This window comes from Amycolatopsis lexingtonensis, assembly GCF_014873755.1.
GTDB classification, from domain to species: Bacteria; Actinomycetota; Actinomycetes; order Mycobacteriales; family Pseudonocardiaceae; genus Amycolatopsis; species Amycolatopsis lexingtonensis.
On record NZ_JADBEG010000001.1, the window covers coordinates 6,225,954 to 6,337,429 of the forward strand.

General features: G+C 71.6%; 114 protein-coding genes and 2 pseudogenes (2 of these 116 cut by a window edge). 50 read left to right on the forward strand and 66 right to left on the reverse strand.

Annotated elements, in window-relative coordinates; all coding sequences use genetic code 11:
* The 12 genes from H4696_RS28030 to H4696_RS28085 form a co-directional block, all read right to left on the reverse strand.
* Positions 1-348, reverse strand: partial view of a DUF4097 family beta strand repeat-containing protein gene (locus tag H4696_RS28030; RefSeq protein WP_086863833.1) — the 5' portion only. 318 nt of this gene lie to the left of the window's left edge; 348 of the gene's 666 nt are visible here — the first part of the coding sequence; the start codon lies at positions 346-348; its stop codon lies beyond the left edge, outside the window.
* Between the two features lie 99 nt (positions 349-447).
* Positions 448-1,551, reverse strand: coding sequence for a uroporphyrinogen-III synthase (locus tag H4696_RS28035; RefSeq protein WP_086863834.1), 1,104 nt, complete (start codon positions 1,549-1,551; stop codon positions 448-450).
* Positions 1,548-1,892 carry a nitrite reductase small subunit NirD gene (gene nirD, locus H4696_RS28040; protein ID WP_086863835.1) on the reverse strand — a complete coding sequence of 115 codons (345 nt, stop codon included), beginning with the start codon at positions 1,890-1,892 and terminating at the stop codon, positions 1,548-1,550. Before nirD ends, H4696_RS28035 begins: the two co-directional genes overlap by 4 nt.
* A complete protein-coding gene (nirB, locus tag H4696_RS28045) occupies positions 1,889-4,396 on the reverse strand; it encodes a nitrite reductase large subunit NirB (RefSeq protein ID WP_086863836.1) in 2,508 nt (835 codons plus the stop codon). Before nirB ends, nirD begins: the two co-directional genes overlap by 4 nt.
* 1 nt (position 4,397) lies before the next feature.
* On the reverse strand, positions 4,398-5,789 hold the full coding sequence (locus tag H4696_RS28050; RefSeq protein WP_086863837.1) for a nitrate/nitrite transporter: 1,392 nt from the start codon (positions 5,787-5,789) through the stop codon (positions 4,398-4,400).
* Entirely contained in the window at positions 5,786-7,213 is a 1,428-nt protein-coding gene (locus tag H4696_RS28055; RefSeq protein WP_086863838.1) for an FAD-dependent oxidoreductase, read from the reverse strand. The genes H4696_RS28050 and H4696_RS28055 overlap by 4 nt, the downstream gene beginning before the upstream one ends.
* Complete coding sequence (locus H4696_RS28060; protein WP_086863839.1) at positions 7,210-9,258, reverse strand: molybdopterin oxidoreductase family protein; 2,049 nt, start codon at positions 9,256-9,258, stop codon at positions 7,210-7,212. The genes H4696_RS28055 and H4696_RS28060 overlap by 4 nt, the downstream gene beginning before the upstream one ends.
* Before the next feature lie 194 nt (positions 9,259-9,452).
* Positions 9,453-9,878 (reverse strand): hypothetical protein, encoded by a 426-nt coding sequence (locus H4696_RS28065; protein WP_086863840.1) that lies wholly within the window; start codon positions 9,876-9,878, stop codon positions 9,453-9,455.
* A gap of 51 nt (positions 9,879-9,929) precedes the next feature.
* Positions 9,930-10,727 (reverse strand): TIGR02569 family protein, encoded by a 798-nt coding sequence (locus H4696_RS28070; RefSeq protein ID WP_086863841.1) that lies wholly within the window; start codon positions 10,725-10,727, stop codon positions 9,930-9,932.
* 132 nt (positions 10,728-10,859) lie between these two features.
* On the reverse strand, positions 10,860-12,035 hold the full coding sequence (gene moeZ, locus H4696_RS28075) for an adenylyltransferase/sulfurtransferase MoeZ (protein WP_086863842.1): 1,176 nt from the start codon (positions 12,033-12,035) through the stop codon (positions 10,860-10,862).
* A 95-nt stretch (positions 12,036-12,130) separates the two neighbouring features.
* On the reverse strand, positions 12,131-13,276 hold the full coding sequence (locus H4696_RS28080) for a DUF3152 domain-containing protein (RefSeq protein ID WP_086863843.1): 1,146 nt from the start codon (positions 13,274-13,276) through the stop codon (positions 12,131-12,133).
* A gap of 80 nt (positions 13,277-13,356) precedes the next feature.
* Complete coding sequence (locus tag H4696_RS28085; RefSeq protein ID WP_086863844.1) at positions 13,357-14,334, reverse strand: alpha/beta fold hydrolase; 978 nt, start codon at positions 14,332-14,334, stop codon at positions 13,357-13,359.
* A gap of 113 nt (positions 14,335-14,447) precedes the next feature.
* Here H4696_RS28085 and H4696_RS28090 point away from each other — a divergent pair, with 113 nt between their 5' ends.
* Positions 14,448-15,074 (forward strand): TetR/AcrR family transcriptional regulator, encoded by a 627-nt coding sequence (locus H4696_RS28090; protein ID WP_086863845.1) that lies wholly within the window; start codon positions 14,448-14,450, stop codon positions 15,072-15,074.
* A gap of 61 nt (positions 15,075-15,135) precedes the next feature.
* Here the strand turns inward: H4696_RS28090 and H4696_RS28095 are convergent, their stop codons facing one another.
* Both H4696_RS28095 and H4696_RS28100 read right to left on the reverse strand, forming a co-directional pair.
* On the reverse strand, positions 15,136-16,047 hold the full coding sequence (locus tag H4696_RS28095) for an alpha/beta fold hydrolase (RefSeq protein WP_192782576.1): 912 nt from the start codon (positions 16,045-16,047) through the stop codon (positions 15,136-15,138).
* Positions 16,044-16,952: an AurF N-oxygenase family protein gene (locus tag H4696_RS28100; protein ID WP_169735144.1), complete on the reverse strand. Its 909-nt coding sequence runs from the start codon at positions 16,950-16,952 to the stop codon at positions 16,044-16,046. The genes H4696_RS28095 and H4696_RS28100 overlap by 4 nt, the downstream gene beginning before the upstream one ends.
* A gap of 55 nt (positions 16,953-17,007) precedes the next feature.
* On the opposite strand from H4696_RS28100, the gene H4696_RS28105 reads away from it, so the two are divergent.
* A complete protein-coding gene (locus H4696_RS28105; RefSeq protein WP_086863972.1) occupies positions 17,008-17,778 on the forward strand; it encodes a TetR/AcrR family transcriptional regulator in 771 nt (256 codons plus the stop codon).
* Positions 17,775-18,092: a DUF4873 domain-containing protein gene (locus tag H4696_RS28110; RefSeq protein ID WP_086863971.1), complete on the forward strand. Its 318-nt coding sequence runs from the start codon at positions 17,775-17,777 to the stop codon at positions 18,090-18,092. Before H4696_RS28105 ends, H4696_RS28110 begins: the two co-directional genes overlap by 4 nt.
* 62 nt (positions 18,093-18,154) lie before the next feature.
* Here H4696_RS28110 and H4696_RS28115 read toward each other — a convergent pair whose 3' ends face one another.
* The 3 genes from H4696_RS28115 to H4696_RS28125 all read right to left on the reverse strand — a co-directional run bounded on the left by H4696_RS28115 (position 18,155) and on the right by H4696_RS28125 (position 19,726).
* Positions 18,155-18,604 carry a pyridoxamine 5'-phosphate oxidase family protein gene (locus H4696_RS28115; RefSeq protein ID WP_169735143.1) on the reverse strand — a complete coding sequence of 150 codons (450 nt, stop codon included), beginning with the start codon at positions 18,602-18,604 and terminating at the stop codon, positions 18,155-18,157.
* A gap of 118 nt (positions 18,605-18,722) precedes the next feature.
* Positions 18,723-18,953 (reverse strand): DUF3107 domain-containing protein, encoded by a 231-nt coding sequence (locus tag H4696_RS28120; protein ID WP_086863970.1) that lies wholly within the window; start codon positions 18,951-18,953, stop codon positions 18,723-18,725.
* Between the two features lie 119 nt (positions 18,954-19,072).
* On the reverse strand, positions 19,073-19,726 hold the full coding sequence (locus H4696_RS28125) for a ferritin-like fold-containing protein (protein ID WP_086863969.1): 654 nt from the start codon (positions 19,724-19,726) through the stop codon (positions 19,073-19,075).
* Between the two features lie 556 nt (positions 19,727-20,282).
* Here H4696_RS28125 and H4696_RS28130 point away from each other — a divergent pair.
* Both H4696_RS28130 and H4696_RS28135 read left to right on the forward strand, forming a co-directional pair.
* Positions 20,283-21,746, forward strand: coding sequence for a DEAD/DEAH box helicase (locus tag H4696_RS28130; RefSeq protein WP_264086330.1), 1,464 nt, complete (start codon positions 20,283-20,285; stop codon positions 21,744-21,746).
* A gap of 25 nt (positions 21,747-21,771) precedes the next feature.
* Positions 21,772-23,115 (forward strand): Rv3212 family protein, encoded by a 1,344-nt coding sequence (locus H4696_RS28135; protein ID WP_192782577.1) that lies wholly within the window; start codon positions 21,772-21,774, stop codon positions 23,113-23,115.
* On the opposite strand, the gene H4696_RS28140 is transcribed toward H4696_RS28135, so the two are convergent.
* The 7 genes from H4696_RS28140 to H4696_RS28170 all read right to left on the reverse strand — a co-directional run bounded on the left by H4696_RS28140 (position 23,108) and on the right by H4696_RS28170 (position 29,493).
* A complete protein-coding gene (locus H4696_RS28140; protein WP_225955824.1) occupies positions 23,108-23,527 on the reverse strand; it encodes a hypothetical protein in 420 nt (139 codons plus the stop codon). The two genes, H4696_RS28135 and H4696_RS28140, sit on opposite strands and share 8 nt — an antisense overlap.
* 124 nt (positions 23,528-23,651) lie before the next feature.
* On the reverse strand, positions 23,652-24,503 hold the full coding sequence (locus H4696_RS28145; RefSeq protein WP_169735248.1) for a RecB family exonuclease: 852 nt from the start codon (positions 24,501-24,503) through the stop codon (positions 23,652-23,654).
* Between the two features lie 114 nt (positions 24,504-24,617).
* Positions 24,618-27,080, reverse strand: a complete 2,463-nt coding sequence (locus H4696_RS28150) for an alpha-L-rhamnosidase-related protein (protein ID WP_086865702.1) — start codon at positions 27,078-27,080, stop codon at positions 24,618-24,620.
* A gap of 125 nt (positions 27,081-27,205) precedes the next feature.
* The gene (locus H4696_RS28155; RefSeq protein WP_192782578.1) at positions 27,206-27,835 is read right to left on the reverse strand and encodes a MarC family protein; all 630 of its coding nucleotides are present in this window, start codon (positions 27,833-27,835) and stop codon (positions 27,206-27,208) included.
* A 1-nt stretch (position 27,836) separates the two neighbouring features.
* Positions 27,837-28,700, reverse strand: coding sequence for a PHP domain-containing protein (locus tag H4696_RS28160; protein ID WP_420831514.1), 864 nt, complete (start codon positions 28,698-28,700; stop codon positions 27,837-27,839).
* Between the two features lie 47 nt (positions 28,701-28,747).
* Positions 28,748-29,308: a PH domain-containing protein gene (locus H4696_RS28165; protein WP_086857198.1), complete on the reverse strand. Its 561-nt coding sequence runs from the start codon at positions 29,306-29,308 to the stop codon at positions 28,748-28,750.
* 20 nt (positions 29,309-29,328) lie between these two features.
* Positions 29,329-29,493, reverse strand: a complete 165-nt coding sequence (locus tag H4696_RS28170; RefSeq protein ID WP_163046845.1) for a hypothetical protein — start codon at positions 29,491-29,493, stop codon at positions 29,329-29,331.
* A 185-nt stretch (positions 29,494-29,678) separates the two neighbouring features.
* Here H4696_RS28170 and H4696_RS28175 point away from each other — a divergent pair, with 185 nt between their 5' ends.
* Positions 29,679-30,092, forward strand: a complete 414-nt coding sequence (locus H4696_RS28175; RefSeq protein ID WP_086857200.1) for an NUDIX hydrolase — start codon at positions 29,679-29,681, stop codon at positions 30,090-30,092.
* Positions 30,093-30,198: 106 nt separating this feature from the next.
* On the opposite strand, the gene H4696_RS28180 is transcribed toward H4696_RS28175, so the two are convergent.
* Both H4696_RS28180 and H4696_RS28185 read right to left on the reverse strand, forming a co-directional pair.
* Positions 30,199-31,293 carry a DUF2332 domain-containing protein gene (locus H4696_RS28180; RefSeq protein ID WP_086857201.1) on the reverse strand — a complete coding sequence of 365 codons (1,095 nt, stop codon included), beginning with the start codon at positions 31,291-31,293 and terminating at the stop codon, positions 30,199-30,201.
* A gap of 7 nt (positions 31,294-31,300) precedes the next feature.
* Positions 31,301-31,804: a MaoC family dehydratase gene (locus H4696_RS28185; RefSeq protein ID WP_013223004.1), complete on the reverse strand. Its 504-nt coding sequence runs from the start codon at positions 31,802-31,804 to the stop codon at positions 31,301-31,303.
* Between the two features lie 311 nt (positions 31,805-32,115).
* Here H4696_RS28185 and corA point away from each other — a divergent pair, with 311 nt between their 5' ends.
* From corA to H4696_RS28200, 3 genes are all read left to right on the forward strand, one after another.
* Positions 32,116-33,198 carry a magnesium/cobalt transporter CorA gene (gene corA / locus H4696_RS28190; protein WP_086857202.1) on the forward strand — a complete coding sequence of 361 codons (1,083 nt, stop codon included), beginning with the start codon at positions 32,116-32,118 and terminating at the stop codon, positions 33,196-33,198.
* 183 nt (positions 33,199-33,381) lie between these two features.
* Complete coding sequence (locus tag H4696_RS28195) at positions 33,382-34,032, forward strand: metallophosphoesterase family protein (protein ID WP_086857203.1); 651 nt, start codon at positions 33,382-33,384, stop codon at positions 34,030-34,032.
* A complete protein-coding gene (locus H4696_RS28200; protein WP_086857204.1) occupies positions 34,029-34,868 on the forward strand; it encodes a chromosome partitioning protein ParB in 840 nt (279 codons plus the stop codon). The genes H4696_RS28195 and H4696_RS28200 overlap by 4 nt, the downstream gene beginning before the upstream one ends.
* A 99-nt stretch (positions 34,869-34,967) precedes the next feature.
* Here H4696_RS28200 and H4696_RS28205 read toward each other — a convergent pair whose 3' ends face one another.
* Together H4696_RS28205 and H4696_RS28210 are read right to left on the reverse strand one after the other, a co-directional pair.
* Positions 34,968-35,708 (reverse strand): hypothetical protein, encoded by a 741-nt coding sequence (locus H4696_RS28205; protein ID WP_086858886.1) that lies wholly within the window; start codon positions 35,706-35,708, stop codon positions 34,968-34,970.
* Positions 35,708-36,202, reverse strand: a complete 495-nt coding sequence (locus H4696_RS28210) for a SigE family RNA polymerase sigma factor (protein WP_086858885.1) — start codon at positions 36,200-36,202, stop codon at positions 35,708-35,710. Before H4696_RS28210 ends, H4696_RS28205 begins: the two co-directional genes overlap by 1 nt.
* 180 nt (positions 36,203-36,382) lie before the next feature.
* Here H4696_RS28210 and H4696_RS28215 point away from each other — a divergent pair, with 180 nt between their 5' ends.
* Genes H4696_RS28215 through H4696_RS28225 form a run of 3 tightly spaced genes read left to right on the forward strand, consistent with a single transcriptional unit; the run spans position 36,383 to position 38,993 of the window.
* A complete protein-coding gene (locus H4696_RS28215; protein ID WP_086858884.1) occupies positions 36,383-37,210 on the forward strand; it encodes a CPBP family intramembrane glutamic endopeptidase in 828 nt (275 codons plus the stop codon).
* Positions 37,207-38,340: a sensor histidine kinase gene (locus tag H4696_RS28220; RefSeq protein ID WP_086858883.1), complete on the forward strand. Its 1,134-nt coding sequence runs from the start codon at positions 37,207-37,209 to the stop codon at positions 38,338-38,340. The genes H4696_RS28215 and H4696_RS28220 overlap by 4 nt, the downstream gene beginning before the upstream one ends.
* Positions 38,337-38,993 (forward strand): response regulator, encoded by a 657-nt coding sequence (locus H4696_RS28225; RefSeq protein WP_086858882.1) that lies wholly within the window; start codon positions 38,337-38,339, stop codon positions 38,991-38,993. The genes H4696_RS28220 and H4696_RS28225 overlap by 4 nt, the downstream gene beginning before the upstream one ends.
* 44 nt (positions 38,994-39,037) lie before the next feature.
* Here H4696_RS28225 and H4696_RS28230 read toward each other — a convergent pair whose 3' ends face one another.
* Positions 39,038-40,537 (reverse strand): MFS transporter, encoded by a 1,500-nt coding sequence (locus tag H4696_RS28230; RefSeq protein WP_086858881.1) that lies wholly within the window; start codon positions 40,535-40,537, stop codon positions 39,038-39,040.
* 120 nt (positions 40,538-40,657) lie between these two features.
* Between H4696_RS28230 and H4696_RS28235 the strand changes: the two genes are divergently transcribed.
* Positions 40,658-41,323 carry a TetR/AcrR family transcriptional regulator gene (locus tag H4696_RS28235; protein ID WP_086858880.1) on the forward strand — a complete coding sequence of 222 codons (666 nt, stop codon included), beginning with the start codon at positions 40,658-40,660 and terminating at the stop codon, positions 41,321-41,323.
* Positions 41,324-41,430: 107 nt separating this feature from the next.
* Here the strand turns inward: H4696_RS28235 and H4696_RS28240 are convergent, their stop codons facing one another.
* Positions 41,431-41,625, reverse strand: coding sequence for a PspC domain-containing protein (locus tag H4696_RS28240; RefSeq protein WP_086858888.1), 195 nt, complete (start codon positions 41,623-41,625; stop codon positions 41,431-41,433).
* 274 nt (positions 41,626-41,899) lie between these two features.
* On the opposite strand from H4696_RS28240, the gene H4696_RS28245 reads away from it, so the two are divergent.
* Positions 41,900-42,772 (forward strand): hypothetical protein, encoded by an 873-nt coding sequence (locus H4696_RS28245; protein WP_420831515.1) that lies wholly within the window; start codon positions 41,900-41,902, stop codon positions 42,770-42,772.
* A 64-nt stretch (positions 42,773-42,836) separates the two neighbouring features.
* Here the strand turns inward: H4696_RS28245 and H4696_RS28250 are convergent, their stop codons facing one another.
* From H4696_RS28250 to H4696_RS28275, 6 genes are all read right to left on the reverse strand, one after another.
* Complete coding sequence (locus tag H4696_RS28250) at positions 42,837-44,018, reverse strand: ABC transporter ATP-binding protein (protein ID WP_086858879.1); 1,182 nt, start codon at positions 44,016-44,018, stop codon at positions 42,837-42,839.
* 4 nt (positions 44,019-44,022) lie between these two features.
* Positions 44,023-44,862 (reverse strand): carbohydrate ABC transporter permease, encoded by an 840-nt coding sequence (locus tag H4696_RS28255; RefSeq protein ID WP_086858878.1) that lies wholly within the window; start codon positions 44,860-44,862, stop codon positions 44,023-44,025.
* Entirely contained in the window at positions 44,862-45,821 is a 960-nt protein-coding gene (locus tag H4696_RS28260) for a carbohydrate ABC transporter permease (protein ID WP_086858877.1), read from the reverse strand. The genes H4696_RS28255 and H4696_RS28260 overlap by 1 nt, the downstream gene beginning before the upstream one ends.
* The gene (locus H4696_RS28265; RefSeq protein ID WP_086858876.1) at positions 45,818-47,140 is read right to left on the reverse strand and encodes an ABC transporter substrate-binding protein; all 1,323 of its coding nucleotides are present in this window, start codon (positions 47,138-47,140) and stop codon (positions 45,818-45,820) included. Before H4696_RS28265 ends, H4696_RS28260 begins: the two co-directional genes overlap by 4 nt.
* A 256-nt stretch (positions 47,141-47,396) precedes the next feature.
* Complete coding sequence (locus H4696_RS28270; protein WP_163046823.1) at positions 47,397-47,912, reverse strand: YflT domain-containing protein; 516 nt, start codon at positions 47,910-47,912, stop codon at positions 47,397-47,399.
* 176 nt (positions 47,913-48,088) lie between these two features.
* A complete protein-coding gene (locus tag H4696_RS28275) occupies positions 48,089-49,285 on the reverse strand; it encodes an acyl-CoA dehydrogenase family protein (RefSeq protein ID WP_086858874.1) in 1,197 nt (398 codons plus the stop codon).
* 131 nt (positions 49,286-49,416) lie between these two features.
* Between H4696_RS28275 and H4696_RS28280 the strand changes: the two genes are divergently transcribed.
* Together H4696_RS28280 and H4696_RS28285 are read left to right on the forward strand one after the other, a co-directional pair.
* The gene (locus tag H4696_RS28280) at positions 49,417-49,779 is read left to right on the forward strand and encodes a DUF4190 domain-containing protein (RefSeq protein ID WP_086858873.1); all 363 of its coding nucleotides are present in this window, start codon (positions 49,417-49,419) and stop codon (positions 49,777-49,779) included.
* 34 nt (positions 49,780-49,813) lie between these two features.
* On the forward strand, positions 49,814-50,452 hold the full coding sequence (locus tag H4696_RS28285; protein ID WP_086858872.1) for a DUF4190 domain-containing protein: 639 nt from the start codon (positions 49,814-49,816) through the stop codon (positions 50,450-50,452).
* On the opposite strand, the gene H4696_RS28290 is transcribed toward H4696_RS28285, so the two are convergent.
* Entirely contained in the window at positions 50,449-51,300 is an 852-nt protein-coding gene (locus H4696_RS28290) for a slipin family protein (RefSeq protein ID WP_086858871.1), read from the reverse strand. The genes H4696_RS28285 and H4696_RS28290 overlap by 4 nt on opposite strands.
* A 95-nt stretch (positions 51,301-51,395) precedes the next feature.
* On the opposite strand from H4696_RS28290, the gene H4696_RS28295 reads away from it, so the two are divergent.
* Genes H4696_RS28295 through H4696_RS28310 form a run of 4 tightly spaced genes read left to right on the forward strand, consistent with a single transcriptional unit; the run spans position 51,396 to position 55,250 of the window.
* Entirely contained in the window at positions 51,396-52,304 is a 909-nt protein-coding gene (locus H4696_RS28295; RefSeq protein ID WP_192782579.1) for an aminoglycoside phosphotransferase family protein, read from the forward strand.
* Positions 52,305-52,314: 10 nt separating this feature from the next.
* On the forward strand, positions 52,315-53,592 hold the full coding sequence (locus tag H4696_RS28300; protein ID WP_192782580.1) for a magnesium transporter MgtE N-terminal domain-containing protein: 1,278 nt from the start codon (positions 52,315-52,317) through the stop codon (positions 53,590-53,592).
* Positions 53,585-54,094 (forward strand): DUF1003 domain-containing protein, encoded by a 510-nt coding sequence (locus H4696_RS28305; RefSeq protein ID WP_192782581.1) that lies wholly within the window; start codon positions 53,585-53,587, stop codon positions 54,092-54,094. Before H4696_RS28300 ends, H4696_RS28305 begins: the two co-directional genes overlap by 8 nt.
* A 10-nt stretch (positions 54,095-54,104) precedes the next feature.
* A complete protein-coding gene (locus H4696_RS28310; protein ID WP_192782582.1) occupies positions 54,105-55,250 on the forward strand; it encodes a P-loop NTPase in 1,146 nt (381 codons plus the stop codon).
* Between the two features lie 105 nt (positions 55,251-55,355).
* Here H4696_RS28310 and tatB read toward each other — a convergent pair whose 3' ends face one another.
* The 4 genes from tatB to sigE all read right to left on the reverse strand — a co-directional run bounded on the left by tatB (position 55,356) and on the right by sigE (position 58,824).
* Positions 55,356-55,766, reverse strand: coding sequence for a Sec-independent protein translocase protein TatB (gene tatB, locus H4696_RS28315; protein WP_086865535.1), 411 nt, complete (start codon positions 55,764-55,766; stop codon positions 55,356-55,358).
* A gap of 78 nt (positions 55,767-55,844) precedes the next feature.
* Positions 55,845-57,362 carry a trypsin-like peptidase domain-containing protein gene (locus H4696_RS28320; RefSeq protein ID WP_169735241.1) on the reverse strand — a complete coding sequence of 506 codons (1,518 nt, stop codon included), beginning with the start codon at positions 57,360-57,362 and terminating at the stop codon, positions 55,845-55,847.
* A gap of 203 nt (positions 57,363-57,565) precedes the next feature.
* Complete coding sequence (locus H4696_RS28325) at positions 57,566-58,216, reverse strand: anti-sigma factor family protein (protein WP_086865533.1); 651 nt, start codon at positions 58,214-58,216, stop codon at positions 57,566-57,568.
* Positions 58,213-58,824, reverse strand: a complete 612-nt coding sequence (gene sigE / locus H4696_RS28330) for an RNA polymerase sigma factor SigE (RefSeq protein WP_086865532.1) — start codon at positions 58,822-58,824, stop codon at positions 58,213-58,215. The genes H4696_RS28325 and sigE overlap by 4 nt, the downstream gene beginning before the upstream one ends.
* Before the next feature lie 190 nt (positions 58,825-59,014).
* Between sigE and H4696_RS28335 the strand changes: the two genes are divergently transcribed.
* The gene (locus tag H4696_RS28335; protein WP_086865531.1) at positions 59,015-59,659 is read left to right on the forward strand and encodes an O-methyltransferase; all 645 of its coding nucleotides are present in this window, start codon (positions 59,015-59,017) and stop codon (positions 59,657-59,659) included.
* 1 nt (position 59,660) lies between these two features.
* Here the strand turns inward: H4696_RS28335 and H4696_RS28340 are convergent, their stop codons facing one another.
* A complete protein-coding gene (locus H4696_RS28340) occupies positions 59,661-60,923 on the reverse strand; it encodes an MFS transporter (RefSeq protein WP_249027295.1) in 1,263 nt (420 codons plus the stop codon).
* A 50-nt stretch (positions 60,924-60,973) separates the two neighbouring features.
* Between H4696_RS28340 and H4696_RS28345 the strand changes: the two genes are divergently transcribed.
* Positions 60,974-61,888: a LysR family transcriptional regulator gene (locus tag H4696_RS28345; protein ID WP_192782583.1), complete on the forward strand. Its 915-nt coding sequence runs from the start codon at positions 60,974-60,976 to the stop codon at positions 61,886-61,888.
* Between the two features lie 308 nt (positions 61,889-62,196).
* Here the strand turns inward: H4696_RS28345 and H4696_RS28350 are convergent, their stop codons facing one another.
* Positions 62,197-63,651, reverse strand: a complete 1,455-nt coding sequence (locus H4696_RS28350; protein ID WP_192782584.1) for a M17 family metallopeptidase — start codon at positions 63,649-63,651, stop codon at positions 62,197-62,199.
* A gap of 90 nt (positions 63,652-63,741) precedes the next feature.
* The gene (locus tag H4696_RS28355; RefSeq protein ID WP_013222969.1) at positions 63,742-63,909 is read right to left on the reverse strand and encodes a DUF3117 domain-containing protein; all 168 of its coding nucleotides are present in this window, start codon (positions 63,907-63,909) and stop codon (positions 63,742-63,744) included.
* A gap of 198 nt (positions 63,910-64,107) precedes the next feature.
* Between H4696_RS28355 and H4696_RS28360 the strand changes: the two genes are divergently transcribed.
* Positions 64,108-64,902, forward strand: a complete 795-nt coding sequence (locus H4696_RS28360) for an enoyl-CoA hydratase-related protein (RefSeq protein WP_086860938.1) — start codon at positions 64,108-64,110, stop codon at positions 64,900-64,902.
* 40 nt (positions 64,903-64,942) lie between these two features.
* On the opposite strand, the gene H4696_RS28365 is transcribed toward H4696_RS28360, so the two are convergent.
* The 5 genes from H4696_RS28365 to H4696_RS28385 are packed head-to-tail and all read right to left on the reverse strand — an operon-like array spanning position 64,943 to position 67,259.
* Positions 64,943-65,509 carry a DNA-3-methyladenine glycosylase I gene (locus H4696_RS28365; RefSeq protein WP_086860939.1) on the reverse strand — a complete coding sequence of 189 codons (567 nt, stop codon included), beginning with the start codon at positions 65,507-65,509 and terminating at the stop codon, positions 64,943-64,945.
* Complete coding sequence (locus tag H4696_RS28370; protein ID WP_086860941.1) at positions 65,502-65,960, reverse strand: SRPBCC family protein; 459 nt, start codon at positions 65,958-65,960, stop codon at positions 65,502-65,504. Before H4696_RS28370 ends, H4696_RS28365 begins: the two co-directional genes overlap by 8 nt.
* Positions 65,957-66,280, reverse strand: coding sequence for a DivIVA domain-containing protein (locus H4696_RS28375; protein ID WP_086860943.1), 324 nt, complete (start codon positions 66,278-66,280; stop codon positions 65,957-65,959). Before H4696_RS28375 ends, H4696_RS28370 begins: the two co-directional genes overlap by 4 nt.
* Positions 66,277-66,945 carry a permease prefix domain 1-containing protein gene (locus H4696_RS28380; protein WP_086860945.1) on the reverse strand — a complete coding sequence of 223 codons (669 nt, stop codon included), beginning with the start codon at positions 66,943-66,945 and terminating at the stop codon, positions 66,277-66,279. The genes H4696_RS28375 and H4696_RS28380 overlap by 4 nt, the downstream gene beginning before the upstream one ends.
* Complete coding sequence (locus tag H4696_RS28385) at positions 66,942-67,259, reverse strand: helix-turn-helix transcriptional regulator (protein WP_086860947.1); 318 nt, start codon at positions 67,257-67,259, stop codon at positions 66,942-66,944. Before H4696_RS28385 ends, H4696_RS28380 begins: the two co-directional genes overlap by 4 nt.
* A gap of 140 nt (positions 67,260-67,399) precedes the next feature.
* Here H4696_RS28385 and H4696_RS28390 point away from each other — a divergent pair, with 140 nt between their 5' ends.
* From H4696_RS28390 to cydC, 4 genes are read left to right on the forward strand one after another with little or no spacing between them, the layout of a single operon-like run.
* Complete coding sequence (locus H4696_RS28390) at positions 67,400-68,560, forward strand: cytochrome ubiquinol oxidase subunit I (RefSeq protein ID WP_086860948.1); 1,161 nt, start codon at positions 67,400-67,402, stop codon at positions 68,558-68,560.
* Positions 68,561-68,563: 3 nt separating this feature from the next.
* A complete protein-coding gene (gene cydB, locus H4696_RS28395; protein WP_086860950.1) occupies positions 68,564-69,550 on the forward strand; it encodes a cytochrome d ubiquinol oxidase subunit II in 987 nt (328 codons plus the stop codon).
* Positions 69,551-69,560: 10 nt separating this feature from the next.
* On the forward strand, positions 69,561-71,120 hold the full coding sequence (gene cydD, locus H4696_RS28400; protein ID WP_249027016.1) for a thiol reductant ABC exporter subunit CydD: 1,560 nt from the start codon (positions 69,561-69,563) through the stop codon (positions 71,118-71,120).
* Complete coding sequence (gene cydC, locus H4696_RS28405; protein WP_086860953.1) at positions 71,117-72,709, forward strand: thiol reductant ABC exporter subunit CydC; 1,593 nt, start codon at positions 71,117-71,119, stop codon at positions 72,707-72,709. The genes cydD and cydC overlap by 4 nt, the downstream gene beginning before the upstream one ends.
* On the opposite strand, the gene H4696_RS28410 is transcribed toward cydC, so the two are convergent.
* On the reverse strand, positions 72,645-73,547 hold the full coding sequence (locus H4696_RS28410) for a glucosyl-3-phosphoglycerate synthase (RefSeq protein WP_086860955.1): 903 nt from the start codon (positions 73,545-73,547) through the stop codon (positions 72,645-72,647). The two genes, cydC and H4696_RS28410, sit on opposite strands and share 65 nt — an antisense overlap.
* Before the next feature lie 51 nt (positions 73,548-73,598).
* Between H4696_RS28410 and H4696_RS28415 the strand changes: the two genes are divergently transcribed.
* Positions 73,599-74,273 (forward strand): lysophospholipid acyltransferase family protein, encoded by a 675-nt coding sequence (locus H4696_RS28415; protein WP_086860957.1) that lies wholly within the window; start codon positions 73,599-73,601, stop codon positions 74,271-74,273.
* Between the two features lies 1 nt (position 74,274).
* On the opposite strand, the gene H4696_RS28420 is transcribed toward H4696_RS28415, so the two are convergent.
* The gene (locus tag H4696_RS28420) at positions 74,275-74,991 is read right to left on the reverse strand and encodes an SDR family oxidoreductase (RefSeq protein ID WP_086860958.1); all 717 of its coding nucleotides are present in this window, start codon (positions 74,989-74,991) and stop codon (positions 74,275-74,277) included.
* A gap of 70 nt (positions 74,992-75,061) precedes the next feature.
* Between H4696_RS28420 and H4696_RS28425 the strand changes: the two are divergent.
* A pseudogene (locus tag H4696_RS28425) lies at positions 75,062-75,802 on the forward strand (LysR family transcriptional regulator); the annotation flags it as partial.
* Between the two features lie 70 nt (positions 75,803-75,872).
* On the opposite strand, the gene H4696_RS28430 reads toward H4696_RS28425, so the two are convergent.
* Together H4696_RS28430 and H4696_RS28435 are read right to left on the reverse strand one after the other, a co-directional pair.
* Positions 75,873-76,457, reverse strand: a complete 585-nt coding sequence (locus H4696_RS28430; RefSeq protein ID WP_086860959.1) for an LOG family protein — start codon at positions 76,455-76,457, stop codon at positions 75,873-75,875.
* Positions 76,457-77,242 (reverse strand): LOG family protein, encoded by a 786-nt coding sequence (locus H4696_RS28435; RefSeq protein ID WP_086860961.1) that lies wholly within the window; start codon positions 77,240-77,242, stop codon positions 76,457-76,459. The genes H4696_RS28430 and H4696_RS28435 overlap by 1 nt, the downstream gene beginning before the upstream one ends.
* 139 nt (positions 77,243-77,381) lie before the next feature.
* On the opposite strand from H4696_RS28435, the gene H4696_RS28440 reads away from it, so the two are divergent.
* From H4696_RS28440 to H4696_RS28460, 5 genes and pseudogenes are all read left to right on the forward strand, one after another.
* Positions 77,382-78,674, forward strand: coding sequence for a helix-turn-helix domain-containing protein (locus tag H4696_RS28440; RefSeq protein ID WP_192782585.1), 1,293 nt, complete (start codon positions 77,382-77,384; stop codon positions 78,672-78,674).
* Positions 78,675-78,930: 256 nt separating this feature from the next.
* Positions 78,931-80,961: a M4 family metallopeptidase gene (locus tag H4696_RS28445; protein ID WP_086862905.1), complete on the forward strand. Its 2,031-nt coding sequence runs from the start codon at positions 78,931-78,933 to the stop codon at positions 80,959-80,961.
* 78 nt (positions 80,962-81,039) lie between these two features.
* On the forward strand, positions 81,040-82,305 hold the full coding sequence (locus tag H4696_RS28450) for a helix-turn-helix domain-containing protein (RefSeq protein WP_086862906.1): 1,266 nt from the start codon (positions 81,040-81,042) through the stop codon (positions 82,303-82,305).
* A 265-nt stretch (positions 82,306-82,570) separates the two neighbouring features.
* Complete coding sequence (locus tag H4696_RS28455) at positions 82,571-84,175, forward strand: M28 family metallopeptidase (protein ID WP_086862907.1); 1,605 nt, start codon at positions 82,571-82,573, stop codon at positions 84,173-84,175.
* Between the two features lie 145 nt (positions 84,176-84,320).
* Positions 84,321-85,372 (forward strand): annotated as a pseudogene (locus H4696_RS28460) (chitinase).
* A 1-nt stretch (position 85,373) separates the two neighbouring features.
* Here H4696_RS28460 and H4696_RS28465 read toward each other — a convergent pair.
* The 4 genes from H4696_RS28465 to dapE all read right to left on the reverse strand — a co-directional run bounded on the left by H4696_RS28465 (position 85,374) and on the right by dapE (position 89,534).
* Positions 85,374-86,477 carry an NADAR family protein gene (locus tag H4696_RS28465; protein WP_086862908.1) on the reverse strand — a complete coding sequence of 368 codons (1,104 nt, stop codon included), beginning with the start codon at positions 86,475-86,477 and terminating at the stop codon, positions 85,374-85,376.
* Between the two features lie 9 nt (positions 86,478-86,486).
* Complete coding sequence (locus tag H4696_RS28470) at positions 86,487-87,296, reverse strand: DUF3152 domain-containing protein (RefSeq protein ID WP_086862909.1); 810 nt, start codon at positions 87,294-87,296, stop codon at positions 86,487-86,489.
* 209 nt (positions 87,297-87,505) lie between these two features.
* Positions 87,506-88,348: a transposase family protein gene (locus H4696_RS28475; RefSeq protein WP_086864916.1), complete on the reverse strand. Its 843-nt coding sequence runs from the start codon at positions 88,346-88,348 to the stop codon at positions 87,506-87,508.
* Positions 88,349-88,463: 115 nt separating this feature from the next.
* The gene (gene dapE, locus H4696_RS28480; protein ID WP_192782586.1) at positions 88,464-89,534 is read right to left on the reverse strand and encodes a succinyl-diaminopimelate desuccinylase; all 1,071 of its coding nucleotides are present in this window, start codon (positions 89,532-89,534) and stop codon (positions 88,464-88,466) included.
* A 44-nt stretch (positions 89,535-89,578) separates the two neighbouring features.
* Between dapE and H4696_RS28485 the strand changes: the two genes are divergently transcribed.
* The 3 genes from H4696_RS28485 to H4696_RS28495 are packed head-to-tail and all read left to right on the forward strand — an operon-like array spanning position 89,579 to position 91,956.
* Positions 89,579-89,986 (forward strand): hypothetical protein, encoded by a 408-nt coding sequence (locus H4696_RS28485; protein ID WP_086865077.1) that lies wholly within the window; start codon positions 89,579-89,581, stop codon positions 89,984-89,986.
* 28 nt (positions 89,987-90,014) lie between these two features.
* Complete coding sequence (gene dapD, locus H4696_RS28490) at positions 90,015-90,998, forward strand: 2,3,4,5-tetrahydropyridine-2,6-dicarboxylate N-succinyltransferase (RefSeq protein ID WP_086865070.1); 984 nt, start codon at positions 90,015-90,017, stop codon at positions 90,996-90,998.
* A 28-nt stretch (positions 90,999-91,026) separates the two neighbouring features.
* Positions 91,027-91,956 carry a CHAD domain-containing protein gene (locus H4696_RS28495; protein WP_086865071.1) on the forward strand — a complete coding sequence of 310 codons (930 nt, stop codon included), beginning with the start codon at positions 91,027-91,029 and terminating at the stop codon, positions 91,954-91,956.
* An 80-nt stretch (positions 91,957-92,036) separates the two neighbouring features.
* Here H4696_RS28495 and H4696_RS28500 read toward each other — a convergent pair whose 3' ends face one another.
* Positions 92,037-93,443: an FAD-dependent monooxygenase gene (locus H4696_RS28500; protein WP_086865072.1), complete on the reverse strand. Its 1,407-nt coding sequence runs from the start codon at positions 93,441-93,443 to the stop codon at positions 92,037-92,039.
* Positions 93,444-93,524: 81 nt separating this feature from the next.
* On the opposite strand from H4696_RS28500, the gene H4696_RS28505 reads away from it, so the two are divergent.
* Positions 93,525-94,142 (forward strand): TetR/AcrR family transcriptional regulator, encoded by a 618-nt coding sequence (locus tag H4696_RS28505; protein ID WP_086865073.1) that lies wholly within the window; start codon positions 93,525-93,527, stop codon positions 94,140-94,142.
* Here H4696_RS28505 and dapC read toward each other — a convergent pair.
* The 3 genes from dapC to H4696_RS28520 all read right to left on the reverse strand — a co-directional run bounded on the left by dapC (position 94,136) and on the right by H4696_RS28520 (position 95,827).
* Positions 94,136-95,227, reverse strand: coding sequence for a succinyldiaminopimelate transaminase (dapC, locus tag H4696_RS28510; RefSeq protein ID WP_086865074.1), 1,092 nt, complete (start codon positions 95,225-95,227; stop codon positions 94,136-94,138). The two genes, H4696_RS28505 and dapC, sit on opposite strands and share 7 nt — an antisense overlap.
* Entirely contained in the window at positions 95,224-95,544 is a 321-nt protein-coding gene (gene fdxA / locus H4696_RS28515; RefSeq protein ID WP_086865075.1) for a ferredoxin, read from the reverse strand. Before fdxA ends, dapC begins: the two co-directional genes overlap by 4 nt.
* Before the next feature lie 109 nt (positions 95,545-95,653).
* On the reverse strand, positions 95,654-95,827 hold the full coding sequence (locus H4696_RS28520) for a hypothetical protein (protein ID WP_086865078.1): 174 nt from the start codon (positions 95,825-95,827) through the stop codon (positions 95,654-95,656).
* 57 nt (positions 95,828-95,884) lie between these two features.
* Between H4696_RS28520 and H4696_RS28525 the strand changes: the two genes are divergently transcribed.
* From H4696_RS28525 to H4696_RS28555, 7 genes are read left to right on the forward strand one after another with little or no spacing between them, the layout of a single operon-like run.
* Positions 95,885-96,664, forward strand: a complete 780-nt coding sequence (locus tag H4696_RS28525; protein WP_086865076.1) for a GNAT family N-acetyltransferase — start codon at positions 95,885-95,887, stop codon at positions 96,662-96,664.
* Complete coding sequence (cofD, locus tag H4696_RS28530) at positions 96,661-97,650, forward strand: 2-phospho-L-lactate transferase (protein WP_192782587.1); 990 nt, start codon at positions 96,661-96,663, stop codon at positions 97,648-97,650. Before H4696_RS28525 ends, cofD begins: the two co-directional genes overlap by 4 nt.
* Complete coding sequence (locus H4696_RS28535) at positions 97,586-98,980, forward strand: coenzyme F420-0:L-glutamate ligase (protein ID WP_086865711.1); 1,395 nt, start codon at positions 97,586-97,588, stop codon at positions 98,978-98,980. The genes cofD and H4696_RS28535 overlap by 65 nt, the downstream gene beginning before the upstream one ends.
* Positions 98,977-99,522, forward strand: a complete 546-nt coding sequence (locus tag H4696_RS28540; protein ID WP_086865710.1) for an NUDIX hydrolase — start codon at positions 98,977-98,979, stop codon at positions 99,520-99,522. Before H4696_RS28535 ends, H4696_RS28540 begins: the two co-directional genes overlap by 4 nt.
* Positions 99,523-99,549: 27 nt before the next feature.
* Entirely contained in the window at positions 99,550-100,053 is a 504-nt protein-coding gene (locus tag H4696_RS28545) for a hypothetical protein (protein WP_086865709.1), read from the forward strand.
* Complete coding sequence (locus tag H4696_RS28550) at positions 100,050-100,415, forward strand: GntR family transcriptional regulator (protein WP_192782588.1); 366 nt, start codon at positions 100,050-100,052, stop codon at positions 100,413-100,415. The genes H4696_RS28545 and H4696_RS28550 overlap by 4 nt, the downstream gene beginning before the upstream one ends.
* Positions 100,415-100,696 (forward strand): hypothetical protein, encoded by a 282-nt coding sequence (locus H4696_RS28555; protein ID WP_192782589.1) that lies wholly within the window; start codon positions 100,415-100,417, stop codon positions 100,694-100,696. Before H4696_RS28550 ends, H4696_RS28555 begins: the two co-directional genes overlap by 1 nt.
* A gap of 177 nt (positions 100,697-100,873) precedes the next feature.
* Here the strand turns inward: H4696_RS28555 and H4696_RS28560 are convergent, their stop codons facing one another.
* Positions 100,874-101,770: a DNA-3-methyladenine glycosylase family protein gene (locus H4696_RS28560; protein ID WP_086857827.1), complete on the reverse strand. Its 897-nt coding sequence runs from the start codon at positions 101,768-101,770 to the stop codon at positions 100,874-100,876.
* On the reverse strand, positions 101,771-102,850 hold the full coding sequence (gene manB / locus H4696_RS28565; RefSeq protein ID WP_086857828.1) for a mannose-1-phosphate guanylyltransferase: 1,080 nt from the start codon (positions 102,848-102,850) through the stop codon (positions 101,771-101,773).
* Between the two features lie 142 nt (positions 102,851-102,992).
* Between manB and H4696_RS28570 the strand changes: the two genes are divergently transcribed.
* Positions 102,993-103,445: a hypothetical protein gene (locus tag H4696_RS28570; protein ID WP_086857829.1), complete on the forward strand. Its 453-nt coding sequence runs from the start codon at positions 102,993-102,995 to the stop codon at positions 103,443-103,445.
* Here H4696_RS28570 and H4696_RS28575 read toward each other — a convergent pair.
* Positions 103,442-104,299, reverse strand: coding sequence for a glycosyltransferase family 2 protein (locus tag H4696_RS28575; RefSeq protein WP_086857830.1), 858 nt, complete (start codon positions 104,297-104,299; stop codon positions 103,442-103,444). The genes H4696_RS28570 and H4696_RS28575 overlap by 4 nt on opposite strands.
* A gap of 135 nt (positions 104,300-104,434) precedes the next feature.
* Here H4696_RS28575 and H4696_RS28580 point away from each other — a divergent pair, with 135 nt between their 5' ends.
* Complete coding sequence (locus H4696_RS28580) at positions 104,435-104,968, forward strand: hypothetical protein (protein WP_086857831.1); 534 nt, start codon at positions 104,435-104,437, stop codon at positions 104,966-104,968.
* 114 nt (positions 104,969-105,082) lie between these two features.
* Here H4696_RS28580 and H4696_RS28585 read toward each other — a convergent pair whose 3' ends face one another.
* Both H4696_RS28585 and H4696_RS28590 read right to left on the reverse strand, forming a co-directional pair.
* Positions 105,083-106,213: a glycosyltransferase family 4 protein gene (locus H4696_RS28585; protein ID WP_086857832.1), complete on the reverse strand. Its 1,131-nt coding sequence runs from the start codon at positions 106,211-106,213 to the stop codon at positions 105,083-105,085.
* Positions 106,214-106,285: 72 nt separating this feature from the next.
* Positions 106,286-107,362, reverse strand: coding sequence for a glycosyltransferase family 4 protein (locus tag H4696_RS28590; RefSeq protein ID WP_086857833.1), 1,077 nt, complete (start codon positions 107,360-107,362; stop codon positions 106,286-106,288).
* A 9-nt stretch (positions 107,363-107,371) separates the two neighbouring features.
* Here H4696_RS28590 and H4696_RS28595 point away from each other — a divergent pair, with 9 nt between their 5' ends.
* The 3 genes in view from H4696_RS28595 to H4696_RS28605 are tightly spaced (at most 31 nt apart) and all read left to right on the forward strand, a layout consistent with a single transcriptional unit that may run on beyond the window.
* On the forward strand, positions 107,372-108,304 hold the full coding sequence (locus H4696_RS28595; RefSeq protein ID WP_169734899.1) for a glycosyltransferase family 2 protein: 933 nt from the start codon (positions 107,372-107,374) through the stop codon (positions 108,302-108,304).
* A gap of 31 nt (positions 108,305-108,335) precedes the next feature.
* Entirely contained in the window at positions 108,336-110,837 is a 2,502-nt protein-coding gene (locus H4696_RS28600; RefSeq protein WP_086857834.1) for a glycosyltransferase, read from the forward strand.
* On the forward strand, positions 110,830-111,476 hold the 5' portion of the coding sequence (locus H4696_RS28605) for a glycosyltransferase family 4 protein (protein ID WP_086857835.1). Its footprint extends 439 nt past the window's final position; the window shows 647 of its 1,086 coding nt (coding positions 1-647); it begins with the start codon at positions 110,830-110,832; its stop codon lies beyond the right edge, outside the window. The genes H4696_RS28600 and H4696_RS28605 overlap by 8 nt, the downstream gene beginning before the upstream one ends.

The following is a 111,476-nucleotide window of genomic DNA, read 5'->3' on the forward strand; positions in this document are numbered from 1 at the left end:
CCCGCCGTGCGCACCTTCGACGGTGACGTCGCCGAGGCGACCCACGCCCCGCAGCTCGACGGCGGCGGCCTTGGCCCGGACGTCCGAGCCCGCGGGCAGCTGGATCGTCACGTCGAGCGAGCCGGACGGGCCGAAGTACTGGTTCTTGGCCGTGCCCTCGATCCGCAGGACGCCGTCGGCGAAAGCGACCTCCACCTGCTCGGCGGCCTTCACGTCACGCTTCTTCGCGGGGTCGGCGGGCAGGATCTCGACGGTGGTCTCGGCCCGGTCGGCGGCGACGAACCGGACGCGGCCGGCGGGGATGTCGAGGACGGTGGCGATCGGGGCGGTGGTGGCGAAGTTCTGCATCGGGTTCTCCTGGTGTCTCGTTCTCGGTACTGGAGCCACCATCGCCGGGCCCGCTGACACCGGATGGCCACCGCGCTGACACGCCCGCTGACACGCCGGTCAGGCGTCCACGGCCAGCCGGTACCCCCGTTTCACCACCGTCTGGACGACCTTGCCGCCGCCCAGCGACGTCCGCAGGCGCCCGATCGCCGTCTCCACCGCGTGCTCTTCGCCGCCGCCCGGCAACGCCGAGATCAGCTCCCGGCGGGACACCACCCGCCCGGGCGAGGCCGCCAGCGCCCGCAGCAACGCCATCGGCGCCGGCGCCACCTCCCGCCAGTCACCGTCCACGATGGCCGCCTGGCCGCGCAGTTCGATCTCCCGGCCGCCCGCGCAGAACCGCGGCGACCGCGCCACCAGCGTCTCCGCCACCGTGCGGGCCAGCGCGCCGATCCGCGCGCGGTGCGGCTGGACCGTCGGCACCCCCAGCGCCGCCAGCGGCCCCGCCGTGATCGGGCCGACGCACGCCGCGACCACCGGACCCGACAGCGCCGAGACCAGGCCCGGTAGCCGGCCCGTGCGCCGGGCCAGCGCCAGCAGCGAAGCCACCGCCGGGGCGCTGGTGAAGGGCAACGCGTGGATCGCCCCGTCCAAGACCCCGTCCAGGAGCCGGTCCACCGGGCCCGGGTCGACCGGGCCGACCCAGCGGTACACCGAGATCTCGATGACCTCCGCCCCCGCGGTCCGCAACGTCTCCACGAAGTACGGCAGCGGCTCGCCGTGCAGCTGCACCGCGATCCGCTTGCCCGAGAGGTCCGAGGCCAGCAGGTGCTGCAACAGCTCCGCGTTGCTCTCCGACGCCGGCGAGTAGGCCTCGGACAGCCCCGCCGCGCGGATCGCCCCGGTCACCTTCGGGCCACGGGCCAGCAGGGAACACTCCGAAAGCCGCGAGATCAGCGCGTCGCCGAGGCCCCAGCCTTCCGCCGCTTCGAGCCAGCCGCGGAAGCCGATGCCCGTGGTCGCCACCACCGCGTCCACGGGCGCCTCCAGCAACCCGGCCGTCGCCGCGTGCAGCTCCGTGTCATCGGTCAGCGGCACGATCCGGATCGCCGGGCCGTAGCGGACACTCGCCCCCTTGCGCACCAGTAGCGCGCCGAGCTCATCGGCTCGGCGCGCCGCGGTGATGCCGACCACGAAGCCGGTCAGCGGGAGGACATCGGTCACGGGCTCTCCACTTCGACCACGCCCTCTCGCACGCGCACCTCGTACACCGGAACGGAGACGTCCTCGGCGTCCAGGCACTGTCCACTGTCGAGCGTGAACCGTTCCTTGTAGACGGGCGACGCGACGACCGGGACCCCGCCCGCGTCCCCGACGATCCCGCGGGACAGCACCGCCGCGCCACTGCACGGGTCCCAGTTGGACAGCGCGTACCACCGGTCGCCCGGCAGGTGGAAGATCGCCACCTGCACGCCGCCGTCGAGCAGCGCCGCCACCCCGGCGTACTCGGGGACCGCGTCGGCGGCGCAGACCGCCGTCCAGGTTCGTTCGATCGACGTCGTCATCGCCGCACCTCCGGGACACCCAGCATGACCGGGACTTTCTGGTCCCGCTCCTCGCGGAACGAGATCGCCGGGTCGGGCGTGCCCGGCGCGTTGACGAACGAGGTGAACCGGGCCAGCTTCTCCGGGTCCTCCAGGACGCCCTTCCACTCGTCGGCGTAGTTGTCGACGTGCTTGGCCATCGCCGCGTCGAGGTCCTCGCAGATGCCGAGCGAGTCGTCGACGATCACCGCGCGCAGGTGGTCGAGCCCGCCTTCCATCTCCTCGATCCACGGCGCGGTCCGCTGCAGCCGGTCGGCGGTGCGGACGTAGAACATGAGGAACCGGTCGATGGTCCGGATCAGCGTCTCGGTGTCCACATCGGACACGAGCAGCTCCGCGTGCCGCGGGGTGGTACCGCCGTTGCCGCCGACGTAGAGGTTCCAGCCGTTCTCCGTGGCGATGATGCCGAAGTCCTTGCCCCGCGCCTCGGCGCACTCCCGCGCGCAGCCGGAGACCGCCGACTTGAGCTTGTGCGGCGACCGCAGGCCGCGGTAGCGCAGCTCCAGCTCGATCGCCAGCCCGACGCTGTCCTGCACGCCGTAGCGGCACCACGTCGACCCGACGCACGACTTCACCGTGCGCAGCGCCTTGCCGTACGCGTGCCCGGATTCGAAGCCCGCGTCCACCAGGCGCCGCCAGATCTGCGGCAGCTGGTCCACCGTGGCGCCGAACAGGTCGATCCGCTGGCCGCCGGTGATCTTCGTGTACAGCCCGAAGTCGCGGGCGACCTCGCCGATCACGATCAGCTTGTCCGGCGTGATCTCGCCGCCGGGGATCCGCGGCACCACCGAGTACGTGCCGTTGCGCTGCAGGTTCGCCAGGAACCGGTCGTTGGTGTCCTGCAACGTCATCTGCTCGCCGCCGAGCACGTGGCCGTTGCCGAGGGTGGCCAGGATCGACGCCACCGCGGGCTTGCAGACCGCGCAGCCGCTGCCCGAGCCGTAGCGGCCGATCAGCTCGCTGAACGTGGTGATCCGGGTGGCCTGGACGATCTCGAACAGTTCCGCGCGCGACTGCGTGAAGTGCTCGCACAGGGCCTTCGACTGCTCGACGCCGGCCGCGCTCAGCAGCTTCCCGAGCAGCGGGACGCACGAGCCGCACGCGGTGCCGGCGCGGGTGCACGCCTTGAGCTTCGGCACCGAGTCGCAGCCGTCTTCGTGGATCGCGCGGGTGATCGTGCCCTTGGAGACCGCGTTGCACGAGCAGATCTGCGCCGCGTCCGGAAGCGCGTCGACACCGACCGCCGCGCCCCCGCCCGCCGGGGCGAGGATCGCGCCCGGCTCGGCCGGCAGCGGACGGCCGACCAGCGCGCGCAGGGTGTTGTACTCGGTCGCGTCGCCGACGAGCACGCCGCCGAGCAGCGTCTTGCCGTCGTCGGTGACCACGAGCTTCTTGTACGTGCCGGCGACCGCGTCGTTGACGGCGACTTCCAGCGCGCCTTCGGTCTTCGCGTGCGCGTCGCCGAACGAGGCGACGTCGACGCCCATCAGCTTCAGCTTCGTGGACGTGTCCGGCTCCGGGAACTCGCCGGACCCGCCGGTGAGCTGGGCCGCGACGATCTCGGCCATCGCGTACCCGGGGGCCACGATGCCGTACACCTTGCCCTCGACGGCGGCGCATTCGCCGATCGCGTACACCGCCGGGTCGCTGGTCCGGCAGGACGCGTCGGTCAGCACGCCACCGCGCGGGCCGACGTCCAGGCCGGACTGGCGGGCGAGGTCGTCGCGCGGCCGGACACCGGCGGAGAACACGACGAGGTCGACGTCCAGTTCGGTGCCGTTGCCCAGCTTGGCCAGCAGCCGGGAGCCGTCGGCCTCGATCGCGTCGGTCGACGTTCCCGTGTGGACGGTCACGTCCAGGTCGGTGATGAGCCGGCGCAGCAGCGAGCCGCCGCCCTCGTCGACCTGCAGCGGCATCAGCCGCGGCGCCATCTCGACGACGTGCGGGGAAAGACCCATGTCCCGCAACGCCTTCGCGGCCTCCAGGCCGAGCAGGCCACCGCCGATGACGACGGCCGAGCGGCGCCCGCGGCCCGGCTTCTCGACGGCCGCGGCGCGGATCGCGTCGAGGTCCTCGATGGTCCGGTAGACGAAGCAGCCGTCCAGGTCGTGGCCGGGGACCGGCGGCACGAACGGCCGCGAGCCGGTGGCGAGGACCAGGGCGTCGTAGGAGACGACATCGCCGGACGCCGTGGTGACCGTCTTCGCGTCCCGGTCCACCGAAACCGCCAGCTCACCGAGCCGCAGCTCGACGTGCGGGTCGTCCGCGTAGTCCGATCCGGGCAGCGCCAGCGAAGCCGGGTCCCAGGTGTCCACGTAGGACGTGAGCGCCACCCGGTCGTACGCCGGGCGCGGCTCCTCGGACAGGACGACGACGTGCCAGTTCCCTTGTGGGTCTTCCGCGCGCACCGCCTCCACGAGCCGATGGGCGACCATGCCGTGTCCGGCGACGACCAGGGTGGGCATCTCAGACCTCCGCTCCCGCGAGCGCCAGACCGCGCTCACTCGTGGGCTGTTCGGCGGGCTTGCGCAGGTAGACCGCCCAGGTGACGGCGAAGCACAGCCCGTAGAAGACGAGGAATCCGATGAAGGCGGGGACACCGCTCTTCGCGTCGGCGAACGACTGCCGGAAGGCGAGGTTGATGAACAGCCCGCCCTCGGCGCCGATCGCGCCGGCCAGGCCGATCAGCGCGCCGGACAGACGTCGCGCCTTGAGCAGCTCGGCCGCCTCTTCGGCGCCGTTCGAGATCGCCACCTTCGCCTTGGCGCGGAAGATCGCCGGGATCATCTTGTACGTCGAGCCGTTGCCGACGCCGGTGAGCACGAACAGCACGATGAAGGCGATCGTGAACAGCGCCAGGGACTTCGAGGTCGAAGCCAGGATCAGCACGACCGTGGCCAGCGCCATCCCGATGAAGGTGAAGAAGGTGATCTTGCCGCCGCCGATCCGGTCGGCCAGCCAGCCGCCCGTCGGCCGCGAGAGCGAGCCGAGCAGCGGGCCGAGGAACGTCACCGCGGCCGCCTGCAGCGGGGTGCGGCCGAACTGGTTCTGCAACACCAGGCCGAAGGCGAAGCTGTAGCCGATGAACGAGCCGAACGTGCCGACGTAGAGGAACGACATGACCCAGGTGTGCGGGTCCTTGACGACCTCGCGCATCGCCTTGGTGTCGCCCTTCACGGTGGCGAGGTTGTCCATGTAGAAGTACGCGCACACCGCGGCGACGACGATCAGCGGGATGTAGACGTAGAGCACGATCCGCGGCGCGGTCGCGCCCGCCGTGCCGATCACCAGGAGCCCGATCAGCTGGATCGCGGCGACGCCGAGGTTGCCGCCGCCGGCGTTGAGGCCGAGGGCCCAGCCCTTGTGCTTCTCGGGGTAGAAGGTGTTGATGTTCGTCATCGACGACGCGAAGTTGCCGCCGCCGACGCCGCCGAGGGCCGCGACCAGCAGGAACGTGCCGAGCGACGTCCCGGGGTGCAGCACGACCGCCGCCAGGATCGTCGGGATCAGCAGCAGGGCGGCGGACACGACCGTCCAGTTGCGACCGCCGAACTTCGCCACGGCGAAGGTGTAGGGCAGCCGCATCAGGCCGCCGATCAGCGTCGGCGTCGAGACGAGCAGGAACTTGTCGGCGGCGGAGAACCCGTAGTCCTTGCCCATGAACAGCACGATCACCGACCACAGGGTCCAGATCGAAAAGCCGATGTGCTCGGCGAAGACCGAGAACCAGAGGTTGCGGCGGGCGATCTTCTTGCCCGTGGACTCCCAGAACTCCTCGTTCTCGGGTTCCCAGTGCTCGATCCAGTGCTTGCCTTGGTGTGCCACGGTGTTCTCCTTGCGACGGGTCGGGTCGGTCATTGCGCCGCGAGCCAGTTGGCAATCCCACCGACGGCATCGGTGCACCCGCCGCAGCCTGTGGTGGCTCGCGTGGCCCGCGCCAGTGCGGGAGTGTCGGTGGCGCCGGCCTTCCAGGCTTCGATCAGCCGGCCCTTGGTGACGTTGTTGCAGCGGCAGATCACCGCCGCGGCGGGCAGGTCGGCCGGGCTGGCGGCCGGGGTGCTGCCGGTGGGCAGCGCGCGGCCCAGCAGGACGCCGAGCCGGTCGTCGGGCAGCAGCGTGCCGCGGTCGTGGAACTGGGTGATCGTGGCGGCCGCGTCGGGCAGCCCGAGCAGGATCGCCCCGGCCACGCGGTTTTCGCGGACGACGAGCTTGCCGTACCGCCCACCGGTGGGGTCGTTGAAGGTCAGCACCTCGGCGTCGGGGGTGCCCGCGTCGAGCTGCGTCTCGCCCAGCGCGGCGAGGTCGATGCCGCGGGCCTTGAGCCGGGTGACGGCGGTAGTGCCGCGGTAGCGGGCGGCCGCGTTCGTGCCGGTCAGCACGTCGGCGAGGACTTCGGCCTGCTCCCAGGCGGGCTGGATCAGCCCGGCCGGGGCACCCGGGTGGCGGGCGCAGTCGCCGAGGGCGTGGATGCGGCCGTCGCTGGTGCGCAGCGTGTCGTCGACGAGGATCCCCCGGTCGACGTCGAGCCCGGCTTCCTCGGCGAGGCTCGTCTCGGCGCGGACGCCCGCGGCGACGACCACCAGGTCGGCCGGGACGAGTGTGCCGTCGTCGAGCTTGAGGCCGTCGCCCGGCAGGTAGCGGGCGGCGGTGGCGCCGAACTTGAACGTGACACCCATGTCGGTGAGCTGGCGGGCGAGCACGTGCCCGGCGGCCGGGTCGAGCTGGCGTTCCATGACGTGGGCCAGCGGGTGCACGACGGTCACCTGGTTGCCGCGCCCGGCCAGCCCGCGGGCGGCTTCGAGGCCGAGCAGGCCACCGCCCAGGACGGCGACCGGCGCGCCGAAGCGGGCGGCGTCGAGGATCTTGGCGCAGTCGTCGAGACTGCGGAAGGCGACCACGCCCGGCCCGGCTTCGAGGCCTTCGACCGGCGGGATCCACGGGTTGGCCCCGGTCGCGAGCACGAGGGCGTCATAGTCCACTGTGGAACCATCGCCGAGTTCGACGCAGCGCTTCTCGCGGTCGATGCGGGCGACGTCGACCCCGAGCCGAAGGTCGATGTTGTGGCGCGCGGCCCACTCATCGTCGTGGAGGCGGACGCTCTCGGCGCTCATCCCGCCCGCCACGACGGCGGACAGCAGCACTCGGTTGTAGGCGGCGTGCTTTTCGGCGCCGAGCACGGTCAGGCGGACGCGTTCGGCGATGGGGTCGCGACGGCGGATCTCGTCGGCCAGCCGGGCGCCGGCCATGCCGTAGCCGACGACGACGACTTCACGGGGGGTCATGCGGCACCATCCACAGTAGACAGGGACACGGCACACACCTTGAACTCCGGCATCCGGCTGACCGGATCGAGCGCCGGGTTGGTGAACAGGTTCGCGCGCTGCTCACCGGGGAAGTGGAACGGCAGGAACACGACGTCGGGCTGGAGGCTCTGCACGAACCGGACCTTGGCGACGGTCTCGCCGCGCCGGGACCTGACCTTCGCCGGATCACCTTCTTCCAGACCCGCGCGCTTGGCGGTGTCCGGGTGCACCTCGACGAACACCTCCGGTACGACGTCGTTGAGTTCGTCGATCAGCCGGGTCTGCGCACCCGATTGGTAGTGCTGCAGCACGCGGCCGGTGGTGGCCGTCAGCGGGTACTCGTCGTCGGGCAGCTCGGCCGGGCCGGTGTGCTCGACCGGCACGAACCGCGCGCGGCCGTCCGGGTGGGCGAACGACTCGAGGAACATCCGCGGCGTGCCCGGGTGGTCGTCCGCCGGGACCGGCCAGTGCAGGGCCTCGCCGTCGCGCAGGCGGTCGTAGCTGACGCCGGAGTAGTCGGCGATCCCGCCCTTGGACGCGATCCGCAGCTCCTCGAACACGGTCTCGGCGTCCACAGGGAACCGGTTTTCCGGCTGCCCCAGCCGCTTCGCGAGTCCGTTGAGGACGTCCAGATCGGACCGGACGCCGGGCGGCGGGTCGAGCGCCTTGCGGCGCAGCAGGATCCGGCCTTCGAGGTTGGTGAGCGTGCCGTGCTCTTCGGCCCACTGCGTGACCGGCAGGACGACGTCGGCCAGCGCGGCGGTTTCCGACAGCACGAAGTCGGCGACGACCAGGAAGTCCAGTTCGGACAGTCGATCTTGGACGCGCTGCGAGCGCGGTGCCGAGACGACGACGTTGCTGCCGAACACCATCAGCGCCTTCGGGCCGTCTTCCTGGCCGAGCGCCTCGAGCAGCTCGGAGGCCGAGCGACCCGGGCCGGGCAGGCTGTCCGGTTCGACGCCCCACACGCCGGCGACGTACTCGCGGGCGGCCGGGTCGTCGAGCTTGCGGTAGCCGGGCAGCTGGTCGGCCTTCTGGCCGTGCTCGCGGCCGCCCTGGCCGTTGCCCTGGCCGGTGAGGCAGCCGTAACCGGAGCCCTCCCGGCCCGGCAGGCCGAGCGAAAGCGCGAGGTTGATCCAGGCGCCGACGGTCGCGGTACCGGTGGCGTGCTGCTCGGTGCCGCGCGCGGTGAGGATGTAGGCGTTGCGGGCCCCGGCGAGCTTCGCCGCGGCGAGGCGCATGTCGGCGGCCGAGACACCGGTGACGCGCTCGGCGCGTTCCGGCCACCAGGAGGCGACGATCCGCCACATGGCCTCGAACCCGCTGGTGCGCTCGTCCACATAGGACCGATCGAGGTGCCCGCCCTCGACGACGGCGTGCAGGATCCCGAGCGCCAGCGCGAGATCGGTGCCCGGCGCGGGCGCGAGGTGCAGGCTCGCCAGCTCGGCGGTCGGCGTCCGCCGCGGGTCGACGACGATGAGGTCGCTCCCGCGCAGGTGCTGGGTGAACGGCGGCATCGTCTCGGCCGGGTTCGCCCCGGCGAGCAGCACGACGTCGGCCCGCTTGAGATCGGTGACGGGGAACGGCATCCCGCGATCGGCCCCGAACGCCTTGATCCCGGCGGCGGCGGCCGACGACATGCAGAACCGGCCGTTGTAGTCGATCTGCGAGGTGCCGAGCGCGACGCGGGCGAACTTGCCGAGCAAGTAGGCCTTCTCGTTGGTGAGTCCCCCGCCGCCGAAGATCGCGACGCCGTCCGGGCCGTGGCGCTCCTGTGTTTCGCGCAGTTTGCGGGCGACGAAGTCGAGGGCGAAGTCCCAGCTCACGGGCTCGAGCGCGCCGTTCACGCGCAGCATCGGAGTGGTCAGCCGCTTCGGCGACGTGAGGAGACTGCCCGAAGTCCAGCCCTTCTGGCACAGGCCGCCGGCGTTGACCGGGAAGTCCCGCGGCGTGACGCGGGTGCCTTCGAGGCTCATCCCGCACTGCAGCGCGCAGTAGGGGCAGTGGGTTTCGACCTGCGGCACGGGCACCTCCTCGGCGATTCGGGGATGCCCTGACGCTAAGGAGGCCGTGTTAACCGGATTCGACCGAATGTTTCAGGCAGTTGACATTGCGGCGGGGTTCCTGCCGCCCGGCCGGTGAGATCCGCGTCCACGGACCGGGAGCCGGGAGGTCAGCGGCGCATCGCCGGTCGTGACGCCCGAGCTTGCGACGTCGGTCACAAGCGTCCCCAGCCGTTCTGCTCGAACAGCCGCCGCTCGAACCACCACGGCGACGGGTTGCGCGGGTCGGGCAGGGTCCGCGCCGCGAACCGGCGATCGACCCGGGACAGCACGGCCCCCACCAGCGCTCGCTCGCGGCGCGGCAGCTCGTCCAGCACCCGGGCGAGCACCCAGCGGGTGCCGACCGGATCACAGTCGGGGTGCGGGGAGACCGGCAGTTCCAGCCGGAACGGCGGCCGGGTGGCGCGCTCCCAGTCCTCGAGCAGGTCGCCGACGAAACCGGGCGAGACGCCGACCGCCGCTTCGGCGAAGGCGAGCTGCCGCTGAGCGCGGCGGGAGAGGTACGGGATCTTGACCGGCGGCGGCCCCGCGACATCGAGTCGCCGGGGGCGGCGCAGGCTTCCGGGCCGCCTACGCGGCACGGCCCTTTCGGTAGCTGGTCACCGCACCATCTTCCCGGCCCGGCGAGGCGGTCACAAGACCCCGCTCACCTCGCGCGCCGCCACGCGCAGCCCGTCCAGCGAGGCCTGCGTCGACCTCGGGTTCAACGCGTTCGACGCCAGCCGGAACAGCACCGCGCGCAGCAGCAGCTGCGGCCACTCCGGCAGGTGCGCCCACCGCTCCAGCAACTCCCGCGTCGCGCCGCCCCACGCCAGGGCGTCCACCGCGACGATCGCCGCGCCGTACTCGCCCGGGCGGTAGTACGGGACGAAGTCCACCAGGCCCGGGGCCGCGTCGCCGTCGAACAGCAGGCCGGCCAGCAGTTCGCCGTGCGCCACCTGGGACGGCAGGCGGATCGGGCGGCGGGCGCCGGCCAGTACCTCGAACCAGCGGCCGCCCTTCGTCTCTTCCAGGGGGACCTCGAGTTCCTCCCAGGCCACCCGGTCGGCGATCGCGTCGACGTCGCGGCGGGCGCTGAGGAATTCCGGCCGGGGCAGGCCGATCGTCGCGCGGTGCAGCTTCACCGCCGCCAGCACCGACTCGTCACCGCGGTGTTCGGGCGTTCCCGCCACGAAACGCGACGCCGTCCAGCCGCCGACGATCCAGCGGCCGTCGCTGGAGCCGACCGGCTTCGCGACGCGCAGGCCCGGCTCGGCGATGTAGTCGAGGGCGCGGGCGGTCCACAGCGTCTTCGCCTTGTCGGTGACCGGCTTGAGCACGAGGTCGCCGCAGCGCCACGCCGTCGAGTCCGGCAGCGGTTCGCTGACGTCGTCGAGGCCGCCGAAGGCCGAGCAGACGTGCGCCGGAGGGCGTTCGAGGGTTGACCGCACGAGTCGTGACGTTACCCGGCCGGGTGTTCCACGTTCGAGAAGACGCGCTGGTCACACAGTGTTTTACGACTCGGGCGAAACGCCGTGAAGGCCGCCTCCGAAGCCGGAGGCGGCCTTCACGGGCAACCACTGTCAGTAGGTCGGCAGGCTCGGGTCGATCTGCTTCGCCCAGGCCAGCACGCCGCCACCGAGGTGCGTCGCGTCCTTGAAACCGGCCGCGTGCAGGGCCGCGAGGGCCTCCGCCGACCGCGCGCCCGACTTGCAGTGCAGGACGATCGGCTTGTCCTGCGGCAGCTCCGCCAGCGCCTCGCCCGAGAGGATGCGGTCCTTCGGGATCAGCGTCGCGCCCTTGATGTTGACGATCTCGTACTCGTGCTGCTCGCGGACGTCGATCAGGGCGAAGTTCTCGCCGTTGTCGAACTTGGCCTTGAGCTCGGCCGGCGTGATCGTGCTGCCCGACGCGGCCTGCGCGGCCTCGTCCGAAACGACACCGCAGAACGCCTCGTAGTCGATCAGCTCGGTGATCTTCGGGGTGTCCGGGTCCTTGCGGATCTTGACCTCGCGGTACTTCATCTCCAGCGCGTCGTAGCTGATCAGGCGCCCGAGCAGCGGCTCGCCGATGCCGGTGAGCAGCTTGATCGCCTCGGTCACCATGATCGAGCCGATGGACGCGCAGAGCACGCCCAGCACGCCGCCTTCGGCGCAGGAGGGAACCATGCCCGGGGGCGGCGGCTCCGGGTAGAGGTCGCGGTAGTTGAGGCCCTTGCCGTTCGGCGCGTCCTCCCAGAACACGCTGACCTGGCCCTCGAACCGGAAGATCGAGCCCCACACGTACGGCTTGCCCAGCAGCACCGCGGCGTCGTTCACCAGGTAGCGCGTGGCGAAGTTGTCCGTGCCGTCGACGATGAGGTCGTACTGCTCGAAGATCTCGAGCGCGTTCGACGAGTCCAGCCGGTCGGTGTGCAGGTGCACCTTGACCAGCGGGTTGATCTCGGCGATCGACTCCTGCGCGGACGCGGCCTTGAGCTTGCCGACGTCGGACTGGCCGTGGATGACCTGGCGCTGCAGGTTCGACTCGTCGACGACGTCGAAGTCGACGATGCCGAGGGTGCCGACGCCGGCCGCGGCCAGGTAGAGCAGCGCGGGGCTGCCGAGGCCGCCGGCGCCGATGACCAGGACCTTGGCGTTCTTCAGGCGCTTCTGCCCGGTCACCCCGACGTCCGGGATGATCAGGTGACGGCTGTACCTGGCCACCTCTTCCTTGGTGAGCTCGGCAGCCGGCTCGACGAGCGGCGGCAGTGCTGACATGGGTCCTCCATCTCGCGCGCGGTTCGCGTCCATCCCACTATGCACAACACGCGCAGGCAAACAGACCTTCCCCCATGCCACATGTTGGGAAGGTCCTACGGAGTGGGATTCGGCCAGGCGTTGGGAGTGCAGACGCGGCCGTCCTTGGCGACCTTGCCCTTGTCGCCGCCGGGGATGTCGTTGAGCATCGAGACGTAGTCGTCGGAGACGCCGAACGACTGCTGCATCATCACCGGCGCGGGCTGTCCGTTGCCGCCGCAGCCGACGTGCTGGTTGCCGAGCGCGTGCCCGACCTCGTGGTTGATGGCGTACTGGCGGTAGCCGGTCATGTCCGCGTTGAACGCCTTCGCGCCGCGCACCCAGCGGGCCAGGTTGATCAGCACCCGGCCCAGGCTCTTGCGGTAGCAGGACGCTTCGAAAGTGATCTGGAAACCGCACGCGTCGGCGCGGTGCGTCGTCTCGGGCGTGGTGAGACTCACCTTGAACGACGGGTTCGGGAAGTTGCCGTCGACGCGCTGGAGCGCGATCTTGCCGTCCCACGTCCAGCTCTTGGGATCGGACAGGGTGCCCTGGACCGCGGCCGCGAAGGCGTCGTCGCCGGCGTAGCTCGACGGGTCGATGCCGTCCTCGACCTCGATCGTGTAGGTGTAGAGCTTCCCGGTGCCGATCTTGGGGCCGCTGCCGGGGACGACGTGCCAGCTGCCCCGGCCGGCCTGGGTGAACGGGCTGCCGTTCGGCAGGTCCGCCGTCGGCACCTTGAGGTCGACCGGCTTGGCCGGGTTCTCCGGGATGCCCTGCCCGCCGTCGTCGATGGCGCCGCCCGCCGCGTCGCCGCCCGCCGACTCGACGCCGGGCGGGGCGCTCTGCTCGGCGATCGGCTGGGCCGGGCTGTTGGCCGTGTTGACCACGACGAGCACGGTCAGCACGACGAGGATCGGCAGGGCGTAGACGCGCCAGCCGTAGGTCTTGGTGAGCTTCGCGAGCCCGGACTTCGGCGGCGGTTCCTTCGGCTCGCGCGGCGTCTCGACGTGGGGCTTCCACGACGCGCTCAGCGGCTCGGCGCTGGTCCGCCGCCCGCCCGGGCGGTAGCGGTCCTCGGTGACGCGCAGCGCGGGCGCCTTCGACGACGGGCGGTACTGCCCCGTGCGCGGCGGCTCCCCGGGCTCCGGCGTCCGGCGGGCCGACGCGCGGTGGGGAGCCCGCCGATCGTCGCCTCGCGCGTCCTGCTTCACCCGGTCCACCGCACCAGGGTGCCACAGCGCCACCGAACCGTTATCGGCGACTGGCTGACCACGCAGGGGTTTGTTGTCACTCGATCGGACTACCAGGCACCGGCTTCGACGTGCTCCCACATGCCCAGGACGGCCTTGGCGACGACCACCGGACGTTCCATCTGGGCCACGTGCCCGGTCCGCGGCAGCACCAGCAACCGGGCCCGCGGGATCGCCCGCGCGGTCCGCACCGCCCGCTTCACCGAGATGACGCGGTCCTCCCGGCCCCAGACCACCAGTGTCGGCGCCGTCACCCGCGGCGCGACCGACCACAGCGACGCCTTCCCGAGCGTCGACCAGGCCCGGAAGATGGCGAACGTGCTGCGCGCCAGCGCGGGCGCCGCCCAGTCGAAGCCCGCGCGGGCGCCGTGCTCCTCGGTCAGCTCGTCGAGCCGGCTTTCGGGGAACCGCGACGGGTCCGCGAAGCACAGCTTGATGACCTGCGCGGCGCGTTCCCGCGGCCCGAGCGCGGCCAGCTGGGCCCGCACGCGCGCGCCGACCAGCGGCAGGTAGGCGAGCGCCATCCGCGGGTCCGACAGCCGCCGCGGGTCGGGGCGCCGGTCGGGCACCGCGGGCGAGATCAGCGTGAGCGTCTTGACCAGCTCCGGGCGCCGGGCGGCGACGAGCAGCGCGATCGCCCCGCCCATCGAGTTGCCGAACAGGTGCACCGGCGCGCCGACCGACTCGATGTGCCGCGCGACGACCTCGGCGTGCTCGTCCAGGGTGAAGTCGAAGCCGGCTTCGGGCTCGGAGTAGCCGAACCCGGGCAGGTCGGGCGCGGTGCCGCAGGCGACCGGCGCGAGCAGCGCGGCCAGGTCGGTCCAGTTCGTCGAGGAGCCGCCGAGCCCGTGCACGTAGACCGCGGGCACGCCGTCGGGGCCCGGCGTGCGGCGGATGTGGAGCCGCGCGGTGCCGACCTCTTCGAAGGCGGCCGGCCACGGCGGTTTGACCGGCTCGAGGGACGGCAATTCCCTGCTCGACAGGGGCACGTGGGTCAGCGGCGCCCGCGCGGTCACGACGGTGTTCACGGATCCAGGATGCCCGACCCGTGGCACGGCATACATACCGGCGAGTAATCTTCAGGTCGACTTCACGCGGTGGCGACCCCGCCCGTCGAAGAAGCGATGACGGGAGGACGAGCATGACGGAGATGACGCGGCTGCAGCAACGTGGGGTGCGCCTGCCCCGGACCGAACGGCGGGCGCAGCTCCTCGCCGCGGCGCAGCGGGTCTTCGCCGAGAACGGCTACCACGCCGCCGCGATGGACGAGATCGCCGAAGTGGCCGGTGTCAGCAAGCCGGTGCTCTACCAGCACTTCCCCGGCAAGCTCGACCTGTACATCGCGCTGCTGGAGAGCCACGTCGACGAGCTGGTGAAGCGCGTGCAGACGGCGCTGGACTCGACGACGGAGAACCGCCAGCGCGTCCCGGCGACGGTCGGCGCGTTCTTCGACTTCGTCAGCGAGGACGCGGGCGCGTTCCGGATGGTGTTCGAGTCCGACCTGCGCGGCGAGCCGGCGGTCCAGGAAGCGGTCGACCGCGCGACGTCGGCGAGCGTGGACGCGATCACCGAGACGATCACGGCGGACGCGGGCCTCGACGAGGACAAGGCGCGCCTGCTGGCCGTGGGGCTGGTCGGGATGAGCCAGGTCAGCGCCCGGTTCTGGCTGCAGCACCACCAGTCGATGAGCCAGGAGGAAGCGGTGGCCCTGACGGCCAACCTCGCCTGGCGCGGCATCGGCGGCGGCTTCCCCCTCAAGGACGCCTGACCCGGTGTCTTGAATGACTCATTCAGGACCTCCGAAGACCTGAATGAGTCATTCAAGACGTTCAGCGGGAGGCGGCCGTGCGGACCAGGACGGAGATGCGGCGGGCGACTTCGTAGGGGCGTTCCTGCGGGAGCATGTGGCCGGCGCCGGGGAACCGGACGAACTCCGCGTGCGGCAGCTCGTCCGCGATCACCTTCGCGTGGGCCAGCGGGCACAGCCGGTCCTTCTCCCCCGCCAGCACCACCGACGGGACGTCGCACAGCGCGCCCAGCCCGCCCACGCCGCGGTGGGACGCGATCGCGTCCAGGAACAGCCCCGCACTCGCCGGGTGCGCCGCCAGCAGCTGCTCGACGACGCTGTCCACCTGCGCACGCCCCGGGCGCACCCCGAACACCAGCCGCCGGGCGCCCGAGCGGACCATCCCCGGCCGCAGCCGCAGCGTGTCCGACCGCAGGCCCGCCAGCAGCTTCGCCAGCCGCGGCTCGAAGCGCGTCACGCTCCGCCCGGCCAGGCCGGGGAACCCCAGCGTCAGCTTGTCCATGTCCCCCGACGACGTCGCCACGAACGCCGCGCCCGCCAAGCGCTCCCGGACGAGGGCAGGGTGCCGTTCGGCGAGCACCATCAGCGTCATGCCGCCCATGGAGTGCCCGGCCAGCACCACCGGCCCTTCGGGCACGCGGTCGGCGATCAGCTCGGCGAGGTCGTCGGCCAGCCGGGCGATCGTCGCCGAGCCGGGCCGCGCGTGCGCCGAACCGCCGTGGCCGCGCAGGTCGTAGCGCAGCACGCGCACGCCGGGGTCCAGGTGCGGCAGCACGAAGTCCCACGTCCGGTGGTCCTGCGTCCAGCCGTGCACCAGCACCAGCGTGACCGGCGAGCCGGCCGGGCCCGATTCCGCGACGTGCAGCGCGGCGCCGTCGCTCGCGACGAACCGGTGCCCGAGCGAGGGGTCGCGCAGCCGCGACGCGGTGGTCACCGGCCCGCCGGGAGCAGGAACGACTTGCGCCAGAAGTACTTCCCGGGCAGTCCGACGAGACCGGACTCCTCGAGGAACGGCATGATCTTCTCCCCGGCCCACGCGATCGTCCCTTGCCAGTGCGGGTTGTTCAGCGCCGCTTCGACGCCGTCACGCGGCCGGATGCCGACCGCCTTGTAGACGTTCGGGTTGATGAACGCCCGCGTCACGAAGTACGAGATGACCGCGATGATGAACTGCTGGTAGGCGATCTCGGCCTTCGACAGCTTCGCCATGCCGCGCGTGACCTCTTCGCGGGCGAAGGTGACGTGCCGGGCCTCTTCGAGGACGTGGATCCGGTTGACCATCCGGACCAGCGGCTGCACGCCTTCGTCATTCATCTGCTCGCGCTGCAGCCGGTCGAGGACCTCCTCGGCGACCAGGATCGCGCCGTAGCGCGCCGGGCCGTAGGAGATGGTCGGCATCAGCTTCGCGAGGCGCCGCAGCCACGGCACCGGGCCGTAGGCGGGGCAGCCGATCCGCGACGCCATCCGCGCGAACATCGTCGAGTGCCGGCATTCGTCGGCGATCTCGGTGAGCGCGAACTGGGCGTGCGAGGACGTCGGGTCCTGTTCGTAGACCTCCTTGAGCAGCATCTGCATCAGGAGGATTTCGAACCACAGCCCGGTGGTCGCGACGCTGGCGACCTCGTGCTTGCCCAGCTCGATGCGCTGCTCGGGGGTCAGCTTGTCCCACAGCTCGGTGCCGTAGAGCGAGGAGCGCTCGTCCAGGATGAAGCGCTTGCCCTCGACCAGCGGCGCGGTCCAGTCGATGTCGACGTCCGGGTCGTAGAACTTGTTCGCCGACGACTTCAGCAGGCGGTCCGCGGTCTTTTCGCGATCCGGTTCCTTCAGCGTCCGCGTCATTGCCGACACCCCTTCCGCAATGTGTAACTTGAGGTAACAGTTACCTGTGCGTAGCATGAGCCCCGTGATCGAACGTGTCAAGCGCTCCGGCAAGCAGTCCAGGTCCTCGTCGCGCGACGAGGAGGCGACCGGCGACGCCCGGCGCGACCGCTGGCGCAAGCACCGGATCGCGCGGCGCAAGGAGTTCGTCGAAGCGGCGCTGCGTGCGCTCGACAAGCACGGCCCCGACCTCGGCATGGAGGACGTCGCCGCGGAGGCCGGTGTCACGAAACCGGTGCTGTACCGGCACTTCGACGACAAGGCCGACCTCTACGTCGCCCTCGGCCAGCGCGGCACGGAGATCCTGTTCGAGCGGCTGATCCCGGCGATCAACGCGGAGCTGGCGCCGGTGCCGCGGATCCGGATGGCGCTCGACGCGTTCTTCACCGTGATCGAGGAGCACCCGAACCTCTACCGGCTGCTCGCGCACGGGCGGCCGGAGAAGCCGGTGTCCTCGGACGTCGTGGCCGAGGACAAGGAGCTGATCGCGTCGGCGCTGACCGCGCTGCTCGGCGACTACATGAGGATGTTCAACATGGACTCCGGCGCGGCCGAGCCGTGGGCGCACGGCATCGTCGGCATGGTCCAGAACACCGGCGAGTGGTGGCTGGACCGCCGCTCGATGGGCCGCGACTCGGTCGTGGAGTACCTGACGCAGATCATCTGGGCGGCGATCGACGGCCTGACCCGCCAGAACGGCGTGGTCATCGACCCGAACCAGCCCCTGGAAGCCAACAAGGTGGTCCAGCTGGGCCGCGCTTCGGAGTCGGTGGAGGAAACGTCATGAGCGAGCACGACGAAGACGGCTACAGCGGTTCGGCCACGCTGGTGGTCGACGGGGTCTCGGTGACGGCGACGGTGGAGCTGCGCGGCTACTTCCAGCCGATCGACGGCTATTACCGCTGGTACGGCCGGGTGGCGGTGAACGAGGAGCTGACGAAGCTGGCGGGCGGCAAGAAGAAGCCGGTGACGATCCAGGCCGGCGGCCACACCGCGGAGGGCGAGCTTTCCGACCCGGACCCGTGGGGCCGCTACCGGATCATGGGGACGAGCACCCCGCCCTTCCACGTGCCGACGTCCCTGGAAGAACTCAACGCCTGAAAGCCGTGAAGGCCTCCTTACCGGCGTTTTCGACCGGTAAGGAGGCCTTCACGGACTTCGGGTCAGGGCAGGCGCGGGCCGGGCAGCTCGACGCCGGGGAGCAGGCCGTTGGCGATGTCCGTGGCGCGCCACTTCTGCACGGTCAGCTTGACGGCCGTGACCGGCGCGTCGAGGAACGGCGCCGCCTCCGGGACCTTGGCGACGAGCAGCTCGCGCACCCGCGCGTCCCCCTCGGCGCCGACGACCTCGGCGAGCGCCTGGGCCTGCAGGAACGGCTGCATCGGCGAGCCCGTCGAGACCACCACCGAGACCACCGGGTTCTCCCGGATCGCGGCCAGCGTCCGGCCCCGGTCCTCGAGCACGAGGTTCAGCGTGAACTCGCCGCTTTCGGCGAAGTACACCCCGCCGACCCACGGCCCGGTGCTACCCGAAGTGGCGAGGAACAACGACTTGTGCGCGGAGAGCGTGCTCCGCACGAGGTCCGCGACGGCGGACTGCTCGAGAGTGGTCACCGGCCGAAGCTAGGCGGCGGAAAAGCGACACTCCAAACAAAACGCCACAATCCGGTGAACCCCGGGCATGCGAAAGGCCACCCCGGGAACGTCCCGGAGTGGCCTTGGCCGCGCTGAGTCAGTCGCCGACGCCGAAGCCGACCTTCCGGACGTCGGACGGGGCGATCTCGACGTACGCGATCCGGTCGGAGGGGACGATGTACTTGCGCCCCTTCTCGTCGCTGAGGCGGAAGAGCCCGTCACCGGCCGTCAGGGCCTCGGCGACCAGCTTCTCCACCTCTTCGGGAGACTGGCCACTGGACACCACCAGCTCGCGCGGTGTGTCCTTGATGCCGATCTTGACCTCCACGTGGGACCTCCGCTGGAAATTCGTAAGGGATGTGCTCGGCAAGGCTAACCGAACGGGCTCGTTCCGGTGGCGCATGACCGCGCCTGACCGCGTCGTCAATTCCGGGTACTCCATCGGGGTCAGCCCAGGCCGAGCGCCTGCATGCGCTTCGTGTGCCCCTGTTGCAACCGCCGGAACAGCGCCGCAATTCCGGAGAGGTCGCCGGAGCCGCCGATGATGAGCTCGGCCAGGCCGTCGCGTTCGGCGACGACGTACTGGGCCTGGGTCAGTGCCTCGCCGAGCAGGCGGCGGCCCCACAGGGCGAGTTTGTCGCGGGTCTTGGGATCGGCTTCGATCCCGGCGGCCACTTCGCGTTCGGCGAACGCGGAGTGGCCGGTGTCGGCGAGGACCGTGAGCACGAGGTCCTTGGTCTCCGGGTCGAGCCAGCTGGCGATCTCCCGGTAGAGATCCGCGGCCAGCCCGTCGCCGACGTAGGCCTTGACCAGCGATTCCAGCCACGACTTCGGCGGCGTCGAGGCGTGCCAGGCGTCGACCTGGGCCACGAACGGCGCCATCGCGTCCTCGATCTTGACGTCCTGCGCGGCCAGGTGCTGGGCGAGCAGCCCGTAGTGACCGATCTCGGCGGCCGCCATGGTCGCCAGCGCGGCGCGGCCGGCCAGGGTCGGGGCGCTGCGCGCGTCCTCGGCCAGCCGGTCGAAGGCGGACAGTTCGAGGTAGGCGATCACACCCAGCAGGTCGACAACGCCTTCGCTGATCTCTTTCGGGTCGGTCACGGCGGCCAGGGTATCGCCGAAGCACCCGGGCGTGCCGCGACGAGACCGATCCCACTGGTTCCGGCGCGGCGGGTACTGTCGAAAAACTGCTGACCAGGTACACTGCCTTTGATAAAGAAGCTTCCGTACGCCATACCGGCGTCGGGAAACAGGCAGGTCACGTTGGCTTGCCGACGTACTGCAATGTGCGTGCACGCCTCTTCCGGCATTCCCGGGACGGACCGGTTCCGCGCTCCAGATCAGCGCCAGGGACCAGCGTTTACTCCCGGTCGAGTGTCGAGCGGACCCACGGCTGTGCGCGCTGGTCACGAGAGAGGCGATCACCCTGACCGCAGAAATTCCCACAACCGAACAGCCCCCCGCCGTCGCGCTGGAGCACAGCGAGACCGGCCCGGCCGCGCTCGACACCTCGCACCCGCTGCAGGCGGGCGTCGAGGTCGAGCCCGAGGCCCCGACCTTCGCGTCCTTCGGCGTCAAGCCGGAGATCGTCAAGGCACTCGGCGAGGCCGGCATCGAGCGCACCTTCGCGATCCAGGCGCTCACGCTCCCGCTGGCGATGGCCGGCGACGACCTCATCGGCCAGGCCCGCACCGGCATGGGCAAGACGCTGGGCTTCGGCGTCCCGCTGCTGCACCGCGTGCAGGTGCCCGGCGACGGCACCCCGCAGGTGCTCGTCGTGGTCCCGACCCGCGAGCTGTGCATCCAGGTCGCCAACGACCTCAAGGGCGCCGGCAAGCACCTCGGCATCCGCACCCTGGCCATCTACGGCGGCCGCCCGTACGAGCCGCAGATCGAGGCGCTCCGCAAGGGCGTCGACGTCGTGATCGGCACCCCGGGCCGGCTCCTCGACCTGGCCGAGCAGCAGCACCTGGTGCTGGGCAAGGTCCGCGGGCTCGTGCTGGACGAGGCCGACGAGATGCTCGACCTGGGCTTCCTGCCCGACATCGAGCGCATCCTGCGGATGGTGCCGGACGAGCGGCAGACCATGCTGTTCTCGGCCACCATGCCCGGCCCGATCATCACGCTGGCCCGCACGTTCCTGCGCCAGCCGACGCACATCCGCGCCGAAGAGAACGACGCGAGCGCGATCCACGAGCGCACGACCCAGTTCGTCTACCGGGCGCACTCGATGGACAAGCCCGAGGTCATCGCCCGCGTGCTGCAGGCCGAAGGCCGCGGCCTCACGATGATCTTCAGCCGCACCAAGCGCACCGCGCAGAAGGTGGCCGACGACCTGGTCGAGCGCGGCTTCGCGGCCGCCGCCGTGCACGGCGACCTGGGCCAGGGCGCCCGCGAGCAGGCGCTGCGCGCGTTCCGCTCGGGCAAGGTGGACGTGCTGGTCGCGACCGACGTCGCCGCCCGCGGCATCGACATCGACGACGTCACCCACGTGATCAACTACCAGTGCCCGGACGACGAGAAGACCTACGTCCACCGCATCGGCCGCACCGGCCGCGCGGGCCGCACCGGTGTCGCCGTCACGCTGGTCGACTGGGACGAAGAGCCGCGCTGGAAGCTGATCTCGGACACCCTCGGGCTGGACAAGCCGGAGCCGGTGGAGACGTACTCGTCGTCGAAGCACCTGTACGAGGACCTGGGCATCCCGGCGGGCACGACCGGCCGGCTGCCGCTGGCCAACCGCACCCGCGCGGGCTTGGCCGCCGAGGAAGAAGAAGACCTGGGCGGCAAGAAGCGCGGCCGCGGCCGTGGCAAGCCCGGCGAGTCCTCCGAAGAGGCGCCGCGCAAGCGCACCCGCGCCCCGCGCAAGCGCACCCGTGGTGGCTCGCGGGCGGCCGAGGCGGTCGAAGCCGCCGACAACGCCGCTGCCGCTTCGACGGACGAGGCTCCCGCTTCCGAAGGCCGCACCCGGTCGCGCCGCCGCACCCGCAGCGGCAACGCCCCGGAAGCGACCGGCCCGGCCGTCGAGAAGGAAGCCGGCGAGAACGCCGAGCGCCCGGCTCGCCGACGCCGCCGTCGCCGCCCGGCCGCCACGTCTGATACACCTGCGTCGGCAGACTGAGGCCTACGCAGCGGGGGTCGGGTAAGTGAGCGAAGACGAGAAGGCGCCCGAAAGCGCGCCCGAACCGGTCGAGCCCGCCGAAGAACCGGCCCCCGAGTACGGCTCCGAAGACGTCCTCGAGGACGTCGAACCCACCCCGCCCGCCCCGCGGGTCAAGGCGCGCCGGTCGCCCTGGAACCGCGGACGGGACCGGGTGCTGGCCGCGGTGATCGCGGTGGTGGTGCTGGCGGTCGCGCTGGTCATCGGTGCGACCAGCGACAGCGCGGCCACCGACCACACCCAGGCGGCGCCGCCCCCGCCGTTGCCCGCGGCGCCGGACAAGGTGCCGGGCTCGCTGGCGGAACTGTGGAGCGCCCGCAGCGGCGCGACCCCGGTGCCGGTGGTGGCCGGCGACACGGTGGCCACCGCGGACGGCGGCGAGGTCGCCGCCCGCGACCCGCTCACCGGCCAGATCCGCTGGCACTACGCGCGTGACCTGCAGCTTTGCACGATGAACGAGACGTGGGGGCGGCTGAACGCCGTCTACCACAAGGACGTCAACTGCAGCGAAGTGACGCAGCTGGACCCGGGCACGGGCCGCATCACCGCCCAGCGCAACGGCAACGCCGAGATGGGAACCCAGCTGGTCAGCGACGGTTCGCACGTGACGGCGACGGGCAAGAAGCTCCTCGACACCTGGCGCGACGACCTGGTGAAGAGCGCCGAGTACGGCGAGGTCCCGGCGCTGGTCAACGCGGGCAAGCAGCCCCGCACGGGCTGCACGTACGGCACGGTGGCGGCGGCGTCGGGCAAGGTCGGCGTGATCGAGCGCTGCCCCGGCGACCCGGCCGACCGCCTGACGGTCTACAAGGCCGCGCCGGAGAAGGACGACGAGCCCCAGGTCAGCTTCAGCTCGGTGCTGGCGGGCAAGCGCGCCCGCGTGGTCGCGATGTCGGGCGACCTGACGGCCGTGGTGCTGCCAGACCAGAAGCTCCTGGTGACCTACAACGGCGACGGCACCCAGCGCGCCGCGTACCCCTTGGACGTGCCGCCTTCGGACCTGGCCCAGGACCCGCCCGCGGGCGTCGAGGCGACGACCCAGACGGCGGCGAACGTGTACTGGTTCAGCGGCTCGAAGGTGCTGGCCCTCTCGCGCGACGACCTGTCGCCCCGCTGGACCCTGAGCAGCGCGATGGGCCCGGGAATCACGTTCGCGAACCAGCTGGTGATCCCGATCAAGGGCGGCCTGGCGGTGCTGAACGAGAACGACGGCTCGACGATCCGCACGGTCGGCGTGGACCGGCGTGGTTATTCGGGCGTCGTCCGCCTGGGCGCGGCCGGGCCGGTGCTGCTGGAGGAGCGCGGGGACACGCTGACCGCGCTCAAGTGAGCCAGAACAGCGTCAACGCGGAGACGGCGAAGAGCACGACGGCTATGCCCGCACCGACGGCGGCGGGCCCGTTGCGACGGTCGGCGACGCGCTGGGCGAGCAGGGCGAGAACCGCGACGACGGGGTGACCGATCAGGAGGGTCACGCCCGGGCCGGGGGCGCCGGTGTAGAGGCAGACGCCGGCGACGACGAGCACGCCGAGGGCGAGCACGGTCAGCCCGGCGGCCAGTGAGCCGGTGAAGCCCCGCCACCAGCGACCGGATTCTTTCGCCGGTGCTTCGGTTTCCGGCTCGATGCGCTCGGGCTCGACGCGGTCTTGCGGCACGGTGTGCACTTCGCCCTCGCCGACGGTCTCCGCCGCACCGGGCGCGGCACCAGCTTCAGCCTGACCCGGCCCTACCTGCTCGCGCACGCCCGGCTCCGGCGCCCCGGCCCCCTCCGGCTCCCGCTGTGGCGGTGCCGGCTCGGATGCGCCCGTCGGCAAGGGCCGCGTCGCCAACTCGTCGGTGTCCGGTGAAGCCAACATTCCCTCCCGTTCAGGGCGCGAGCAGGTCCCACGGCTGCGCCTGCGGGGCTACTTCCTGGCCTGCCGCGCAGCTCGGCCTGAAGTCGCACCACGCGCAACGCCGGTTCGGGCGGGCCGGGAACAGCACGTCCCCGTCTCCGCCCGCCTTCAGGGTATCCGTGGCGAGGCGGAGGTCCCCGGCGGTCTCACCGGCGCGTTGCAGGTGCCGCTTCAGACTTTCCGGGGTGTGCTCCGCCGCCGCGATCGTGCCGGTCGGGAGGTGGTGCAGCTCGACCGTCGTGCACGGCATCCGCAGCGTGCGCGCGGCCGCCACCGCGTACAGCGCCAGTGCCTGCGACGCCCGCGCTTCGTACTCGTCCGGTGGCCGCCGGCCCGTCTTGTAGTCGACGATGACCAGCGAGCCGTCACGCGCGTCGATGCGGTCCGCGCGGCCCTCGATGATCATCGACGGCCGCTCCCCCGGCTCCGGGTTGACCGGCGCCGACACCCAGCGCTCCAGCCCGGCCGGGTCGTGCGTGACGTCGTTGTCCTCGACGTACTCCGCCACCCAGCCCTTGGCCCGCGCCCGGTAGCGCGCCGCCTGCTCTTCGCTCTCGAAGCCCGCGTCCTTCCAGAACTCGGCCACCAGCGCCACGGCCCGCTGCGGCACCCGCTTGAGCGCCGGCAGGTCGAACAGCGCCCGCAACGCGTTGTGCACCACCGCGCCGAGCGTGCTGTGCGCCCACGGGCCGGTGCGCTGCGGCGTCGGCCGATCGAGGTACGCGAGGCGGTACCGGCGCGGGCAATCGTCGAAGGTCGCCAGCCGCGCCGGCGAGACCTTCGTGAGCCGCACCGGTTGCGCCACGCCGAAGTCGAACCCCATCTGCTCCTTCACGCCGCCCACGCTACGCACCACCACCGACACTTTCCGCGCGCAGGTCCGTGAAGGCCTCCTTACCGGTCGTAAAAGCCGGTAAGGAGGCCTTCACGGCTTTTCCTACCGCACCACCAGCACCGTGTGGGTGCCGCCGGAGACGGTCAGCGGGCCGGCCGCGCGCAGCGGGCGGCCGTCCAGCAGCACCACCCGGCCCGACGGCACCACCAGCGACCCCGACGTCCCGCGCGGCGCGGAAACCGTCAGGGAGAACACCGAACCCTGCTGCGACCACGAAGCCGACAACGCGCCCTTCGGCGTCGGCACCGCTCCCCGCGCCCAGGCCACCGAGCCGGGATGCGGCGAAACCGTCCACGTCGCGAAGCCCGGCGACGTCGGCGAAACGCCCAGCAGGTCGTTCGTCAACGCCGGCACGACGCCCGTCGACCAGCCGTGCGCCGCCGACGTGTAGCCCTGCTCGTAGTGCGAGCCGCCTTCGCCAATGCCTTCCCACGCCGTGATTCCCGGGTCGTGCGTGGCCATCCAGCCGTACATCCGCTTGATCTGGCCGATCGCCGAGTCCGCCTGCCCGCTCCGGAACCGCGCCTGCAGCTCCGGGAACGACGTGAACGCGTACACCCGCTTCGTGCCGTCGGAAACGAGGGTGTCGTTGTCCATGAACGGGTTCCCGTACGGCAGCGCCCCGGCCGCGAGCCGCGCCAGCGCCGAAGAAGCCTGCGCCGGCGACGCGATCCCGGCCACGATCGCGTGGCTGTTGCCGTCCTGGCCGTGCCGCACCGCGCCCGTCGCCGAGTCGAGGTACGCGCCCGCCGCCGGGTCCCACAGGTACTGGTTCACCGCCGCGGCGACGCCGGAAGCACGCGCGAGCCACCGGTCGGCGTCCGCGGGATGCCCGGTCGCCCGCGCCAGGCCCGCCGCGCCTTGCAGCGCCCGCACGTACAACGCGTTGTAGTACGTCACTTCGCCGGTCCGCGGCAGGAACGCGTAGTCGCCGTAGCCGCCTGTGCCGTTGAGCCCCTTCGCGAGCAACCCGCGCGAATCGGTGACCGACGGGTACCACGTGTCGAGTGTCTTCACGAGGTGCGAGTAGTACGAAGCCGCGTACGCGGTGTCGCCGCTGTAGAGCACGTAGTCCCAGCTCGACGTGACCCACCAGAGCGGGTAGTCGAACAGCGGCAACGTGTAGTTGTTGATCGACGCAGGCGGGATCCAGCCGTCCGCGCGCTGGTGGTCGGCCAGGTCGGCGAGGACGTTCTTCGCCGCCGTGCCGTCCTGGTGCGTCAGGTACTGGGTCAGCCCGGACACCGCGACGTCGCCGACGTACGGGTCCCGGTCGCGCTTCGCGCCGTCGTGCAGCACGAGCTTCCCGTCCAGTGACGGCGAAAACGCGCCGCGCGGGTCCACATCGGACTCGCGGAACGTGTCCATGCCCAGCTCGTTGGTGTACGAAGCCGCGTACCAGTAGCGGTTCAACGCGTCGTCGGACGACTCGAACCAGCCCCGGTAGGTGTCCGGCGTGCCGAGGAACGGCGTGAAGTCGAGCGAGACGCCACTGATCCGCACCTCACCGGAAGGCTGGGCGAGCGGCGCGTCGGACGCCAGCGCGTCGAGGCTGATCCGCAGGTAGCGGAAGCCGTGCAGGCCGTCCGCGCAGACCTGCGTCCCGCTCAAGCAGCTCTTCGTGTCCCGCCAGACCGTCGGCGACGCGGGCACGGCGTACTGGTCGCTCCCTGGCCCGCCGGAGAAGTCCGACCGCGTGAAGTCGGAGCGTTCCCCCAGGTACTGGAGGGTTTCCGAGAACGACAGCCGGACCCCGGGCCGGTTCGCCGACGCGCCCGCGAAGGCGATCTTCGGGTACCCGGCGACGACCTGGCCGAAGTCGACGACGGCCGTCGGCACCGGCGGGTCGGCGACCAGGCCGGGCCAGACCTCGGCGACGCGGCTGAACTCGCCGGACGGCGTGTTCTGGTCCTTCGTGACGGTGATCCGGACCTGCGTGGCCGTCGCCGGCCGGTCGAACGCGACCGCGCGCTGCACCGCCGTGTTGCCGGTCACCGAAGCCGCGACGCGCCACGCGCCGCCGTCCAGCACCTCGACCGTGAAGTCCTGCGGCACGCCGTCCACATTGGACAGCACGGTGACGCCGGCCAGCGTGGCCGGCGCGCCCGCGGTGATGGTCAGGACGTCCGGGTAGGCGCCGATCGTGTCGTCGTTCCAGAACGTGTCCGGGTTGCCGTCGACGGCGTTGCCCGGGTCGTACGTGCGCGGCTGGCCGTTCCCGCCGTTGTTCGGCGCGTGGAACGACGACGCGGTGGCCGTCGTCCCCGCGGGCCACGCCGGTTTCGGCGGCGGCGCCTGCCGCTTGAACGTCGCGACACCCCGGCCGAGCAGGCCGTCCGGGTTCGTGACGTCGCCGGTCGTCGACAGCACCCGCACCGGCCGGACGTCCCGGCTCGATGGTGCGACGACGTACTTCTGCCAGCCCGGCGCGGCGTCCGCAGGGGTGGCGGCTACGCCGCTCGCCACCAGCACCGCGACCGGCAGGACTGCTCTGAGCCACTTCATCGAGGCCTCCGCAAGGCGATTGAATCGTTTCAAGCGCTGAGCTGAGGTTCAGGCTGCGCGAGCGGTGCCAACGATGTCAACGAACGCGGGCGTTCCTGTCCGGCAGGACAACCCGAAAGGCGGGGTCAGCTGCCGCCGGCGATGAAGCCGCGCACGGAGTTCGCGACCAGCTCGACGGCGATGGCCGCGAGCAGCAGGCCGGCCACCTTGGCCAGCAGCGTGATGCCGCTTTCCTTGATCAGCCGGATGACGACGCCGGAGTAGCGCATGCAGATGTAGATCACGAAGTGCGTCATCACGATCGCCGCCGCCAGCGCGATGTACGCGCCGATGTGGCCGTCGGCCTGCCGGACGAACACGATGGTCGCGGCGATCGCGCCGGGCCCGGCCAGCAGCGGCGTGCCGAGCGGCACGAGCGCGACGTTGACGTCCTCCGCGGCGGCCTCCGGCTCGTGGCCGCTGCCGGTGAGCAGCTGCAGCGCGATCAGCAGGAGCAGCAGGCCACCCGCGCCCTGCAGCGCGGGGATACCGATGCCGAGGTAGGCGAGGATCGCCTGGCCGGCGACCGCGAACAGGCTGATGACCAGCAGCGAAACCAGGACCGCCTGCCGAGCGGCGCGCGCCCGCGTCGCGACCGGCTTGCGGCCGACCAGGCTGAGGAACACCGGCACGGTGCCCGGCGGGTCCATGATGACGACGAGGGTGATCGTCGCGCTCATGAAGAGCTTCGCGTCGAAGACGTCGGCGATCGCCATGTCAGCCCTTCACGACCTGGTACCCGGTCGCGCGCGCCACCAGCTCCTCCAGCTGGCCGGGGTCGGTGGTGCACGCCCCAAGCGGGATCGTCTTGTTCGTGCCGTGGTAGTCACTCGACCCGGTGACGAGCAGGCCGAGCTCGCCGGCGAGCTCACGGGTGCGGGCACGCGTCGGCTCGTCGTGGTTCGGGTGGTCGGCCTCGACGCCGGTGAGGCCGCGCGTGGCCAGGCCCGCGAGGGTGTCCTCACTGATGGTGGCGCCGCGGCTGAAGGCGAAGGGATGCGCGATGACCGTGACCCCGCCGGCCGCGGCGATCATGTCGATGGCCTCCTCGACCGGGGTGTCCCGGCGGGCGACGTAGTAGCCGCGGCGCGGGCTGAGGTAGTCGGCGAAGGCCTCGTCGACGGACTTGACCAGCCCGGCCCGGACCAGCGCCTGGGCCAGGTGCGGGCGCCCGGGCGGCGAGTCCTCCGGTAGCAGGCCGAAGATCTCGTCGGCGTCGATCGGCAGGCCGTCGGCGGCCATCCGCTCGGCCATCCGGCGCAGCCGCGTCCGGCGCTCGACGCGCAGCCGCGTCTGCTCGGTGACGACCGGCTCGGATGTCGGGTCGAAGAGGTAGGCGAGCAGGTGGACGCTGATCTGACGCCCGGTTTCGGGGTCGATCGACACCGTGGAGAGCTCGGCGCCGGGCACGAGCGTCAGCCCCGGCGGCACCGCCTCGGCGGCGGGCGCCCAGCCCGCGGTGGTGTCGTGATCGGTGATCGCGACGACGTCGAGCCCGGCTCTCGCGGCCGCGGCGACGAGCCCGGCCGGCGTGTCGGTGCCGTCGGAAGCGGTGGAATGGGCGTGCAGGTCGATGCGCATCGTGTCCATTGTCGACGATGCGCTACGTCACACGCTCGGCGGGACGGTTAGCCGACCGGCTTCTTGCCGCGCGCAGCCCGCTGAGCCTTGATCATCGAGAAGCGCTCGGCCTGCTTCTGCTTGTCGCCGAAGACCAGCTCGGAGATCGTGTCGTAGAACTCTTCGGGCCGCGGCAGGAAGTCGATCTTGTTGAGCGCCTGGATCTGCCCGGCCGACTCGACGACCATCGTGCCGTAACCCATCATGCGGCCGGTGGCGGTGCGCACGTAGCTGAGGTCGGTGACCTTGCTGATGGGCATCATCAGCACCTTGGTCGTGAACACCCCGGTGGTCATGACGAACCGCTTGTCGGTGACCACCAGCCGCTCGACCCACCACTCCATCACCACGTAGGCGAACCGCAGCACGACGAGCAGCGCGACGTACCAGAGGATGTTCTGGCCGATGTAGAGCGCCGGTGGCAGCAGGTAGGACACCAGCACGCAGATGGCCAGGAGCGAGGCCGCCTCGAAGGTGTCCCACAGCAGCACCGCCCAGTGGCGGCGGATCCGGATGACCCGCCGCTCGGTGTCGAGGAGGTACTCGTCGGGGTCGCGTGGCGCGAACATAGGTCGAGGGTAGCCCTCGATCAGCCCTTGAAGACGTTGCTGACGAAGGTGATCACCGATTCGGCCGAGTCACGGAGGAACTGGATGATGTTGCCGACGAGGCCAGCGGCCTGCCCCGGCTGGGCAATGACGAAGAACAGCACCAACGCGATACCGGCGAGGCCCGCAATCTTCTTCACGTTCACCGCGATCAAATCCCGTCTCTTACGGTGACACCGGACAACAGACTTTTTACGTTGTACCGCACTCAACTGGCGCACGGGAGGTAAGTCCCGCGCTTGGGTCAGCACGTGGTCCGAAGTGTACCGTACGGCTACTCTCCGTGTACAGGACATCCGTTTTCAGTTCGGTCACGTCTACCGTTGGGGACATGGACGCCCCCACCAGCACCACGATCCGCTGCGTCGGCGGCATCGCGTTCGACGACCACGGCCGTTTACTGCTCATCCGGCGCCGCAATGACCCCGGTTCGGGTCAATGGTCGCTGCCGGGTGGCCGAGTCGAACCGGGCGAAACGGACGAAAAGGCGGTCATCCGGGAGCTTCGGGAGGAGACGGGACTGGACGTGATTCCGGGCACAGTGATCGGGAGCGTCCGGCGGGGGCCGTACTTGATCTTCGATTACGCGTGCACGGTGACCGGTGGAGTGCTCACGGCGGGTGATGACGCGACGGATGCGCGTTGGTCCGAAGCGGCAGACCTTTCGGAGCTGGAGGCGCGCGGGGAGCTGGTGGATCTCCTGTACGTGACTTTGCGTGACTGGGACGCCTTGCCGCGGGCTTGAAGTCCGGTTTGTCCGGGCCGCGGGGGTCGTTGGGATGTCTTGAATGAGTCATTCAGGACATCCCAGGCCCTGAATGACTCATTCAAGACGCTCGGGGTGCCCGGGACTAGAGCGGCAGCCAGGTCATCCGCTGCCCGTGCGGAGCGGTCCGGGCCAAGGCGTGCGCCTCCGCCTTCCCGTCCTCCCACCGGACCACACCCAGCGTCGCCAGCCCATCCCCACCGGCGAGATCCGCACGGCCAGGCAGCACCAGCTCCAGCCCGGCCCCGTAGAACTCCTCCGAAACCCACCACAACGGCCGCGAAGCCGCCAGCGAAGCCAGCGCCGCAACGAACTCAGCCCGCCGCGAAGCCCCGAAGTAGGCCAGCGCGTGGCTGGTCACCACCACCAACGGCCCCTCCAGCGACTCAGCCGCCGCGGCGAAGTCCGAAACCCCGTCCCCCGCGATCAACCGGGGCCGGTGCTTCGCCTGCTCGGCCGCCGCCGTGCGCAGCAAGCGGATGCGGTCCGGCTGGTCGGCCCACACGCAGGCCTCGAGCCACGCCAGCTCGTCCTCGTCCGACAGGTCCACCGGGGCCCGGTCGAGCCCGGCCCGGTCCGTGATCGCGAGCTTCTTCGGCAGCTTCGGCGCCACCGCGCCCGGGGCCAGGTCCAGCGCGCAGTGCAAGCCGACCGCCGACTTGGCCGGGCCGGCCGTCAGCTGCTCGCCGCCGTCGCACTGGTAGCGGTAGCCGAAGCGGTCCAGGCCCAGCAGGAGACCCGCGCTGCAGCCGACCTCCAGCAGCGCCACCTTGCCGCCCGCCTCGCGCGCCGCCCGTGCCACGCCGGGGTACAGCAGCGCCGCCCGGCGGACTTCGTTCGTCTGGGTGTACCGCGACGAAATCAGCGCCCGCGCCTTCTCGGCCCGCTCCAGCAGGAACGACCGGAACAGCGGCCACGTCTCGGAGTCGACGCCGTCGAAGCCACCCAGCGACGGGTAGTAGCGGGACAGCGGGTGGATCGGGTCGGCCTGGACCAGGCGGTGCGCGGTCGCCATCAGCAGGGTCGCGCGCACCTCGCCGTCGCGGGCCACCGACAGCAGGCCCGCGACGTCGTCGTCCTCGGCCGCCTGCCGGGCCAGGTGCTCGTACAGCGGCGAGACCCCGCGGGCCTCGACTTCCGCGAACGTGCGCAGTACGTCCTTGATCGCGTCCAGGTCCATCAAAGCCTCATTCGTGCGGCACCGGCCGGCCCGGCTGCTCCCCGCCCCGAGTTTCCCCGTACGAGCGCTTCGGCACCATCACCTTCCGCCGGAAGGTGCACACGATCAGGCCGTCCTGCTTGTAACCGCGCGTCTCGACGTACACGACGCCGCGGTCGTCCTTCGACTTCGACGGCGTCTTGTCGAGCACCTCGGTCTCGCCGTAGATGGTGTCGCCGTGGAACGTCGGCTTGACGTGCTTGAGGGACTCGACCTCGAGGTTCGCGATGGCCTTGCCGGAGACGTCGGGCACGGACATGCCCAGCAGCAGCGAGTAGACGTAGTTCCCCACCACGACGTTCTTGCCGAAGTCGGTCGTCTCTTCGGCGTAGTGCGCGTCCAGGTGCAGCGGGTGGTGGTTCATGGTGATCAGGCAGAACAGGTGGTCGTCGTATTCGGTGACCGTTTTGCCCGGCCAGTGCTTGTAGACCGCACCGACCTCGAACTCCTCGTAGTACCGACCGAACTGCACTCGTCATCTCCTGTCCCGCGTAACACCGCGTGAGGCGGGTACGACACGCATCCGTAGTGAGGAGTACCCTCAACCATCGGTTCTCGCGCGTCAACGCGAGCCCCACCACTCTGCACCCGGCCCGAAGGAGGTGAGGAACCCGATGAGCAGTGGCGATAGTCCGCTCCCTAGTAGTCCCAGCGTTCCCACCTCACGGGTCGTCTCCAGGTAGGCCTTCTCACACCCCCCGGGAACGCTGGTGTCGCCGGGCGGACGCGGTCCGCCCCTGGTCAGTCGTCTCGCACGACCACGCACGACGCCCAGGAGATCCCATGCCTGCCATTCCCTCGCTCGGCGGCCTTCGCGGCCGCGGCAACAAGGGCGCTGTCCCCGTGCGGCCGGTCCCGGTGCCGCTGTCCGCGTACGTCGTCGACTGCGCGGTCTACGTCGCCGGCGAACGCCTGCCCGGCCGCTGGACCCACACCGAAGCCATCAAAGAGGTCCGGAAGCGGCACGAGGGGTTCGTCTGGATCGGGCTGCACGAGCCGGACGCCGAGCAGATCCAGGGCGTCGCCGACACGTTCGGGCTGCACGAGCTGGCGGTCGAGGACGCGCTCGAAGCGCATCAGCGGCCGAAGCTCGAGCGCTACGACGACACGCTGTTCCTCGTCGTGAAAACCGTCCGGTACGTCGAACACGAATCACCCACAACGGCGAACGAGATCGTCGAAACCGGCGAGCTCATGGTGTTCCTCGGCCGCGACTTCGTCATCACCGTGCGGCACGGGAACCACTCGGGACTGGCGCGGCTGCGCCGGGAGCTGGACGACGACCCCGAGCGCCTGCAGCTCGGCCCGGCCGCGGTCGTGCACGCGATCGCCGACCACGTCGTCGACCACTACCTCGACGTCACGGGCCGGATCGAGAACGACATCGACGTCATGGAGGCGCAGGTCTTCGCGCCCCGGTCGCAGATCAGCGCCGAGCAGATCTACCTGATGAAGCGGGAGGTCCTCGAGCTGCGGCGCGCGGTGATGCCGCTCGCGACGCCGGTGCAGCGCCTGGCCGAGGGCTACACGCGGCTGGTGCCGGACGAGGTCCGCTCCTACTTCCGCGACGTCGCCGACCACCTCACGACCGTGTCCGAACGGGTGGCGGCGTTCGACGAACTGCTGTCCACTCTGGTCGACGCGACGGTCGCGAAGATCTCCTTGCAGCAGAACACCGACATGCGCAAGATCACGTCGTGGGCGGCGATCATCACCGTGCCGACGATGATCGCGGGCATCTACGGGATGAACTTCGACTACCTGCCCGAGCTGCACTGGAAGTTCGGGTACCCGCTGGTGATCACCGTGATCCTCGGCATCTGCCTGTTGCTGTACCGAATATTCCGGAAGAACGGCTGGCTCTAGGTCCCCTTTCTTTCACCGGAATCAGTGCAGGAGAATTCGTGATGCCTCGGATGCTGTCCAACCTCAAGTTCTGGGCGCTCGCGCTCAGCGTGCTCTGGATCGTCGTCATCACTTTCGTCATCGTCGCCGACCCGGGGTTCGCGCACGGGATGAAGTGACGCCCGGAAGTCGTACCCTGGGTGCGTGCCGAAAGCGCTGGTGGTCTCCGACGAGGTCGACGAGCGGCTGTGGACCGACGCGGTCCGCGCCGTCTCCGTCGACCTGGTCATCGGCGCCGGCGACCTCCCCTACGACTACCTCGCGTTCCTGGCCGGCGCGCTCGACGTGCCGTGCGTGTTCGTGCCCGGCAACCACGACCCGGACCTGAGCGGCTACACCCGCTACGGCGGGCTGTCCATGAAGGACGGTTTCCCGACGGTCTGGCCCGGTCCGGCGGGCGGCGTCAACGCGGACGGCCGGGTCGTCGACGTCGCCGGCCTGCGGTTCGCCGGGCTGGGCGGCTCGATCCGCTACAACGACGGGCCGAACCAGTGGACGCAGCGCCAGCAGGCGCGCCGGGCCCGCGGCCTGGTGCGGCGCGCGAAGTGGCGGCGGCGCCGCGACGGCCGTGACGTCGACATCCTGCTGACGCACTCGCCGCCGCTGGACCTCGGCGACCGGCCGGACCCGCCGCACCGCGGGTTCGCGTGCCTGCACCGGACGATCGAGGCGCTGCGACCGAAGTGGCTGTTGCACGGGCACATCCACCCCCACGGCGAGCCGGTGCCGGACCGGGTCGTCGGCGGCACCCGGATCCGCAACGTGGTGGGCCACCGGATCATGGAGTTCGCATGAAAGAGACGGGATTCCCCCGCGCCGACGCGGAAAACGACTTCCTCCGCGCGCGCCGGGGCCAGGTGCTTTCCCGGCTTTCGACGTGGCTGCGCCGCGAGCCGGACGACGTCAACATCATGCTGCCGTTCCACGAAGTCGTGGAGGCGCTCGGCTACCTCGGCGAGCACCGGATCGGGCTGCGGGTGATCAAGCTGGACTCGATCGTCGGCACGGTCGACCGCAGCCGCGACTTCGACCGCCGCTTCCGCCCGACGTCGGCCCGCGTCCGCGAACGCTGGGAACGCCTGGCGCTGGCCGCGCGCCGCGGCGAGGAGATCCCGCCGATCGAGGTGTACCGCGTCGGCGAGCTGCACTTCATCATCGACGGCCACCACCGGGTTTCGGTCGCGATCGCGCAGGGACTGTCCACAATAGAGGCCGCGGTGACGGTGGTCCGGACCAAGCTGGACCCGAGCGGCATCCGCCACCGCGGCGACCTGATCGTCAAGGACTACCGGCGCCTGTTCCTCGAGCGGGTTCCGCTGACGGGCCACGCCCGGGCGTCGGTGATCGTGTCGGACCCGTGGGACTACGCGCGGCTGGGCGAGCACGTGGAGGCGTGGGGCTTCCGGCTGATGCAGGACGAAGGCAAGTTCTGCGACCGCGCGAGCGTGGCGCAGCGCTGGTTCGACGAAGAGTTCGGCCCGGTGGTGGCGATGCTGCGCCAGGCCGGCCTGATCGGCGACCGCACGGACGCCGAGGCGTACATGTGGGTGGCGGCGGAGCGCTACCGGCTGATCCGGACCCACCGCTGGGACGACGAGGTCATCGAGACGCTGCGGTCCCGGCGGCACTAGAAGCGCCCCAATGTGGCGTTGGTTGCGTCCAACGCACCCAATGTGGCGTTCGGTGCGTCTGACGCACCGAACGCCACATTGGGGCGCTTGGGGCCGGCCTCAGAAGTCCAGGCCGGGAGTCAGCGCCAGCTGCCGCACCTGGGCCTCCGTCAACGTCGGTTCCGGGCGCTGGCCCGGCAACCGCACCCCCGACTGCGCCAGCACCCCGCTGTTGTTCGACCAGAACTGCACGAGGAAGCCCGTCCCGGACCGCGTCACCCGGTGGGTCACGACGTCGCCCGAGCGCAGCGTCGACAGCATCAGGCCGCCGGCGGACGTCTGTTCCGAGCGGCACGAAACCTCTTCCGGCTCGCCGCACGGCGGGCCGCCCGCGTTGCCCGGCAGCATCAGGACGTAGACCGAACCGGAGCCCGACGCGTCCGTCACCCGGACCCCCATGTGGAACAACGCTTCCCGCGGCTCATCCCCGGCCGGGTCGGCGATCAGGCGGAACGGGTCCGCCGGCGGGGTCTCCCCCGGGATCGTCAGCCGCGTGATCCGCACGTCCGGAGCCAGCAGCGAGCGCACGGCGCGACCCACCACGCAGCTGAGCCGGTCGACCAGCGCCTCCCGCGTGCCGGACGCCGTGGGGCACGGAGCGTCCGCCACCTGACCCCGGTGCGGCAGGACCACCACCGCCAGCGTCAGCGCGAGGACCACCACGGCCAGTGCCGCCGCTCCCGTGAGGAGGTGACGGCGGCGCGACAGCCGCGCCGCCGAAAGGACCGCGTCTCCCGACAGGCCGATCGGGGGTTCGTCTTCGGTCACGTACGCCGCCAGCAGGGACCGGACGTCTTCCATCACCACTCCTCGCTCGTCGGCGCCGGCAGGGCCGCGCGCAGGGCTTCGACGCCGCGGGCCGTCTGGGACTTGACCGTGCCTTCCGCCACGCGCAGCAGCGCCGCCACTTCGGCCACCGGCAGGTCCTCCAGGAACCGCAGCACGACCATCGCGCGCTGCCTCGGCGTCAGCCCGGCCAGCGCCCGCTCGACGTCGAGGCGCAGCGGGGTGTCGCGGCCCGGTGGCGACGCCGCTTCGGGCGGCGACGACGTCACGTACTCGCGCCCGGATTTCTTCCGCCCGGCCAAGAAGAGGTTCAGCAGGACGCGGCGCGCGTAGGCGTCGGCGGTGTCCGGCCGCACCCGGCGCCAGCGGCGGTACAGCTGGACGAACATCGCCTGCACGAGGTCCTCCGCGCCGTGCCAGTCACCGCACAGGGCGAACGCCACCCGGCGGAACCGCTGGACCCGCGCGGCGAAGTATTCGCTGAAATCGAGGTCTCTCGACGCCCCCACCCGGCCTCCTTCGCCCGTTCCTCAGTCTTAACTAGTGCGCGAAGGGCCGGAAAGGTTCAAGCGTCCCCCGTGCGAGCTACGCGCGGGTGTCCACCGCGCGGGGACGATTCCGGGCCGCCGGATCCCTAGCGTTCTTCGCAGTCGCGGCACATCGGCCGCGGAATCGGCGAAGGAGTTCTGATGAGGCTGCTCTGGCAGTTGCTGGCCGTCGCGGCGATCGCGTTCCTCGGTGGCCAAGCCGTCAACGTGGTGGCCGGGAACCCGTGGCTCACCCTCGTCCTCGGTGCGCTGACCGCCGTCCTCGCGGTCGTGGTGTACCGGTGGGTGGTACGGCGGACCGAGCAGCGCCCGGTCACGGAACTGGCCAGGCCGGCGACCGGGCTGGGCTGGGGAGCGCTGGTCGGGGTCGCGCTGTTCTCGTTCGTCATCGCGAACATCGCGCTCCTCGGGGACTACGAGGTCCGCGGCTGGGGCACGGTGACCGGCGCGGTGGGGCTGCTCGGCTTCATGGCCGCCGCCGCGGTGACGGAGGAACTGCTCTTCCGCGGCGTGCTGTTCCGGATCATCGAGGAGCGCACCGGCACCTGGATCGCCCTGGTGCTGACCGCGGTGCTGTTCGGGCTTTCGCACCTGTTCAACGAGCACGCGACGCTGTGGGGCGCCCTCGCCATCGCGATCGAGGCCGGCGGCCTGCTGACCGCCGCGTACGTCGCCACGCGCAAGCTCTGGGTGCCGATCGGCGTGCACTTCGGCTGGAACTTCGCCGCGGCCGGCCTGTTCGGCACGGAGGTTTCGGGCAACGGCACCCCGCAGGGCCTGCTGGACGCCGTGACGTCGGGCCCGGTCGCCGTCACCGGCGGCGCGTTCGGCCCGGAAGGCAGCCTGTACTCGCTGCTGTTCTGCCTCCTGGGGACGGGCGTGTTCCTGTGGCTGGCCCGCCGTCGCGGCACCCTGGTGCCCCGCGGGGGCGCCGAGCGGGTCGACGCCGTCACTACACTTTCCCGGTGATCGAGCGGTTCCTGAAGCGGTGGCGCCGCTGGGACGTCACCGCGCGGGACTTCCCGCTCGGGCTGCTCTTCCTGGCGGCCGCGTTCCTGCCGGCGGTCCAGAGCCACGGGACGCAGCTCGGCGGCCTCCCGCAACGCCCCTTCGACGCGCTGGCCTTCGTGGCCGTCGGGTTCGAATGCCTCCCGCTGGCCCTCCGGCGGCGGTGGCCCGCCCTGTGCCTCACGCTGGTGTCGCTCGGGTTCGCCGTCGACCAGCTCCGCGGCTACCACTCGGTCTCGGGCGCGGCACTGGCCGTCGCGCTGATGAGCGCGGGCACCCACCTGGAGTCGCGGCGGCGGGTCACAGCGGTGCTGTTCTCCGTCGCGTACGTCCCGCTGGCGGTCGTCCTCTTCCGGCTCGGCACGGAGCCGGTCGAAGAGTTCGTCACGTTCTACCTGCTGCTGGTGTTCGCCTGGGGCATCGGGGCGTGGCTGCGCGCCACCCGCACCGCCGAGACCGAACGCCGCCGCCGCGTCGCCGAGGACACCCGCGCCGCCGAACGCGCCCGCATCGCCCGCGAACTCCACGACGTCGTCACCCACCACGTGACGGCGATGGTCGTGCAGGCCGAAGCGGCCCGGTACCTGACCGCCGCTCCCGAGCGCCTCGGCGAGTCGCTGACCGCGATCACCGGCACCGGCCGCCGGGCCATCGCCGACCTGCGGCACCTGCTGGACCTGCTCAACCCGGACCACGGTCCCGAAATCACGCCGCCGGCGGGCGGGCTCCGCGCGCTCGTGGACCACGCGATCGAGGCCGGGCAGCCGGTGGAGTTCGCCGAGGAGGGCACGCCGTCCGACGCCGCCGGCAGCGCCGACCTCGTGGCCTACCGGGTCGTGCAGGAAGCTTTGACGAACGCGCTCAAGCACGCCCGCGGCAGCCGCACCTCGGTGCGGGTGCGCCACGGCGAACAGGAGATCGAAGTGGCGGTCGGCACGGAAGGCCCGGGCAGCGAGTCGCCCGGCGGGAGCGGGCGCGGCCTGGCCGGGCTCCGCGAACGGGTCGGCGTCCTGGGCGGCGACTTCAGCGCGGGACGGCACGGCGCCGCGTTCGTCGTGCGCGCCCGGATCCCCACCGGGACCCGGGCGTGACCGCGCCGATCCGGGTCCTGGTCTGCGACGACCAGATGCTGATCCGCACCGGGCTGGTGACGATCATCGGCGCGCAGCCGGACTTCGAGGTCGCGGGCGAGTGCGGGGACGGGAAGGCCGCGGTCGAGCTCGCCGGCCGGCTGCGCCCGGACGTCGTGGTGATGGACGTGCGGATGCCGGTGCTCGACGGCATCGAAGCCACCCGCCTGCTGGCCGGGCCCGGCGTCGCGCACCCGGTCAAGGTGCTCGTGCTGACGACGTTCAACCTCGACGAGTACGTCTACGAGGCCCTGCGCGCGGGGGCGAGCGGGTTCCTGCTCAAGGACGCGCCGCCGGAGCACCTGCTGCACGGCATCCGGACCGTGGCCACCGGCGCGGCGCTGCTCGACCCGGAGGTGACGCGCCGGCTCGTGGGACGGCACGCTGCCCGGATCCGGCCCGCCGGCACCCTGCCCGAGCACCCGCTGACGCCTCGGGAACTGGAGGTGCTCCGCCTGATCGCGGACGGCCTCTCGAACGCCGAAATCGCCGGGAAACTCTTCATCAGCCCGGAAACCGTGAAGACCTTCGTCTCCCGCATCCTCACCAAGCTCGACCTGCGCGACCGCGTGCAGGCGGTCGTCTACGCCTACCGCCACGGCCTGGTCACCTGACGCGCCGCCGGCGCGGGCCCCCCGAAGGCCCGCGCCGGCGGGTCTCACATGTGGACGGCGCCGGGAGCGGCTTCGCCCTTCGGGACGCCCGGGCGCAGCAGCAGGCCGCTGAGCACCGCGCCGACCGCGAAGATCACGGCCGCCCAGGTGAACGCCGTCGTGTAGCTCTCGATCGAGGCCTCGGCCGCCAGCTGCGGGGTCGGGACCTTGCCCGCGAGGTACGCCGTGGCCGCGTTGCCGGCCAGCGTCGACAGCAGCGCCGTGCCGATCGAACCGCCGACCTGCTGCATCGTGTTGACCGCGGCCGACGCGACCCCCGCGTCGTGCGCTTCGACCCCGAAGGTCGCGACGCTCATCGCCGGCGCCATCGCCAGGCCGATGCCGAAGCCCATCACCAGCAGCGGGCCGAGCACGCCGGAGGCGTAGGTGCTCTCGAGGCCGATGCCGCTCAGCCAGAACAGGCCGACGGCGGCGATCGCCAGGCCGGTCGGGACGAGCGGCCGCGGGCCGAACCGCGGCAACAGCACGGCCGTCGCCGTTGTCGCGGACAGCATCAGGGTGGCGACCATCGGCAGGAAGCCGACGCCGCTCTCGATCGGCGTGAACTGCAGGTTCTGCTGCACGTAGAACGTCAGGAACAGGAAGATCGCGAACATGCCGATGGCGAGCAGGAACATCGCCAGGTACGAGCCGCCGCGGTTGCGGTCGAGCAGCACGCGCAGCGGGAGCAGCGGGTGCGAGACGCGCTGCTGCAGCCACACGAACGCGCCCAGCAGCACCACACCGGCGGTGAGGAAGCCCCACACCGAGACCGACGACCACGAGTCGGATTCCGCGTTCGCGAAGCCGTAGACCAGGGCGAACAGGCCGGCGGACGCGGTGATCGTGCCGGGCAGGTCGAGCTTCGGGCGCGGGCCGTCGGACTCCTGGCGGCGGAGCAGGAACGAGCCGCCGACGAAGGCCACGACGGCGAAGATGATGTTGACGAACATGCACCAGCGCCAGTCGAGGTACTCGGTCAGCACGCCGCCGAGCAGCAGGCCGATCGCCGCGCCGCCACCGCCGATGGCACCGAAGACGCCGAACGCGCGGCCGCGCTCCTTCGGGTCGGTGAACGTCGTGGTCAGCAGCGAAAGCGCGGCCGGCGCGAGCAGCGCGCCGAACACACCCTGCGCGGCGCGCGCGATCAGCAGCATCTCGATGTTGGCGGCCGCGCCCCCGAGCGCGGACACCGCGGCGAAGCCGGCGAGGCCGACCAGGAACGCGTTCTTGCGGCCGAAGAGGTCCGCGAGCCGCCCGCCGAGCAGCAGCAGGCTGCCGAACGCGAGCGCGTACGCGGTGACGACCCATTGGCGCGCGTCGTTGGAGAACCCCAGGTCGACCTGGGCCGACGGCAGCGCGATGTTCACGACGGTCGCGTCCAGCACGACCATCAGCTGCGCGATGCCGATCATCACCAGGATCAGCCATCTACGGCTGTGGTGGGGGTTCTCGGCGGCGCGCGCGTCCCCCGGCGGCGCGACGGCGAGAGTGGATTCGGACATGGGTGTCCCCTCACTGGGAGTGATCAGGAAGCTATGTGGAGTAGGTATCTCCCCTTACGCGACCCAAGGTACACACAAACCGGAGAGGGTGCCTCTACTTGACGAGCTAGACTGGCCGGTATGGCACGGGACGCTGGTCCCGCCGCACCGGCGCGGCCGCTGCGGCGTGACGCTGAACTCAACCGCCGTCGCATCCTGGCGTCGGCCCGCGTGGTGTTCGGCCAGCGCGGGCTCGAGGCCACGCTGGACGACATCGCGCACCACGCCGGCCTCGGCGTCGGCACGGTCTACCGCCGGTTCCCCAGCAAGGAACACCTGGTCGAGGCCATGTTCGCCGAGCGCATGGAGGAAATCGGCGACCTCGCCGAGAAAGCGCTGAAGGCCGAAGACGCGTGGCAGGCGTTCGTGGACTTCACCTGGAAGTCGATCGAGCTTCACTCGGGCGACCGCGGGCTGCGCGAGATCATGCTGTCCAACAAGTTCGGCCACGAGCACGTCGCCGAGGAAAAAGCCCGCCTGGTGCCGTTGATCACACAGCTCGTCGAACGGGCCCAGCGGGCGGGCGGCCTGCGCCCCGACTTCTCCCCGACGGACACCCCGCTGGTGCACATGATGATCGGCTCGGTGATCGAGTTCACGTCCGCGGTGGAACCGGACCTGTGGCGCCGCTGCCTCGCGATGCTGCTCGACGGGCTGCGCGCGGAGCCCGGCAAGCCGTCGAAGCTGCCCCGCCCGCCGCTCGGGGTGGACGAGGTCGACGAGGCCATGACCTGCTGGCGCCCCTGACGCGGGGGTCGCCTGGCCGGCTTCGCCGACGTCTTGAATGACTCATTCAGGTCTTCGGAGGTCCTGAATGAGTCATTCAGGACACCGCAGGCCCCCGCTGCGGCGCCTCACTCGGACGGGATGACCGCCCACAGGATCAGGTACGCCACGAACTGCGGCCCGGGCAGCAGGCAGGAAAGCACGGCCAGCAGCCGGACCGTGCCGGGCTTCATGCCCCACCGCTGCGCGAGGCCCGCGCAGACGCCGCCGAGCATGCGGCCGTGGCGGGGGCGGGACAGGCGGCGGGTGACCGGTGCGCTCATCGTCGTTTCCTTTTCCTCGAAGTTCCGATGAACCCACTTCACCACCGTTCCGCCCGCCACCGCATCGCTCGCAGGAAGGATCGCTCCCTTAGGGGACGGCAAAGCCGAAAATCATTCGTAAGTCCGGCAAAACTTGTTCGCCCGGCGGCAAATCCGCCTGAACTGCGGGTTCGCGACCGCCGGTGCCGAAAATACTGAGAGATGTCCCCGTCAGGGCTGGTTTTTCCGGCGGATGTGGTGATACTTGCACCCCGTGTACCCGCGTTGGAAAAGCTTGGCCGTCGCGATGTTCTGCGCCCTGCTCGCCGCGGCGTGCTCGACGACGCAGGCGGCGCCCGACCACTCCGGCCCGTCGCCGCTGACGGCGTCCGCCGCGCTCGGCGACTTCGGCACGGTCGACTACTGCAGCCTCCTGGACGTGGCCCGGGTGGCGCCCGGCGCGGTCGCCGTGCCGACGTTCGAGAGCTGCCAGGCCGCGCGCGGCGCGCAGACGATCCGGCTCGGGCCGCTGGCGTTCGACTCCGACCCGAACATCAAGCCCTACGACTACCCCGGCCCGGTGCCCGACGGCGTGGCGATCCAGCAGTCGATGTTCAACGACCGCAGCGCGTGCACCCGCGCGATCACCTTCGCCGACGGCAACCGGATCGACCTGTCGGTCACCGACACCGGGAGCGACCAGGCGGGCCGCTGCGGTGTCGCGGACGCCACCGTCGGTTCGGCGCTGACCGCCATTACCGCGGGCAAGGTCGGCAGGCTGACGTTCCCGGACCGCTCGTGGGGCCGGGTGGCGCCGTGTGTGCTGCTCGACAACCACGACCTCGACGCCGCCGCCGGCCCGGGCAGCCGGCCGACGACCGGCCTGTCCGGGCACAGCTGCATCCGCGGCAAGGTCAGCCTCGCGCTGACGGTCGAGACGACGGAACCCGCCGCCCCACCGGAAAACCTGGGCGGCCGCCCGGCCCGGGTCCGGACCGCGGGCGCGTTCTGCCTGGTCGACACCACCCAGCCGGCGCCGGGCCTGCCGGGCCGCCGCGAGCTGGCCGAGATCAGCGTGGTGGAGACGGCGGGCACGGCGAACGACGCCACCTGCGCACTGGCCCGCACCGCCGCGGCGTCGATCCTCCCGCGGCTCCCGACGCCCTGAAACGCCGTGAATGCCACATTGAGGGACTTTAGGTCTCTCAATGTGGCATTCACGGACTTGCGGGTCAGTCCTCGTACGTCAGGTTCTTGCCGTTCGAGGGGTCGAACAGCTTGATCTTGTCCGCGTCGTACCAGACCTCGACGTCCGCGTTCTCCCTCGCGCCCGACTCGGCCGACAGGCGGGCCACGATCTGGGACTCGGCGCCCGGGACGTCGGACGAACCGCTGTCGGCCGCCAGCTCGGCCAGCTCCTCGGCGGTGGCGACCTCGCCCTCCAGCGTGAAGTGGGCGAACTTCTCCGACCCCATCGACTCGAGCACGTCGATGTGCGCGGTGAAGGTGGCGCCACCGGCCTTCTGGCCGGCCTCCACCAGCGACGCGTCCTCGAAGTGCTCCGGCCGGATGCCGACGATCAGCTCGCGCGGGGCGTCGGCGCGCTCCACCAGCCGGCGGACGCGGTCGGTCAGCGGGGTCGTGCCCAGCGCGCTGTGCAGCTCGTTGTTCTCCAGCGTCGCCGGGACGAAGTTCATCGACGGGGAGCCGATGAACCCGGCCACGAACAGGTTCGCCGGGTTGTCGTAGAGGAACTGCGGCGAGCCGATCTGCTGCACGTACCCGGCCCGCAGCACGACGACCCGGTCGCCGAGGGTCATGGCCTCGGTCTGGTCGTGCGTCACGTACAGCGTCGTGGTGCCGAGCTGCTTCTGGATCTTCGACACCGACGTCCGCATCTGGCCGCGCAGCTTGGCGTCCAGGTTGGACAGCGGCTCGTCCATCAGGAACGCCTTGGGGTTGCGGACGATCGCCCGGCCCATCGCGACGCGCTGGCGCTGGCCACCGGAGAGGTTGGCCGGCTTGCGGTCCAGGTGCGCGGTCAGGTCGAGGATCGTCGCCGCCTCTTCGACCTTCGCCCGCACCGTCTTGTCGTCCACTTTGGCCAGCCGCAGCGGGAAGGCCATGTTCTCCCGCACGCTCATGTGCGGGTAGAGCGCGTAGGACTGGAACACCATCGCGATGTCCCGGTCCTTCGGGGCCTTCTCGTTGACGCGCTTGCCGTCGATGCGCAGCTCACCCGAGGAGATGTCCTCCAGGCCGGCGACCATGTTCAGCGTCGTCGACTTCCCGCAGCCGGACGGGCCGACCAGGATGATGAACTCGCCGTCGGCGATGGTGATGTCCACTTCGGACACGGCGAGGGCGCCGTCGGGGTACTTCTTCGACACCTTGTCGAGCACGATCTCTGCCATAGCGCTACCCCTTCACCGCACCGGAGGTCAGCCCCGCCACGATGCGACGCTGGAAGAACAACACGAACACAATGATCGGGATGGTGATCACGACGGCCGCCGCGCTCACCTGCCCGGTCGGGTCCTCGAACTGCGAGGACCCGGTGAAGAACGACAGCGCCGCCGGCACCGTGCGCGACGCCGTGGTCGACGTCAGCGAGATGGCGAACAGGAAGTCGTTCCAGCAGAAGATGAACACCAGGATCGCCGTGGTGAACACGCCCGGCGCGGCCAGCGGCGCGATCACCTTCCGGAAGGCCTGGGCCGGCGTGGCGCCGTCCATCTTCGCCGCTTTTTCCAGCTCCCACGGGATTTCCCGGAAGAACGCCGAGAGCGTGTAGATCGACAGCGGCAGCGCGAACGTGATGTAGGGCAGGATCAGCCCCGGCCACGTGTCGAACAGCGCCAGGTTCCGCTCGATGTTGAACAGCGGCGTCACCAGCGACACCTGCGGGAACATCGCGATCAGCAGCGAAAGCCCGACCAGCAGCTGCTTGCCGGGGAACTCCAGCCGCGCGATCGCGTACGCGGCCATCGTGCCCAGCACCACCGCGATCACCGTCGAGATGATCGCGATGCCGATGGAGTTGACCAGCGCCAGCAGGAACTCCGACGTCTGGAAGATGTCCGCGTAGTTCTGCCAGGTCCACGACCGCGGGATGAAGTTCCCGTCGGTCAGCGTGTCCTTGGTCTTGAACGACAGCGAAACCACCCAGAGCACCGGCACCAGCGCGAACACCAGCACGAGGATGTCGACCAGGCCCCACCTGACTTTGCGGCCCGTCGTGACGGTTCCCATCACCATCAGCGCTTACCCCCGTCGTCCGAACCCGGTGCGGCCGTGCCGAACACCTTGATGAAGATGAAGGCGATGATCGCCACGGTGATGAAGATCAGCACCGCCATCGTCGACCCGATCCCGAGGTTGAGCCCCTTGACCAGGTTGTTGTAGGTCTGCATGGAGACCGACCCGGTGTCCTGCGCGCCCGAGGTGAGCACGTAGATGTTGTCGAAGATGCGGAACGCGTCCAGCGTGCGGAACAGCAGCGCCACCAGGATCGCCGGCTTCATCACCGGCAGCATCACCTTGGTGAACCGCTGCCACGCGCTCGCGCCGTCCATCGCGGCGGCCTTGAGCAGGTCGTCCGGCACCAGGGCCAGGCCCGCCATCAGCAGCAGCGCCATGAACGGCGTGGTCTTCCACACCTCGGCGCCGATGATGATGAACAGCGACGGCCACTGCTGGGTGAGCGGTGCCGCGTCGGCGGCCAGCCAGTTCGCCAGGTAGCCGGTCTTCGGCGTCCACGCGTAGTACCACGAGAACGCCGCGACGACCGTGACGATGCCGTACGGGATCAGCGCGACCGTGCGCACCAGCCCGCGCCCCACGAGCGTCCGGTGCATCACCAGCGCCAGCGCCATGCCGAGGACGAACTCGATCGCCACCGACACCACGGTGAGGAACATCGTGGTGCCGAACGCGGTCCACCAGTACGAATTGGACAGCACGGCCCCGTAGTTGTCGAAGCCGACGAACTCCTGCTGCGCCGGGAACCTGAGGTCGTAGCGCTGCAGCGAAAGCCAGATCGAGTAGAGGATCGGGTAGCCGGTGACCGCGATCATCACGATGAACGCGGGCGCGCACAGCCAGAGCCCGAGCCGCCGCTCGGCCTTCTTCCCTTCGGACAGCGCGGGCTTGCCCTTCTTGTGGGACACGGGTTCGGCGGCCGTGGCCCCCGCCGTGGTCGGGTCCTGGACGGTCACGGGATCACTCCCTTCGACTGGAGCGCGTCGTTGAGCTGATCGCGCAGCTTGTCCGCGGTGGCCTTCGGATCGATGGCGGACGGCGGGGAGAGCACCTTGGACATCACCGTCGACATGTTCTGGTAGGCCGGGGTCAGCGGCCGCACCGCGGAGTCCTTGATGGCCTTGATGATCGCGTCCCGCATCGGGTACTTGAGCGCCATGTTCGGGTTGTCGGCGCTCGCCGGCTTCGACGCGTCGAGCGGCGTGTCGTCGTGGTACACCGATTCGATGGTCGGCGGGACGCCGTCGTTGATCGCCGAGAACTTCTGGTTCTCCGCGTTGCGCAGGCACAGCGCCGCTTCGAACGCCTCGGGCTTGTGCGCCGACAGCGAGCTGACGGCGAGGTCGTACCCGCCGATCGTGGTCTTGGCCGGCGTGCCCGCCTTCGCCTCGGGGTAGACGGCCCACTTCATGTGCGAGACGTCCTTCGGCTTCTCCTTGGCGTAGGAGGCGTAGACGAACGGCCAGTTGAGCTCGAAGGCGGCGTCACCGCGCTGGAACGCCTGCCGGACGTCGTCCTCCTTGGAGTTGGTCAGCGACGGGTCCGTGATGCCCGAGGACGTGACCTCCTTGAGCAGGGAGAGCGCTTGCACGGCGCCGTCGTCCAGGACGACGGACTTGCCGTCCTCGGAGAGGATGTGGCCGCCCATCGAGTTGACCAGCGTGTTGTAGAAGACGACGAGGCCTTCGTACTGCGCGCCGGTGAAGACGATGCTGTACGGCTTGCCCTGCGCCTTCAGCTCCTTCGACTTCGCGATCATCTCCTGCCACGTCTTCGGTGGCGACGGCGTGATCCGGTCGTCGTACCAGAGCAGCTGGACGTTGGTGTTCTTCGTGGCCGCGTAGAGCTTCCCGTTGTAGGTGGCCGTCTCCAGCGGCCCTTCCAGGACGCCCTGCGTCGCCTCGGCCTTGTCCTGGCCCTTCCACTCCTCGACCCAGCCGGCTTCGGCGAACTCCGAAACCCAGGTCACGTCCAAGCCGAGGACGTCCATCGCGTCGTCACCCGCGGCGAGCCGCCGGGCCATCTGCAGGCGCTGGTCGTCCGCGCCGCGTTGCAGTTTGTTGTAGACGATTTCGTAGCGGCCGCCCGCCGCCTGGTTGCAGTTGTCGACGACTTTCTGGAAGCTGTCCTCGGGCGCGTAGTAGACGTTGATCTTCAGTCCACCGCCCGATCCGCAACCGGCCAGCAGACCGGTCACCAATGCCCCTGCCCCCAGCAGGACCGCGGCACGGCCGGGCGAGCGTCCCCGTTCGCCCGCGCCGATCCTCTTCCCCATAAGGCCTCCTCACCCGCGTGCACGCCGGTTACCGCGGTACCCGGTGGGCACCGCGACGCGATGAGGCGAACCGCGCCAGCACCCCGACGTGCTAGTGCTCGGGCCGCCGCGCTGGTTGGGCGAGGCCGCCCGACTGGTGTCGGACAACTTATGCCGGGCGATCACACCCCGCAAGCAGTATCGGTAACGATTCAGCCCACCGCGCGCCGAATCGTGATTTTTCGCTGGTAGAGGCGGAGTTCTAGGGGGTTCGCGCTTAGGGGTTCGGCTTGAGCGCGAGCTTGGCGAGCAATTCGCGCCCCTGTTCGGCGGAACGCGGCTGGCACAGCACGTCGTACCGGCCGGCGACGAGCTGGCTCGCCGAGGAGAAGTCCCGCCGTCCCCGCGACATGCTGTACCCGATGGCGGCGAACATCAGCCCGGACAGCACGCCGAGCACCAGCCCGGTGAGCAGCTGCAGCGCGAAGCCCTGGTTGACGAACAGCCCGAGCAGCAGCCCGGCGAACAGGCCGAACCAGGCGCCGGACACGGCGCCGGTGCCGAGCACGCGCCCCCAGGACAGCTTCCCGATGACGCGTTCGACCAGCATCAGGTCGACGCCGACGATGGTGACGTCGGAGACGGAGAACTCGCTGTCGGCGAGGAAGTCGACGGCCTGCTGCGCCTCGCCGTAGGTCGCGTACGACCCGATCGGCCAGCCGGTCGGCGGAGTCGGCAGCCGTGGCAGGTTGCCGGGCGCCCGGTTCCCGCCGAAGGGACTACTCACCATCATCACCTGCGCACTCGTGGTCTCGGGCGTCCATCTTGTCAAGAACGCCCGGGCCGTGCGAGCCGCTTACCCCGAAAGGCCGGACGCTTCCCCATGTCGACAAGTCGCTTCGCACTTTCGGTAGGAAAGATGCGCGGGAAGCCCCCTCCCGCGCATCTTTCCCTATGAAAGTGGCGGCCTCAGGACCGGGACTTGTATTCGCGCAGCAGACCCCGGCTGATGATCGTCTTCTGGATCTCGCTCGTGCCCTCGCCGATCAGCAGGAACGGTGCCTCGCGCATCAGGCGCTCGATCTCGTACTCCTTCGAGTACCCGTAGCCGCCGTGGATGCGGAACGCGTCCTGCGTGACCTCCGCGCAGTACTCCGAAGCGATCAGCTTCGCCATGCCGGCCTCGACGTCGTTGCGCTCGCCCGAATCCTTCAGGCGCGCCGCGTTCACCATCATCAGGTGGGCCGCTTCGACCTTCGTCGCCATCTCGGCCAGCTTGAACGCCACGGCCTGGTGCTCGGCGATCGCCTTGCCGAACGTCTTGCGCTGCTGGGCGTACTCCACCGCCAGCTCGAACGCGCGGATCGCGATGCCGCACGCCCGCGCCGCGACGTTCACGCGGCCGACCTCGACACCGTCCATCATGTACGCGAAGCCCTTGCCGGGCGCCTCGCCGAGGACCATGTCCGCGCCGATCTCGTAGCCGTCGAAGACCGCTTCGGTCGTGTCGACGCCCTTGTAGCCCATCTTGTCGATCTTGCCCGGGATGGTCAGGCCGGGCGCCACCTCGCCGAAGCCCTCCGGCTTCTCGACCAGGAACGTCGTCAGGTTCTGGTGGGCCTTCTCGGCCCCTTCGTCGGTCTTGACCAGCAGCGCGATCAGGTTCGACGAGCCGCCGTTGGTCAGCCACATCTTCGAGCCGTCGATGACGTAGCCGTCGCCGGTCTTCTTCGCCTTGGTCTTGATCGCGGCGACGTCCGAGCCGAGGTCCGGCTCCGACATCGAGAACGAGCCGCGGACCTCGCCGGTGGCCATCCGCGGGAGGAAGTGCTGCTTCTGCGCTTCGGTGCCGTGGCGGGAGATCATGTGCGCCACGATGAAGTGGGTGTTGATCACGCCGGACACGCTCATCCAGCCCCGCGCGATCTCCTCGACGACCAGCGCGTACGTCAGCAGCGACTCGCCGAGCCCGCCGTACTCCTCCGGGATCGTGATCCCGAACAGGCCCATCTCCTTCATGCCCTCGACGATGTCCGCCGGGTACGTGTCGGAGTGCTCGAGCTCCTGGGCGTGCGGGATGACCTCCTTGTCCACGAACTGGCGGACGGTCGCGAGGATCTCCGACTGCACGTCGGTGAGGCCGGCGGTCTGGGCGAGACGGGCCATCACGGCTCCCTTTCCGGAATACGACGCCGCTCCCGGCGCTGGGTTACCGGTGAGTATGACCCGAAAAGCCGGACCCTGCTATGAGGGCGCTCACGATTCCCGCCGTAGAGTGCGGCCCGGAGGGGAGCACCATGACTTATCCGCAGGACCCGAACAACCCGTACGGCCAGCAGTACGGCTACCAGCAGCAGCCCGGTTACCCGCAGTACCCCGGCTACCCGGGCTACCCCGGCGGGATGCAGCAGCCCCAAGAGGGTTCGGGCCTCGCGGTCGGGTCGCTGGTCTGCTCGATCCTCGGGCTCGTCCTGTGCTTCGTCGTCGGCATCGCGGGCATCATCATGGGCCACATCGCCTACGGCAAGGCCAAGCGCGGCATCGCCGACGGCCAGGGCATCGCGCTGGCGGGGATCATCATCGGCTACTGCGCGGTCGCGCTGAACATCGGGCTGTTCGCCCTCTTCATCGGCATCGGCGCGTTCAGCGGCTGGCGCTAGCCTTGGCTTCCCGCACGCACCGAGGGGACCCTTCATGACCGACCCGTCCGGGGACAAGGACACCGACCGTCCGGCCGCCGATCCGACCGTGGCCTACGACCCGCCGCCCCCCGCGGAACCGCCGTCCTACGCGCCGGCGGAGTACGACCCGCCCGCGGGCGACGCCACGATCGCCGACACCACGGTCGCGGACACGGCGGACACCAGCGTCGCGGACACCGCGGCCGCCGCCGCACCGGAGCAACCCGCTCCGTTGCCGCCGGGCTCGTTCGAGACGCCGGCCGCGTACATCCCCGGCACGCCCTACGCCGCGCCCGGCCAGCCCCAGCCGGTGTACGCACCGCCCGGCTACCCGCAGCAGCCGTACCCGCAGTATCCGTCGTACGTGACGCCGCCGCAGTACCCGCAGCCGTACGGGACCTCGGCCCGCGGGCAGGACAACGCGCTGGCGATCGGCGCGCTGGTCTGCTCGATCCTCGGCTTCTGTTCCTTCGTCACGGCGATCGCCGGGCTGGTCATGGGCCACATCGCGCTGAGCAAGACGAACCGCGGCGAAGCGGGCGGCCGCGGCTTGGCCACGGCCGCCGTGATCGTCGGCTACGTCGTCATCGCGCTCTGGGTCGGGTTCTTGACCACCTTCATCATCCTGGGCGCGAACGGGCAGCTGACCTAGTCCGGCAGCACCGCGTCGCCCGGGCTGCGCGGCGCCGGGGTCGCGTGGCCGTTCACCTCCGGCTTCGCCTCGGCCGGCGGTTCCGGCGGCGCGGGCTTCGGCGTCTGGGCGTCGAGGAACCGCAGCAGCTCCACCGGGAACGGCAGCACCAGCGTCGAGTTCTTCTCCGCCGACACCTGCACGACGGTTTCCAGCAACCGCAGCTGCAACGCCGAAGGGGTATCTGCCATCGTCGCCGCGGCCTGCGCGAGCTTGTGCGACGCCTGCAGCTCGCCGTCGGCGGAGATGACGCGCGCTCGCCGTTCCCGCTCCGCCTCGGCCTGCCGCGACATCGAGCGCTTCATCGCCTCCGGCAGCGCGACGTCCTTGATCTCGACGCGGTCGATGTGGATGCCCCAGTCCAGCGCGGGGCTGTCGATCATCAGCTCCAGGCCCTCGTTGAGCCGCTCGCGGTTGGAGAGCAGGTCGTCGAGGTCGCTCTTGCCGATGATCGAGCGCAGCGACGTCTGCGCGACCTGGCCGACCGCCGACCGGTAGTCCTGCACGTTGACCGCCGCGACGACCGGGTCGATGACCTTGAAGTAGACGACCGCGTCGACCCGGACGGTGACGTTGTCGCGGGTGATGCCGTCCTGGGCCGGGATCGGCATGGTGATGATCTGCATGTTGACCTTCTGGATCCGGTCCGCGAACGGCACCAGCAACGCCAGTCCCGGTTCCCGCACCTTCGCCCGCACCCGGCCGAACCGGAAGACGAGCCCGCGTTCGTACTGCTTCACGACGCGCACACTGGCCGCGAGCCAGGCTCCGCCCGCGACGACGACGGCGCTGAGGATCTCCACCACCATGGCTGCTCCCGGGGTTGCGTTTTCCCCTGAAAACCCAGCGTACGCCCGCCACGACGCCGGGGAAACGCGCTGGACGGGACTGCCAGGCTGGGGAGGTGACCGAGCTTCGCGTGCCCCCGCTGTTCGCCGCCCGCGCGCCCCGGGTCCTCGGCCCCGACGCCGTCCCGTGGCTGGCGGACCTGCCCCGGCTCGCCGCCCGGTACGCGCGCGAGTGGGGCCTGACGTTCGAGGGCGAGGCGATGCACGGCTACGTCGGCCTGGCGCAGCCCGCGCGGCTGCCCGACGGCACGCCGGTGGTGCTGAAGCTCGGCTGGCGCGACGAAGAGTCGGCCGACGAGCCGCTCGCACTGTCCACATGGGCCGGTCGGGGCGCGGTGCTGCTGCTGGACTCCGCGCCGGAGGACGGCGTCCTGCTGCTCGAACGGCTCGACGCCGGCCGGACCCTCGACGACCTCCCGCTGCGCGAAGCGATACCCCTGATCGGCGAGCTGGCCCGGCGGCTCGCCGTCCCCGCGCCGTCGTCGATGCGGCGGCGGCTGAGCGACGAAGCCGCCCGCCTCGCCGAGGAGCTCCCCCGCCGGTGGGCCGAGCTCGGCGAGCCGATCGAGAAACGGCTGGTCGACGACGCCGTCGCGATCTGCCGCGAACTCGGGCCGGACGCGGGTGAGCTGCTCGTGAACGAGGACCTGCACTTCGAGAACGTCCTCGCGGGCACGCGCGAGCCGTGGCTGGTCATCGACCCCAAGCCGCTGGCGGGCGACCTCGAGTGGGGCGTGATCCCGTTGTTCTGGAACCGCTTCACCGAGTCCACACTGGACGAACGGTTCGCGCTGATCGTCGCTTCGCACGAGCTGGACGCTTCGAAGGCGCGCGCCTGGACGCTCGTGCGAGCCGTGCAGAACTGGATCTGGATGGTCGAGGAGCTCACCGAGACCGGTGAGGACAGCGACGACCCGGCCTTCGTCACAGTGGCGGAAATCGCCCCCTGGGCGGCCAGCCGATAGTGTCAGCCCCATGGCCGCGGTCAACAGGGTTTTCGCAGCTCAGCTGTCCGGTCTGCCGGTATTCGGGCCGGACGGCGAGTCGATCGGCCGGGTCCGCGACCTGGTGGCGGGGCTGCGGCTGGACGCGCAGCCGCCGCGGATCCTCGGCCTGGTCGTCGAGCTGAGCACGCGGCGGCGCGTCTTCGTGCCGATGCTGCGGGTCACCGCGATCGAGCCGACCGCCGTGACGCTCGCCACCGGCTCGGTCAACATGCGCCAGTTCGTCCAGCGGCCCAACGAGGTCCTGGTGCTCGGCCAGCTGCTCGACGCGCACGCCGCCCTGACCGCGTCCGGCACCCGGATCACCGTCGTCGACGCCGGGATGGAGCCGACCCGCACCCGTGACTGGGTGCTGGCCAAGCTGGCCATCCGGGAACGGCGGGTGGGACTGGGCCGCCGCCGCTCCGCGATGCAGGTGCTGCCGTGGTCGGAGGTCGCCGGGCTGGGCCTCGCCGACCTCGGGGCGCAGCCCCAGGGCGCCGGCCAGCTGCTCATGCTGTTCGACACCATGCGCCCGGCCGACATCGCCGCGACCGTGCGCGACCTGCCGCTCAAGCGGCGCCACGAGGTCGCCGACGCGATGGACGACGAGCGCCTCGCCGACGTCATCGAGGAACTGCCGGACGACGACCAGAAGGAGCTGCTGGCCTACCTGGCCGAGGAGCGCGCGGCCGACGTCCTGGAGGCGATGAACCCCGACGACGCGGCCGACCTGCTGGCCGAGCTCGCCCCGGCCGACCAGAGCCGGCTGCTGGAACTGATGGAGCCGGAGGAGTCCGCGCCGGTCAAGCGGCTGCTGGAGTACTCGTCCGACACCGCGGGCGGCTTGATGACGCCGGAGCCGGTGGTGCTGACCCCGGACACGACGATCGCCGAAGCGCTGGCCCACATCCGCAACGCCGACCTGCCACCGGCGCTGGCCAGCATGGTGTTCGTCTGCCGCCCGCCGACCGCGACGCCGACCGGGCGGTACGTCGGCGTCGTCCACTTCCAGCGGCTCCTGCGCGAGCCGCCGGCGGAGCTCGTGGCCAGCGCCGTGGACACCGGGCTGCCGCCGCTGAAACCGGGCGCGTCGCTGGCCGAGGTCACGCGGTACTTCGCGGCCTACAACCTGACCTGCGGGCCGGTCATCGACGCCGAGGACCACCTGATCGGCGCGGTGACCGTCGACGACGTCCTCGACCACCTGCTGCCGGAAGACTGGCGCGAGACCGGCCTGCACGACACGTTGGAGGAAGACCGTGCCTGAGCTGACTCCGGGACGGCGGCTCGACCAGCCCCGCGGCCAGAACCGGTTCAGGCTGAACATCGACCCGGACACCTTCGGCCGGCTGTCCGAACGGCTGGCGCGGTTCCTCGGCACCGGCAAGTACCTGTTCTGGCAGACGCTGATCGTGATCGTCTGGGTCGTGCTGAACATCACGGCGGTGTCGCTCCAGTGGGACCCGTACCCGTTCATCCTGCTCAACCTGGCGTTTTCGACGCAGGCGGCGTACGCGGCACCGCTGATCCTGCTCGCGCAGAACCGCCAGGACGACCGCGACCGCGTCTCCCTCGAGGAGGACCGGAACCGGGCGACCCAGACGAAAGCCGACACGGAGTACCTGGCCAGGGAGCTGGCGGCGCTGCGCCTCGCGATCGGCGAGGTGGCGACACGGGACTACCTGCGCAGCGAGCTGGACCGGCTGCGGGAGGACCTCGACGTCCAGCCCAGGAAGGCCAAGCCGAGCCGCACTCCTACCAGCTCGTAACATGGGTGGGGTGACCAGTACTCAGCAGCTCCCCAGCGTCGACGACGTCCGCAGCGCGCTGAAGAGCGTGCAAGACCCGGAGATCCGGAAACCCATCACGGACCTGGGGATGGTCAAGGACGTGGTCGTCGGCGACGACGGCGTCGTGACGGTCGGGATCTACCTGACGGTCGCGGGCTGCCCGCTGAAGGCGACGCTGACCAACGACACGAAGGAAGCCGTCTCGAAGCTCCCCGGCGTCGTCGACGTGCGCGTCGAGCTGGACGTCATGAGCGACGAGCAGCGCTCCGAGCTGCGGAAGTCGCTGCGCGGGGACGCGGCCGAGCCGGTGATCCCGTTCGCGCAGCCGGGCTCGATGACCCGCGTGTACTGCGTGGCCTCGGGCAAGGGCGGCGTCGGCAAGTCGTCGGTCACGGTGAACCTGGCCGCGGCGATGGCCGCGCGCGGGCTGTCGGTCGGCGTCGTGGACGCGGACATCTACGGCCACTCGATCCCCCGCATGCTGGGCGCGCGCGAGAAGCCGACCAAGGTCGACACGATGATCATGCCGCCGCAGTCCCACGGCGTGAAGGTGATCTCGATCGGCATGTTCACCCCGGGCAACACGCCAGTGGTGTGGCGCGGGCCGATGCTGCACCGCGCGCTGCAGCAGTTCCTGGCCGACGTATTCTGGGGCGACCTGGACATCCTGCTGCTGGACCTGCCGCCGGGCACCGGCGACATCGCGATCTCGGTGGCCCAGCTGATCCCGAACGCGGAGATCCTGGTGGTCACCACCCCCCAGCAGGCGGCGGCCGAGGTGGCCGAGCGCGCGGGCGCGATCGCGCTGCAGACGCGCCAGCGCGTGGCGGGCGTCATCGAGAACATGTCGTGGCTGGAGCAGGCCGACGGCTCCCGGCTCGAGATCTTCGGTGCCGGCGGCGGCCAGAGGGTGGCCGATTCGCTGACGAAGTCGATCGGCTCCGAGGTCCCGCTGCTCGGCCAGGTCCCGATGGACCCGCGCGTGGTCGCCCAGGGCGATGCGGGCACGCCGATCGTGCTGTCGGAGCCGGAAGCGCCCGCGTCGGTGGTGCTGAGCGACGTCGCGAAGAAGCTCTCGGTCCGGGCCCGCGGCCTGGCCGGGATGATGCTGAACGTGACCCCGGCGGGCCGCTGACCCCCAGCGCCCCAATGTGGCGTTGGTTGCGTCCAACGCACCCAATGTGGCGTTCGGTGCGTCTGACGCACCGAACGCCACATTGGGGCGCTTGAGAAGTGCGGGCTACGTGGCGTCCGGGTCGATCGGCGGGCGCTCCCCCGGCTTGAGCGGTTCCGGCGCCGCCTGGGGCTGGCTGACCGTCGTGCCGTTGGTCCCGTTCGTGCCGTTGCCGCCGTTCGTGATGCCCTTGAGGCCCAGCGGGTCCGCGTCTCCGTCGAACAGGTGCTGCGTCACCACGCGCTTGGGGTCGAAGTTGCGCAGGCCGCGCAAGTCCTCGAGGGGCTTGCGGAGCTGGTCGAACTCCGGGCCCATCTCCTCGCGCAGCTGCTCACGGGCACCGGTCGCGAAGTCGCGGACCTTCTTCACGCTCTTCGCCAGCCAGGAAGCCGCCTCGGGGAGGCGTTCCGGGCCGAGGATGAAGAGACCGGCGATGATGAGGACGAGGATTTCGCCCCACCCGACGCTGTCGAACACCAGTCAACCTCCGCAGCTGAACCTACCCGGCCAGGGTACCCGCAGCCCGCCGTGCTCCGGCAGGCCGAACACGGGAACTCAGTCGGAAGCCAGGGTTACGTCCACGACGAAGCTCGCGCCGTCGCGGGCCAGTGAAACCGGGACCACTTCGCCGACGTCGTGCGCGCGGACCGCGACCGTCAGTTCCGCGGAGTCGCGCACCAGCCGGTTGCCGATCTTCGTGATCACGTCGCCCTCCTTGATGCCCGCGTTCGCGGCCGGGCCGCCGGGGGCGACGTTCTTCACCTGGGCGCCCATGGTGGACGAGCCGGCGACCGTCGACGACGCGTTGATGCCGATGTCCGCGTGCCGGACCTTGCCGTCCTTGATCAGCGACTTCGCGATCTTGATGGCGTAGTCGCTCGGGATGGCGAAGCCGATGCCGATGCTGCCGCCGTCCGCGCTGGACGAGCGGATCGACGAGTTGATGCCGACCAGCGCGCCGGTGGCGTCGACGAGCGCGCCGCCCGAGTTGCCGTGGTTGATCGCGGCGTCGGTCTGGATGGCCTCGTAGGTGACCGGCGGGGCACCGCTGTCGCCGCCCGCGGTGATCGGCCGGTTCAGCGCGCTGACGATGCCCGCGGTGACGGAGTTCTGCAGCGCCAGCGGCGAGCCGATCGCCATCACGGTGTCGCCGACCTGCAGGTCTGCGGACTTGCCGATCTGCAGCACGGTCGGGTTGGTGACGTTCACCTTCACGACGGCGAGGTCGGTCTTCTGGTCGGCGCCGACGAGCTTGGCCTCGGTGCGGGTGCCGTCGACGAAGATCGCGGTGACCTTGACGCCCGGGTCCGCGGCGGCGGAGGAGATGACGTGCTCGTTGGTGAGGATGTAGCCCTGCGGGTCGATCATCACGCCGGAGCCCTGCTCACCGGACTCGGCGCCGGGCTTGAAGACTTCGAGCGAGACGACGGCGGGCGCGACGCGCTTGGCGATCTCGGCGACCGACCCGGCCGGGCGTTCCTTGGCGGCCTCGGCTTCGGAGATCGTGGCGGACCCGGTGAGCTCGGTGCCGGTGTCGCCGACCCACCAGCCGACGAAGCCGCCGACCGCGCCGATGAGCAGCGCGACGACTCCCAGCAGCGCGAGCGCCTTCGGCTGCACCCGGCGCCCGAACAGCACCTCGGGCAGGCTGAGCAACGCTCCCGGCGGCCGCTTGGCGGGCTTTTCCTCGTCCTCGGCGGGCATCGCGGGCCCGGCCAGCACGGCCCCGGCCCCCGGATCACGCCACGGATCACTGGTGCTGTTCCACAGCGGCGGGTCGGCTTCCTTCGGATCGCCGGTGGCCTCGCGCGGCCGTTCGAGCAGCACGCCCTCGGCCCCGGGCGGCCGCCGGAAAGCCTCGGCGAGCGACTCGGGCGCGGGCGGCGCGAGGTTGACGCCGTTGGCCTGCTTCGGGGTGTAGAGCTTGTCGAACGCCCCGTCGACGCCCTGCGGCCGCCCGAACACGGCGGCCTGGGCGGGATCGACAGCGGGCCGCGCGAGCGGCCGCGGACCCAGCCGGTCGGCATCACGCGCGCCGGGCTGCTCGGGATTCACGTTCGGCTCGGTCATCATTCCCCGGTGCAGAAGATCAGGTGGCTGGGCGTGACGATACCCAAGCCCAGTGCTCCGAGTCTGCCGGTCCGCCGGTGAAGTGGCTGTTTCTTGGGCCGCGCGGCGAGGGCTGTCGGGCACCTGCCGAGGCCGATCCGCCGTGCCCCGAACACGACGAAGGCCGCCACGAGGGATTCCTCGCAACGGCCTCGGTCAAGCTGGGTTCAGCGGATCCCGGCGGGTACCGCGGCGGCGGGCGAAGTGGTCGCCGGCATCGACCTCGGCGCCTGCGGTGGCACCGCCAGCTGGGCCGGGAGCAGGTTCGCCGGCTGGGGCACGCTGCCGCCCTGGTCGGGGCCGCCGTCGCCGTCCGCGGACGTGCCGACCAGCGCCAGCGCGCTCAGCACCAGCCCGGACACCACGACCCCGGCACCCTGGGCGGCGCGGCGCTTGAAACGACCGCCGCCGAGGACGTTCGGTGACTGGCCCAGCGGGGCCGACGACCCCAGCGGTGCCACTCCGCCCAGCACGCCGGCGTCGCGCAGGCCCGCGACCCGGTCGGGGCGCTGGACCGCGACGAGCTGGCCGTCGGCGGTGATCGCCAGGTTGTCCGGGGTGCCCGGCAGCTCCGTGTGCTGCGGGATCGACTGCAGGCTCGCCAGGAACCCCGCAGACATCGAAGGGGCACCGGCGTGCCGGATCGTGTCGACCGTCTGCCGCTGGGCGCGGACCTCGGCCGCGCACGCCTGGCAGCGCGTGATGTGCGACGCCGCGCGGTCGCGGGCGCCGTGCGAAAGCTCGCCGTCGACGAACGCCACGACGACGTCCGGCAGCAGGTGCGACTCGGGGAGTCCCCAGCCTCGCGGTGCGGTCATACCGACACCTTCGCAGACTGCGGTGCGTGAGCGCGCCGTCGCTCGAGCGACGCGCGCAGCGCCTGGCGACCGCGGTGGATCCGGCTGCGGACGGTGCCCAGCTTGACACCCAGCGTCGCGCCGATCTCCTCGTACGACAGGCCTTCGACGTCGCACAGCACCACGGCGGCGCGGAACTCCGGGGGCAGCTCGTCGAGCGCCGCCTGCAGGTCAGGGTCCAGGTGGGTGTCCGAGTAGACCTGCTCGGGGCTTGGGTCATCGCCCACGATGCGGTCGGTGTCCTCGGGCAGGCCTTCCATCCGCACGCGCGAGCGGCGGCGGGCCATGTCCAGGAAGAGGTTGGTGGTGATCCGGTGCAGCCAGCCCTCGAACGTGCCGGGCTTGTACGACGCCAGCGAGCGGAAGACCCGGATGAAGGTCTCCTGCGTCAGGTCCTCGGCGTCGTGGGTGTTGCCGGTCAGGCGGTAGGCGAGCCGGTAGACCCGGTCGCCGTGTTCGCGCACGACCTCGTCCCAGGACGGTGGCGTCCAAGCCGCCTCGTCCAGGGTCACCGGCTGAGCCCCGGCGTCGGCAACGGCGTTCTGCATAGCGGGAGCAGGCACCTCCATCTGCGTCTCTCCTGTCTGCTCCACCCAACGCGGGCTCTGGCCACGGTGTTCCCGTGTGTCTGGATTTCAGTCTGTCGGGGTTCCTTATGGTTCTAGTGAGACTGGACTGAGAGCAGGCTGAGAAGTTCTTCCCGGGTGCTTACCAGGGAGCCTGCGAGGATTTATCGACAACCAACGCTAACCTCCGTGCGTGAACACGCCCACCCCTGCGGCCGCACCGGCCGATTCCGGGTTCGTCGACGGGTACCTGCCCGACGACGAGGTGCTGTCTTCGGCGCGGGCGCGGGCCGAAGACCTGGGCTGCGTCCCGCTGAGCGCGGGCGCGGGCGCCACGCTGCGCTTCCTGGCCGCGACGCTGCGGGCGAAGGCGGTCGTCGAGGTCGGCACGGGCGCCGGCGTCAGCGGGCTGAGCCTGCTCCGCGGCATGGCCCCCGACGGCATCCTGACCTCGATCGACGTCGAGCCGGAGTACCAGCGGGCCGCGCGCGCGACGTTCCGCGAGGCCGGCTACGCGCCGGGCCGGACGCGGCTGATCATCGGCCGCGCCCTGGACGTGCTGCAGCGGCTCACGCCGGGCGGCTACGACCTGGTCTTCGTCGATTCCGCGCACATCGAGTACCCCGGCTGCTACGAGCTGGGCGTGTCGCTGCTGCGGCGGGGCGGGATCATCGCGTTCCACAACGTGCTGGCCGGCGGGCGGGTGATCGACCCGTCCCACCGCGACCCGGAGACACTGGCGCTGCGCGAGGTGGCGCGAGCGTTCCGCGAGGACGACCGGCTGGTCCCGGCGCTGCTGCCGGTGGGCGGCGGCCTGCTGGTCGCGGCGGCGATCTGACTCAGTTGCCCACAGGCTCGTGGGGCTGTGGACAACCCACCTTTCCCGGCCGGGTTCGCCGGGGGGTGCCGATAGACTGGGACGGGGACGCCCCCCGGGGCCGGGTGGGGGCTGCCCGGGTCCCGGCGCCGACCGCCGCCACCGCGAGCAGCAGCCAGACCACGACCACCGCGATCAGCCACGGCCAGCCTTCGTGGCCGTAGACCCACGCGCCCGCCGCGCCGCCGACGCTGCTGCCCAGGTAGTACGTCGCCGTGTACATGCCGCCGACCTGGCCGCGCGCGTTCTCGGGGGCGTCGGCCGCCGCCCAGCCGTTCGCGACCGCGTGCGCGGCGAAGAACGCGCAGGTCAGCACCAGGAACCCGGCGATGACCAGCGGCAGTGAGTCGGGCAGCGTCAGCGCCGCGCCGGCCGCCGTCAGCAGCAGGGCGCCGACCAGCGCGCGGCGACGGCCGACCCGGGCGACCAGGCGACCGGCGGCGGCCGACGACACCGAGCCGGTCGCGTACGCCAGGAACACCAGCGACGCGATCGCCGGGGACAGGTCGAGCGGGTCGCCGGTCAGGCGGAAGCCGGCGGCGTTGTAGAGCGCGACGAACGAGCCCATCGCGAGCAGCGCGACCGCATACTGCGCGAGCAGCACCGGCTTGCGCAACGCCGTGACCAGCCCCTGGGCGACCGCGCGGAGCTGGGCGTTCCCGCGCGGGCGCGTGCCCGGCGGCAGCGTCACGACGGTGATCGCCGAGCACACCGCGCCCACCCCCGCGACGACGTACAGCGCGCCGCGCCAGCCGAGCGGGCCGGCGGTGAACCCGCTGGCCAGCCTGCCGAGCATGCCGCCGATCGTGTTGCCGGCGATCATCGCGCCGACGGCGGCGGCGACACCCGCGCGGCCGAGCCGTTCGGCCAGGTAGGCGGCCGCGACGCCGGGGAAGCCGGCGATCGCGATCCCCTGCAAGGCCCGCAGGACGAGCAGCGCCGGGTACGTCGGCATCAGCGGCAGCAGCAGGCCGAACACGACCGACGCGATGACCGACGTCAGGATCACCGGCCGCCGTCCGACCACTTCGGACAGCGCCGCGATCGGCAGGACGGCGATGGCGAGCGCGCCGGTCGCGACGCTGACGGCGAGCGCCGCGCCGCCGGGGTCGAGGTGGTACTGCGCGGCGAGCTGCGGCAGCACCGGCTGCGGCGCGTAGAGCAGGGCGAAGGAGGAGATCCCGGCCGCGGCGACGGCGGTCTTGACTCGGCGCGTGGAGGTCACGAACTGAAAGTAAGCAGAGCTAACCAATACGTCCAATGCGTTCGGCTGGCATGATTCATGCGGTGACGTATGACTCGCTGTCGGCGCAGGTCGCGCCGCACCTGCCGCTGCTGGCCGCCCTCCGGAAGACGGGGAACATCACACGCGCGGCCGAGCTGCTGGGCGTCCCGCAACCGACGGTCAGCCGCCGGCTCGCGGCACTGGCGGACGCGCTGGGCGCACCCCTGACGGTGCCGGACGGCCGCGGCATCCGCCTCACGCGTGCGGCGGACCTGCTGGCGGAAGCGGCGGAGCGCGGCTTGGCGGCCCTCGAGACCGGCGTCCGGCTGGCGCGGGAGGAGGTGTCGCCAGAGTCGGGGCACGTGGTGCTCGGGTTCCTGCACCTGCTCGGCCGGTCGCTGGTGCCGTCGCTGCTGCGCGGCCACCGGGCGCGGCACCCGGGGGTGCGGTTCACGCTGGTCCAGGGCTCGCGGCAGGAGATGGTCGACCGCCTGGTCGCCGGTGAGCTGGACCTGGCGCTGCTGGCGCCGCTGCCGTCTGTTCCGGCGCTGGCTTCCGCGGGCCTGGTCGACGAGGAGATCCTGCTGTCGGTCCCGGCGGGGCATCCCCTGGCCGGGCGGCGGTCGGTGCGGGTTGCGGAGCTGGCGGACGAGGAGTTCGTGCTGCTGGAGCAGGGCTACGGCGTGCGGACTCTGACGGACGAACTCTGCGCGGCGGCGGGGTTCACGCCGCGGATCGCGTTCGAGGGCCAGGAGTCGGACACGGTGCGCGGCCTGGTGGCGGCGGGCCTGGGGGTGGCGCTGCTGCCGCGGTTCGGGCCGGGCAGCCCGGCGGGGGTCGCGGAGGTGCCGCTGTCGCCGCGGCCGTACCGGACGATCGGGCTGGCTTGGCGGGCGGAGGAGCCGATGACCCCGGCGGTGACCGGCTTCCGCGACCACGTGCTGGCTACCGCAGGCCGCGGCTGAGCGCTGAGCAGCGGTTCAGGAGCTTCCGCGATCACGTCGTGGCCACGCTGAGGGGCTCCGTGGATCACGGCCGGAGGAGGTGTCGGCCGGACGTCCTGAATGACTCATTCAGGTCTTCGGAGGTCCTGAATGACTCATTCAAGACCTTCGCCGAACCGCCGGCACCCGTCAGGCCACCCCATCCCCCGTCGGGCAAGCCCCCGCCCAACCCTGGGGGGCGTCCCTGCTCCAGCCTATCGGCACCCACCGACGAACCCGGCCACGAACAGCAGGTTGTCCACACCCCAGCCGGGATGTGGACAAACCGCTCAGCCCAGCGAAGCCGCCAGCTCCACCAGGGTCCGGGCCGCGAAGCCCGTCGCGCCCGGGACCACCTCGTCGTAGTTCTTCTCCGACCGTGCCGGCCCCGCGATGTCCAGGTGCGCCCACGGCAGCCCGGACGTGAACTCGCGCAGGAACAACGCCGCCGTGATGCTGCCCGGGCCACCAGGCGTCTGCCGGACGTCGCCGAACTCGCCGCGGACGTTCTCCGCGTAGTCCTCGACCAGGGGCATGCGCCACCACGCCTCGCCCACGCGCGCGCCCGCCGCGATCACCGCGTCCGCCAGCGAAGAATCCGAAGCGAACAACCCGCCCGTCCGCAGGCCGAGCGAGACCTTCATCGCGCCGGTCAGCGTCGCCGCGTCGACGACGTAGTCCGGGCTGAAGCGGCGGATGCCGTAGGCCAGCGCGTCCGCCAGGACCATGCGGCCCTCCGCGTCGGTGTTCGCGACCTCGGTCGTCTTGCCGCCGTAGTGGCGGACGATGTCGCCGGGCCGGTACGCCGAGCCCGACACGTGGTTCTCCGCCGCCGGCACCAGCGCCGTCACGCGCACCGGCAGGCCGAGGGCCGCGATCGCGCGGGTCGCGGCGATCACGGCCGCGCCGCCCGCCATGTCCGTGCGCATCAGGTGCATGCCGTCGGCCGGCTTGATGGACAGGCCGCCCGTGTCGAACGTGATGCCCTTGCCGACCAGCAGCAGGTGCTTCGAAGCACCCGACGGCTTGTACGCCATCTCGATCAGGCGCGGCGGGCGGGCCGAGCCGCCGCCGACCGCCACGACGCCGCCGAAGCCCTGCGTCGTCAGCCACTTCTCGTCCCGGATCGTCACCTCGACGCCCGGGCCTGCCACCTTCGACGCCGTGTCCGCCAGCCACGCCGGGCTCTTCACGTTCGACGGCGTGTTCGCCAGGTCGCGGGTCAGCGCCGTCGCCGCGGCCAGTGCCGAAGCGCGGGCGACCAGCTCGCCGGCGGCCGGGTCCGCGGTCACCAGCCGGACCGTCCGCACCGACGGCTTCGGGTCCTCGCCGGACACCTTGAAGCGGTAGCCGCCCAGCAGCAGCCCGAGCGCCAGCTCGGTCACGTGCTCGCCGGACGCCTCCTCCGGCAGCTCCACCTGCACCGCGCGGAACGCCTTACCCCCGTTGTCGACGTCGTCGGCCAGCGCCGCGTTCACCGCGCGGACCAGCGCCGCGCCGGTCTTGCGGTACTGCTTCGGCTCGCCGTCGCCGAGCCCCGCGACCCACCGGGGACCGTCGCCGGGGACCGTCTGCACGTCGCCCGCCTTGCCGGTGATCCGGACGCCGCCGACCTCGAGGGGCTCGGACTCGGCGTCGTCCGCGGGCGCGGTCACGAACCGGGCCGTCGGGGTGCCGCGGCGGAGCTCCGCCGTTACCTCGATGTCGAGCAGACTGGTCGGAACGGGGGGTAGCGGATTACGCACAGTGAGCAACCTCCGGGCGCTGAGGAACCGCGACCCCGGCCTCCGAAGGGAGACCGGGGTGCGACGGAAGGACGGTTCGAGGGAGGCTTGCTAGCCGGTGACCTCCGCCAAAGCGGCGCCGAGGTCCTTCGCTTCTTCCGCGGAAAGTTCGACGACGAGTCGCCCACCGCCCTCGAGCGGTACGCGCATCACGAGGCCCCGCCCCTCCTTAGTCACTTCGAGGGGACCATCTCCGGTCCGGGGCTTCATGGCCGCCATAGCGTGCTCCCTCCGTCTCAACCGGCGCGCCCGGGTCGCGCTCGCGTGAAAGCCAGCCGGGTCTGGTGTCCATTGTCCCTCATCAGCGGCCGGGCGCATCAGCGGACCGATCTTTTGCCGCCGTATCGGTGCTGGTATGCGGCCCGGGGGAGGTGGAAGACTCTCGGCCGACCGAAGTTTTCCGCGCAAGGAGATGACGTGACCACATCCGACGTCCTGTTGACCGCCGACGCCGACGGGGTCCGCACGCTGACCCTCAACCGGCCGCAGGCGTACAACTCGCTGACCGTCGAGCTGAAGGAAGCACTGCTCGCGGCGCTGCGCGAGGCGTCCGGCGACGAAACCGTCCGCGCGGTGGTGCTGACCGGGTCCGGCAAGGCGTTCTGCGCCGGCCAGGATCTGAAGGAGCACGTCGGGCTGCTCCAGGCGGGTGACCCCGCCCCGCTACACACGGTGAAGGAGCACTACAACCCGATCGTCCAGGCGATCGTGTCGATGGAGAAGCCGGTGATCGCGGCGGTCAACGGCACCGCCGCCGGTGCCGGGGCCGCCTTCGCCTACGCCAGTGACCTGCGGATCGCCGCCGAGTCGTCGTCGTTCCTGATGGCCTTCGCCAACGTCGGGCTCGGCCCGGACTCGGGTGCGTCGTGGACGTTGCAGCGGCTGGTCGGCTACGGCCGCGCCGCCGAGCTGATGCTGCTGGCCCGGACCGTCGACGCGGCGGAGGCGCTGCGCCTCGGCCTGGTCGGCGAGGTCGTGCCGGACGAGGAGCTGCCGGCGCGCGCCCAGAAGGTCGCGGCGAAGCTCGCGGCCGGGCCGACGGTGGCCTACGCGAAGATCAAGAGCGTGCTCAACCTGGCCGCGCAGTCGACGTTCGACGAGGCCCTCGACGCCGAGGACGCCGCCCAGACCGCGCTCGGCACGACCGCCGACCACACCGAGGCCGTCGAGGCCTTCGTCGGCAAGCGCAAGCCGAACTTCCAGGGCAAGTGACGTCGTGAGTGTTCAGTCGGGTTAGAACCCGACTGAACACTCACGACCCGGCCCGGAAGCAGCCCTCGACGTGGTCGTCGACCATGCCGGTGGCCTGCATCAGCGCGTAGCACGTGGTCGGGCCGAGGAAGACGAAGCCGCGCTTTTTCAGCTCCTTCGCCATCGCCTTGGACTCGTCGGTGATGGCCGGGACGTCGGCCATCGTCGCCGGCCGCTTGTGCGACGAGGGCGCGAACGACCACAGCAGGTCGTCCAGCGGCGTGTCCAGCGCGGCGATCGCCTGCGCGTTCTTGATCGCGGCCAGGATCTTGGCCCGGTTCCGCACGATCGACGCGTCCTGCATCAGCCGCTCGACGTCGGCGTCGCCGAACTTGGCCACCTTCGCCGGCTTGAACCGCTTGAACGCCTTCCGGAAGTTCTCGCGCTTGCGCAGGATCGTGATCCACGACAGCCCCGACTGGAACGACTCGAGGCACAGCCGCTCGTACAGCTCGTCCTGCCCGTGGAGCGGCACGCCCCACTCCTCGTCGTGGTAGGCCACGTAGTCCGGGGCCGAATTGCCCCAGCTGCACCGCGGGACGCCGTCGGTGCCGAACAGCTCACTCATCCCCACCCACCGAATAGTCCTCCGCGAACCGCGCGAACCGCCGCAGCGACTGGCGCACGCCCAGCGCGAACGCGGGGCGCACCACCGGCCAGCCGAGCCGGCCCAGCGGCCCGAACGGCAGCCGCAGGTGCTCGGCCCAGACGAACGTCGAGCGCGTCGCGCCCTTCGCCACCACCTGGAACACGCCGGTGCCCTGCACGACGCTGCCGAGGTGCCGGACCGCGCACCGCACCGGCGGCTCCCAGCTCGTGATCTCCATCTTGTCCGTGAACCCGATGCCGGCCACGCCGGTGAACGCCTGCAGGCGCGACCCGACGCTGCGGCCGTTGCCCGCGACGACCTCGACCTGCGTGCCGAGCATCCACTCGCCCTGGCGCGTCCAGTCGGTGAGCGCGAGCCAGGTCGTCCCGGCCGGCGCGCGCACGTCGACCGACAGGATCAGATCCGTCACTGGGCCCCTTCGGGCGAGCTCTCCCGTTCGCGCTCGCGCTGCTCCAGCTCGCCGACCCGGGCGCGCAGCTCGTCGATCTCGACGCCGAGGCGGCGCAGCACCCAGTCCACCTCGGACATCTTGTAGCCGCGCAGCACCAGCTGGAAGCGGACCTCCGTCAGGTCCTCGCCGGTGATGTCCTCGGCGGGCAGCCGCGTCGGCGAGCTGCCCGGCGGCAGCGGGGCGAGCTCCTCACCCCGGCCGAAGACCACGGCGGCCAGCAGGAACACCACGGCGGCCACCAGCAGCATGACTACGAGGTAGATCAGCGCGGTCGTCACGCGACGATCGTGGCATACCCGCCCCAGGATCGTCTCGCGAGCACGACGAGCCGCAGCGAAAGCAGCACCCAGGCGACCATCAGCACCGCGCACGGGACGCTCAGGAACAGCCGTGACGCGTCCACGAACCCGGTCGTGCTGATCAGCAGCCCGACCGAAGCCAGGTTGACGCCGACCGCGAGCGCGATGAGGGTGCCGCAGAACCGCGCGAGCCCGGCGCCGTCCAGGTGCCGGCTCAGCCAGCGGATGCCGAGCAGGGCGAGCACGCCGATCACCGGCACGACGAACACCGCGCCGTGGCTGACGTGCGTGACGACCTTGTACCACCCCGGCGTCGGCGTCGAGATCCTCGTCCACTCGCCGAAGGTGAGGATCCGGGCGTAGTCCCACGCCAGCTGCATCGCCGGGACGCCGATGACCAGCTTCCACAGCGTCCGGACGCCGCTGAGCATGCCGAGCTCGGCCTGGTAGTCGCGGGCGACGACGGCCGCCGGGCCGAAGTCGGCGACCGCGCGGCGCTCGGCTTCCTCGTCGCTCCAGCCGCCCGCGCGGTACGCGTCGGCGGCGTCGTGCAGGCCGTCCCTGGCCTCCCCCAGCAGGTCGGCCTTGAACCGGCCGCAGCCGTGCAGCCGCCGGTCCAGGTCTCCCAGGTATTCGTCGATCATGCCCCCAGCACTCCCCCGATGACCGTCGTGAACTCCCGCCACTCGGCGCGTTCGGCGGCCAACGCCTGCTGGCCGGAGCGGGTGAGCCGGTAGGTGCGCCGCTTGCGGCCGGAGACGACGTCCCACTCGCTGGCCAGCCAGCCGGCCCGCTCGAGCCGGCGCAGCGCCGGGTAGACCGTGCCGGTCGGCAGGTCGAGCGCGCCTTCGCTGCGCAGCTGGAGCGCCTCGATGATCGCGTAGCCGTGCAGCTTCCGGCCGTCGAGGACCGCCAGCAGCAACGCGTCGAGGTGCCCGCGCAAGGTGTCCGCCTTCATAGGTACGCAGTCTACGCATCCCACCCCGGAGAGGCTATTGGCCGACGGCAGGGGACGCACCCGGGTATTTCCCGGAGATGACCCGGATCTCATGGATTTGGTGGCTACATGTAGCCAGACTACGTATATAGTCGGGCGCCATGGATGCACTCCCGGTCGCGAGACTCCAGTTCGCGACGACGACTTCGTTCCACTTCCTGTTCGTGCTGCTCACACTGGGGTTGATCACGATGGTGGCCGTGATGCAGACGCGCGCGGCGGTCGGCGGCAAGCCCGAACTGCTGCGGATGACCCGCTACTGGGGCCGCTTGTACGTGATCAATTACGCGCTGGGGATCGTCACCGGAATAGTGATGGAATTCCAGTTCGGGCTGACCTGGACCGGGTTGTCCACATTCGCCGGTGACGTCTTCGGCGCACCGCTGGCCATCGAGACGCTGGTCGCGTTCTTCCTGGAGTCGACCTTCCTCGGCCTGTGGATCTTCGGCTTCGGGCGGCTGGGCAAGTGGCTGCACCTGACGCTGATCTGGCTGGTCACGCTGACCGCGTACGCGTCGGCGCTGTTCGTCATGCTGGCCAACTCGTTCCTGCAGAACCCGGTCGGCAGCCGGCTCGAAGGCGGCACGCTACGCCTCGACGACTTCGGCGCGCTGTTCTCGAACCCGGCGCTGGTCGCATCGCTGCCGCACGTCGTCAGCGCCGCGCTGGTGACCGGCGGGTTCTTCGTCGTCGGCATCAGCGCGTACCACTTCCTGAAGCGCACGGCGGAGGTCGAGTTCTTCCGCCGGTCGATGCGGATCGGCGTGGTCACGGCGCTGATCGGCTCGATCCTGGTGGTCAACCAGGGCTTCGCGCAGTTCGGCGAGCTGAAGATGTACCAGCCGGACAAGCTGGGCGGGAGCGCGGTGGGCCTGCCGCTGGGCGTGATGATCACGCTCGGCTTCGCCATGCTGCTGTGCGCGCTCCTGGGGACACTGCTGCTGGTCCGGAACTGGCTCACCAAGGCCCGGTTCCTGCACTACCTGATGGTCGCGGCGATCCCGCTGCCCTTCGTCGCGGCGATCATGGGCTGGCTGGTGCGCGAGCTCGGCCGCCAGCCCTGGCTGGTCTGGGGGAAGCTGCGCACCGCCGACGCCGTCGCGGACGTCCCGGCCGGCCAGATCCTGTTCTCCTTCATCGCTTTCTCGCTGCTGTTCGCCGCGCTCGCGGTCGCCGACTGGGTGCTCCTGGCGCGGGTCGCCAAGCGCGGCCCGGAGCCGGTCGACGAGCCCGCCGAGCTGCCCGTCCTGAGCGGAGTCTGACCGATGGTGACCTTGTGGTGGTGCGTGCTGGGCCTGCTGACCTGCGGGTACTTCGCGCTCGCGGGCTACGACTACGGCGTCGGGCTGCTCCTGCCCGCGTTCGAGACCGGCGAACGGCGGCGGCGCCAGACCCTCGGCGCGCTCGGCCCGTTCTTCCTGGCCAACGAGGTGTGGCTGGTGGCGGCGGTCGGGCTGCTGTTCGGCGCGTTCCCGCACCTGGAGGGCAAGGTGTTCGCCGGGGCCTACGTCCTGGTCGTGACGCTGCTGCTCGGCCTGGTCACGTTCACCGCGTCGATGCAGCTGCGCAGCCGCCGCCCGGACGCGCGGCGCGGCGCCTGGACCGCGGGCATCGTCGGCGGCGCGCTGGTGACGGCGCTGTCGTGGGGCCTGTTCCTCGGCAACCTCGTGGCCGGGCTGCCCCTGGCCGCCGACGGCTCGCCGTCCGGGGACGTCCTCGCGCTCTTCAGCCCGTACGCCGTGCTGTGGGGGCTCGGGTTCGTGGCGCTGTTCGCCTTGCAGGGCGCGGCGTTCCTGGCCGTGCGCGCCCCGGCCGAGCTGACCGGGCGCGCGGTCCGGCTGGCCCGGGCGTTCACCGCGCCCGTGCTCGCGTTCCTGGTGATCACGACCGTGTGGAGCGCTTTCACGCTCGACGGCGTGACCGCGCTCGGGGCGGGCGTGGCCGCGCTGGCCTTCGCCGCGCTCGCCGTCGCCCGGCTCGGCTTGGCGCTGCGCCGCAACCGCGTCGCGCTCGTCGGCTCGATGGTCCTGTCCGCCTGCCCGGCACTGCTCGCCGGCACGGTGCGGTTCCCCGCGGTGCTGGTCTCGCCCGGGTACGCGCTGACGGTCGACCAGGCGGCGACGGCCCCGGGGACGTTCGCGGTCCTGACGTGGTTCGCCCCGCCGTCGCTGCTGGTGCTGCTGGTCGTGCAGTGGCTGACCTGGCGCGCCCACCGCCATCCCGTCGACCAGCGCTCGCTGCTGCACTTCTAGGGGGAACGCCGTGCCCGCTCTGCCCGGACTCCGGCGCTACCTGGCCGTGCTGGCCGCGCTCGGGGTGCTCACCGCCGCGTCAGTGCTCGTCCAGGCCGAAGGTCTCGCCACGCTGCTCACCGGCGGCGGTGTCTCGCTGCTCCTGGTCGTCGCGATCGCCGCGCGGGCACTGCTTTCGTGGGCGCACGGTGTCCTCAGTGGACGGTTCGCGGCTTCGGTGCGCGCGGGTCTGCGCCGCCGGTTGCTCGACTCGCGCGCCGATCGCGCGGGCGTCGTCGCGACGCAGGTGACGCGCGGGGCCGACGCCACGGACAGCTACCTGACCGGCTACCTGCCGTCGCTGGTCGTGTCGGTGGTGGTGCCGGCCGCGGTGATCGCGCGGCTGTTCACGACGGACCTGGTGTCGGCGCTGATCGTCACGGCGACGCTCCCGCTGATTCCGGTGTTCGCGATCCTGGTCGGCAAGCACACCGCGGCGCGGACCGAGCGGCAGTGGTCACTGTTGCTGCGGCTGGGTGGTCACTTCCTCGACGTGGTGCGGGGACTCGGGACGCTCCGGCTGTTCGGCCGGGCGGCGGCGCAGGCCTCGACGGTCCGTTCGATGACGTCCGCCCACACGGACGCGACGATGAAGACGTTGCGGATCGCGTTCCTTTCGGCGCTGGTGCTGGAACTGGTGGCGACGATGTCGGTGGCGCTGGTGGCGGTGCCGATCGGGTTCCGCCTCCTCGACGGCGGCCTCGACGCGCGGACGGCGATGCTGGTGCTCGTGCTGGCGCCGGAGGCGTACCTGCCGTTGCGCGCGGCGGGCGCGAAGTTCCACGCGGCGGCCGAGGGGTTGACGGCGTTGCGGGAAGCGCTTGCGGTACCGGTCGTTCCTTCTCGGACGGCGGTTTCGGTGCGGCGGCGGGGTGCGCCTTCGCTGACGCTGGAGCGGGTTTCGGTTTCTTACGACGGTGTGCCGGTGTTGTCCGATGTGGACCTGTGCGTGCCGGCGGGGGCGCGGATCGCCTTGGTGGGGCCGAGCGGGTCGGGGAAGAGCACCTTGTTGGCGGTGCTGCTGGGGTTCGTGACGCCTTCGTCGGGGCGGGTGCTCGTCGACGGGGTGGACCTGCGGTCGCTGTCGCCGGACGACTGGCTCGCCGATGTGGCTTGGGTACCGCAGCGGCCGACGTTGTTCCGGGGGACGCTGGCGGAGAACATCGCTTTGGGCCTGCCGGCCGACGTCCCGGCCGCGGCTCGTGCCGCGGCGCTGGATTCCGTGGCGGCGGGATTGCCCGCGGGGTATGAGACTCAGGTGGGCGAGCTGGGCGAGGGCTTGTCGGCGGGGCAGCGGCAGCGGGTGGGATTGGCCCGGGCGCTAGCCCGGACGTCTGCGGGGTTGGTGTTGCTCGACGAGCCGACGACTCGGCTGGATTCCCGCACGGAGGAGACGGTGCTGTCCGCGACCCGGCGGTTGCTGCCGGGTCGGACTGCGGTGCTCGTGGCCCACCGGCCGGCGATGGTCACGCTGGCGGAGCGGGTCGTGGAGCTGCGGGAGGGCCGGGTTCGTTCGGAGGTGGCCGCGTGAACCTCTGGGCTGTGTCCACAAGGGACACCCTCCGCCTCATCCGCGCCGCCCTCCTCGGCGCCGGAGCCGAACTCGCCGCCCTAGCCCTCATGGCCACCGCCGCCTGGCTGCTCCTCCGCGCCGCCGAACGGCCGCCGCTCGGGGCGCTTACCGTCGCCATCGTCGGGGTCCGGACCCTCGCCCTGCTCCGCGGTGGCCTCCGGTACGCCGAGCGCCTCGCCGGGCACGAAGTCGTCCTGCGCTGGCTCGGCGCTCTCCGCACCCGCGTCTACCAGGCCCTGGTACCCGGCTCACGGTTCTCCGGCGGCGACCTCGTCACCCGGCTCGTGTCCGATGTGGACGCACTGCAGGACGCCGTCCTCCGGTGGCTGCTGCCCGCCGGTGTCGCCGCACTCGTGGGAACCGCCGCCGTCGCCGTAACGGCCACCGCTTCCGTACCAGCCGCTGCTGCGCTCGGTGCCGGGTTGCTCGTCGCCGGTGGGCTGCTCCCCTGGCTGGTCGTCCGCGTCACCGCCCGGGCAGCGCGCGAAACCGCCCCGAAACGCGCCGAACTCGCCGAACGCGCTGTCGAACTCGTCACCGGGCACCGCGAACTCGTCGCCGCCGGTGCGCTGGACGAGCACCGGGCCCGGGCGACCACCGCCGTCGACGGGATCGCCGTGAGCGAGCGGGCCACCTCGGGTGCGGCCGCGCTGCTCGGCGCCGCCGGGGTGCTCGTCCAGCTGGGCACCACCGTCGCCGTCGCGCTGCTCGCCGACGCCTCCGTGCCCTGGACCGCCGCGCTCACCCTGGCCGCCATGGCGAGCTTCGAGGTCGTCCTCCCGCTGGTCGGGGCCGCCCGGCGGGTGCCGGAGATCCGCGCGTCGGCCGCCCGGGTGCGGGCCGTCCTCGCCGAGCCGCCCACCCCGAAGGGCACCCGCACGCCGGAAAAGGGGCACTTCAGGCTCGAAAGCGCCGGCGTCCGACACCCGGGCCGCGCCCCCGCGCTGCAGCGGATCGACCTGGACCTGCCGCCCGGCAAGCGCGTCGGGATCCTCGGCCCCAGCGGCGCCGGGAAGACGACGCTGCTCCGCCTCCTCCTCGGCAGCCAGCCCGCCACCGAAGGCCGCGTGTTCCTCGACGGCCACCCGCTCGGCGAGTACGCGGACCTGTCGAAAGTCATCTCGGGCGCCGAAGCCGACGCGCACGTCTTCCACACGACCGTCCGCGAGAACCTCCTCCTCGCGAAACCGGCCGCGACCGATGACGAGCTGCGAGAAGCGTGCGAGATCGCCGGGTTCGACCTGGGGCTCGACCGCGAGACCGGCCCGGACGGCGACGCCCTCTCCGGCGGTCAGCGGCAGCGGCTGGTCCTCGCCCGCGCGGTCCTGGCGGCCCCGCCGGTGCTGGTGCTCGACGAGCCCGTCGAAGGCCTCGACCCCGCGCACGGCGACGCCGTCCTGAAGAACGTCCTCACGCACGCCCGAGGCACCGTCGTCCTGGTCACCCACCGCCCCGAGCACCTCGACGGCTTCGACGAGGTGCTCACCCTCGAGGACGGGCGAGCACTTCCCGCATCGGCGGCCGGTCGGCGACCCGGACGGTCGTGACGTCCGGCAGCCACTCCTCGTCGACCTGGACGAACTGCGTGAACGGCGCGTCGGCGGCCGGGACCCCGCAGCGGGCCAGCGCCGTGCCCAGGATCTGGCGGGACATCACGCCCAGCTGGGGCAGCGAGCGGTTCCGGTGCTTGCGGACGCCGAGGTTGACCTGGGCGAGCCCGTCGAGGCCGTACCGCGCCTCGGCGTCGAGGAGCAGCCCGATCTCGACGCCGTAGCCGGCGGCGAACGGCACCGATTCGAGGAACTCGCGCGTGCCCGCGTACTCGCCGCCGAGGGGCTGGACCAGCCCGCCGAGCGCGGGACGCAGCGCCGAAAGCACCGGCCGCGCCAGCAGCTCCGTGACGCGCCCGCCGCCGCTGCTCTCCAGCCGCAGCGGACGGCGGTAGAAGCCCTTGACCAGGTGCACGCCCGGCTCGGTGACCAGCGGCCCGAGCAGCGACGGCACGAACGCCGGGTCCGGGTCGACCAGGTCGGAGTCGAGGAAGACGACGAGGTCGCCGCTGGTGGCGGCCAGCGAGCGCCACAGCACCTCGCCCTTGCCGGGGACCGGCGGCAGGTCCGGCAGCACGTCCTCGCGGCGGACCACCCGGGCGCCCGCGGCCTCGGCGACCCGCGCGGTGGCGTCCGCCGACCCCGAGTCCACCACGACGAGCTCGTCGACGACCGAGCCGACCAGGGGGCGGACCGACGCGACGACGGCACCCACGGTCCGCTCCTCGTCGAGGGCCGGTAGCACGACGGAAACCGTGCGGTCACCCTTCGCGGTCACGATGTCCTCGGGCGTCCAACCGGGCTCCTGCCACGTACGCCGCTCGAACCAACTCACGAGTAACGATCGTGCCATGCTGGTGTCACCGCCACCGAGGAGGAGGACCACTTGATCGCGCAGCTTGTCCGCTTCGTGCTGGGGCCGCTGGCCAGGGCGCTCTACCGGCCCGAGGTGCACGGCGTGGAGAACGTGCCCGCGACGGGCCCGGTGCTGCTGGCGGCCAACCACCGGGCGGCGCTCGACACCGGCGTGATCACGTTCACGACCCCGCGGCAGGTCAAGTTCCTCGGCAAGGCGGAGTACTTCGTCGGCAAGGGCCTCAAGGGCAAGGCACTGGCGGGCTTCCTCGGCGGCCTCGGCTACGTCCCGGTCGAGCGCGGCAACGCCCAGGCCGGGCTCGCCGCGCTGGAAGCGGCGCGCAAGGTCCTCGACGCCGGCGGCGTCTTCGCGATCTACCCGGAGGGCACCCGCTCCCTGGACGGCCGGCTGCACCGCGGCCACACCGGCGTCGCGGCCCTGGCCCTGGCGACCGGCGCGAAGGTGGTGCCGGTCGCGCTGACCGGCACCGAACAGCTCCAGCCGAAGGGCGCGAAGATCCCCCGGCTCGCCAAGATCTCCATCACGTTCGGCGAGCCGCTGGACTTCTCGCGCTACGAGGGCCAGGACTACGCGCCGGCGATCCGCCGGTCGGTCACCGACGAGGTGATGTACGCGATCCTGGAGATCTCGGGCCAGGAGTACGTGGACACCTACCACAAGCGGCCGAGCGAAGGCGTCGCCTGAGTCACCACGGCACCGGGCCCTCGTCGTCGACGAAGGTGCCCGTCGGGCCGTCCGCGGGAATCGTCGCCATCCGGACCGCCGCCACCGCGCCCTGTTCCGGGGTGCGGAAGCCCGCGTGGCCGTTGAGGTCGGTCGCGCAGAAGCCCGGGCAGACGGCGTTGACCAGGATCCCGTCGGGCCGCAGCTCCCGCGCGTACTGCAGGGTCAACGACGTCAGCGCGGTCTTCGACGGGGTGTAGCCCGCCGAGATCGGCAGCTGGACGGCGGGATCGGCGTTCCGGGTCAGGGACGCGGCGCTGCTGGAGACGTTGACGACGCGCGGCGCGGCCGACCGGCGCAGCAGCGGCAGCAGCGCGTTGGTGACCGTGATGACGCCGAAGAAGTTCGTCTCGAAGATCGTGCGCAGTGTGTCCAGGTCGGCCGTGCTGGGGGTCTGGTGCGCCAGGTCGGTGCCCGGCGGGCGGGCGATGGCGGCGTTGTTGACCAGCACGTCGAGCCGGCCGTAGCGCTCTTCGAGGTGGGAGGCGGCCGCGGTGACCGACGCCGGGTCCGTCACGTCGAGGACCACCGAATCCGTGCCCAGCTCCGCGGCCGCCTTCCCGCCCAGTTCCGCGCTGCGGGCGCCGATGACGACGGTGTGCCCGAGGGCGGCCAGCTGCGCGGCGATCTCGCGGCCGATGCCCTTGTTCGCGCCGGTGACCAGAGTGATTTCGTCCATGGCCCCAGCACACCAGCGGGGCGGCCGCGCGGGCCAACACCGATGCCGCATCGGCCGATACCCTGGGGATATGGAGACGCGGGAGCTCGCGTATTTCGTGGCCGTCGCCGAGGAACTGCACTTCGGCCGCGCCGCGCAGCGCCTCGGCATGGCGCAGCCGCCGCTGTCGCGCGCCATCCAGCAGCTCGAACGCCGCATGGGCGTGCCGCTGCTGAACCGCACGAGCCGCGGCGTGAGCCTGACGCCCGCGGGCGCGGTTTTCCTTGCGGAGAGCCGAAAAGCGCTCGACGCGGTGGACGCCGCCGTGCGCCGGGCGCGGCGCGCGGGGCAGGAGGTGCCGAAGCTGCTCGTGGCGATGAAGCCCGACGGCGACGCCGGCCTGCTCGAGCGGATCCTCCCCGGTTACCGGGCCGACCCGGACGCGATCGAGGTCGAGGTCGTCGTCTGCGGGATCGGCGAGCAGTCCCCCATGCTGCGCGACGGCCGCGCCGACCTGGCGTTCCTGCACGGCCCGCACGACGACTCCGTCGGGTTCGACACCGAGCTGCTGCTGGAGCAGGACCAGCTGGCGCTGCTCCCCCTCGGCCACCGCCTGGCCGGCCGGGCGGCGCTGGTCATGGCCGACCTCGACGGCGAGCCGTTCCCGCGCTGGCCGGGCAGCGACGTGCCCGGGCCGGCGGTGCGCGACGCGGGCCAGCTGCTGCAGCTGGTGGCGCTGGGCCAGGTCGTCGCGGTGGTCCCGGAGTCGGCCCGGCGCCACGTGCGGGCGGACGTCGTGTGCGTGCCGGTGCTCGACGCGCCGCGGACGTCGGTGCTGCTGGCCTGGCCCGACCGGACGCGGTCGCGCGCGGTGGCGGCCTTCGTCCGGGCGAGCACCGCCGTCAGATCCCCGGTGGCTCCTTCGCCCACTTCGGCGGAGCCGGCGGTTCGTACGTCGCGAACCGGTCCAGCAGCGCCGCCGGGTCGGCGTCCGCCATCAGCAGCTGCCGGTACTCCGGCTTGACGAACCCCTCGGTCACCATGTGGTCGGCGAACGCGAGCAGCGGCCCGTAGTAGCCGTCCACGTCGACCAGGCCGATCGGCTTGCCGTGCAGGCCGAGCTGGGCCCACGTCCAGACCTCGAACAGCTCCTCCAGCGTGCCCGCGCCGCCGGGCAGGGCCAGGAAGCCGTCCGACAGGGCGGCCATCTTGGCCTTGCGCTCGTGCATGTCGCGGACGACGTGCAGCTCGGACAGGCCCGCGTGGGAGATCTCGACCGACGACAGCGCCTCCGGGATCACGCCGATCACTTCGCCGCCCGCCGCGAGGGCCGCGTCGGCGACCACGCCCATCGTGCCGACGCTCGCGCCGCCGTAGACCAGGCCGATGCCGCGCTGGGCCAGGAGCTTGCCGAGCGCCGCCGCCTGCTCGGCGTAGCGCGGCGAGAACCCCATGGACGAGCCGCAGAACACGCAGATCCGGCTCATCAGTGGGTGTCCTCCCACGCCTGGTAGGACTCCTGGACCACGCGGACGGCGTCGTCGATGTCGTCGGTGACGTGCAGCAGGTCCAGGTCGTGCGGGCTGATCTTGCCTTCGGCCTGCACGGTCTTGGCGATCCAGTCGTAGAGGCCGCCCCAGTAGTCGCTGCCGAACAGCACCACCGGGAACTTCGTGACCTTCTTGGTCTGCACCAGCGTCAGCGCCTCGAACAGCTCGTCGAGCGTGCCGAAGCCGCCGGGCAGGCAGATGAAGGCCTGCGAATACTTGATGAACATCGTCTTGCGGGCGAAGAAGTACCGGAAGTTGACGCCGAGGTCGACCCACGGGTTCAGGCCCTGCTCGAACGGCAGCTCGATGCCGAGCCCGACGGAGAAGCCGCCGGCCTCGGCCGCGCCGCGGTTGACCGCCTCCATCGCGCCCGGCCCGCCGCCGGTCATCACCGCGAAGCCCGCGTTGGCCAGCGCGCCGCCGATCTTGCGGCCGAGCTCGTACTCCGGGTTGTCGCGCTTGGTGCGCGCCGAACCGAACACGGTGACCGCGCGCGGGACCTCGGCGAGCGCGCCGAAGCCCTCGACGAATTCGGCCTGGATCCGCAGAACGCGCCACGGGTCGGTGTGCACCCAGTCGCTGGGGCCGCGCGAATCCAGGAGCCGCTGGTCGGTGGTGCTGCCCTGGTCGCGGCGGTCGCGGCGGAGCACGACCGGGCCCTTGTGCCGCTCCACCGGGCGTTCGGGGTACTGGCCGTCCGGCCATTCAGACTGATCGCTCACTACGCCATGCTACGGCCTGACCGCCACCGAAAACGCGAGCAGCGCCGTGGCGGGGAAGTCGCGCCCGCGGCCCCGGTCCGGCGGGTCCGATCGGTCCAGAGTGGACAGATCGCGGATCGGGTCCGCGACGGCGGCGCCGATGACCTACCGTGGGGAGATGACCGAACCGCTCGGCGCGCGGATCCGGCGGTTGCGCACCGACCGCGGGTGGACCCAGCGCGAGCTCGCCGAGCCCGGCTACGACCGCGGCTTCCTGGCGAAGGTCGAGACCGGCAGCCGGCCGCCGTCGGACGAGATGCTGGCCTACCTGTCCGAGCGCTTCGGGCTGACCGTCGACGAGCTGCGGTTCGGCCGTCCCCCGGGCGTCGCCGACGAACTGCGGGCGGCACTGGACGAGGGCTACCGCGACCTGGAGCAGGGCCGCGTCGCCGACGCCGAGACGCGGTTCGCCGCCGTGGCGAAGCAGGCCGCGGGCTACCACCTCGACGACGTCGAGTGCTACGCGCGGTTCTGCCAGGCCGAGGTGAAGTGGCAGCTCTTCGACGTCGCGGGCGCGCAGGCGGACCTGGAGCACGCGGAGGAACTGGCGGCCGCGGCCCCGCCGTGGCTGCGGGCGATGATCGTGCACCGCTGGTCCGGCTGCCGGTACCTCAGCGGCGACGCGGGCACGGCGATCGCGCGCGTCGAGGCGGAGCTGGCCGCGGGACCGGCCGACCCCGACGCCGAGCTGTGCCTGCTCAGCGCGTTGATCCACCCGCTGATGGAGATGGGCGGCCTGCACCGCGCCCGCCGCGCGGCCGAGGACGGCAGGCGGCTGGCGCGCGCGGCCACGCGGCCGGACTTCGTGGCGCGCTTCCACCGCCAGGCATCGCAGGTGTGGCAGGCGATCGGGCGCGCGGACCAGGCGTTGCACGACCTGACGGAGGCGTGCCGGCTGTTCACGTCGGTGGGCTTCGACCGCGACGCGGCCCGCTGCCGCTGGGCTCGCGGCTACCTCCTGCGGCGGCTGGGCCGGCTCACCGAGGCCCGCGCGGAGCTGACGGAGGCGCGCGACCAGCTGGCGGCGATCGGTTCCGACGAGGGCCTGGCCGGTGCGACGGTCGAGCTGGCCGAGGTCCGGCTCCGCCAAGGTGCCCCGGACGAGGCGGCGGCGCTGGTCGCGGAGGTCTGGCCGCTGCTGGCCCGCGACGTCGAGGCACTGGGCGAGGCGACCGGCCTGCGCGGGCAGATCGCGCAGGCGCAGGGCGACCCGGAGACGGCGATCCGGCTGCTGCGCGAGGCGGCGGAAATCCAAACGGGAGCGTCGCTGCACGGGGCGGCGGTTTCGACGTCGCTGCGGCTCGGCGACGCGCTCCGACAACGTGGTCAGCTGGCCGAAGCCATCGAGGCCTACCGCCGTGGCCTCGACTCCGCGGCAGGCACCGAAGGCTGAATTCCCGGACCACTGGGCTCGGTGGTCCGGACCACGACCAAATTCCTACTAAAGTCTGTGAATTGGTTCAGACCAGTCGGCACACCGGCCGTTTCCTGCGGTTTTGGCACGAACGCCGCGATCTTGCCGCACGGCCACTACGCCATCCGGCCCATTGACCGGCGCGCCCACCGGAACCTTTACTCGGACGCGTCCGGCGCAATAACAGCAGTTATTCCGTCGGACACACTCCCCACGGTCCCCGGAAAGGTTCCCCATGAGATCCCCACGAGGGCTGGCGGCGATCGCCGGCCTGGCCCTGAGTTTCGCGGTGCCGGTGATCCCGGCCGCCGCTGCCGCACCTCCCGTCGCCACCCCACCCGAGGCGCTCGCCGCGCGAGCCGCCGACCAGGCCGCCCTCAACGGCGCCGACCGGCTCGCCAAGGGCGCCGGGGAGGCCTTCGTCCGCACCGGGGTCACCCCGGGTGGCGGCGGGCTCTACTTCGCCTCCTACCAGCGCACCTACCACGGCCTGCCGGTCGTCGGCGGGGACGCGGTCGTCGTCGCCGACGGGGCCGGGCGCGTCCGCGGCACCGAAGCCGCGAAGACCGCGCCGATCACCGTCGGCACCCAGGCCACGCTGAACGCCGCGCAGGCCACGAAGATCGCCACCGCCAAGGTGTCCACAGTGGACAAGTCCGAGGCGCCGAAGCTGGTCGTGCTGGCCGGGGACGCCCCCAAGCTCGCCTACGAAGTCGTCGTCAGCGGGCGCACCGGCGGGAAGCCCACCCACCTGCACGTCTTCGTCGACAGCGCAACCGGCGCCGTCCTCGACACCCGGGACGACGTCCGCGAGGCGGGCACCGGCAACTCCTACTACGCCGGCACCGTCTCGATCGACACGTCCGGCTCCGGCAGCTCCTACTCGATGACCGACCCGGCCCGCCGCGGCATCGCCTGCGGCCGCGAGGGCGGCTCGATCTTCACCAAGAGCAGCAACAGCTGGGGCAACGGCTCCGGCACCGACCTCGAAACCGGCTGTGTGGACGCGCTCTACAGCGTCCAGACGGAGTGGAAGATGCTCGGCGACTGGCTCGGCCGCAACGGCATCGACGGTGCCGGCGGCGGTTTCCGGGCGAGCGTCGGCCTCAACGACGTCAACGCCTACTGGGACGGCTCGTCGACGCACTTCGGGCACTCGCAGGACAACCAGCGCCAGGCGACGCCGATGGACGTCGTCGGGCACGAGTTCGGGCACGCCATCTTCCAGACCACGCCGGGTGGCGCCGGGTCGGGCAACGAAAACGGCGGGCTCAACGAGTCCACCGGCGACATCTTCGGCGCGCTGACCGAGTACTACGCCAACAACCCGAAGGACACCCCGGACTTCACCGTCGGCGAGGGCGTCAACCTGGTCGGCCAGGGCCCGATCCGCTACATGTACAACCCGGGCCAGATCGGCGACCCGAACTGCTACTCGTCGTCGATCCCGAACACCGAGGTGCACGCCGCCGCGGGGCCGCAGAACCACTGGTTCTACCTGCTTTCCCAGGGCAGCAACGGCTCCGGCGGGCCGACCAGCCCGACCTGCAACAACTCCAGCGTCACCGGCATCGGCATCCAGAAGGCAGGCAAGATCTTCTACAACGGCCTGTTGAAGAAGACGTCGTCGTGGAACCACAGGGCCGCCCGCAAGGCCACGCTGGAAGCGGCGATCGCGTTGTTCCCGGGCAGCTGCACCGAGTTCAACTCGACCAAGGCCGCCTGGGACGCGGTGAGCGTCGCCGCGGTCAGCGGTGAGCCGACGTGCAGCGGCCAGCCGCCGGCCGGCAACGACTACTCGCTGACGCTGTCGCCGACGTCGGCGTCCGTCCAGCCCGGACAGACGGCGACCACGACCATCACCACGCGGGTCACGTCGGGCAACGCCCAGACTGTCCAGCTGCTGGCCAGCGGCCTGCCCGAGGGCGCGAAGGCGACGATCAGCCCGGCGAGCGTCCAGTCCGGCGGCACCACCACGCTGACCATCACCACCTCGGCGAGCACGCCGCAGGGCACCAGCCAGGTGACGGTCTCCGGGGACGGCCCCGACGCCGACCACAGCGCGCAGTTCTCGCTGACCGTCGGCACCGGTACCCCGCCGACCGGCTGCGACGGCCTCGCCGAGTGGGACGTGGCGAAGGCGTACGTGCCCAACGACGTCGTCGGCCACAACGGTCACAAGTGGACATCCCTGTGGTACTCGACCGGTGCCGAGCCCGGCGCGCCCACCTCGTGGGCCGTGTGGAGCGACAGCGGCGCCTGCTGATCCCGGCCGCGCGGCGGCGGGCGACTCCCCCGCCACCGCGCGGCCTACCCTGGACGTCCACGGCGGAAAGGCACCCGGGTGAGCGAGAGCGTCGGCGAACGCCTGCGTGAGCTGCGCATCGAGCGCGGGCTCACACAGCGCGAGCTCGCCGGGCCGCAGTACTCCGCGGCGTACGTGTCGTCGGTCGAAACCGGCGCGCGGACGCCGTCGGGCGACGCGCTGCGGTTCTTCGCCCGGCAGCTCGGCATCGACCCCGACGAGCTGCTCGGCGGCCGCTCCCCGCGCGAGCTGCTCGAACTCGACCTCGAGCTGATCGAGACGGCGGAACGGTTCCTGGCCGGCGACGTCCGCCGTGCGGCACCGCGCATGCAGCGGATCCGACGGCACGCCGAACGCCTGGACCGGCCGCGGCAGGCCGGGATCGCGCTGCTGTGGCTGGCCGGGTACTCGACGGGCGACGCCCGCACGAAGTACGTCGCCGCCGCCGAAACGGCGTTGTCGGGCGAGCCGCCGCCGGTGCGGGCGATGGTCGTGCCGCTGCGCGCGGCGGTGCTGTCCGGCTGGGGCGAGGCGCAGTATTCCTTGCACCTGCTGGAAACCTGCCACGCGGAGCTGCTGCGCGACGGCTACCCGCAGCCGTCGATGCTGCTGACGCTGCGGGCCTGCCTGGCCGAGCGGCACCTGCGCCAAGGCGACCTGGAGCGGGCGTCGGAGTACGCGGATTCGGCGCTGCGGCTCACCCGGGGCGGCCCCGCGGTGCTGGCCGAGCTGACCCACAGCCACCTCGAGGTGTGCCGCAGCCACCTGGCGGCCGACCGGTTCGCCGACGCGGCCGCGTCGGTCGCCGCGGCCTACGACCTGATGCAGGAACGGGCGCTGCACCCGGCGATGGCGCACTGCCTGCTGGCCAGGGCCCGGGTCCGCGGCCGCGCGGGTGACGTCGAGGGCGCGCTGGCCGACCTCGGCGCGGCGCGGGAAACGGCGTGGCCGGACGACGTCCCGGCGATCACCGTCGAGCTCGCCGCCGAATACCTGGCGGCGGGCCGGCTGGAAACGGCGGCCGCGCTGCTCGACCAGGTCCGCCCCTCGGTCGTGTCGGGTACGGCGCTGGCCGCGGAACTGAAGCTGCAGCTGGGTTCGCTGGCCAGGGCCCGCGGCGACGGCCGGCGCGCGGCCGAGGACCTGCGCGCCGCCGTCGAGCTGGCCACGGGCTTGGGCGCGCGCGGGGTGCTGGTCCGCGCGTTGCGGCCGTTGAGCGAGCTGCTCGGCGAGACGGGAAAGCAGGCGGAGGCGGCGGATGTGCTGCGCGACGGGCTCATCGCGCTCGGCGCGGAAGCCGACTGAGCAGGCGTTCGGATGGTGTCCGGGACAATGCCTACGAAAGTCGGTCCGGTGCGGCACCGGCCGTGAATGCCCTGCTGCGACAGGCTTTGTACGTTTTGAGCTGAGAATCCTTAACGCGTCGTTGGTCCGTTCGGCGCATTGACGCCCGGATCCGCTGATCCTTTACTCGGATGCGTCCGGACGCATACCTCGTGTTGACCCGCCGGACACGTCTCCCGCCTTCCCCTTACCGGAACTCCCCATCCCACCGAAGGAATTCACCGCCATGAAGTGGAAGAGCAAGATCGGCGCCGGGGTCACCGCCCTGGCCGCCGTGCTGGGTGTGGTCACCGCGCCGGCGGCCACCGCCGCTCCGGCCACCGCGCTCGCCGCGCCGGACATCTCGCTGGCCAACATCAAGACCCACCTCAACCAGCTGCAGGCCATCGCCGACAACAACGGCGGCACGCGTTCGGCGCGCGGCGGCGGGTACGCCGCGTCAGTGTCCTATGTGGAAAACCTGCTCAAGAACGCCGGCTACACCACGACCCGCCAGACCTGCACGAGCTGCCTCGGCCAGTCGCAGAACCTGATCGCCGAGTGGCCGCAGGGCGACGCGAGCCAGGTCATCATGCTCGGCGCGCACCTCGACTCCGTGAGCGCCGGCCCCGGCATCAACGACAACGGCTCCGGCAGCGCGTCGATCCTCGAAACCGCGCTGACGCTGGCCCGCACCAACCCGGCAATGGCCAAGCGCGTCCGGTTCGCCTGGTGGGCCGACGAAGAGTCCGGCCTGGTCGGTTCCAAATACTACGTCAACAACCTGCCGAGCACCGAACGCACGAAGATCAAGACCTACCTCAACTTCGACATGATCGGCTCGAAGAACTGGGGCTACTTCGTCTACGACGACGTCGCTTCGGTCAAGGCGATCTTCGACGAGTACTTCTCCTCCATCGGCATCCAGACCGAGGGCGACAGCGAAGGCGACGGCCGGTCCGACCACGCGTCGTTCAAGAACGCGGGCATCCCGGTCGGCGGCCTGGCCACCGGCGCGGGCGACATCAAGAGCTCGGCGCAGGCGCAGAAGTGGGGCGGCACCGCGGGTTCGCCGTTCGACAACTGCTACCACCGCGCCTGCGACACGACGGCGAACATCCCGGACACCCCGCTGGAGAAGAACTCCGACGCGATCGGGTACGCGCTCTGGAAGCTGGCCGTCGCCACGACGCAGGGCAACGACTACTCGGTCGCGCTCAACCCCACCGCCGGGACCGTCCAACCGGGACAGTCGCTGCCGGTCGCGGTGAACACCACGACGACGTCCGGGAGCGCGCAGTCGATCTCGCTGTCGGCGTCCGGCCTGCCCGCGGGCGCGACGGCGTCGTTCAGCCCGGCCACCATCTCCTCGGGCGGCTCTTCGACGCTGACGATCTCGACGTCGTCGAGCACGCCGACCGGCACCTTCCCGATCACGGTGACGGCCGACGGCGCGAACACCGACCACACGGCGTCGTTCTCGCTCGGCGTCGGGACGTCGTCGTGCGCGCCAGTCACCAATTCGACGCGCCTCGACATCCCGGACTACCCGGGCGCCGCGGTGAACAGCACCGCGAACGTCGCCGGCTGCGCGCGCAACGCGTCCGGCACGACCAAGGCCGAGGTGCACATCACCCACACCTACCGCGGTGACCTGGTCATCGACCTCGTCGCCCCGGACGGCACGGCGTACCGGCTGAAGAACTCCAGCAGCGACTCGACGCCGAACCTCGACACCACCTACACCGTCAACGCTTCTTCGGAAGCCGCGAACGGCGCGTGGCAGCTCCGCATCCGGGACGTCGGCCCGGCCGACACCGGCTACCTGTCCTCCTGGACACTCACCGTCTGACCCCGCCGAGGGCGGCACTTTCACGTGAAAGTGCCGCCCTCGCAAATTTGTCTAGACCACCCGTTCGTAGGTAGTCACCGGTTCCCCGCGGCGCTTATCTTGGGCGGACACGCCGCGTTCACCCTCAACGACGATGGGAATCGGTATGTCCGGTCGCAGAACCCGCCTGTTCGGAACCCTTCTGGCAGCGGTATTGGCCGTCCCGCTGCTCGTGCCGGCCCCCGCGCAGGGGGCGGTGCAGGCCGACACGTGCGCGGTGAAACCACGGCCGCGGGCAAGGTCCTCCAGGGCTACTGGGAGAACTGGGACGGCGCCGCGAACGGCGTCCACCCCGGCATGGGGTGGGTGCCGATCACCGACAGCCGGATGGCCCAGCACGGCTACAACGTCATCAACGCCGCCTTCCCGGTGATCCGCTCCGACGGGACCGTGTTGTGGGAGAACGGGATGGACGCCGGTGTGAAGGTGTCCACGCCCACCGAGATGTGCGCGGCGAAGGCCGCGGGCGCGACGATCCTGATGTCCATCGGCGGCGCGGCGGCCGGGATCGACCTCTCGTCGTCGGCGGTGGCGGACAAGTTCGTCGCCACGGTCGTCCCGATCCTGAAGCAGTACAACTTCGACGGGATCGACATCGACATCGAGACCGGCCTGACCGGCAGCGGAAACATCACCACCCTCTCGGCGTCGCAGGCGAACCTGATCCGCATCATCGACGGCGTGCTCGCGCAGATGCCGGCGGGCTTCGGGCTCACGATGGCGCCGGAAACCGCGTACGTGACCGGCGGCAGCATCACCTACGGCTCGATCTGGGGCGCGTATCTGCCGATCATCAAGAAGTACGCGGACAACGGCCGGCTGTGGTGGCTGAACATGCAGTACTACAACGGATCCATGTACGGCTGCGCCGGTGATTCGTACCAGGCCGGGACCGTGCAGGGCTTCACCGTGCAGACGCAGTGCCTGAACAACGGACTGGTCGTGCAGGGCACGACGATCCGCGTCCCCTACGACAAGCAGGTTCCCGGCCTGCCGGCCCAGCCCGGCGCGGGTGGCGGGTACCTGTCGCCGAGCCTGGTTTCCCAGGCGTGGCGGTCGGTTCCGGGTCTCAAGGGCCTGATGGACTGGTCGATCAACTGGGACGGCTCGAAGGGCTGGACCTTCGGCGACAACGTCAAGTCCTTGCAGGGCCGCTGAGTCAGCGTCCCGCGAGTTCCGACCGCACCAGCTCCAGCAGGCGCCCCACCCAGTTGGTGCCGTCGGAACTCCAGTACGGCGATCCCCGGTCGCCGTAGAGCAGCCGGGCGTCGCCGGTTTCCCGCAGCTGCCGTGCCATCGCCGGATGCCGGTCGAACTTGTCCCGCAGGAGCGCGGCCATCACCCCGAGCCGCACCGCGGACCAGCCGTCCCGGCGGGGTGCCCGCTCGGCGAGGTTCCGGGCGTCGAGGCCGCGCTCGGCGGCGGCGATCCGGTCGCGCCAGGCGTCGTCGTCGGTGGACAGCGCCCAGTAGGCGTGCATGACCGTCCGGTACTCGCGGCCGTCGTGGACGACCAGTGCCGGGTAGTCGATCTGCAGCACCTCGGGGCCCGGCGGCTCCGGCCAGCCGCTCGGGTAGACCCATCCGCCGATCCGCAGCGGGAGCGCGCTCGCCGTCTCCGGCCCGTCCGCCGAGTTCCGCCGCCGAGACTCGGCGACACCGCGCTCGCCGCGGCGGAAGTAGTCCACCGCCCGGTCTCGCACCTCCGGCGTCACGGTGAGGGTGCGGTCCGGGCGCCGGGCCGGGATCGTCTCGCCCGGCTCGGCGAGAAGGATCCGTACCGGCACGTCGTTCTGGTCCATGTCACCCAGCACGTAGATCCGCCGGTGTTCGGGCACCGCGTGGTACCGCTCGCGGACGATCTCCAGGTTGGCCGGGCTCGGTTCGGCGGCATACGCGACGAGTGCGTCCCAGCAGCGTCCGGCGGAATCCGGCCGGTCGTTGAGCCGGTCCACCTCGTCGGCGAGGTCCGCGATGACCGACTCGGGCGTCAACCAGGACTCCAGCCGCGCCGTGCCGGCGGCGGTGCCGCTCACGGTGACCCTCGCGTCCTCGGGTGGCGCGAGGGTCAGGGTGCCGTCGGCGAACGCGGCGCGAAGGCCGTCGAAGTCGGTCGGCTCCCACTGCCAGGCGACGACCCCGTCGGCGTAGACGGCGAGAGTGGTCAGGAGGTAGCTGTCACGTTCGCGGACGAAGACCAGGCGTTGCCGCCCCTGAACGACGTCGTCCTCGACGGGGCGCCAGGTCGGAGTGGTGTCCGGCATGCGGCAAGCCTAGGAGTCGCCCGCCGGGATGGGGTCGTCGTACTCCCCCGGCGGGCCGGCGTATTCGCGGCCGCCGCCGTCCGGGAAGGGCCAGGGGTTCGGGACGCAGCCGTGCAGCCCGAGCGTCTGCTGCTCCATCACCGGCGCCGGCTTTCCCGGGCCGGGGCACAGCTCGTGGCCCTGCCCGAGCCGGTGCCCGGTCTCGTGCGTGACCATGTACTGGCGGTAGACGTCGAGCGGGGCCCCGTAGTTCGGCACGGCGTTGGCCCAGCGGGCGACGTTGAGCACGACGTTGCTGCCGTTGCGGCAGGACGTGTAGCTGTCCGGGGTACCCCCGCACAGCTTGTCGCGGCTGGCGGGGGTGGCCAGGTAGATCGTGAAGTCGGCGCTGTCGGTCGGCCCGACCTGCTGCAGCCGCCACTGCCCGCCGGCGGTCCAGCCGCGGGGGTCGCCGAGGATGCCGCGGATCTTCTTCGCGAAGTCGACGGGCCCGACGCCGTCGATGTCGGTCTCCAGCGCGATCCGGTACCGCATCAGGCGACCTTGGGTGCCGGCGACCTCGTCGCTGCCCGGGGTGAACATCCACTGCCCGGACCCGGTCCGCGGGAAGGTGATGGCCACCTCGACGGGCGCGGCCTGCGTGACGGGTGCCGCCGGCTCGTCGGGCGGCGGCGGCAGCGCGGTGGCCTCCCCGATGGCGGTGAGGATCGGCCCGGCCGCCGGCGCGGCCACCGGCTGCTGCTCACAGGCGGTGAGCACCCCGGCCACCGCCACGGCGAGCACAGCGGCGAACGCTGCTCGTCCAGCGGTTTTGGGCATGGGTCCTCCCCGGGTGCGCGGCTTCACCAGTGGATACGGGCGAGAACGGCGAAAAGTTGCGGTGACCTGTGGCGACGCTGCGTCACCGCAGCTCAGGACCCACGGGTGTGACGACGGCCACAACGCCCCAAGGTGGCCTTGGTTGCGTCGGACGCACCGAAGGCCGCCTTGGGTGCGTCTCACGCACCGAAGGCCACATTGAGGTTTTCTCAGTAGCGTCCGTGGTGTTCGTGGTGGGTGAGGACGAGGGCTGCTTGGACGATGGTGCCGATGCGGTGTGGGCAGAGGCTGATGCGGTGTAGGGCTGACCAGCGGGTTTTGAGGATGGCCATGGCGCGTTCGCCGAGGGCGCGGGCTCGGGATTGCAGCTGGTTGTAGACCCGTTGGCGGAGGTGGAGGGGTGGTTGGCCGGCGGCTTTCTTGACCGGGGTGTAGATGCCGATGCCGGCGGAGTGGTAGGCCTTGTCGGCCAGGGTGGGCAGGCCGTGGGCTGCGGCGGCGGTTAACGCGCCGATGATGTCGAGGTCGCGGGCGGCGGAGAGGTCGTTGCGGGAGCCGGGCAGCACCGGGGAGACCCACAGCGGGAATCCGTCGGCGCTGGCCAGGAACTGGATGTTTCCGCCGAAGGCTCGGTGTTTGCCCGAGTACCACAGGTGCACGGTCCGGCCGCGGTTCTTGCCTTTGGTTTTGGTCGTGGTCGCCGCGACCCGGTCGCAGGAGATGAGGCTGCCGTCGAGGATCACGTGGGTGTCACCCCGGGCGCGGCGGTCGGCCAGGACTTGGTGCAGGTCCGGGGCTTGGGCGGCGAGGGCGGTGATGGCTTCGTGCAGGTAGCGGTAGGCGGTGGCGGTGCTGATGTGGTGGTCGGTGGCCAGCCGGTGCACGGGGGTGGCGTCGCGGAACCAGCGCAGCGCCAGGACCGCGTGCCGGTAGGGGGTCAGGGCGCGCCGGCCGCGGCGGGTGCCGCGCCGCAGCCGCTCGGTCTGCAGGACACGGGCAACGAACCAGACCAGCTCGCGCGCCACGTCGAGGGTGGCGCCATAATTGATCACGTGGGGCCTCTGGAACCTCGGACTTGATCTTCGCAAATCCAGTCCTACCAGGGGCCCCACGCCTATTCGCGGAACCACACCGCTACTGAGAAAACCTCATTGGGGCGCTCGGGACTCAGCCCAGGAACTTGCGGAGGACCTCCGCGACCTGCCGGATCTCCGCCGTCCGCACGTTCTCCTGCTGCGTGTGCGCCAGCGTCGGGTTCCCCGGGCCGAAGTTCACCGCCGGCATGCCCAACGCCGCGAAGCGGGCCACGTCCGTCCAGCCCAGCTTCGCCGCCGCGCGGCCGCCCGCCGCCGTCACCAGTTCCGCCGCCGCCGGGGCCGACAGGCCGGGCAGTGCTCCCGGGGAAAGGTCCACAACGGACAGTTCGTAGCCGTCGAAGACCTCGCGCAGGTGGCGCTCGGCGGCTTCCGGCGAGCGGTCCGGGGCGAAGCGGTGGTTCACCGTCAGGACCGCCGCGTCCGGGACGACGTTGCCCGCCACCCCGCCGCTGATCGCGGTCGCCTGGAGGCCCTCGCGGTAGGTCAGGCCGTCGATGTCGACGATCCGCGGCTCGTACTCGGCCAGCCGCCGCAGGGGGCCGGCCAGCGCGTGGATCGCGTTCTCGCCCATCCACGCCCGCGCCGTGTGCGCGCGCTTGCCGGAAAACCGCAGCTCGACGCGCATCGTGCCCTGGCAGCCGGCCTCGATGACGCCGTTGGACGGCTCGCCGACGATGGCCAGGTCGCCCGCCAGCCACTCCGGCAGCTCGCGCTCGATCCGGCCGAGGCCGTTCTTGACCGCCTCGACCTCTTCGTTGTCGTAGAAGACGAACGTGACGTCGTGCTTCGGCGACGGCAGCGTCGCGGCCAGGTGCAGGAAGACGGCGTCGCCGCCCTTCATGTCGACCGAGCCGAGGCCGTGCAGGACCTCGTCGTCGCCGGTGCCTTCGCGCCGCGACGGGAAGTTGCCGTTCTCCGGCACCGTGTCCAGGTGCCCGGCGAGCACGACCCGCGAGCCGCGGCCGAGGTTCGTGCGCGCGAGGACGGCATCGCCGTTGCGGACGACCTCCAGGTGCGGTGCCTGCTCCTGGAGCGCTTCCTGCACCAGCGTCGCGAGCTCGGCCTCCGAACCGGACACGCTGAAGACGTCCACGAGGGCCGCGGTCAGGTCGACGGGATCGGCGCGCAGGTCGAGGCTCATGCCCGGCACGCTACCGTGAGGGTGTGCGTAAGTTCCCGGTCGCCGTGGGCGGCGCGTTGCTGGTCCTGGTCCTGTCCGGCTGCGGCAGCGAAGCGGGCCCGACGCCCAAGCAGGGCGGCGAGCCGGGCCCGGACGCGCTCCCGACGAAGCTCGACGCGCTGACCGCCGACCAGTGCTACGCGAGCCCGCGCACGCAGCTGCCGAAGGGCTGTGAGAAGTACGTCACGGAGGTCGGCAACGTGCCGGGCGCGGCCCGCAAGCGCGCGGACGACCGCGACCCGCGGCTGGTCGCCGAGGCGGACAAGCTCGACACCGCCGTGAAGGCGTTCCGCAGCGCGGGCTGCACGACCGTGCCGGACGTGGGCGGCCCCTGCACGCAGGCGCTGGTCGACGTCGCCGCCGCCCTCTCGGGCCTGAAGGGGCAGGTAGACGCGCGGCCCACGAGTGGTTGATCCGCGTCACTCCACTACGGTGAGGGCCGTGAGCGAGCAGAGCCCGAACCCCGAAACGACCGGCGCCAGCGGCGTCGGGCTGGCCACCGTCGCGACCGACGGGACGGTCCTCGACACCTGGTACCCGCAGCCCAAGCTCGTCGAGGGCGGGACCCCCGGCACCCAGCGCCTGAGCGCGGCGGAAGCGACCGAAATCCTCGGCGAAGCGGCCGCGGGCCTGCTCGGCCCGGACACCGACCGCGGGGTCGAGGTCGTCGCCGTCCGGACCACGATCGGCAAGCTCGCCGACGCACCGGCCGACACGCACGACATGTACCTGCGGCTGCACCTGCTCTCGCACCGGCTGGTCCGCCCGCACGGCCAGAACCTCGACGGCATGTTCGGCCTGCTGGCCAACGTCGTGTGGACCAACCACGGCCCGTGCCCGGTCGAAGGCTTCGAGCAGACGCGCCTGCGGCTGCGGGCGCGCGGCCCGGTGACCGTGTACAGCGTGGACAAGTTCCCGCGGATGGTCGACTACGTCATGCCGTCCGGCGTCCGGATCGGCGACGCCGACCGCGTCCGGCTCGGCGCCCACCTGGCGTCCGGCACCACGGTCATGCACGAGGGCTTCGTCAACTTCAACGCCGGCACGCTCGGCGCGTCCATGGTCGAAGGCCGGATCTCGGCCGGCGTGGTCGTCGGCGACGGCTCGGACGTCGGCGGCGGCGCGTCGATCATGGGCACGCTCTCCGGCGGCGGCAAGGAGACGATCTCCCTGGGCGAGCGCTGCCTGATCGGCGCGAACGGCGGCATCGGCATCTCCCTGGGCGACGACTCGGTCGTCGAAGCCGGCCTGTACGTGACGGCGGGGACGAAGGTCGTCGTCGAGGGCAAGGTCGTGAAGGCCCTCGAGCTCAACGGCATTTCCGGCGCGGTGTTCCGCCGCAACTCGGGCACCGGTGCGGTCGAGGTCGTGCCGCGGCGGGGCACCGGGGTCGAGCTGAACGCGATGCTGCACGCCAACGACTGACACTGCGAATTCACCTACCATTCATGGGGTGACCACCGAATCGTTGCCTCGCACCCCGGCCGAGCTGGGCCTGCCGGACGCACCGGTGGAAGCCGGGCCCGCCGACCCGGCCGCGCACCACGTGCGGGCCAAGCTCGACCGGGAGATCCGCGCGCTGCTCGCGTACGAAGCCGGCACGCGCTCCGGCGCGGATCCCGAGGACCTGCACCAGATGCGTGTCGCCCTGCGGCGGATGCGCAGCGTGCTCAAGCTGTCCGGCGGGCTGGTCGGCGACGGCGCCGAGCCGGTGCGCGCGGAACTCGGCTGGCTCGGGCAGTCGCTCGGCGAGGTGCGTGACTACGACGTCCTGATCGGGCACCTGCGCGAGGTCATCGCCGACTTCGAGGTCCGCGACCAGGCCGCCGGGCACCGCCTGGTGTCCCGGTTCGTCACCGAGCGCGCGGCGGCGAAGCGGCGGCTGACCCGGGCCCTGACCAGCGCCCGCTACTCGACGCTGCTGCGCGAGGTCAGCCTGCTGACCCGCTCGACGGCCGACGTGCCCGACCAGCCGCACGACCTGGTCGGCGGGCTCGCGAAGCCGCACCGCAAGCTCGCCAAGGCCGTCCGCGCCCTGCCCGCCGACCCGCCGGACGACGACCTGCACGCCCTGCGCATCCACGGCAAGAAGCTGCGCTACGCCGCCGAGCTGGCCCAGACGTCGGCGAAGAAGAAGCGGGCGAAGCGGATCAAGGCCCTGATCAAGGCGACCCGCGACTTCCAGACGGTGCTGGGCGACCACCAGGACGCGGTCGTCGCGGCCGAGCGGATGCGCTCAGTGCTGGCGTCGGCCGACGGCGAGGTCGGCTTCGTCGCCGGCCGGATCGCCGAGCGCGAGCTGGCCCGCCGCGCCGAGGCCCGCGCGACCTGGCGGGCTTCCTGGGCCGCCGTCGACACCGCCGCCCAAGCCCTGCACGCCTGACCGGAGGTCTTGAATGAGTCATTCAGGACCTCCGACGACCTGAATGACTCATTCAAGACGTTTCGGCCGGGCTCCGGTGCTCAGGACATCGACCAGACGTACCCGTCCGGCCGGATGAGCACCCGCCGCCCGTCCGAAGCCTCGTAAGCCGCGTACGCGTGGCCGCCCTCGTCGACCAGGTCCGTGCCCGTCGGCACGCTCCCCGCCGGCAGGATCCGGTACCCCGCCGTCTCGCCCTCACCGAACAGCAGCTCCGTCGAGTGGGGGCCGCGGAACAGCTCGAACAGCCGGACCCGCTTGCCGTTCGCGTCGGCCAGCGGCGCGTCCGGTGCCCGGTCGCCCGGCCGCAGCGCGCCCGTTCCCGCCGGGGACAGCGGGCCGCCGCGGTAGCCGACGTCCAGCTGCTGGGTGTCTTCGCCGCGGCGGTGGGCGTCCTCGTCGCCGTCGACGTACTTCTGCAGCAGCGCCGTCGAGACCCCGAGCACCCGGGCCGCGACCGTGCGCCGCTCCGGCTCGTAGCTGTCGAGCAGCTCGGGCGAACCGTCGGCGAGCTTCCAGCCCAGGTTGTAGCCGTCCTGGACGCCGGTGTTGAGGCCCTGACCGCCGGTCGGCGGGTGGACGTGCGCCGCGTCGCCGGCCAGGAACACGCGGCCGTCGCGGAACCGCGCCGCGAGCCGGACGTTCGGCCGCCACACCGTCGACCAGGCCAGGTCGGACAGCTTGACCGTGCCGCCGCTCAGCACGTCGAGCCGGGCCTGGACCGCGGGCAACGCCGTCTCGACGTCGGTCTCGCCGTCGTTGAGCGAGGCGCCGAACTGGAAGTGCGGGGTCCCCGCCAGCGGGGTGAACATCATGCCGTTCATCGGTTCGTCCGGGGTCGCGAACCAGTGGCCGAACGCCCGGTCGAGCCCCTCGGCCCGGACGTCGCCGAGCAGCATCCGGATCGACTCGTCGGTGGTGCCCTCGAACGCGATCCCCAGCGCCTTGCGCACGAAGCTCTTCCCGCCGTCGGCGCCGACCAGGTACTCCGCCCGCACGGTCTCGCCCGTGCTCAGCGTGGCGGTGACGCCTTCGGGGTCCTGCTCGAACCCGGTCAGCGCGGTGTTCAGCTCGACGTGCACGCCGAACTCCGCCAGCCGGTCGCGCAGGATGCCCTCGGTCTGCGACTGGCCCAGGAACCAGCCGGTCGGGTACGGCGTCGACGGCGTCGGCTCGACCGGGTCGAACATCATCCGCTCACCGACCACCTCGCCGCCGAGGTGGATCTTCATCGGGACCGGGGCCATGCCCGCGGCCAGCACGGCGTCGAGCACGCCCAGGTCCTCGAACACCTCCAGCGTGCGCGGCTGCATCCCGTCGCCGCGCGAGCCGACGAAGTACGTCTCCGCCTTGTCGATGATCCGCACGGGGACGTCCCGCCGCGCCAGCTCGATGGCCAGCGTCAGCCCGGTCGGTCCCGCCCCCGCGATCAGCACCCGTGTGTCCATGTCGCCCTCCCAGTGAATTGTCATTCAGTGAATCTGGATTCAGAATGGCGCTGCTAGCGTCCCGTGTCAAGGGAGGTGCCGATGACGGCGACGAGCCGCAAGGAGAAGGCCGCGGAGACCGAAGGCGCGCTCAAGGCCGCCGCCAAGCGCGTCTTCGCGCGCAAGGGCTACCTGAACACCAAGATCACCGACATCACCGCCGAGGCGGGCCGGGCCGCGGGGTCGTTCTACAACCACTTCGCGAGCAAGGAAGAGCTGCTCGAGGCGCTCCTGGCCGACATCGCGGCGTCCGGCGACGAAAGCGCCGAGCACGAGGACCACCAGAACGACTTCAGCGACCCCGCGGCCGTGCGCTGGCACGTCAAGCAGTACTGGGACTTCTACCGGGACAACGCCGCGACGATGCTGGCGCTGCGCCAGGCGGCGATGGTCAGCGAGTCGTTCGCGCGCACGCTCGCGCAGTTCGGCGCGTCCCAGGCCGCCGACCTCGACGACCACCTCGCGCACATCACCCGCGCCGGGCTGAAGCTGCCCACGACGCCGGACCGCTGCGGGATGCTGATGTACAACCTCGTCGACGCCTTCGCGGCGACGTGGCTGCACGGCTCACCGCCGGGCTGGACCCCGCCGACCGACGAAGAAGCGATCGAGCTGCTGACCCGGTTCGTCTACCGGGGCCTGACCGGCCGCGACTACTGAGTGAGCCGCTCCACGGCGGCGTCGACGCGCTCGTCGGTCGCGGTCAGCGCGACGCGGACGTGCTTGCCGCCCTTCGGGCCGTAGAACGTGCCGGGCGCGACCAGGATCCCGCGCTCGGCCAGCCAGGCGACGGTGGCCTGGGCGTCCTCGTCGCGGGTGGACCAGAGGTACAGGCCGGCCTCGGAGTGGTCGACGCGGAAGCCGTTGTCCTCCAACGCCTTCCGCAGCACGAGCCGGCGGCGCGCATAGCGCCCGCGCTGGGCTTCCAGTGCCTCGTCGTCGGTCAGCGCGGCGACCATCGCCTCCTGGACCGGGCGCGGCACGATCATGCCCGCGTGCTTGCGGATGTCGAGCAGTTGCTTGATCAGGCGCGGGTCACCGGTCAGGAACCCGGCGCGGTAGCTGGCCAGGTTCGCCGACTTCGACAGCGAGTGCACCGCGATCAGGCCGTCGGTCCGGCCGCTGGAGACGTCCGGGTGCAGGATCGACAGCGGCTCGGCCTCCCAGCCGAGCGCCAGGTAGCACTCGTCGGAGACCACGACGACGTCCCGCTCGCGCGCCCACTCGACGACCTTGCGCAGGTGCTCCGCGGGGAGCACCTTGCCGGTCGGGTTGGACGGCGAGTTCAGCCAGATCATCGCCGGCTTCTGCGGGCCGAGCGCCAGCGTGCTGTCGGCGCGCAGGATCGACGCGCCCGCCAGCAGCGCCCCGACCTCGTACGTCGGGTAGGCCAGCTCCGGGATGACGACGAGGTCACCTTCGCCGAAGCCGAGCAGGCGCGGCAGCCAGGCCACGGCCTCCTTGGACCCGATCGTCGGGAGCACGGCGTCCGGCTCGATGCCGGTGACCCCGTGCCGCCGCCCGAGCGCGGCGATGGCGGCCGCGCGCAGGGCCGGGATGCCGTGCGTGGTCGGGTACCCGGGGATCTCCGAAACCGACGCCAGCGCGTCGCGGATGCCGGCCGGGACCGGGTCGACCGGGGTGCCGATGGAGAGGTCGACCACCCCGCCGGGATGCGCCTGCGCCGTGGCCTTGACCTCGGCGAGCGAATCCCAGGGGAAGTCGGGCAGCGCGACCGGGCTCATTCGCCCTGCGGGGGCAGCGCCTTGATGAATGACGGGTCGTTGGCCGTCTTGCCCACCTTGGAGGCGCCGCCGGGCGAGCCCAGCTCGTCGAAGAAGTCGACGTTGGCCTTGGTGTAGTCCGACCAGTTGTCCGGGACGTCGTCCTCGTAGTAGATCGCCTCGACCGGGCAGACCGGCTCGCAGGCGCCGCAGTCGACGCACTCGTCGGGGTGGATGTACAGCATCCGCTCGCCCTCGTAGATGCAGTCCACGGGGCACTCGTCGATACACGCCTTGTCGAGCACGTCGACGCAGGGCTCGGCGATCACGTAGGTCACTGCGCACTCCTGCTTTTCTCTGCAAACAGCCAGTCCGTGCCGACATTACGCGGCATCGGCACCCGTTCGGTTGGTGAGGCAAGCCTTAGCCATACCCCGGGTATGGAGCTCACCGCTCCCGGCGGCGCGGGGGCGGGGTCGCCCGGGCGTCACCGGTGATGACGAAGCGCGGCTTGGGGGCCTCGTCCTCGGCTTTCTTCTCCCCCACGGCCCGGTTGAACCCCTCGGAGATCTCGTCGACGAGCTTCTCGTTGTGCCGCTCGTCCTTGCGCTGGATGCCCACGGCCACCTCCTCGGAAATCCGTTCCGCGGCTTTCACCGCCTCCGTCACAATCTAGCGGTGAACACACCCGAGATGCTCGAAATCGCCTGCAGCAGAGCATGGCCGCCGGTGGTCGAGGAGTACTCGGGCGAGTGGCGGCTGCGCTGGGCGGACGGCTTCACCGGGCGCGCCAACAGCGTCCTCGCCGTCGGCGACCCCGGCCGCCCGGTGCCCGAGGCGCTGCGGGCGGCGTGTGACTTCGCCCACGGTCGGGGGATCGCGCCGATGGTGCAGGTGATCCGCGACAGCCCGAACGAGCACGCGATCGCGGCGGCGGGCTGGGTCCCGGCCACCGCGCACGGCGCCGGCCACGAGGTCGTCGTCCTCACCGCCCCACTCGACAAGCGGCACTTTCACGTGAAAGTGCCGCCCCCAGGTGGGCACTTTCACGTGAAAGTGGCGGATGAGGCGACGCCGGGCTGGTGGGAGCTGGCGCTCGGGTCGGACGCCGACACCGGAGCCGCGCGGGCCGTCCTGACCGGCGGGAAGGTCGGCTACGGCGTCGCGACGGACGGCGAGGTCACCACGGCCGCGGTCCGCGGCGCGCTGGTGGATGGCTGGCTGCACGTCGGACGGCTGGCCGTGCGCCCGGCGCACCGGCGGCGGGGGCTGGCGTCGGCGCTGATGGCGGCGCTGGGAGCCTGGGGGGTGGAACAGGGAGCGGACCGAGCGGTGTTGCAGGTGGCGGAGGGGAACTCGGGCGCACTCGCGCTCTACGCGGGGCTCGGCTACGCCCCGCACCACAGATACCGGTACTGGGTGCCCGCACCCGGCTCGTGCGAGGATTCGACGTCGTGAAGATCGTGGTAGTGGTCGGCGGAGTGGGCGGGGCCCGCTTCCTGCTGGGTGTCAAGGCAGCGCTGGGCATGGCACCCGAGGGTGCCTCCGAGTCGGAGCACGAGGTGACGGCGCTGGTCAACACCGGCGACGACGTCTGGATGCACGGGCTGCGGATCTGTCCCGACCTGGACACCTGCATGTACACCCTGGGCGGCGGGATCGACAAGGAACGCGGCTGGGGGCACTCGGGCGAGACCTGGGTGGTCAAGGAGGAGCTCGCGGCCTACGGCGCCGACCCGGACTGGTTCGGGCTCGGCGACAAGGACATCGCCACCCACCTGATCCGGTCGCGGATGCTGCGCGCGGGCTACCCGCTCTCGGCGGTGACCGAGGCCCTGTGCGACCGCTGGCAGCCCGGCGTCCGGCTGCTGCCGATGTCGGACGACCGCGTCGAGACGCACGTCGTGATCGACGACCCGGAGCAGGACGGCCAGCAGAAGGCCATCCACTTCCAGGAGTGGTGGGTGCGCTACCGCGCCGAGCCGAAGGCGCACTCGATCGTCGCGGTCGGCGCCGACGAGGCCAAGCCCGCGCCGGGCGTGCTCGAAGCGCTCAAGGAGGCCGACGCCGTGCTGTTCGCGCCGTCGAACCCGGTCGTGTCGGTAGGCACCGTGCTGGGCGTTCCAGGCGTGCGTGACGCGCTGCGCAAGACGTCGGCCGGCGTCGTCGGGGTGTCGCCGATCATCGGCGGCAAGGCGCTGCGCGGGATGGCCGACGCGTGCCTGACCGCGATCGGCGTCGAGACGTCGGCCGAGGCCGTCGGCCGCCACTACGGCTCGCGCAAGGACGGCGGCGTGCTCGACGGCTGGCTGATCGCCGAGGGCGAGACGGCCGACGTGCCGGGCGTGACCGTCCGCGACGTCCCGCTGCTGATGTCCGATGTGGACGCGACCGCGGCGATGGCCCGCGCGGCGCTCGAACTCGCCGGAGCCCCTGTTGAGTGACCACGCTTCCGCCAAGCTGGAGATCCTGCCCGTTCCCGGACTCCCGGAATTCCGCCCGGGCGACGACCTGACCGGCGCGATCGTGTCCGCGGCGCCGTGGCTGCGCTCGGGCGACGTCCTGGTCGTGACCAGCAAGATCGTCTCCAAGGCCGAGGGCAGGCTCGTCCGCGTGCCGTCCGACCCCGAAGCCCGGGACGCCGAGCGCCGCAAGCTCGTCGAGCAGGAGGCCGTGCGGGTGGTCGCGCGGATCGCGCGCACGGTGATCACCGAGAACCCGCTGGGCATCGTGCAGGCCGCGTCCGGCATCGACGCGTCCAATGTGGCCGGTGACGAGGTCGCGCTGCTGCCCGCCGACCCGGACGCCTCCGCGCTGGCGCTGCGCAACGGCCTGCGCGAACGGCTCGGCGTCGAGGTCGCCGTCGTCATCACCGACACGATGGGCCGCGCCTGGCGCGTCGGCCAGACCGACAACGCGATCGGCGCGTCCGGCCTGCGCGTGCTGCACGCCTACCGCGGGCAGGTCGACGGGCAGGGCAACGAGCTCGCCGTCACCGAGGTCGCCGTGGCCGACGAGCTGGCCGCGGCCGCCGACCTGGTCAAGGGCAAGCTGGGCGGCACGCCGGTCGCGGTCGTGCGCGGGCTCGCGATCGAGGACGACGGTTCGACGGCGCGCTCGCTCATCCGGCCGCTGGAGGAGGACCTCTTCCGGCTGGGCACCAACGAGGCCATCGCGCAGGGCCGCCGGGAAGCCGTTCCGGCGCGGCGCTCGGTGCGCCAGTTCGCGGACGAGCCGGTGGACCCGGAAGCGCTGCGGCGCGCGGTGGGTTCGGCGCTGACCGCGCCCGCGCCGCACCACACGCACCCGGTCCGGTTCGTCTGGCTGCGTGACGGCGGAACGCGCAAGAAGCTGCTCGACGCCATGCGCGAATCGTGGCGGGCCGACCTGGCGAGCGACGAATTCACCGAAGAGCAGATCGCGAAGCGGCTCAGCCGCGGCGACATCCTCTACCGGGCACCGGAAGTCGTCATCCCGTTCCTGGTGCCGGACGGCGCCCACACCTACCGCGACGACCGCCGGAACGACTGCGAGAAGACGATGTTCACCGTGGCGGGCGGCGCCGCGGTGCAGGGCCTGCTGGTCGCGCTGGCGGCCGAAGGGCTCGGCTCGTGCTGGATCGGGTCGACGATCTTCGCCGCCGGCCTCGTCCGGGACGTCCTCGGCCTCGACGACCGCTGGCAGCCGCTGGGTTCGGTCGCGATCGGCGTCCCGCTGGAATCGCCGCCCCCGCGCGGGGAAGTTTCGCCGGGCGAAGGGTTGCTGGAGCTGTGACGCTGCACGCGGACGCCGTCTCGACGCTGGATTCGTGGCGGCCTGGTGATCCTTCGCAGGAATCCCTGCGGCAGGCGTTCCTCGGTTTCCTGGCCGCGCGGGAGGACAGCTGTCAGCGCTCGTGCGCGGCCGGGCACCTCACGGCGTCGGCGGTGCTGCTCGACCACACCGGCACGCAGGTGCTGCTCACGCTGCACCCCCGTGTCGGCCGCTGGCTGCAGCTCGGCGGGCACTGCGAGCCGTCGGACGCGTCGCTGGCCGGAGCGGCGCTGCGGGAGGCCACCGAGGAGTCCGGCATCGAGGGGCTGAGCATCTCCGCCGAGCCGGTGCACCTGGACGTCCACCCCATAACGTGCTCGCTCGGCGTCCCGACGCGCCACTTCGACGTCCGGTTCGCGGTGCACGCCCCGCCGGGCGCTTCGCCGGTGCGCAGCGACGAGTCCGACGACCTGCGGTGGTGGCCGGTGGACGCGCTTCCCGAGGGGTCGGAAGATCTCGCCGATCTGGTGAAAGCAGCCGTTCCTGTCGGTGCCGGGCACTAGCCTGGATCGCGGACAGGGAGGGACCACATGGCTACGCAGTTTCCCGAGCGGGTGCACTACCACTCCGGAAGTGGTGGGGACACCGGGGTGTTCGGGTACATCGTGCTCGGGCTGATCATCCTGGGCGTCATCGTGTTCATCATCGCGGTGATCGTGCGGGTGTCGAAGATGCGCCGCGAAGAGGCGATGAAGAACGGCGGGCAGTTCCCGCCGAACCCGAACTTCCCGCCGCAGCAGGGTTTTCCGCCGCAGGGCTTCGCGCCCACGCAGACGGGTGCCACGCCGCAGCCGGGGTTTGCGGGTGCCGCACCGCAGCCCGGGTTCGCGGGTTCCGCACCGCCGCAACCGGGGTTCGCGCCGCCGTCGCAGGGGTTTCCGCAGCAGCCCGGTTACCCGCCTTCGCCGCAGCAAGGGTTCCCGCAGCAGCCGGGGTACCCGCCCGCGCCGCAGCAGTACGCGCCGCAGGGGCCGTCGTTCCCGCCGCCGCCGCAGCAGCTGCCGGGTCCGGGAGCGGGGCCGCAGAGCTGGTGATCGTCCCCTACGACAGCGGCTCGGCGGTGCCACCCTTCGAGCAGGTCCGGTCCGGGCTCGCGGCGCGGATCAACGACCGGAGCCTGGCCGTGGGCACCAAACTGCCGACCGTCCGGCAGCTCGCCGCCGACCTGGGCATCGCCCCGAACACGGTCGCGCGCGCCTATCGCGAGCTGGAGGAAGCGGGCCTGATCGAAACCCGCGGCCGGGCGGGCAGCTTCGTCGCGGCGTCCGGCGACCAAAGCCGCCGCCGGGCCCAGGAGGCCGCCGCGGAGTACGCGAAGATCACTCGTAAGCTGGGCCTCGGTTCCGCCGAGGCGCTGTCGATCGTCCGCGCCGCGCTCGACGAGGGGAATGGTTGATGGTGAGCGTGCTGATGCTGCTGATCATCGTGGTGGTGCTCGCGGGCATCGTCGGGGTGGTGCTGCTGATCGTCAACTCCAGCAAGCCCAAGCAGCCGCCGTACCCGCCGCAGTACCCGGGCTACCAGCAGCCGGGCTACCCGCCCCAGCAAGGCTTCCCCGGCCAGCAGCCCCCGGGCTACCCACCCCAGCCGCCGTACCCCGGCCAGCAACCGCCGTACCCCGGCCAGCAACCCCCGTACCCGCCCCCGCCGGGCGGCTACCCCCCGCCGCCGCAGTAGCCGAAAGCCGTGAATGCCACATTCACGGCCTTTGAGTCCAGGGCTCCGGCGAAGTCGCGCGGCCAGGCCACTCCACCGCCGGTAACCCGCTCGCCCAACGTCTTGAATGAGTCATTCAGGTCTTCGGACGTCCTGAATGACTCATTCAAGACGCCGGCGCACCGCTGCGGACCGACCTCACATGGCGCGGTAGTCGCGTAGCTCGATGCGCGGGCCGAACCGCGGGCGCGTGTGCCCGGCCGCCTCCAGGTACCGCACCGCCCGCTGCCGCTGCGGGGCGTACGGCGCCAGCAGCTCCGCCATCCCCGCGTCGTCCGTCTTCGTGCCCGCCAGCGCGTGCCCGACCATCGACGGGATGTTGTAGTCGCCGAAGCTCACCGCGTCCGGGTCGCCCCACGCGCGCTGGGCGATCTCCGCCGCCGTCCAGACGCCGATGCCCGGGACCTGACGCAGCCAATGCCGCCCCTCGAGCCCGCGCAGTTCCACGGCCCGCTCCAGGTGCGGGGCGACGCGAGCCGCGTTGAGCAGGGCCGTCCGGCGCTTGATGTCGACGCCCGCGCGGTGCCAGTGCCAGTCCGGCAGCGAGCGCAGCGCCACCGGCGTCGGCGGTACGCGCAGCCGTTCCGGCCCCGGTCCGGGTGCCGGCGCGCCGAACCGGCGGCACAGCTCGGCCCACGACCGGATCGCCTCCTTGCCGGCGACCTTCTGCTCCAGCACCGCGAGCACCAGCCAGTCCCACACCACGCCCGTCGCACCCAGCCGCAGGCCGGGGTTCGCCCGCCGGGCGCGCGCGACGACGTCGTGGTGCGCGACGAAACCGGTGTCGTCGTCGTTCGCCCCCAGCAACGCCGGGACGCCGGTGAGCAGCCGGTCCGCCCCGTCGCCCCAGGCCGCGGCTTCGACGCGCCCGTCCGAAAGCCGACGCAGCGCGAGCGTGCCCGGGCCGTCGGGGGTGTTCGACGCGAGCCAGGTGATCCCGCGCTCGTCGGTGAGGATGTTCAGCGACCCGCGGCCGCGCTTCAGCGGACCCAGGACCCGGCCCAGGTCGACCTCGAACGCGGGACGCCAGAACATCTACGCGTCGCTCGAGAAGCGGATGGCGCCGTCGGGCAGCACGGTGTCGGGCCAGACGCGGGCGCCTTCCAGCAGCTCGCAACCGGCGCCGACGGACACGCCGTCGCCCAGGACCACACCGCGCAGGACCGCGCCGGCCCCGACACGCGCGCCGTGCCCGAGCACCGAGCGCTCGACGACGGCGCCTTCGGACACAGCCGCGCCGTCGAACAGGACCGAGCCGTCGATCTTCGCGCCCGAGCCGACGACCGCGCCGCCGCCGATGGTCGAACCACCGGAGAGCTGGGCGTCCTCGGCCACCGAAGCGCCGTCGAGGACCAGGAACTCGCCGGGCCGGCCGGGCAGCGCCGACGTCGGCGCGACGCCCCGCACCAGGTCCGCCGAGCCGCGGACGAACGCCTCCGGCGTGCCGACGTCCAGCCAGTAGGACGCGTCGACGAAGCCGTGGATGTGCGCGCCCTGCTCCAGCAGCTGCGGGAACGTCTCGCGCTCGACCGACACGCGGCGGCCGGTCGGGATGGCCTCGATCACCGGGCGGCGGAAGACGTAGCAGCCGGCGTTGATCTGGTCGGTCGGCGGGTTCGGCGTCTTCTCGAGGAACGCCTGGACCCGCCCGGTCTCGTCGGTGGGCACCGAGCCGAACCGGCTCGGGTCCGGGACGCGCTGCAGGTGCAGGGTGACGTCGGCCCCGGACTCGCGGTGCACGCGCAGCTGCTCGCCGAGGTCCGAGCCGGAGATGATGTCGCCGTTGAAGACGATCACGTTGTCGGCGCGCAGCTTGTCGTGGACGTTCCGGATGGCGCCGGCGGTGTCGAGCGGCTCCTCCTCGACGACGTACTCCAGGTCCAGACCGATCGACTTGCCGTCGCCGAAGTACTCCTCGAACACCTCCGCCCGGTAGCTCGTCCCCAGCACGACGTGCCGGATCCCGGCTTCGCGGATGCGCGAGAACAGGTGGCTCAGGTAGGGCGTCCCGGCTGTCGGGAGCATCGGCTTCGGCGCCGAAAGGGTGAGCGGGCGCAGCCGGGTGCCCTTGCCCCCGACCAGCACGACGGCGTCGACCTCGACCTCGGACGTCACGGAAATCTCCTCCTGTATCACGCACCGCTGAGCGACAAGCCGCGGGAAACCCTGACGGAGGTCGCCCGGAGGGCCTACCCTAGACAGGAAACAGGCGGGCCTTTCCCCAGAGGGCCCCCGGGTCAGTCGGGAGGCCGAGGGGATGGACCCCCGCGATCGGGCGGACGCCCTGCTCGCACGAGCCCAGGCGCGTGGTGTGTTCGTAGTGACACCCGACAGCGCGACGTCACCGATGGACTCGTCGAACACCCAGCAGATCCCGCGCGCGGCGATCGACGGCCTCGACCGGAGCCGGGACCCCGACACGACGACGCAGCTGCCGGCGTCGCTGATCGAGGAGAACGACCACCCGCTGGCCGGCTCGTCCCCGACGCGCCGGCTGGAGGTGCCGGGCGGCCGCCGCCCGCAGCCGACGACGCCGTTGAGCACGCCCACGCCGACGACGCCGATGCCCACGCCGCTGGCCCGCCGTCCGCAGGCCGAGCCGATCACGAGCCCGCTGAAGGAGCCGGACCCGGAGGACACCGGACTGGTGCCGACGGTCACGCAGACCAACGGCAAGTCCGACCTCTCGCGCCGGCTCGACGGGATCTAGCGGGTCTCGAGCTTCAGCCGCAGCGCGAGCCCGAGCTTCGTCGCGGCCAGCACGGGCTTCCAGAGCAGCCCGGGGTGCCGGTCGGCGAGGTACTGGTAGGCGCTCGCGTGGTGCGCGGCGAGCATCTTCTTGGACGCCTGCGACGTCGAGTGCCCGCCGAGGTGCATGACGCCGGCCGAGGGCACGTAGACGTTGAGCCAGCCGGCCTTGCCGAGCCGGTCCCCGAGGTCGACGTCCTCGAAGTACATGAAGTACCGCGAATCGAACCCGCCGACCGACTCGAACGCCTCCCGGCGCAGCAGCAGGCAGGACCCGGACAGCCACTCGGCCGTGCGCTCGACCGGCGTCCCGGTCTCCTGCCGGTACTGCCTGGTCCAGGGGTTGCCGGGCCAGACCTTCCCGAGCGCGGCGTGCCCGATCCCGCGCCCGAAGGAGGGCAGCAGCCGGGCGGAGGGGTAGGTGGTCCCGTCGAGCTCGTGGATCAGCGGCCCGAACGACCCACCGCGCGGCCACCGCTTCGCGGCTTCGAGCAGCGTGTCGAGGGACCCGGGCTCCCATTCGAGGTCGGGGTTGGAGATGACGATCCACCCGTACCGGTCGTCCAGCTCGGCGACCCCGCGGTTGCACCCGGTCCCGTACCCGACGTTCTCGCCGATGCTGAGCAGGTGCACGTTCGCGCGCTTCGCGGCCTTCTCGGGCGCACCGTCGGTGGAGACGGTGTCGGCGACGACGACCTGCACGTCGCGATCGGTGGCCTTCTCGAGAGTGTCGAGGAACCGCTCGAGGGTTTCGCCGGAGAAGTACGTCACGGTGACGACGCCGATCTGGTCGCCGTAGCGGGTCTGCTCAGTCACCGGGCCATTGTCCCTTCGTCACGCAGCGCTCTCCCGGCACCCCGGCTCAGGGGCACGCTGGGAGAAATCAGCGCTTGTCACTTGAAGTAGTCACCCGACTTCGGCACGTACAACTGCGCACGTCATGATGTCGCGATGACGGTGCACGCCTTCGTCGACGAGTCAGCACGTGCCGGCAGCTATCTACTCTGCGCGACGATCGTCGAACCGGCGCACCTCACCACCGCTCGGCGAGCGTTGATGTCACTGCTGCTGCGCGGCGGGCGCGAGTTGCACTTCAAAAAGGAGAAAGAACCTCGCCGCAGGATGCTCATCGACCGGATGGTGGCGATGCCGGTCACGGCTCGGCTCTATTCGGGCACCTGCGCACCCAAGGCCGAAGAAGCCACCCGGCAGCGCTGCTTGGCGCTCCTCACCCAGGATCTGCTCGGGCTGCAAGCGCACCGGCTGGTTCTCGACAGCCGTGACCACCGCGACGGGCACGATCGCCAGACCTTGCAGCAGGCTCTCGGCTTCCGACCGTCGAAGACGGAACTCACCTACGAGCACGTCGATTCGACCGCCGAACCGCTGCTGTGGATCTCCGACGCGGTGGCTTGGTGCGTCGGCGCGGGCGGGGACTGGCGGCGCCGCGCGAGTCCCCTCATCACCGAGCGCTTCGAGGTATGAGAACAGCGAAAAGCCCGCGAGACGACCGTCCGGACGCGTCACGGGCTTTCATACTCGGCCCCACGGGGACCTCGCACACCCAGCGTACCACCGCCGATCACAGCCCGGTACGAATCAGCGGGAACGCAGGTGGCGTGACCAGGCCTTCCCGTACGCCTCCCGATGACGCTCCGCCGTCGTGGCCCAGGAGAACTCCTTCGCCCGCTGCTGCGCCGCAGTAGCCAGCTCAGCCCGCCGCCCGGGATCCGCCAGCAGCTCGCTGATCGCCGCCGCCACGTCCCCGGCACCGACCCCGCAATACGCCACCGCGTCCCCGCCCACCTCAGGCAACGAGAGCCGCCGGGTGGTCAGCACGCAAGCCCCGCACGCCATCGCCTCGAGCACCGGCAGCCCGAACCCCTCGCCCAGCGACGGGTACGCGACCAGCTCGGATCCCCCCAGGAACCCCGCCAGCGTCCCGAACGGCAGGTACCCCGCCCGGATCACGCGCAGCCGATGCGGCACCGCGTCCAAAGCCCGCTCCACCTGGGTGTCCCACCCCGGCTGCCCCGCCAGCACCAACGCCGGCGCGTCCGGCCGCCCCGCCACCGCGCGGGCGAACCCCCGGATCAACGCGGGCACGTTCTTCCGCGGCTCCAGCGCACCCAAGAACGCCACGTACGGCGTCCGCCCCAGCCCGACCGCCGCCCGCGCGGAAGCGATCTCCGCTGGGGACGGCGGGTGGAAGCGCTCGGTGTCGACGCCGTGGTGAATGACTTCCAAAGCCGCGTGCCGGACCGGGCCGACGCGGGCCAGTTCCGACGCCGTCGCCGCCGACGGAACCACGCACAGCGTCGCCCGCCTCAGAGCCGTCGCCGTCCACGCGCGGAAGAAGCGGGCCTTCACCGACGAGTGGAGCACCGCGTCCGTGAAGAACGTCGCGTCGTGCAGCGTGACCACCGAAGCCGCCGACGTCGCGAGGGGCATCGTGTAGTGCGGCGAGTGGACTACGTCCGCGCCGAGGCGGCGGGACAGCCGGGGCAGGGTCGCCTGTTCCCAGGTCAGCCGGGCGGTGCGGGTGGTCGTCGACGGTGAAGCCGGGACGACGCGCGAGTGCGGCGCCAGCCGATCGTAAAGCTGCAGGTCGCGGGGCTGGCAGACGACCGTGAGCCGCGCGCCGTCCGCGTCCAGGGCCGCGACCAGCGAATCCACGTACCGGCCCACCCCGCCGCGGTCCGCGGGCACCGCGGTCGCGTCGATCAGCACCCGGGGGTCATCGCTCACCCCTGCAGGGTACGGCGACGACCCTCCGCGCTGGTGGGGAACTGGCAAACCGGGCTAATCGTGAGCCCGCCGGTGGATGCCCCAGACGGCTTCCGCGGCGCGGCGCCAGGTGAACGTCTTCGCCCGGTCGCGGCCCGCGCGGACCAGTTCCGCCGCGCGCGACGGCGACCCGAGCACCTCCCGGAGGGCGGCCGCCAGCGCCGTCGCGTCGCCGCGCGGCACCGTCATGCCCGCGCCGCCCGCCACCTCGACCAGGGCCGGGACGTCGGTGTGCACCACCGGGACCCCGGCCGCCATCGCCTCCAGCAGGCCGAGCCCGAACCCCTCGGCGAGGCTCGGCACCGCCAGCACGCTCGCGTGGCGCAGCGCGGTCGCCAGCTCGGCGTCCGACACCTTCCCGAGCATCCGCAGCCGGTCCGCCGGCAGCCCGCGTTCGGCGGCCAGCGCGACCGGGTCGATGCCGCCCCAGCCCGGCTGGCCGGCCAGCACGAGCATCGTGCCTTCCAGCGCCGCGACCGCGTCGATCAGCACGTCGATGCCCTTGCGCGGCTCGATCGTGCCGACCGCCAGCACGTACCGGGCGGGCAGCTCCAGGTCCGCGTCCCCGGCAGGCACCCGCACGCCGTGCGGGATCACGCGCACCGGGACGTCGAGGTCGATCAGCACCGCCAGCTCGTCGGCGACCGCCCGCGTCGGCACGACCAGCCCGGTCGCCCGCCGCGCGGCCCGCGCGATCATCGACCGGTGCCAGCTGACGCCGCGCGAGGTCAGCGTCTCGGGGTGGGTCCACGGCACGGTGTCGTGCACGGTCACGCTCAGCGTCTTCCCGGCCGGGGCGCGTGGCGGCGCGAACGGGGTCGGCGCGTGCACCGCGTCGCCGCCCGGCCACCACCGAAGGCCCAGCTGCCACGCGGCGACCAGCGCGCGCGGCGGGATGCGCAGCACCCGCGGGCCTTCGACGCCGTCGAGCTCGGCCGCCCGGACGTCGGCGTGCCGCGCGACCACGCTGGACACCGTCCAGCCCGGCGGCGCGGTCTTGGCGAGCGCGGGGAGCAGCTCGGCCGTGTAGCGCCCGGTGCCACCGGGCACGGGCGCGAGGAGCTGCTCGGCGAGCACGACCAGTCTGGGCACGCGGCTATTGTGCGGGACGTGACCGCGAATCCCGCCACCACGGTGGTCGTCGTGACCTGGCGGGGTGCCGGGCACGTCACCGCCTGCCTCGACGCGCTCGCCGCGCAGACGCGTCCACATCGGACGCTCGTGGTGGACAACGCCTCCGACGACGGCACCGCCGCCCTGCTCGAAGCCCATCCTTCGCGTCCGCAAGTAATCCGCCTGCCGCGCAACACCGGGTACGCGGGCGCGCTCGCCGTCGCGGTGAAAAAGGTCGGGACGCCGCTGATCGCGTGGCTGAACGACGACGCCGAGCCGGCGCCCGACTGGCTCGCGACGCTGGAGGACACCCTCGAGAAGGCGCCGCTGGCCGCCGCGGCGACGTCGCTGCTCGTGCTGCCCGACGGCACCACCCAGTCCGCCGGGGTCCGGCTGACCGCCGACGGCCACGGCGCCGACCTCACCGAACCCTCCGAAGAGGTGTTCGCCTTCTGCGGCGGCGCGGCCCTGCTGCGCACCGACGCCCTCCGCGGCATCGGCGGCGTCCCGGCGGCCTTCTTCTGCTACTACGAGGACACCGACACGGCGTGGCGGCTGCGGCTGGCCGGCTGGGACGTCGTCGCGGCGCCGGAGGCCCGCGTCCGGCACGCCCACGGCGTCAGCAGCAAGCCCGGTTCGCCGCTGTTCCACCGCTGGAACGAGCGCAACAGGCTGCTCATGCTGCTGCGCTGTGCGCCCGGCGGCGTCGCGGTGAACCAGCTGGTCAGGTTCGCCGTGTTGACAGCGGTGCTGCCGCTACGAGGTCGTCCGGCGGCGGCGAACTTCCGGTTCGGCCTGCGCTGCCGCGTCCTGGTGGAGGTAGCCGCACGGCTACCAGCGACGTTGCTCGCCCGCCGCGTGATCGGCCGGCGGGCGGCGCTCGGCCGAGGCGCGGTCTGGGAAGCATGGGCTGGCCTTTAAGCTGAGCGCCATCCCGACGAAGGAGCAGGCTTTGGCGCAGGGGGAACCGCAACCGCTCGTCTCGGTGATCGTGGTGAACTACCACGGTGCCGACGACACGATCGCGTGCCTGCGCGCGCTCGCCGAGCACGACTACGCCGAGCTCGAGCTGATCTGCGTCGACAACTCCGACGAAGCCGCGCGCATCCGCGAGGCCGTCCCCCAGGCCCAGGTGGTCGAGGCCGGGCGCAACACCGGCTTCGCGGGCGGCTGCAACCTCGGCGCGAAGCGCGCGAAGGGCACTGTCCTCGGCTTCCTCAACAACGACGCCCGCCCGGCTCCCAGCTGGGTCGCCGCGGCCGTCGCCGAACTGCGCGCCCAGCCCCGCGTCGCCGCCGTGGCCAGCAAGGTCCTCGACTGGGACGGCACCGGCACCGACTTCGTCGACGGCGGCCTGACCTGGTTCGGCATGGGCTACAAGCGCCACGCGGGCTCGCCGCTGGCCGACGTCCCGGCCGCCGAGCACGAGGTCGCGAAGGACGTCCTGTTCGGCACCGGCTCGGCGATGTTCGTCCGGGAAAGCGTGTTCGCCGAGCTCGGCGGCTTCGACGAGCGGTTCTTCATGTTCTACGAGGACGTCGACCTCGGCTGGCGGCTCAACCTGCGCGGCTGGCGCGTCCGGTACGTCCCCGAGTCGCTGACCTATCACCGCCACCACGGCACGATGTCCGCCGTGGACGCGCCGGAGACCGGCCGCGAGACCTTCCTCCTGGAGCGCAACGCCCTCGCCGCGCTCTACAAGAACCTCTCCGACGAGACGCTGGCCCGCGCGCTGCCCGCGGCGCTCGCCCTGGCCGTGCGCCGGGCGACCGCCCGCGGCGAGCTGGACGCGACCCAGCTCGACCTCGAACACGGTGTCGGCCCGATCGAATCCGGCGACGTCGCCATCCCGCGCACGACGCTGGCCGGGCTGCTGGCCATCGACCAGTTCGTCGAGCAGCTGCCCTCGCTCGCCGAGTCGCGGGCGATCGAGCAGGCCGCGCGCGTCCGCACCGACGCCGACCTGCTTCCGTTGCTGCGCAAGGCGTTGGAGCCCGCCTACCCGCTGCCGCGCTACCTCGCGGCGCACGACATCCTCGTCGAGGCGTTCGGCATCGAAAAGGCATTCGGGCAGCGGCGCAAGATCCTCGTGATCACCGGTGACGCGCTCACCGAGCGGATGGCGGGCCCGGCGATCCGCGCCTGGAACATCGCGCTGGCGCTGGCCGCCGAGCACGACGTCCACCTCGTCACGACGAACCCGCTCGCCACGCCGCCGCCCGCGCCGTTCCGCGTCAGCGCCGGCAAGCACCGCGAGCTGGACGCGCCGATCGCCTGGGCCGACGTCATCGTCCTGCAGGGTCACGTGCTCGAACTCGCGCCGACGCTGAAGAAGCAGCACAGCGGCAAGATCGTCGTCGCCGACCTCTACGACCCGATGCACCTCGAACTGCTGGAGCAGGGCAAGGGCGTCGCCGACGACCAGCGCGCGGCCGACCTCGCGGGCGTCACCCGAGTCCTCGACGCGCAGCTCGAGCGCGGCGACTTCTTCCTCTGCGCGTCCGAGCGGCAGCGGCACTTCTGGCTCGGGCACCTGGCCGCGCTGGGCCGGCTCTCGCCGCGGCTCTACGACGCGGACCCGACGACGCAGTCGCTGCTCGCGGTCGTCCCCTTCGGACTGTCGCCGGAACCGCCGGTACGCACCGGGCCGGGCCTGCGCTCGTCGCTGGGCATCGGCGGCACCGACCACGTGGTGCTCTGGGCGGGCGGGGTGTACAGCTGGTTCGACCCGCTGACCCTGGTCCGCGCGATCGACCAGCTGCGCCGCCGCCGCGGTGACGTCCGGCTGGTGTTCCTCGGGATGAAGCACCCGAACCCCGAGGTCGCCGAGATGGACATCGGCACCCGGACGATCCGGCTCGCGGATTCGCTGGGGCTGACCGGCAAGCACGTCTACTTCAACGAGCAGTGGGTGCCCTACCACGAGCGCCAGAACTGGCTGCTCGACGCGAACTGCGGCGTGACGACGCACTACGAGCACGTCGAGACGACGTTCGCGTTCCGCACCCGCGTCCTCGACTACCTGTGGGCCGGGCTGCCGATCGTCACCACCGACGGCGACGCCTTCGCCGATCTGGTACGGGCGGAGAAGCTCGGCGTCGTCGTGCCGGCCGAGGACGCTTCCGCGCTGGCGGACGCGCTCGAAAAGTCGTTGTACGACGAGGAGTTCGCCGCGGCTTGCGTCGAACGGATCGCCGTGGTCGCGCAGCGGTTCGCGTGGCCGGAAGCGCTCAAGCCGCTGGTGGAGTTCTGCCGCGACCCGCGCCCGGCGGCCGACCGGCTGCCCGGGTCGGCCGACCTGGTGAAGACGCCGGCGGTGCGCGGGCGGGCGATGCTGCGCCGCGACGTCGACCTCGTCCGCGAATACCTGGCCGCGGGCGGCGCCGGCGAGCTGGCCCGGCGCGCGGGCGGCCGGGTGCTGAAGGTCGCGAAGCAGCGGTTGCGCCGTGGCTAGGTCACTCCGCGTCCTCCTCGACGGCACCCCGCTCCTCGGCGCCCGCACCGGGATCGGCCGGTACACGGCCGCGCTGAGCGAAGAACTGATCTCGATCCCCGAGGTGGACACGCGCGCGGTGGCGTTCACGCTGCGCGGCTGGCGGCGGCTGCGGCACGTGCTCCCCTACGGCGCCCGCGCCCGCGGGATGCCGGTGGCGGCGCGGCTGCTGCGGATGGCGTGGCTGCGTTCGGACTTCCCGCCGGTGGAGCTGTTCGCCGGCCCGACCGACGTCGTGCACGGCACGAACTTCGTGCTGCCGGGCCGGTTCCGGGCGGCGGGCGTGGTGACGATCCACGATCTGGCCTTTTTGGACAACCCGGCCGAGCTGGCGCCGAGCGACCGCGACCTCCCGGAACTGGTCCGCCGCGGCGCCCGCCGGGCGAACGTGATCTGCACCCCGACGGCGGCGGTCGCGGACTCGGTGGCGGAACGCCTCGACGTCTCCCGCGACAAGATCGTGGTGACCCCGCTGGGCGTGAACCCGGCGTGGTTCACCGCGCGTCCCCCGGACGACGAGCGCCGCGCCCGCCTGGGCCTGCCCGCGCGTTATCTGTTGTTCGCGGGTGCCGCCGGGCCGCGCAAGGGCCTGGACTGGCT

Excerpts from the sequence above, each read along its gene's own strand:
- nirD (WP_086863835.1), bottom strand. The coding sequence starts at position 1,892 with ATGACGACGTCGATCGAACGAACCTGGACGGCGGTCTGCGCCGCCGAC.
- nirB (WP_086863836.1), bottom strand. The coding sequence starts at position 4,396 with ATGCCCACCCTGGTCGTCGCCGGACACGGCATGGTCGCCCATCGGCTC.
- H4696_RS28050 (WP_086863837.1), bottom strand. The coding sequence starts at position 5,789 with ATGACCGACCCGACCCGTCGCAAGGAGAACACCGTGGCACACCAAGGC.
- H4696_RS28055 (WP_086863838.1), bottom strand. The coding sequence starts at position 7,213 with ATGACCCCCCGTGAAGTCGTCGTCGTCGGCTACGGCATGGCCGGCGCC.
- moeZ (WP_086863842.1), bottom strand. The coding sequence starts at position 12,035 with ATGTCAGCACTGCCGCCGCTCGTCGAGCCGGCTGCCGAGCTCACCAAG.
- H4696_RS28090 (WP_086863845.1), top strand. The coding sequence starts at position 14,448 with ATGACGGAGATGACGCGGCTGCAGCAACGTGGGGTGCGCCTGCCCCGG.
- H4696_RS28100 (WP_169735144.1), bottom strand. The coding sequence starts at position 16,952 with ATGACGCGGACGCTGAAGGAACCGGATCGCGAAAAGACCGCGGACCGC.
- H4696_RS28105 (WP_086863972.1), top strand. The coding sequence starts at position 17,008 with ATGAGCCCCGTGATCGAACGTGTCAAGCGCTCCGGCAAGCAGTCCAGG.
- H4696_RS28110 (WP_086863971.1), top strand. The coding sequence starts at position 17,775 with ATGAGCGAGCACGACGAAGACGGCTACAGCGGTTCGGCCACGCTGGTG.
- H4696_RS28130 (WP_264086330.1), top strand. The coding sequence starts at position 20,283 with ATGGCCGGCGACGACCTCATCGGCCAGGCCCGCACCGGCATGGGCAAG.
- H4696_RS28145 (WP_169735248.1), bottom strand. The coding sequence starts at position 24,503 with ATGGGGTTCGACTTCGGCGTGGCGCAACCGGTGCGGCTCACGAAGGTC.
- H4696_RS28150 (WP_086865702.1), bottom strand. The coding sequence starts at position 27,080 with ATGAAGTGGCTCAGAGCAGTCCTGCCGGTCGCGGTGCTGGTGGCGAGC.
- H4696_RS28155 (WP_192782578.1), bottom strand. The coding sequence starts at position 27,835 with ATGGCGATCGCCGACGTCTTCGACGCGAAGCTCTTCATGAGCGCGACG.
- H4696_RS28160 (WP_420831514.1), bottom strand. The coding sequence starts at position 28,700 with ATGCGCATCGACCTGCACGCCCATTCCACCGCTTCCGACGGCACCGAC.
- H4696_RS28165 (WP_086857198.1), bottom strand. The coding sequence starts at position 29,308 with ATGTTCGCGCCACGCGACCCCGACGAGTACCTCCTCGACACCGAGCGG.
- H4696_RS28175 (WP_086857200.1), top strand. The coding sequence starts at position 29,679 with ATGGACGCCCCCACCAGCACCACGATCCGCTGCGTCGGCGGCATCGCG.
- H4696_RS28180 (WP_086857201.1), bottom strand. The coding sequence starts at position 31,293 with ATGGACCTGGACGCGATCAAGGACGTACTGCGCACGTTCGCGGAAGTC.
- corA (WP_086857202.1), top strand. The coding sequence starts at position 32,116 with ATGCCTGCCATTCCCTCGCTCGGCGGCCTTCGCGGCCGCGGCAACAAG.
- H4696_RS28200 (WP_086857204.1), top strand. The coding sequence starts at position 34,029 with ATGAAAGAGACGGGATTCCCCCGCGCCGACGCGGAAAACGACTTCCTC.
- H4696_RS28205 (WP_086858886.1), bottom strand. The coding sequence starts at position 35,708 with ATGGAAGACGTCCGGTCCCTGCTGGCGGCGTACGTGACCGAAGACGAA.
- H4696_RS28215 (WP_086858884.1), top strand. The coding sequence starts at position 36,383 with ATGAGGCTGCTCTGGCAGTTGCTGGCCGTCGCGGCGATCGCGTTCCTC.
- H4696_RS28230 (WP_086858881.1), bottom strand. The coding sequence starts at position 40,537 with ATGTCCGAATCCACTCTCGCCGTCGCGCCGCCGGGGGACGCGCGCGCC.
- H4696_RS28235 (WP_086858880.1), top strand. The coding sequence starts at position 40,658 with ATGGCACGGGACGCTGGTCCCGCCGCACCGGCGCGGCCGCTGCGGCGT.
- H4696_RS28240 (WP_086858888.1), bottom strand. The coding sequence starts at position 41,625 with ATGAGCGCACCGGTCACCCGCCGCCTGTCCCGCCCCCGCCACGGCCGC.
- H4696_RS28250 (WP_086858879.1), bottom strand. The coding sequence starts at position 44,018 with ATGGCAGAGATCGTGCTCGACAAGGTGTCGAAGAAGTACCCCGACGGC.
- H4696_RS28255 (WP_086858878.1), bottom strand. The coding sequence starts at position 44,862 with ATGGTGATGGGAACCGTCACGACGGGCCGCAAAGTCAGGTGGGGCCTG.
- H4696_RS28265 (WP_086858876.1), bottom strand. The coding sequence starts at position 47,140 with ATGGGGAAGAGGATCGGCGCGGGCGAACGGGGACGCTCGCCCGGCCGT.
- H4696_RS28270 (WP_163046823.1), bottom strand. The coding sequence starts at position 47,912 with ATGATGGTGAGTAGTCCCTTCGGCGGGAACCGGGCGCCCGGCAACCTG.
- H4696_RS28275 (WP_086858874.1), bottom strand. The coding sequence starts at position 49,285 with ATGGCCCGTCTCGCCCAGACCGCCGGCCTCACCGACGTGCAGTCGGAG.
- H4696_RS28280 (WP_086858873.1), top strand. The coding sequence starts at position 49,417 with ATGACTTATCCGCAGGACCCGAACAACCCGTACGGCCAGCAGTACGGC.
- H4696_RS28285 (WP_086858872.1), top strand. The coding sequence starts at position 49,814 with ATGACCGACCCGTCCGGGGACAAGGACACCGACCGTCCGGCCGCCGAT.
- H4696_RS28290 (WP_086858871.1), bottom strand. The coding sequence starts at position 51,300 with ATGGTGGTGGAGATCCTCAGCGCCGTCGTCGTCGCGGGCGGAGCCTGG.
- H4696_RS28300 (WP_192782580.1), top strand. The coding sequence starts at position 52,315 with ATGGCCGCGGTCAACAGGGTTTTCGCAGCTCAGCTGTCCGGTCTGCCG.
- H4696_RS28320 (WP_169735241.1), bottom strand. The coding sequence starts at position 57,362 with ATGATGACCGAGCCGAACGTGAATCCCGAGCAGCCCGGCGCGCGTGAT.
- H4696_RS28325 (WP_086865533.1), bottom strand. The coding sequence starts at position 58,216 with ATGACCGCACCGCGAGGCTGGGGACTCCCCGAGTCGCACCTGCTGCCG.
- sigE (WP_086865532.1), bottom strand. The coding sequence starts at position 58,824 with ATGGAGGTGCCTGCTCCCGCTATGCAGAACGCCGTTGCCGACGCCGGG.
- H4696_RS28345 (WP_192782583.1), top strand. The coding sequence starts at position 60,974 with ATGATTCATGCGGTGACGTATGACTCGCTGTCGGCGCAGGTCGCGCCG.
- H4696_RS28355 (WP_013222969.1), bottom strand. The coding sequence starts at position 63,909 with ATGGCGGCCATGAAGCCCCGGACCGGAGATGGTCCCCTCGAAGTGACT.
- H4696_RS28365 (WP_086860939.1), bottom strand. The coding sequence starts at position 65,509 with ATGAGTGAGCTGTTCGGCACCGACGGCGTCCCGCGGTGCAGCTGGGGC.
- H4696_RS28380 (WP_086860945.1), bottom strand. The coding sequence starts at position 66,945 with ATGATCGACGAATACCTGGGAGACCTGGACCGGCGGCTGCACGGCTGC.
- H4696_RS28385 (WP_086860947.1), bottom strand. The coding sequence starts at position 67,259 with ATGAAGGCGGACACCTTGCGCGGGCACCTCGACGCGTTGCTGCTGGCG.
- H4696_RS28390 (WP_086860948.1), top strand. The coding sequence starts at position 67,400 with ATGGATGCACTCCCGGTCGCGAGACTCCAGTTCGCGACGACGACTTCG.
- cydB (WP_086860950.1), top strand. The coding sequence starts at position 68,564 with ATGGTGACCTTGTGGTGGTGCGTGCTGGGCCTGCTGACCTGCGGGTAC.
- H4696_RS28420 (WP_086860958.1), bottom strand. The coding sequence starts at position 74,991 with ATGGACGAAATCACTCTGGTCACCGGCGCGAACAAGGGCATCGGCCGC.
- H4696_RS28430 (WP_086860959.1), bottom strand. The coding sequence starts at position 76,457 with ATGAGCCGGATCTGCGTGTTCTGCGGCTCGTCCATGGGGTTCTCGCCG.
- H4696_RS28440 (WP_192782585.1), top strand. The coding sequence starts at position 77,382 with ATGACCTACCGTGGGGAGATGACCGAACCGCTCGGCGCGCGGATCCGG.
- H4696_RS28445 (WP_086862905.1), top strand. The coding sequence starts at position 78,931 with ATGAGATCCCCACGAGGGCTGGCGGCGATCGCCGGCCTGGCCCTGAGT.
- H4696_RS28455 (WP_086862907.1), top strand. The coding sequence starts at position 82,571 with ATGAAGTGGAAGAGCAAGATCGGCGCCGGGGTCACCGCCCTGGCCGCC.
- H4696_RS28465 (WP_086862908.1), bottom strand. The coding sequence starts at position 86,477 with ATGCCGGACACCACTCCGACCTGGCGCCCCGTCGAGGACGACGTCGTT.
- H4696_RS28470 (WP_086862909.1), bottom strand. The coding sequence starts at position 87,296 with ATGCCCAAAACCGCTGGACGAGCAGCGTTCGCCGCTGTGCTCGCCGTG.
- dapE (WP_192782586.1), bottom strand. The coding sequence starts at position 89,534 with ATGAGCCTCGACCTGCGCGCCGATCCCGTCGACCTGACCGCGGCCCTC.
- H4696_RS28500 (WP_086865072.1), bottom strand. The coding sequence starts at position 93,443 with ATGGACACACGGGTGCTGATCGCGGGGGCGGGACCGACCGGGCTGACG.
- H4696_RS28505 (WP_086865073.1), top strand. The coding sequence starts at position 93,525 with ATGACGGCGACGAGCCGCAAGGAGAAGGCCGCGGAGACCGAAGGCGCG.
- dapC (WP_086865074.1), bottom strand. The coding sequence starts at position 95,227 with ATGAGCCCGGTCGCGCTGCCCGACTTCCCCTGGGATTCGCTCGCCGAG.
- H4696_RS28535 (WP_086865711.1), top strand. The coding sequence starts at position 97,586 with ATGTGGACGCGACCGCGGCGATGGCCCGCGCGGCGCTCGAACTCGCCG.
- H4696_RS28545 (WP_086865709.1), top strand. The coding sequence starts at position 99,550 with ATGGCTACGCAGTTTCCCGAGCGGGTGCACTACCACTCCGGAAGTGGT.
- H4696_RS28555 (WP_192782589.1), top strand. The coding sequence starts at position 100,415 with ATGGTGAGCGTGCTGATGCTGCTGATCATCGTGGTGGTGCTCGCGGGC.
- H4696_RS28560 (WP_086857827.1), bottom strand. The coding sequence starts at position 101,770 with ATGTTCTGGCGTCCCGCGTTCGAGGTCGACCTGGGCCGGGTCCTGGGT.
- H4696_RS28570 (WP_086857829.1), top strand. The coding sequence starts at position 102,993 with ATGGACCCCCGCGATCGGGCGGACGCCCTGCTCGCACGAGCCCAGGCG.
- H4696_RS28580 (WP_086857831.1), top strand. The coding sequence starts at position 104,435 with ATGACGGTGCACGCCTTCGTCGACGAGTCAGCACGTGCCGGCAGCTAT.